Raw genomic sequence first — 115,343 nt, 5'->3', positions numbered from 1 at the left:
CCGCTGCACTCATTTATTTTTATGTTTTTTTAATAAAATCCATTACCCTATCGGTTTACTAGATTACTTCGCAAAAATACTACTTAATTCTAAATTACAAAATAAAATTTGACTTTTTTATTGGCAATCGCTATCAACTACTGCTTTTATACAGAAAAGACGCAAGACTGATTCTCTGATAGATATAAAATTTGTATGATTTTTCTAATATTTCCCCTGCTTCCCCTATATTCTTATTAAAATTATTCAAATAGGGCCCTAAACTCTGAGCTTTAGCCCCGACAGAAGGGAAAATCCTTATGAGCTGGGGTTCTGCTCATAAGATTGGGAATGATGGCGGGAACCATGACTCCTAAAATGCCTCAGGTTTCGCTCCAAATAGCATACAAAACCATTGCTATAAAGATTGGTATTTTTTTATTTTTTTTTAATACTCTATCATGTCTATAGGATAATTATAAAATAGTTGTATTTTTGTCAAAATTTTTGTTTTATGGATTTTCAAATTGGATTTATAGTTGCAGGTTTATTAGTGGGTTTTATAGTAGGATTGACGGGCGTAGGTGGTGGATCTTTAATGACTCCCATTTTATTATGGTTTGGTATCCCCCCGACATCGGCCGTGGGAACCGATCTATTGTATGCGGCTTTTACCAAAATGGGGGGCGTTTATGTACACCATAAAAAAAAGAATATTAATTGGGCTATCACAGGTTGGCTCTCTTTAGGCAGTGTGCCAGCTGCTTTACTCACTTTATGGATATTGCATAGCATAAAAACAGATATCACAGCTTTAAATCACATAATAAAACTGAGTTTAGGTTGGGCACTCCTTTTCACATCGATTGCTATAATATTCAAACAAAAACTTTTATTGTTTTCTCAAAAACATGCCGGAGATAAGTTTCATAGTGAGAGTAAAACTCAGAATGCATTAACCGTGGCCATTGGTGTCATGTTGGGAGCAACTGTGACTCTGACTTCCATTGGAGCAGGTGCTCTAGGCACGGTTACTTTATTTTTCCTGTATCCACTTTTAGCAACTCCAAGATTAGTTGGGACGGAGATTGCTCATGCTGTTCCTTTGACTCTTGTAGCAGGAATAGGACATGCCTCAATGGGGAATTTAGATTTAGGCCTATTAGGACAATTATTAATAGGATCACTTCCTGGAATTTATTTAGGAAGTATGTTGAGTGGCAAAGTCCCTGATTTGCTTCTTAGAAATGCCATTGCGGTAATGTTGTTTTTTGTGGGATATAATTTGGTTTTTTAAATCCTGTTCCCAACATTCTGTGAAGGAGAGGGAGCGAAACAAAAAAAACAGCTTAATATTCTTATAGCAAATAAATTAAAAAGCAATATCCGCCAGGGTATTGTTTTCCAATATCATCAAAGTATTATCCCGAACCTCCATCATTAATTTTCTAACCGCACATGTAGCTTCATCAGTACAGTCCTCACATCTTTCATAGAAATTATGACTCGCACAAGGTAACAAAGCTATTGGCCCTTCCAGAATACGATAGACATGGGCCATATTAATATCTTTGGGGTCTTTTATTAAGTAATACCCCCCACCTTTTCCTTTTTTAGCACCCAGAAATCCGGAATGCCGCAACAGCAGTAAAATACTTTCTAAAAACTTAACTGAAATTTGCTCTGCCTTTGCAATATCAGCAATAGCAACAGGAGTCTGATCTTCTTGGCGAGCCAAAAAAGTCAATGCTTTTATTCCGTATTTTGTTTTTTTAGAAAGCATATTTAAAAATATAAGATTGAAGATTAAGGATTTTTGATTTCAGATTTTAAAGTAATCCGAAATCTATATGTCTTTTATTGTAGCAACAAAAATATACTTTTTGATTTAAGAATAGTGAATGCAGATTAACGATTTTCGATTTGCCCTAAATCTGCTCCCGAACTTCGGAATAAAAATCTTTAAGAAAGAGCTTGCTCTAAATCTGCTATAACATCTTTCACTGTTTCCAATCCTACGGAAACGCGAACCAACCCATCAGTAATGCTTACAGCCAAACGTTCCTCTACAGATAATTTACTGTGCGTAGTAGATGCTGGATGTGTTACAATTGTTCTGGTGTCTCCCAAATTAGGTGATAAAGAGCATAGCTTTATTTTATCCAAAAAGTTTCTTCCGGCTTCAAGACCCCCTTTTATTTCAAAAGCAACGATGTTCCCACCCAACTTCATTTGCTTTTGAGCAATTTCGTATTGCGGATGAGATTTCAAGAAGGGGTATTTAACACGCTTCACATTTGGATGTTGCTCTAAAAACTCCGCTACTTTCAATGCATTTTCACAATGTCTGTCTAAACGAATTGCTAAAGTTTCTAAACTTTTTGATAAAACCCAAGCGTTAAAAGGTGATAAGGAAGGCCCAGTAAGTCGTGAAAATAAATAGATTTTTTGTATCAATTCTGCATCACCAACTGTTATTCCTCCCAACACTCTACCTTGACCGTCCATTAACTTCGTAGCGGAATGCACCACTAAGTGCGCGCCCCATTTTATAGGTTGTTGCAGATAAGGTGTTGCAAAACAGTTATCTATTACCAAAATCAAATTGTGTTTTTTTGCAATAGTTCCTAAAAGCTCCAAATCGATAATATCAACAGCAGGGTTGGTCGGCGATTCAGCAAAAAGAATCTTTGTATTTGGCGTAATAAAACTTTCAATCGTTTCCGGCTTATTTATATCAAAATAGGAGGTTTCAATGTTCCATTTTGGAAAATAATTAATGAATAAAGAATGTGTCGCTCCAAAAACACTACTGGATGAAACAATATGATCTCCGGATTTCAGTAAAGCTGCCAAGGTTGAATACACTGCTGCCATTCCTGAAGCAAAGGCAAAACCAGCCTCTGCCCCTTCCATTTTGCAAACTTTATCAACAAATTCGTTCGTATTTGGGTTGCTGTATCTGCTATAAATATTTCGATCCTTCTCCTCAGCAAAAGAAGCACGCATATCTTCGGCATCTTCAAAGACAAAACTTGAAGTTAAGTACAAAGGAACCGAGTGCTCTAAATACTGCGTTCTTTCTAATTGGGTGCGTATGGCTTGGGTTTCAAAACCAAATTCTTGTTCGTTCATTTTATTTTTTAGTTTAAAGTTTAAGGTTTGAATTTGTTGGAATCGTGGAACTCTCACAACTTGTATTTAAACTATAATGATTTATTATTCAAGACTACTTTGTAATGTATGGTTGCTGTTGGTTCTAATGTTTTAGAAACCGAGCAGTATTTTTCAAAAGAAAGTTGTGCTGCTCTGGCTGCTTTATCTTCATTAATAGCTCCTTCTAGATAAAACACCACGTGAATATCTTTGAATGGTTTTGCCTCGCCTACTTGCACACGCTCGCCTTCGACCTCAGCTTTGAAAGAAGTGATATCTTGTCTTTGTTTTTTCAGAATAGAAATCATATCAATCGCACTGCAACCCGCAACACCCATCAGTACTAACTCCATTGGGCTTGGCCCCATATCATTCCCACCAAAATCAGGACGGCTATCAACATTTACTGTGTGACCACGGTCATTTTTTAATTCGAAGTGAAAGTTTTCGTTTACTCTGTTTAATGTTATTTTCATATTATCCCCTCCCCAACCCTCCCCGAAGGGAAGGGAGCCAAGACTGGAGGCAGTCCCTTTTTTTTTTAATTATATTTGTTCCGACGCAGATGAAACGGATTTTCAAACGCAGATTTTACTTTTATATATCTTAAATCAAAAATCTAAATTCCAAAATCTTAAATCATTACCCTTTATCCGACAATCTCAAGATATCCCCAAAAACGCCTCTGGCAGTAACTGCTGATCCGGCTCCGGCTCCTTGAATTACAATTGGTCGATCTCCATATGATTCTGTGTAAATTTCGAAGAACGAATCAGAACCTTTCAATCCTCCCAGTGCCGTATCAGATGGAACCGAAACTAATTTTACTTCAAGATTTCCTTTGTCATTTTGCAAATCTCCTGATAATTCACCAATGTATCTCAAAACGTGATTTGGTTTTTGTTCCTTTTTTATTTTATCATAAATAGGATCAAATTCTTTTAGTTTAGTCAAAAATTCAGAAGCCCTTCCTTCACGCAAATGTTCTGGAATTAAATTCTCAATTTCGATTTCTTCAAATTCATTTTGCAAATCCAATTCTCTTGCTAAAATTAATAATTTTCTACCTACATCGTTACCACATAAATCCTCGCGAGGATCTGGCTCTGTATAACCATTATCAATTCCCTCTTGCAAGACCTGACTAAAAGGAACATCCTTAGCAGAGAAATTGTTAAACAAATAACTCAATGTTCCAGAAAAAACACCTTTTATTTTGGTGATATTTTCACCAGAAAGATGCAATAATTTAATCGTATCAATCAATGGCAAACCAGCTCCGACATTCGTTTCATAAAGATAACTCTTTTGATTGTCTGCCAATACTTTTCGCAAGTCTTTATAAAATTTATAACTCAAAGTGTTCGCTACTTTATTAGAGGAAATCAAATCAAAACTATTTTCAGCCAATTTCACATAATTTTCAACAAATGCAGCGCTTGCTGTGTTATCGATTGCAATTAAATTTTCTAAGTGATGCTCATTAGCAAAGGCAATAAAATCATCAATCGTATAAGAAAAACCATTATTTTGTATCTCGTTTTTCCAGTTTGGAGTGACTCCATTTTTATTCAACAGTACATTTTTTGAATTGGCGATAGCAAAAACATTCAATTTAATGTCCTTTCTTTTTTCGATAGCAGCAGCCGATTCCAGAATTTGATTAATCAAAGTTCCACCAACTAATCCATGACCAAAAATGGCAATATTAATTTTCTTTGAAACTCCAAAAATCTCCCCGTGAATAACGTTCAACGCTTTATTAAGTTGTGACTTTTTGACAACTAAACTTACGTTTTTCCCCGTTACCGTATTATTGAAAAGAATAGGCACAATCTTGTTCTTGATAAGAGCGGTATATGGCTTGTGAAAAGTGCTTAAATCCTGTCCAATGATAGAAATCACCGAAACATTATCAGTAACTGAAATTTTGTTGACGTCTTTAGAATAGAAATCATTTTCGAATTCTTTTTCTAGTTCAATCATTGCTTTTGTAGCCTGATCAGCAGCAACCACAAGACCAATTCCTCTTTCTGAAGAGCCTTGTGAAATGATACTAACACTAATGTCATTATCTCCCATTACTCTAAAAATACGAGCATCAACACCAGTTTTTCCCAGTAAACCTCTTCCTTCCAGGTTTACTAAAGACACATTTTCCAAAACGGAAAGCGTTTTAATTCCTTCCTTATTCGAATTTGAAGTGATTAAAGTTCCTTTATTTTCGTGATTGAATGTGTTTAAAATTCGAAGAGGAATATTTTTTTCCAATAAAGGAATTATCGTTTTCGCATGAAGAATGGTTGCTCCAAAATTAGCCAACTCATTCGCTTCATTGAAAGTCAAATGGTCAATTTTTTTAGCATCCAAAACTAAATCGGGGTTTGCTGTGTATATCCCATCAACATGAGTATAATTCTGAAGCTCCTCGGCATTTAGATAATTAGCAATCAAAGAAGCCGTATAATTACTGCCATTTCTGCCTAAAGTAGTGGTATCATTTTTACTGTTTGATCCAATAAAACCAGTAACAATATTCACTGTGTTCCCATTATTTTGCTTGAAATAATTGATTACATTTTTCTTCGAAATTTGTTCCAAAGGTTGCGCGTCTCCAAATTTAGAATCGGTTTTTATCAATTCTCTGGAATCGGTAAAACGAGCATTTATGCCATTTTTAACTAAAATAGCAGTAAGTAATTTAGCCGAAAGCAATTCTCCTTTAGACAGCACTAAATCTTTAATTTTATTGCTATAATCCCCAATTAAACTTACACCTTCAAAAAGTTTTTCCAACACTTCGAATTCTTCTGTTAAATCGACATCGCAATATTCGGCTTGTTGGTATTTTTTAAAATCTTCGAAAACCGGTTTATAATTTCCATTTTGCGATGCAATTTTCAAAATATCTTCCAACTCGTCAGTTGCGTTCCCACGAGCAGATACAACGATAGCAATTTTTTCTCCTTGATTAACTTTATCAGTAATAATAGCAACCACCTTGTTTAATCCCTCGCCATTCGATAAAGATTTACCTCCAAATTTTAATATTTTCATTGTGTTGTGTTTTTTGGCTTAGAATATATTCTGAAGCAAATTGTCTAATTGTTTGTATTCTATCAAAAAAGCATCGTGACCATGAATGGAAACTATTTCGTGATAGGAAACATTATTTTTATATTTTTTTATTTCTTGATAAGTCGCTTTATTTTCATCTGCAGTAAAAAATAAATCAGAATTGATTCCGATGATATGAATATCAGCATCAATTTTGGATGTAATTTCTTCGAATGATCCTCTATTTCTGGTGATATCTATTGTTTTGAGCAATTGGTTCATCATTTTATAAGAGGAAAGTTGGAATCGTTTTTGGAGTTTCTCACCGTGATGACACAACCAACTTTCTATATTAAAAATGGCCAATTCCTCATTAACAGTTCTCTGAAATTTTGACTTGAATGATTCTGGAGTGCGGTAGCACAACATGGCATGAATCCGGGCATCTTCAATAGGCTTTGAAGAATTGTTTAGAATTTGTTCCTGCAAAAAGCAATTGGCTATCAACCAATCCGTCGATTTCCAATCTGTAGCAATAGGAATTAAATGTTTTGTAATTTTTGGTTCTAAAGCTGCTATTTCCCAAGCAATTCCGCCACCGACTGAACCTCCAATAATAGCATACAGCTTTTTGATTTCAAGAAATTTAATTCCTTCAACAAACAGTTTTGCAATATCTCTGGCATTAAAATCCAAATAGTTTTCTATTATAGTTTCGTCATAGCCATTTCCGGGAACATTAAAAGCTAATACGGTATATTTTGTGGTGTCAATTGTTTTATTTTCACCGATTAAGTCATTCCACCAACCGTTTTTTCCAATAACTTGGGAATTTCCGGTTAAAGCGTGATTTACTAGAACGGTTGGTGCAGTATTTAATTCTGGCCCAAAAACTTGAAAACTCAAGTTTAGAACAGCATAAAACACGCCACTTTCGGTGGTGAAATTTTGTAAGGTAATATGGTTTGGTTTATTTTCCAATTTCAAATCTTTTATGATTTTTGATTTGTGTTTGGAAATATTAGAAAGAAAAAACTAGAGTAAACCAGTTAAATTCTTGTTGTTATCTTTCCACGTTTGGCGTGGTAGAATGCAGCACCTTCTTCGATAAATCGAAGGGTTGCTAAGGCTTCATTGGGTCTAATCCCTCGTCCTTTCTTTATAACATTTCAATACGTTTGTGAACTTAAAGGAGCAAATTAACTACAAATTTTTTAAAGAAACAAATTTTTTAAAGAATTGATTGTTATTATTTAGCAACCTCTCGTTTTATATAAGCACAAAAAAGCATCCATTTTATTGAATGGTGCTTTTCGGTTTTTCAAGGGAATTCTAAAATTTAAGAAAGTCGTTTTTTACCATGTAAAACACTGATTTTAAATATGTATAATTAATGAAATAGATTGCTTTGAATTAGATAAAAAGTACCTCGTTATCTTGAGAATACATTAAAGCCAATAAAGAACTAGAATCTTTTTCCCCAAACACACCTTTAGTTTTCATTTCAAACCTAGTATGCATTAATTCATTCTCCGCTTGAATCTCTTTTACTTTTCTTGCCTTGAATTTAAAATTTGGCAATGACGAAATTGTTTTTGATGTTCTCATGATAATTATTTTTAGTTGTTGTTTTAGTATTAATTAAATTCGCAAAATCCCAGTTAAAAAGAACTGCTATTGCACACAATCAATTTCATTGCCAATAATAAATTAAATCTAAAAAATAAATGCCAAATAAGGTATTCGTTGGTGATTTAGTGAAAAACTATATTTTCAAAATAGCTCACCATTAATTTGATGCTTTAGTTTTCACTACAAGTTCAGTGAAAAACAGTGTTTAATTATTTTTCATATTAATTTTAATTACTCGCTTGATTTGCTTTTTGGTTAAGCATTTCTTGGCATACGCTCTAGTGATTCGATTTCGTAAATCTTCCCATTTAACAAGCATATAAGGATATAGAGACAATGAGATTTCATCTCCATTTTGTGAATTCTTGTAATGCTTTTTATATTCCTTGATATAATTGTTATAATCATCCAGATATTTGTCCCATTTGTTAGTATGGATCTTGCCTCTTTTTTTCAATGTATTTTCCAATACAAAAACGTTTTCGCTTGCTTTCATGATTAAATTATTTTAGTTAAAAAATCATTCTTATAATAAATAGTTCGCTGGACCACTTCTCCAAGATGCGTTGGTAATTCAAAAATGTGGCGTATTTTGTGTAGGTCGTAATTCTTTACCGGTAAGCTATCAAAAAAATACCCTTAAAAATAATAACTCTTTTTGATTGTTCTTTCTAGGTTTAACAAATTTACTTAAATAATAACGTTACAATAAAACATATCCGACCAACTAACACTATATCAGACATAAAGCATTTTTTATAGATTAAATTTCAGAAAAAAGTCATAAAAAGAAAAATAACGGCTATTTCTAAACAAAACGCAAAGCAATTAGTCAACAAAATCCTAATAATCCAATTCAATTGTTAATGCCAAAAAGATTGAAATTTGATTTTCAGCGATAACAAATAGTTCCTAAATATTTTTATTCCTATTATAGGAAAACTGCCTTTGGCCTACCAATAAACCAAAGACAGTATTACTTCCAAAAGATAAATTTTTAGACCAATTGTGATTTTTTTATATTTTCAAAAACGGTTTTCAAATCTCCTTTCAAATCTTCTATATCTTCTAAACCAACAGAAAGTCGGATTAAATCTTTGGAAACACCTGTCGCAATTTGCTCCTCATCAGACAATTGCTGATGCGTAGTACTTGCCGGATGAATAATTAGTGATTTGGTGTCACCAATATTGGCTAAAAGCGAGAATAATTTAGTTTCATCTGCCACTTTTTTGGCAGCTTCAAATCCTCCTTTTAGACCAAAGGTAACTACTCCACTTTGTCCTTTTGGCAAATATTCCTGCCCTAATAGATAATATTTACTCGATTTCAATCCCGGATAATTTACCCATGCAACCTCTTCCTGACTTTCTAACCATTGGGCTAAAGCCAAAGCATTATCGCTGTGTCTTTGAATTCGAATAGGTAATGTTTCTAATCCTTGAATAATCTGGAACGCATTGAACGGACTCAAAGCAGCACCATAATCTCGCAAACCTTCGATACGAACTTTAGCGATGAATGCTGCATTTCCAAGTGCTTCGTGATACACTAATCCGTGATAACCCGCGGAAGGTTCAGTGAATTCGGGGAATTTCCCATTCGTCCAATCAAAATTTCCTGCATCAATAATAATACCTCCCAAGGAAGTTCCGTTACCCGTTATGTATTTCGTCAACGAGTGAATGACGATATCGGCTCCATATTGAATTGGGTTCAGTAAATAAGGAGATGCAACCGTATTATCCACAATAAAAGGTAATTTAGATGCTTTGGCTTCAGCCGAAATAGCTTTCAAATCCAGCACATCTAATTTTGGGTTCCCCAAAGATTCTACAAAAACTGCTCTGGTATTTTCTTGGACAGCATTTTTAAAATTAGCCGGATTGGATGGATCTACAAATGTGGTGGTGATCCCTAACCTTGGCAAAGTAACTTTTAATAAATTATACGTTCCTCCGTACAAACTGTTGGAAGCCACAATATGATCACCCGCTTTTAGCAATACCAATAACGTTGTGGCAATTGCTGCGGTTCCGGATGCCGTAACTACCGCTCCAATACCGCCTTCTAAAGTAGATAATCGCTGCTCCAGAATGTCATTTGTTGGATTATTCAATCTCGTATAGATAAATCCGGGTTCAGCAAGACCAAAAAGATTGGCGGCATGTTCCGAGTTATTGAAAACATAAGAACTGGTTTGATAAATAGGAACAGCTCTGGTTCCTGCATTTTTTGTTACGTCGTGTCCCGCGTGTAGTGCGTTTGTTGCAAATTTTTGTGTGCTCATGATGTTTAGATTTTAATATTATAAATTATTTATTTTGCATTTTAATTTATTTAGTATTTTTCATTTCTTCAGTAAAAAAAAGTCCTTTTGGATGACTTACCAAAAGGACTTATAGTTTGAACTATAACAAAGATTCTATCTTTCACTTTCGGCAATAGCAAATTGGGATGCACATACGCATCATAAAGCACCTCATCATTTTATTTGCTACTGTTTTAATCATAATATTGTGTTTAATAGGTTTTACAAAATTGAATTATATCTTTTTTTATTTCTTCAGATGTGGAAATGGATTCGACATAAAATAAAAAACCTCTGCTGTTAGCAGAGGTCTTGATTATATATTTTAAAATTTAAAACTATACAATAGTGCACTCTGCGAAATTTTCCGGCATCATGCAACACATATTAATAGTAACTAATTTCATTTTTTCTTATTTGATGAGACAAAATTGCAAATTATTTTTGAATCCACCAAAGAAAAATCAATTTATTTCACAATCTCTATAGGACAACTAGGATATGTTAAATTAACTTTATTTAAATTAAAAAAAACAAAAGATTAATTTGCAATTCAAAATGGTTTCATACATTTGCACTCGAATACAAGAGGAAAAATTTGAACTGATTGCAACCTCTTCATAATGAAACGAATTCATTATGGATACTGAAAAATTTTCAGTAGAAAAAATGCTAAAGCAGAAACTCTCCTTTAGTATTATTTCCAGCAATTATTTTCCTCCCTTTAATTTTAAATTTATATTTATTATGGCATATTTATTTACGTCAGAATCTGTGAGTGAAGGACATCCAGACAAAATTGCAGATCAAATTTCAGACGCATTAATTGATAATTTTTTAGCATTTGATTCAGAATCAAAAGTAGCTTGTGAAACTTTAGTTACAACCGGACAAGTTATTTTGGCTGGTGAAGTAAAATCTAACACCTATTTAGATGTACAACAAATCGCTCGTGATGTAATCAAGAAAATTGGTTACACGAAAAGCGAATATATGTTTGAAGCCAATTCTTGTGGTATTCTATCCGCTATTCACGAACAATCTGCTGATATCAATCAAGGTGTTGACAGAAAAAACCCTGAAGAACAGGGTGCCGGAGATCAAGGAATGATGTTTGGTTATGCAACTAACGAAACAGAAAATTACATGCCATTGGCACTTGATTTATCTCATAAATTATTGCAGGAATTAGCTATTTTAAGACGTGAAAATAACGAAATTACGTATTTACGTCCTGATGCTAAATCTCAAGTTACATTAGAATATAGCGATGACAACAAGCCAACTCGTATTGACGCTATTGTAATCTCAACTCAACATGATGATTTTGATGAAGAAGCAGTTATGCTTGCGAAAATCAAAAAAGACATCGTTGAAATTTTGATCCCAAGAATTATTGCAAAAAACCCAAAACAAGCGCATTTATTCAATGATGCAATTCAGTACCATATCAATCCAACAGGGAAATTCGTAATTGGTGGACCTCACGGTGATACTGGACTTACGGGAAGAAAAATCATTGTAGATACTTACGGAGGAAAAGGAGCTCACGGTGGTGGTGCATTTTCTGGAAAAGATCCAAGTAAAGTGGACAGAAGTGCTGCTTATGCTACACGTCATATCGCTAAAAATTTAGTTGCGGCAGGTGTTGCTGAAGAAATTTTAGTTCAAGTTTCTTATGCAATTGGTGTTGCAAAACCAATGGGTATTTTTATTGATACTTACGGAACATCAAAAGTAAACTTGACTAATGGTGAAATTGCTAAAAAAGTTGAAGCTATCTTTGATATGCGTCCTTACTTTATTGAGCAACGTTTGAAACTAAGAAATCCTATTTACAGCGAAACTGCAGCTTACGGTCACATGGGACGTACTCCAGAAACAGTTACTAAAACTTTCTCTGCTCCAGGTGGAAACGAAAAAACAGTCACTGTTGAATTGTTTACTTGGGAAAAATTAGATTTTGTTGACCAAGTGAAAACAGCTTTCGGATTGTAATAATTCAAAGCATTTATATATAGAAAACCGCAATTCAATTGGATTGCGGTTTTTTTTAGCCCTGATGGCAATGGAAATCCTTCGCGAAAAAGATTGAAATGTACAGCGGGATTAGCTCCTTATAAATTATACTTTAAAGAAAAAATTATATAGCGCGGTTGTACGGTATATTGAGACGTTCTGGTGGAGAATTGAGAGAAACTATCATCATTTAATGATGTTGTATTCAATAAATTGGTCCCACTGACTTTGTACTCCAGCTTACTGCCTTTCTTTTGATAAATCAAGCTTGCGCTCAAGAAATCATACTCATTATTGACTGTTTTAGCATTGTTGTAGTAATGGTAAAACTCATATTCAGTTACGAATGAAAAACTTTTTAGGAAGAAATAATCCAATCTGGCAAAGGGTTTCTCCGTGTAAAAAGTGGAGTTGTTGTAATCATTTTTGACCACATTATAACCAAGTTCCAGATTGGGCATATTTTTATAATTGGTAGACGCTTTCACCGTGTAGCTTTGTGTAAAACTTTCATTTGTAGACAAAACATTGTTTTGAATATTGTTGAATTTAGACCAATTCAAATTGGCTCCCAAAGACGCTTTGTAATTCTTCAAGAAAGAACGCCCATACGATCCGTTTCCAGATAAGGTTTCATCAGCAAAATCAGAATTATAGGGTGATGATGTTTGATTAACGCCATTAAAAAATGCACTGGTTTTTATCGCATCGACTTTTCTTGAATAAGTCGCAAAGGCGGTAATATTCTCGAAATTAAACATGTTGTACTTGAAATAACGCAGGGAATGTACTTGTGCTGTTGCATTTTCTAAAAACCTATTTCCTTTTGTCAAGCTGTTGAAATTGGAGAAAACATAACCTTCGGCCAATTGATTGATATCAGTAAAATTATTGGTATAGGAAAAATTATAAGTTAAACTTTCTGCTTTTTTTATTTGATAAATTGCTAAAAAATCCGGTAATGCTCTGTAGAAATTTTGACTTTTACTGGTTCCTAATTGCTCATTTGTCATATTGTAGGCATGCAAACTCACTCCTGGAGTGAAAGTGAATTTACCGGTCAATATCTTATAATGCAAGCCCAAGAACGTATCGTTAAAATTATAATTCACATCATTAGTATTCGCCACATCATCCAAATTATTGACCGTTTCATTATCTAAAATTTGAAAAATACTGGAGTTGAAGTTTTGATGGGAATACGTATTTCCTAAGGTAACATTGATATTACTTTTTGGGGTAAGCATATAATAATAATCCCACTTAGCATCGAGCTTATTAGTTTTCACAAAACGGTTTTGATTAATATCGTTTCTGTTTTGACCCGAAGTGTAACCCGATAAACTAAAAGGCTGCGATCTTAAATTAGCATTGTAAAAAGGATTCTCTTCTTGGTACAAATGTTGCATTTCGAAAGCAAAAATATTTTTATCGCTTTGGGTGTAATACAAACTCAGATTTTGATTCACAGAGGTTGGATCTTGTTTTTTCAAGGTATTGATGTTCTCCGTTTGAGAATTATTGCTCACAATAGATTCTCTAAGCAAAGAGTTATTTTCATCTTGCTTGGACAATTTCGTCAATATATCATAATCAAATTGAAACTTTGTGTTAGGTTTATAACTAGAACTTAATTTGAATAATCCCAAGTTACTTTTTTGATGTGCTACTTCTTGACGGTTTTCCGTTGATTGAATTTCGGAAGAATTAGGCTGTAAAATATTGGTTTGCGATTTTGTTTCTAAATCTGTTAGGGAAGAAGAAATAATCCCAAAACCACTTAAACTCCAAGCCTTATTCACATTATAAGAGAAATTTGTAGCTCCAAATTGGGTTTCAATATCTTTAGCGCGATTATTCCTCAAGAGTGAAATTCCTAAATCATTAGAAGAAACATTAAAACTCGATCCTCCTTTTTGCATCATGCCTCTAAAACCTCCCGTGAATTTAAAATAATCCTGAACTGTCAATGGAAGTTCCCCAATATTATTGAAGTTTGAGATTAGATTTATGCTGTATTTTGGGCTGTAATAAAACAATTTCGGATTGATTAAATAGCGGCTTTCTTCATGTGCTACTCCTATTCCTGCGGTCATGTCCCCAAACCAGAAATTTTTCTTTCCTGATTTTAGTTTGATGTTCATGGCCACATTGTCCTGATTGTTCTCGACTCCTTTTAGTATGGAATTCTCATTATAATTGCGCAAAACTTGAATTTTATCGATGGCATCCGCAGGAATGTTCTTCACTCCTAGTTTAGTATCTCCATCAAAGAAATCTTTTCCTTCCACCATTAGTTTGGTGACTTTTTTACCTTCGACTTCAACTTCACCATCAGCATTTACCTCAACACCAGGAAGTTTTTTCAACAAATCTTCCAGTTTGCGTTCAGTTCCAGTTTTGAAAGAATCTCCATTGTAAACTATGGTATCGCCTTTTATGGATACTGGCATTTCACGAACGATTTCCACACCGTCCAGCTCAATTCCGCCTTCTTCAAGGATGACGTTTTTAATGCTATTTTCAGCAGAAGTTGTGATTTCTAGCTCTTTATTCTGCATTCCCAAATAACTAATTTTTAAACTGTAAGCTGTATTTGGTTTTAAAGTAAGAATGAACTTTCCTTTGTCATTAGTAATGGCGTAGGAATCCATGGCTTTTGTTGTTTTATTAACTGCCATTACATTGGCCATTTCCAGACCAACAGTTTTTAAATCAGTTATGACTCCTTCCAGTTTTATAGATTGAGAAAATGAGATTGAGGTAATAAAAAATAAAGCCAGCAGTATTGATTTTTTCATTTAGGAAAAAGAGATGAAATCTTAATAATTAATTTTAAACTTAAATAATGAATTACAACTACCCGCCTATTCTCATGCGCATTCCGCCATTACCTCCTTGGCCTTGATTCATTTCTCTGAATTCTTCCATTTTTTTTATAACCGTTTCGTCAAAGTCTTTCTGAGAAATCACTTTCCCGTTTGAAGGCGCTTTTATTTCTGCTTTTACTTTAGAATTAAGCACCACTTTTGAGCATAGAATAACTGTTTTACCATCATTCACTTCTAATATCAAACCAGGTAAACCCCAATAATTTTCCGGACCTTGATTTACAGGAATTTCTGGAGTATACCAAGCGGTTATTACTATATCCTTGGGTATATTCATTTCATCCATAAAGCTCGTTTTCTTAGTGGCATCAGTAGGTTTTGCGGTTGCATTTTCTTCTTTTTTGCCTCTGAAATTTCTAAAATCTGTTTTACTTGCCGGACGAACTGCAGTCGCTTTGAAACAATTATACCCACCAATAACTCTGGTTTCGGCTTCCATTTTCCATTTTAAATTAGGCAAAGAATCTTTTACTAAAAATTCTTTTCCCATGAAATCCTTATCAACCGTATAGGATTTTTCTTTTACATTTTTGTAAAAAGTACCGCCTCCTCCCATCATCGAAGACATCATTCGCATGCCACCACCACCTTGACCTGGAGCATCTAATTTCTCTTCTTCTTTATATATGGAAGCTGATTTATTAAAGTTAAGAATGAATGTTTTTTCGAACATTTTCTTCATCCTTTCTTCAATCATTTTCTGCATATCTGGCGTCATGTCTTTGTTCCCTTGCATTCGCGTCTTAAAATCAGCTGTACTTGTCTTTGATTCATAAATCGCCATACCTTGAAATTCTTGTGCATGAAGCCCCAGACAAGAAGCTATTGCAAATACTAAAACGAAGATTATTTTATACATGATTATTTATTTTTAATGATAAGACTAGGTGTGCTCGTTAATGTTACAATACCCTATTAAATTAATAGTTAGACATCTGTAATGATACAAGGTTTAATTGTAATTTAGCGTTCTATGAAAAAAGCTATAATTCTGTTTTTTATTACATTCTTTACTGTTGCATTTGGACAAAACCAAAAACTGACTGCAACGAAAATTGGCTTCGTTCCTTTAGATTGCGACCAATTTTTAGAGCAAGATCCATTTGGCTATTATTACTATATTAAAGACAATGTTTTATTTAAATCTAAAGAAGGCGAGTCCTTTGAGTATAAGAATATTTCTTTAGGTAAAATCACAAAAGTTGATTTGATAAATCCGCTTACTATTGTTTTATTCTACGAGAATTTCAATACCGCTGTTTTACTAGACAATCAATTGAATGAAATCCAAAAGATCAACTTTTCTGAGAATAAAATACCAATACTCGTTGGTGCAATTGGGCTTTCCTCCCAAAATAAGCTATGGATATATAATAATTTAACCCCGCAAATAGGCCTTTTTGATTTTTTACAAAAAGAATATAAAACGGTCTCCATCCCATTTGTGAAGAACCTAATAAAATACCAAACTGATTTCAATACCTTTAATTGGATTGACGAAGAGAATAATTGGTACATGTGTGACTTATTTGGAAAAATAATCTTCAAAGGAAAAATACCTACTTTTGATTCTGTTGAAATAACAAACGAAAATAAATACCTCTTTAGTAGGAACAATATTCTTATTTATGTGGACATTGAGAAACAACTAAAATTTGAAATTAAAATTTCGGAAAAAACGTTTAAAAAATTCCATTACAAAGACCAAATTTTATCTATTTTTACATTCGAGGGAATTACAAATTATAAAATCACAATACCGTAATGCACATAGCAGTAGCAGGAAACATTGGCTCAGGAAAAACAACTTTGACACGTTTATTAGCGAAACACTTCAAGTGGGAACCCCATTATGAAGATGTAGTAGACAACCCTTACTTGGATGATTTTTATCATCAAATGGAACGTTGGTCATTTAATTTACAGATTTATTTCTTGAATAGTCGTTTTCGTCAAATAATGCAAATTCGTGAAAGCGGTAAAAAAATCATACAAGACAGGACGATTTATGAAGACGCCCATATTTTTGCTCCCAACCTATATTCTATGGGTTTGATGACAAATCGCGATTTTCAGAATTATTCTTCTTTATTCGAATTAATGGAATCAACGGTTAAAGCACCAGATTTATTAATTTATTTAAGAAGTTCTATCCCGAATTTAGTAGGACAAATTCATAAGCGTGGCCGTGAGTATGAATCCACAATTTCTATTGATTACTTAAGCCGATTGAATGAGCGTTATGAAGCTTGGATTCATACGTATGACAGAGGTAAATTGTTGATTATTGATGTAGACAATATAAATTTTGTCGATAATCCTGAAGATTTGGGAACTATTTTTAATAGAATTGACGCCGAGTTACATGGATTATTCTAAGATAAATTAACACCCTATATTTTAAAAATGCCTCACTTTCATGAGGCATTTTTTTTTATATATCAAAATATTACAATTTAAATTAATTAACTTTAACTACCCTTAATTTGTCAAATCTCAAATGCTAATGAATTGGTTTTTCTGATTATTAATTTAAATCTAAAAATCATGACACTGCCAAACTTAAAAAATAGAACTATTTGTTTTTTACTGATTATAGCGCTTATTCTGCAAAGCTGCGCTGTTTATAAAAAAACGCCTGTTACTTTAAATGAAGCGGCAAATGTAGATAGAAAAATTTTAGTGGTAAAAACAGACAATACAAAACTTAAATTTAAAAAAATTGAAAAAATTGATGGTGTATATTACGGTCTCATAAAAACGAAAGGCCAAATTGAAAAAATTCCATTAACCGAAAGCGATTTAAAAACTATACGTGTTCTAGACAAAACGGCAACAACAATAGGAAATGTTGCAATTGTTGTAGGTTCTTTAGGAGTTGTTTTCTTAGTTGTGGCAGCTATTGAACTATCAAATTTGGGTGACGATTGGGGAGATTGGTCTTATTGAATATTTAGGAAATACAGCACAAAGGATTTAAAAACAAAAATGCCCCGCAACTGCGAGGCATTTTTTGTTTTATAACTAAATCTATTATTTCAACGCATCAATTTTGGCTTGAACTTCTGCATCAGTTCCTTCAAAATTTTGGGTAGTAACTTTACCATTTATACTAGTTTTGATAGTAGCCTTTACTTTCCCGTCAACACTTGTTTTTTGAATTGAAACTTCCTTAGACATCATATGAGCAGGCATTGCCGCATTCATATATTTGCACGTTTTACTAGTGCATCCTTTAGCTACACATTCTTCTTGAGACATTGAAGTGCACATTTCAGAAACAGCACAGCAAGAGGCTTTATTAGCCAATGTATGACTGCCTTCGCCCAATATTGGTGCAATTACCAATCCAATCAAACAAGTTAATTTAATCAAAATGTTCATCGACGGTCCAGAAGTATCTTTGAATGGATCTCCAACAGTATCTCCAGTTACCGCAGCTTTATGCGCATCAGAACCTTTGTATGTCATTTCTCCATTAATTAGAACTCCTGCTTCAAAAGATTTCTTGGCATTATCCCAAGCACCACCTGCATTGTTTTGGAAAACTGCCCAAAGCACACCAGAAACAGTAACACCGGCCATATAACCACCTAACATTTCGGCAATTAATTGGTTGTTGTCTCCGTATACTAATTTACCAAGTAAAACAATCGCAATTGGAAAACCAATAGTCAAGATTCCCGGCAACATCATTTCACGCAAAGCTGCTTTGGTAGAAATATCAACACATTTTGCATATTCTGGTTTTCCGGTTCCTTCCATAATTCCTGGAATTTCTTTGAACTGACGACGCACTTCATAGACCATATCCATTGCTGCTTTCCCAACAGAATTCATCGCTAAAGCCGAGAAAACTACAGGTATCATTCCACCAACGAATAGCATTGCTAAAACGGGCGCTTTAAAAATATTGATTCCGTCAATTCCTGTAAAAGTTACATAAGCCGCAAATAAAGCTAATGAAGTTAATGCCGCCGAAGCGATAGCAAATCCTTTTCCTGTTGCTGCAGTTGTATTTCCTACTGAATCTAAAATATCTGTTCTTGTACGCACTTCTTTTGGTAATTCACTCATCTCCGCAATTCCACCTGCGTTATCAGATATTGGTCCGAAGGCATCAATGGCTAATTGCATTGCAGTAGTTGCCATCATCGCTGAAGCAGCTAATGCCACACCATAAAATCCTGCTAGGGCATAAGAAGTCCAAATTGCCGCAGCAAATAACAACACCGTTGGAAAGGTAGAAATCATTCCCGTTGCTAAACCAGCAATTACGTTAGTTCCTGCTCCAGTACTTGATTTTTGAACAATTGCCATAACCGGTTTTGTCCCTAATCCTGTATAATATTCTGTAACTGATGAAATAACTGCCCCAACGGTTAATCCAACAAGGGTTGCATAAAAAACTCTCATCGACGAAATATCTTGAATCCCTTCTCCGAAGAAATTCATTTTCATCGTTTCCGGTAACATATATTGTACTAAAAAGTAACACGCTACAGCAGTTAATAAGATAGAAACCCAGTTTCCAATATTCAATGCTTTTTGAACTTGCGCCTCTTTTGCATTTTCATCTGTAATTTTTACTAACATCGTTCCGATAATAGAAAACAAAATTCCAAAACCAGCAATTGCCATTGGTAATAAGATAGGTCCAATTCCGCCGAAAACATCTTTAATATTCCCTCCCATATCTTTAATCACATAATTTCCAAGAACCATGGCGGCCAAAACTGTCGCTACATAAGAACCAAATAAATCAGCACCCATTCCGGCAACATCGCCCACATTATCTCCTACATTATCCGCAATAGTAGCTGGATTACGAGGATCGTCTTCTGGAATTCCTGCTTCTACTTTACCCACTAAATCAGCACCTACATCGGCAGCTTTTGTATAAATACCACCTCCAACACGAGCAAATAATGCAATTGATTCCGCTCCAAGAGAAAAACCAGCTAATGTTTCCAGCACTTTGGTCATATCTTCTGATGAAGTCCAAACGCCACCCATAAAATAATTATAAAAGAAAATAAAGAAACTTGTCAAACCCAACACGGCTAAACCAGCAACTCCCAAACCCATTACTGTTCCGCCGCCAAAAGAAACTTTCAATGCTTGAGATAAACTCGTACGGGCTGCTTGTGTAGTCCTAACGTTAGTTTTTGTTGCGATTTTCATCCCCATATTCCCGGCGAAAGCAGAGAAAAATGCGCCAAAAATAAAAGCAACAACTATTAATATATTGGTGGTGTGAAATAAATAAGACATTCCTGCAAGAACAATACTTGCTCCAACTACGAAGAAAGCCAATAAACGATATTCAGCATTAAGGAAAGCCAGCGCCCCTTCATAGATATAATCTGAAATCTCTTTCATTTTACCGTCTCCGGCATCTTGTTTTAAAACCCATGTTCTTTTTACAAGCATAAATGCCAGTCCAATAAATGCCATGACTATTGGCAAGTAAATCATTATTGTATTCATAATTTTGGTTTGGTTTTTGGTTATTATTAATAATGTAACGAAACGAATTTAAACAAAAAAGCAATACTCTTAACGGAGTATTGCTTTTTTTGCAAAAATTATATGTGTGGGAATTATTTAATGCTAAATAATCCTTCTGGTTTGTTTTCAATATCGTCAAAACGTTTTGTACATTCTTTGATAATGGCATACGCTTCATTTACATCACCCCAACCACCAACATCTACTGTTTTGTTTTCTAAGTCTTTATAAACTTGGAAGAAATGTTCGATTTCCTTTAATAAATGCGGATTCATATCAGACAAATCGTTCAATGAATTCCAAATTGGATCAGAAACCGGTACACAGATAACTTTCTCGTCTGGTCCCTTATCATCTGCCATATGAAAAACACCAATTGGTTTTACTTCCATTACGCATCCAGGAAAAGTTGGTTCATTTACTAATACTAGAACATCTAATGGATCTCCGTCTAATGCTAATGTTTCAGGAATAAATCCGTAATCAGCAGGATACATCATGGATGAAAAAAGCATTCTGTCAAAACGCATTCTTTTTATTTCGAAATCATATTCGTATTTATTTCTACTTCCTCTTGGTATTTCGATAAGAACATCGAAAGTTGTTAATTTGTCTGCAGTCATTTTAGTTTTTTCTTTTCTATAATTATGGGTGCAAAAATAAGCAAACGATACGTTTTTACAATGAAAAATCCACGTTATCTCTACATTAAATTTTCATGAAATTAATATTGATATACTATTGTTCTGTTTCTTTTGTTCAAATAATAATGCCATAAAAGAAATGTGGCGTAAGAACGATACGGGCTCCATTGCACAGCATGAACTTCCATAGCTTCTTTTTCGTGAATATCGAGTAATTCTTTGATCGTATTTACAACCGCAATATCTCCTAGCGGCAATAAATCCGGGGCTTGCAGACAAAACATCAAATAAATATCTATGGTCCAGTTTCCTATTCCTTTTATTTTAATGAGTTCTTGTCGTACTTGATCCGCTGTTTTGGTTGGCAGGCTTTCTAAATCAATATCCTTGTTTAGTATAGCAACGGACAACGCTTTGATATAGGACGTCTTTTGACGGCTTACGCCAAGGGTCCTAAATTCCTCATCCTGTAAATCCACCAGAATAGATGGTTCAAAGATTTTTATCTTTTCTCTTAATTTTAAAAAAGTGGCTTTGGCTGAATCTATCGAAACTTGTTGCTCTAATATTAACAACAGTAAAGTCTCAAAACCTTGCGGTCTTTTTGGAATCGTTGGAAGTCCGTATTTTTCTATTATGAGTTTGAAAATCGTATCTTTTTCTGAAAGATATTCGATGGCTTGTTGCATAATCTGATTTTTTTAGCCCAGATGGAAACGGCATCCTTTTTATCTCGTTTTCAAAAACGAGATAAAAAGATATAGTGTACAGCTGGAAATAGCTTCAAATAAAAAATAACAGGAATAGATTCTGAAACAAATTCCTCTTAAAAATAGAAACCAAACGATCCTTTTACCGAAAAACGATTGGTATCAGGAGTGTTTAAATAACTTCCTCTCCAAGCGAAATCAATACGCAAAAATTTGAAAATATTCCCAATACCCGCATTGTATTCCCAGTAAACATTCTCCGGTGCATTATAAGCTAATCCGGAAGCATTTATCGCTCTGTTAGCATCTGATATGGTTCCATAAACTCCTTTTACTCCAATGATTTCTCTCCAATTGAGTTTTCTCATAAATGGGATTCTCGAAAAGAATCTCCCTTGAAAATTATGATTCCACTGCAATGTGGTATACTGATCCGATATAAACTCATAATAATTGAGGTTACTAAAGGTACTTTCGTTCGAAAAGAAGGTTTGATTCCCCGGTATAACGCTCATCAATCCCAAAGGAATTGTCCCAAAGGTTTTGCCCATTTCAAGAATAATATTGGATCGTCCTAAAGGCCCTATTATAATAGGTTGTTTGAAATACAATTGAATCTTTTCATATTTAAAATCACTATCCAACAATCCTTTAAAACCATGGCTGTAGTTCACAGAAACTTCACTATACGGACTGTCTGCAATATCTCTTTCTACGGCAAACCCTATGGCTTTCCTTTTAGGTGTATAACCTACCCGAAAATTAAATTCCGATTGTTTTACATCGCTTTTAGTAATGGTCTGTGCTGCATCAGTGTAATAATCTAAACTAAATGTAGGTGAGGCTGATTCTAACGTTCGATAGGAAAACCCAGTTTGAAAGGTTACGTTTTTTACTGGCTCTATTTCTAAAGCAACGGTACTTAAATTGATAGTCGTCAGCTTACCATTATTCCCCGAAGCAAAAATCGTTGACGACGCATTACTTCGACCCAAGACATCCGTTGAAGCGGTTAAACTCGAGCCTATTTGCTCCACATCACGCCTATTACCTCCAGACAAAATAAGTCGGTTTTTCTTATCTACCATCCATTTTCCTGAAAACCCGTATTTCAATTTATCATCTTTAAAACCATAGGCAGCATAACCTTGCAGTCTCCATGTATCGGCAGTACCAAAATAAGTTCTTGCGCCGGTACGTAGTCGAAGTCCTTCCACTTCATTGTATCCAAATGTGGAAAAAATAGGACCATAATCGATATGGCCAAACTGCACATAACCACTTGCAAGCACCATTACTGAACTTGATATTTGTTTGAATTTTTTAACGGTCTTTAACGTGTCTAGCATTTTATAAACCCCTAACTCGTCTTTGCTCAAATTCTCAAAACGGTTTTCATTCCAGAATTCATCTGATTTAGCGTAAACCGCTTTATCCATATAATTAACCTCTTCCTTATAAAAGGCAACTGGTTTCTCTTTATTGAATTCATGGTTCCTGTAGAAAGAAGTTCTCTTTCCATACAATCCTTTTGATTTCTCTTTTTTGTTTAAAGCAAAATCCGACATCAAATAATCACGGGTCAATAAAAAAACCGAATCATTGACCACATCAAATTCCTGCTCTAAATAAATATCTTTTACCCAGTTGATGTTAGCGCTTTTTGTAACCGCCATGTTGATTTTTTTGATCGCAAATGTGGAATCATTTACCCAAAAATCACCTTTGAAAGTCAGTTCGTTCTTGCGTCGGGGATAAAACACTATGTTGTAACACCATTTTTTATCCACAAACGAGCTGTCGCGCAATACATAATTATAAACATCAATACCAGTGCTAGACAATGGACTGGTAAAGCTTTTGTCAAAAAAAGTAAGGTGGTTGTCATAGATATTATAATCTGAATACAAATCTTTTACAAAAGATAAAATTTGCTGATTCCCTTCAAAACCCGAAGTTTTGTTGGCTTTCATTATCTCTTTTACCTTCTTCAATTTAGTATCTCCATATACATCATACAAAGCCTCATTGATAAAAATAGGCAAATACGTTTTTCCGGTAATTCTGGAAGTATCTACTTGATCAAAAATGAATTCCATGCCTTTGAAAAGCTTACTTTTCATAAAAGCACTGTCAATCGTATTCATATCAAACTCTACCTTCTCGTACTTTTCCATTTGGTACTGAGCAAATAAATTCAATCCGTTTTTGCGCTTGTGTTCCCAAATTTTTCTAAGAATATCAAGTGCAGGATTGTTTTTCTTTGAGGTTTTCCCCGAAAAAATTACCACTTCTTTTAGGCTCTCGGCTTCATTCAACTGAATTTTGAAATTATAATTTACCGGTTTTTCTAAAGCAATCTCTTTTTCTGAAAATCCTACAGATGACACTACAATTGTACTATATGTTTTTTGAGATTCAATATAAAAACGACCATCTTCATTAGTAACAATTCCTTCATTGGAATCTTTGAAAACGACATTTGCAAAAGGAATAGGCTGCCCTGATTTATCGACAACAATGCCACTCACTTTTGTTTGCGCAAAAGCGTTATTCGCAAACGCGAATAAAAAAAGCAGACTGATTATTAGGATTTTTTTCATAATTGTAAAAAAAAACTTCATCAAATATTTGTATGATGAAGTTTCTTTTGAATTGTTATTTGATTATTTGTACAGTACTTTTTTTACTGCTTTTACAACATCACCGGCATTAGGCAACCATTCTTTCAGTAAAACTGGAGAATAAGGCGCTGGCGTATCAGCTGTTGTGATTCGCTGAATAGGTGCATCTAGAAAATCGAAAGCGCGTTCTTGAACTAAATATGTAATCTCAGATGAAACACTTGCAAAAGGCCAAGCTTCTTCAAGAATTACTAATCGGTTTGTTTTTCTTACTGAAGTCAAAATTGTTTCGAAATCCAAAGGACGAACCGTTCTTAAATCGATAATTTCACAGGAGATTCCTTCTTTTGCTAATTGATCAGCAGCGATGTAAGCTTCTTTAATGATTTTTCCAAAAGAGACAATCGTAACATCGGTACCAACACGTTTTATATCAGCAACACCAATTGGGATTGTATATTCACCATCTGGCACTTCTCCTTTATCACCATACATTTGCTCTGATTCCATGAAAATTACAGGATCATTATCACGAATAGCTGATTTCAAAAGTCCTTTTGCATCATAAACGTTAGAAGGAACTACAACTTTAAGTCCTGGAGTATTTGCAAACCAGTTTTCTAAAGCTTGCGAGTGTGTTGCTCCTAATTGCCCTGCTGAAGCAGTTGGACCACGAAAAACGATTGGCACATTAAATTGCCCACCGGTCATCTGACGCATTTTAGCGGCATTATTTATAATTTGATCAATTCCTACTAAACAGAAATTGAATGTCATGTACTCCACGATTGGTCGACACCCATTCATTGCTGATCCTACTGCAATACCTGTAAAACCAAGTTCCGCGATTGGAGTATCAATAACTCTTTTTTCGCCAAATTCAGCAAGCATTCCTTTAGACGCTTTGTAAGCACCATTATATTCTGCAACTTCTTCACCCATTAAGTATATGGACTCATCGCGACGCATTTCTTCACTCATTGCTTCGCAAATGGCCTCTCTAAATTGTATCGTTCTCATAGTTATAGTGTATGTGTGTAATTTTTAGAAAAGCAAAAATAATTATTTAAAACCACTTTAATGCATAAATTACTTTAAAATAATTAGGAGCTATTTCCGGCTAACCGCTATATCTTCTTGCAGTCTAGTTCTAAAAAACTAGACTGCAAGAAGATATAGCGGTTAGCCGGGCTACGAAATCGATGTAATACAGAGCAATTCTCTTACCCTATAAAATTTACCACATTCCAATACTAAAAAGGAGTGATTGAATTTCTGTTTTATTTATTTGCATAACAAGTATTTATCACTATAAAATCACAAAAAAATAACGGAAGCATTTTTTATCAAAAGCGATCTTTACTATCCAAAGCGTTAAATCTTCCTGTTAAATCTCCGAAATCGTAATAGTTATGAAAAAAATATTATGCATGCATAGTATTTATTCGAATTAAAATTTTAAATTTGTAAAAGAAATTAAGAATAATTAAATATATACTTATGAAAATATTAGTTTGCATCAGTCACGTTCCTGATACTACTTCAAAAATTAACTTTATCAATGGTGACTCTGAATTTGATACTAATGGTGTACAATTTGTGATTAATCCAAATGACGAATTTGGTTTAACACGAGCTATTTGGTTCCAAGAACAACAAGGCGCAACCGTTACGGTTGTCAATGTTGGAGGACCAGAAACAGAACCAACTTTAAGAAAAGCATTAGCAATAGGTGCAAACGAAGCCATTCGTGTAAACGCAAATCCTACTGACGGATTTTTCGTTGCCAAACAACTTGCTGAAGTAATCAAAAACGGCGGTTACGATGTTATTATCGCTGGAAAAGAATCTTTGGATTATAATGGAGGAATGGTTCCTGGAATGATAGCCGGAATCTTAGGATACAACTTCCTAAATTCTTGTACTTCCATAACGGTTGACGGTTCAAATGTAAAAGCAGTTCGTGAAATTGATGGCGGAAAAGAAACCGTTGCTACTACTCTACCTTTAATTATTGGTGGGCAAAAAGGATTGGTTGAAGAGAAAGATTTGCGTATTCCAAACATGAGAGGAATTATGACTGCTCGAACTAAAGCATTGACAATTCTTGAGCCTGTTGCTGCACCAATAGAGACAAAAGCGGTGAAATTTGAAAAACCAGCTCCAAGATCTGCCGTAAAATTAATTTCTGCAGATAATTTAGACGAATTAATCAATTTATTACACAACGAAGCGAAAGTAATCTAGTAATCCGTTTTCAGTTACAAAACTTTAAACCTAACCCGAGAGCTTTACTCGAACAGGCGAAGCAAACTTTAAACTTTAAATAAAAAATTATGTCAATATTAATATATGCAGAATACGCAGAAGGAAAATTCAAGAAAGTAGCTTTCGAATTAGCTTCTTATGCAAAAAAAGTAGCGGAATCGTTAGGAACAACTGTAACGGCAGTGACTGTAAATGCAGGAGATGTTTCAGAATTATCAAAATACGGCGTAGACAAAGTATTAAAAGTAAACAACGATAAATTATCAGGTTTTACAGCAAAAGCGTATGCTGATGTAATCAAACAAGCTGCTCAAAAAGAAAATATTAAATTAATTTTACTTTCTTCAACGACGGACAGTATTTATCTTTCATCACTTGTTGCAGTAGCTTTAGAAGCTGGTTATGCTTCAAATGTTGTTGGTTTACCGGTTTCAACATCGCCTTTTCAAGTAAAAAGAAATGCTTTTTCAAACAAAGCATTCAACATCACTGAAATTGACACTGATGTAAAAGTGCTTGGACTTGCCAAAAACTCGTACGGAATTGTTGAAACTGCCTCTACATTAACTGAAGAAGATTTCAACCCAACTATTGGAGACAATGATTTTGGTGTCAAAGTTGAATCAGTAGAAAAAGTTTCCGGAAAAGTTTCTATCGCTGATGCTGACATAGTTGTTTCTGCTGGTCGCGGATTAAAAGGACCTGAAAACTGGGGAATGATTGAAGAATTAGCTTCAGTACTTGGTGCTGCAACTGCTTGTTCAAAACCAGTTTCAGATTTAGGTTGGAGACCTCATGGAGAACACGTAGGACAAACTGGAAAACCGGTTGCCACAAATTTATACATTGCAATTGGAATATCAGGAGCAATACAACACATTGCAGGAATCAACTCTTCTAAAGTAAAAGTAGTAATCAACAGTGACCCGGAAGCTCCCTTCTTTAAAGTGGCTGATTACGGAATTGTTGGAGATGCATTTGAAATTGTTCCAAAATTAATTGAGAAATTCAAAGCCTTCAAAGCACAAAACTAGTCTCTTTAATAAATCATCGAAATTGCTATCAAAAAAATAAGATATTTGTATCTTTGCTTTTAGATAGCAATTTTTTTTGCACCTTTTATTATTAAAAAAGTACACGGTACTTTCCCATTACAACAATTATGAGCTTAGTTAAATTATCCATAAAAGGAATTTCATATAGTCAAACTCAAAACGGAGCGTACGCTTTGATTTTGAATGAGGTTGATGGCGAAAGAAAGTTGCCTATTGTCATAGGTGCTTTTGAAGCGCAATCTATCGCTATTGCTCTAGAAAAAGAAATAAAACCACCACGTCCTTTGACGCATGATTTATTCAAAAATTTTGCAGAACGTTTTGATATCACTATAAAACAAGTCATAATCCACAAACTGGTAGATGGTGTTTTTTACTCCAGTATCATTTGCGAAAGAGACAAAATTGAGGAAATAATAGACGCACGCACTTCTGATGCCATAGCATTGGCGCTACGATTCAATGCTCCTATTTTTACTTACAAGAACATCCTGGACAAAGCCGGAATATATTTAAAAGCAAACCCTTCAGATGCAAATAAAGACTCTCAAGAATTAGATGATGTTCTTTCTAATCCAGACACTTTCGGGAGAGAAGAAGAAAGCAATCAATCCGGGAACACGTATTCAAAGCATAGTTTACAGGAATTGAATGAGTTACTCGACCAAGCCGTAACTCATGAAGATTATGAAAAAGCAGCAAAAATTAGAGATGAAATCTCAAAAAGAGAATCGTAAAAAAGCTTTAAGCTTTAGGTTATATGCTTAAAGCAAAAAACAAACTTTGATTTACAACTTATAGCCTAAAGCATAAAACACATGAAGCAATATTTAGATTTAGTGCAACACGTTATGGAAAACGGTTGTCAAAAAGGAGATCGAACAGGAACAGGAACAAAAAGTGTATTTGGTTACCAAATGCGTTTTGATTTAAATGAAGGTTTCCCAATGGTTACCACTAAGAAACTGCATCTAAAATCTATAATATACGAATTGCTTTGGTTCTTAAAAGGAGATACAAATATTAAGTACCTTCAAGAAAATGGAGTAAAAATATGGGACTCTTGGGCTGATGCCAATGGCGACTTAGGACCTGTTTACGGTCATCAATGGCGCAACTGGAACAGCGAGGAGATAGATCAAATCACGGAACTAATTACAGAACTTAAAACCAACCCAAACAGTCGTAGAATGCTAGTTTCGGCTTGGAATCCTTCTGTGCTTCCTGATACTACAAAATCATTTGACGAAAATGTAGCCAACAATAAAGCCGCATTACCTCCTTGTCATGCTTTCTTTCAGTTTTATGTTTCTGACGGAAAATTATCCTGTCAGTTATACCAAAGAAGTGCCGATATATTCTTGGGAGTTCCCTTTAATATCGCTTCATACGCATTGCTGACAATGATGATTGCGCAAGTTTGTGATCTTGAAGTTGGAGAATTTATCCACACTTTTGGTGATGCTCACATTTATAACAATCATTTTGAACAACTTGAATTACAATTGTCCCGAGAGCCGAAATCCTTACCAAAAATGATTTTGAATCCAGCCATAAAAAACATATTCGAATTTGATTTCGAAGATTTCACTTTAGAAGGATACGAGCCACATGCCCTTATAAAGGGGTCTGTTGCAGTTTAAATCAAACTGAATCCTTACCTAAAGAAACACCGATATAAAAAATAATCCGCTATAAAGCGGATTATTTTTTATTTAATTATATAGACAAAACGCTATTTTCTGCTCCAGCAAAATCATTCCATTTGAATGAATCTGCACCAGGCTCATTTACGAATTGACCATCTATTACATATTTAAACTCATAAGATGCATCTTTGTTCAAGTCAAAAGTAGCTTTGAAGGTTCCGTTTTTTAATTTACTTAATACTCCTTCAGCTAAATCCCAACCATTAAAATCACCAACTACTGATGCTGATGCTGCTTGCTTTGCTTCTACCGAAAATGTAACTTTACAAACTGGTTTTGTTTTTACAAATTGTTTCTTTATCGACATAACTATTTCATTTTTAGATTTATGAGACAAAGAAAATGAATTCAGTTGGACTTTCAAAAAACCACCCTAAGTTTTAATGAAATGAGTTAAACACTGTTAATTTTTTAAATGTTTTGCTTTTTTTAAAGTTTAAATTTAGATTTCCAAAATAAGAAAACGTTTTCTCCCTAAATAATACACAAGCAAATATTACCATTCCGAAATAAATTTTATCTTTATAAAATAAAAATAAACTATGGAAAAAGAACTACATGAGCAATATGAATACGCTCGAAGAAGAATAAAACAAAAAAAAGGGCTTTATTTTCATTCTGTTTTATTTCTGTTAGGGAGTTTATTTCTATTTATTGCCCATAAATTTCTCAATATTGGCATAGAAACAAATTGGTGTATTTGGGTAATTACTATATGGTTTTTCCTTTTTATTCTGCATTTCATAAAAGTATATATAACCGATCGTTTTATGAATAAAGATTGGGAAAGAGAACAAATAGACCGACTGGTTGCTTTACAGCAAAAGAAAATAATCCAACTAGAATCACAGTTAAATGAAGAATCCGCTACATAAAATTTAAAAAAATGATAGTAATGATTGCGGCTGTAGCCGAAAACAATGCACTTGGAAAAAACAACGAATTAGTTTGGCATCTTCCAAATGATTTCAAAAGGTTTAAAACACTTACCTCAGGGCATCACATAATAATGGGTAGAAAAACATTTGAAAGCTTTCCAAAACCTCTACCCAACAGAACACATATAGTTATATCCAGACAGGAAGATTACCAACCAGAAGGTTGTTTTGTAGTAGACAGCATGGAAAAAGCAATAGAAATATGTCCTAAAAATGAAACTACATACATTATTGGCGGGGGAGAAATCTATTATTTGGGATTGCCGTTTACGGATAAAATTGAAATTACACGAGTGCATGAATCTTTTGATGCAGATGCTTTTTTCCCAGAGATAAATCTTGAGGAATGGGACAAAACAACTTCAGAATTCAATAAGAAGGATGAAAAACATCTATTCGACTACAGTTACGATACCTATTTAAGAAAATAAAAAACATCCCATTCGGGATGTTTTTTTTTACAATGATAAGAGAAAATGACCTACTCTTGAAACAGTATTTGATAACATAAAAGAAAAATTACAAATATTAAAAATACTCCAGAGATGAAGATAATAACATTTGACGTTTTTTGAGAATACATCTCAAAGAAGCCTTTAATACCAAATACCACGAAGGTACTAAAGACGAAGAAAACTAAAATTTCCAAAAACAAATTTAATCCTAAGAACGTATTTTGCGCTTTCAACAAAGTACCATTTAACAAAATAGTACTTTCAACACCGCTTACAAGAACAAAAGAGATTGTTAACGCAAGAAAAAACCACTTTGTTTGGGTCATTAAATCCCTCTTAATCATTGATTCTAATATTTAAAACTAGAAAGTAAAATTCAACATTAAAAATTATCCTTGCAATACCCACTTTTAGTGATATTTCATTTTTTTTAAAATAAATAAAAGATTCATTTTTCTAACCATTCAAACAAAATCGAATTCAATTTTACAAACCCATTTTTAGTTCGTACGGTTTGTATTATATTTGTGGAAATAAAATTAAAATGTCAAAAGATATTACTCCATATAAAAATTCAACTTTAGGAAAAAAAGAACAAGTTGCGCAAATGTTTGATACAATATCCGGAAATTACGACAACCTTAATCGTGTCATTTCTTTTGGAATTGACATAAAGTGGCGTAAAAAAGTATTGCAAATCGTATCCGAATCTAATCCTAAAACAATTTTAGATATTGCGACAGGAACTGGAGATTTGGCAATTTTGATGGCGCAGACCAATGCGGAGAAAATTATTGGCTTAGATATTTCTGCTGGAATGCTTGAAGTAGGCAAAAAAAAGATTGATACTAAACATCTTTCTAATACTATTGAAATGATTTTGGGAGATTCAGAAAACATGACTTTTGAAGACAACTATTTTGATGCTATTACCGTTGCTTTTGGTGTCCGAAATTTTGAAAACTTAGAAAAAGGATTGGCTGAAATACTACGAGTTTTAAAACCAAATGGTGTATTTGTAATTTTAGAAACATCGGTACCTGAAAAAACACCATACAAACAAGGATATAATTTTTACAGTAAAAACATACTTCCACTTATAGGTAAATTATTTTCAAACGATAATGTAGCTTATGGCTATTTATCAGAATCTTCAGCTGCATTTCCTTATGGAGAAGCGTTAAACAATATTTTGAGAAAAACTGGGTTTATAGATGTTATAGCAATGCCACAAACATTTGGCGTGGCTACCATTTATTCCGCTTCTAAAAAATAATACTGAAGAACATTTAGAATAAACATGAAAAAAATAGTTTGCTTAATTCTCTTTGCTTTCACATTGAGTGGATCTGCACAGTTTACTAAAAATATGTTCAGTAAGGACCCTATTATTAACTTAGAAAATTTTCAAAATAAAAGACTTTATTTTGGATATTTTTTAGGCTTCAATTCCTATGATTTCAAAATAGATTATAAAACAGTAGGTCCCGATATTCAAGTAAAAAAATCAACTGGATTTAATGTGGGGATTGTGGGTGATTTAAAACTTCATGAATACATCAACTTGCGATTTGAACCAGGATTATATTACACAACAAGAGAGTTAATGTATCCCAATTTCACAACTGAATCTGATGCTTTAAGACAGGTAAACAGCACCTACATTCACTTGCCTTTATTATTGAAATTTTCTTCTCTAAGAACAGGAAATGTTCGTCCTTATATTGTAGGAGGACTATCGACAACTTTAAATTTATCCAGTAATTCAAAATCTGCAGATGACAATTCCGGACAACGATTTAGAGTAAAACCTTGGACTACCAACTATGAAATGGGTTTTGGAATTGATTTTTTCTCTCCTTATTTCATATTTTCGCCTTCTATTCGAGGTGTTTTTGGGCTTAGAGACGAATTGATTCGAGACAACGATCCTAACAGTCCATGGACCAGCAATATCGAATCCATAAAATCAAGAGCCGTTTTTATCAACTTTACTTTCCATTAAAAAATAGTTTACCGTTTTCAGTCACAGTATTCGGCTCTCACTGCAAACTGCTCCCGAAGCTTCGGGATGAATACTGAATACTAGCCTCGGCGAAACTCACTCAAAACAATAGCGGTAGCGGTGGCAACATTCAAACTTTCTGTTTTTTGGATGTCTCCAAAACGAGGAATAGTCAATCTATTTTGAATTAACCTCTCTAATTCTGCCGAAATTCCGTTAGCTTCATTTCCCATTACAATAATTCCTTCCTGCGACAAACTCGTTTTATAAATATTTTCACCATCCATAAATGTTCCAAAAACCGGCAGTGTAGTTTGCGCTATAAAAGCATTCAAATCAACATAATTCACATTTACTCTGGCTATGGAACCCATTGTGGCCTGCACGACTTTTGGATTATAAATATCAACGGTTTCCTTAGAGCACAGCAGCTGATTGATCCCAAACCAGTCACACAACCGCAATATAGTTCCTAAATTTCCAGGATCGCGAACGGAATCAAGAGCAAGAATCAGTCCCGATTCAATCCTCTCTTTCTCAACAGGAATTTTAAAGACTGCTAAACAAGAGTTTGGAGTTGACAAAGCGCTTATTTTCTTTAAATCATTGTCGTCAATAAGTGTCTTTTTTACTTTCGAAACTTCTTCAAAATCGTTTAAAGTCGAATACAAATGTTCCAGTTCAAAATTAGACTGCAATAATTCTTGAATTACTTTTACGCCTTCGGCAAAAAATAATTTATTGGTGTTTCGATATTTTTTTTGCTGTAAACTCGTTATAAGTTTTATTTGGTTTTTACTAACCATAAAATAATGTACTTTTGAATTAAATATTTATAACAATTGAAGAAGATTTCCACAAAAATAACAGCATTTATTCTAATAGCAATATTTATTTGCGCATGTAATGCTGTAAAACGAGTTCCCGAGGGAAAATTACTGCTTACAAAAAACGAAATTAAGGTAAATGATAAGACCACAAAAGAAGAAATTGTTTTTAATCAACTGTATCAAAAACCCAACAGCACCTTTCTAGGCTATCGATTGCGATTGAATTTATACAACTTAGCTAACCTGAATCCAGACTCTACCTATCAAGCTAAATTTACTAATAATCCCGGAAAATATGAAAGAAAATCAAAATGGCTATCAGCAAAGCAAGTTGACAGACTGGGTCAGTCTTTCTGGTATCACGGCATCCATGATTTTTTAAAAAAAACAGGAGAACCGCCAGTAATCATTGAGAAAACGAAAATAGATAAATCCATCGTACGCTTAAGATATTATTATTTTAATACCGGTTATTTCAATGTAAAAGCTAATTATACTATAGACACGTTGAGCATAAAAAAAGCCAAAACAAAATATACTATAATTACAGGCGCACCTTATTCTTTGGACACTATAAAAACAACTATTCTAACTCCTGTCTTAGACTCATTGTATGAATCTATAAAATCGAATAGTTTAATAAAATCAGGCAATCAATATAAAACACTAGATTTTGAGAATGAAAAAAACCGAATCACTACTCATTTTAGGAACAATGGAGTTTATTTCTTCCAGCCTAACTATGTAACTTTTGACATTGACACAATCAAAAAAGTGAATAAGGCAAATGTAAATCTTATCATCAATAATTATTCTTATCAAGAGCAAGATTCAAGCAGAACGGAACCTTTTAAAATGTATAAAATAAGTGATGTAAACATTTACACCGACTATTCGCCAACTAAAAAGCTAAACATAACTGACAGCACCACTTATAACAATTTTAATCTATACAGCCAGGACAAATTAAAATACAAACCGCGCGCAATCACTAATGCAATCTTTATTACTAAAGGAAGTTTATTTGCAGACAACAAAACGGTTTTAACAACACGTTACCTGAATAACCTTAAAATTTTTAATTATCCAAGTATTCAATATGAAGTTGACGCAAGAGATACGACCGCACACTCGTTAATTGCCAAAATCTATTTGTCCCCACGAAAAAAATACAGTTTTGGCACTAACTTAGACTTAACACATTCTAACATACAAGACGTAGGTATTGGATTAAGTGTTTCGGAAACAATCAGAAATGTTTTTAATGGAGCGGAAACTTTAGAAATTGGAGCGAGAGGAAATATTGGTTCCTCAAAAGATTTAGCAAACCCAAAGAATAATTTCTTCAATGTTTCAGAATACGGATTAGATTTAAAATTAAACATCCCAAGAATTTTCATGCCTTTTAGCACCGAAAAAATCATTCCCAAGAGTATGATTCCTTCCACACTTGCCAATGCGGGTTTTGCAAAACAACAAAACATTGGTTTGGATAAGGAAAATTTTACGGGTGCATTATCCTATAACTGGACTCCTAAAAAAAACAATACCGCACGCTTTGATTTATTCAACGTACAATTTGTAAGAAATCTAAATCCCCAAAATTACTTCAATGTTTATGGATCATCGTACAAAGCATTAAACGAAATCGGAAAAACGTATAGCAACAACACTTCTTATTTTGACACTGATGGAAATTTAATAATTGAAGACGGAACTAGCGGTTTCACCAATGATGTACTAACCGGAACCGGAAGTTTTCTTACACCAATAGCGCAAACAGATTTTCAAAGCGTAAAAAGCATCGAAGAGCGAAGAGTGCGACTTACAGAAAATGATTTTATTCTTGCCACCAGTTTCACCTTTTCAAAAACAACTAAAAAAGATTTGTTAGATAACGACTTTTACCTTTTCAGAACTAAAATTGAGTCTGCAGGAACCCTTTTGTCATTAGTAGCAAAAGGCGCAAGTATGCCTAAAAATGTAAATGGAAATCACGAAATATTTAATTTAGAATATTCAGAATATATAAAAACGGAGTTCGATTATATAAAACATTGGGATTTAACTAAAGAAAAAGTCTTTGCCGTTCGAACTTTTTTTGGAATTGCAATTCCTTTCGGGAATTCAGACAACGTTCCCTTTTCAAGAAGTTATTTCTCTGGTGGATCTAATGATAACAGAGCTTGGCAGCCATATGCCTTAGGACCGGGAAGTAGTGGCGCAACTGATGATTTTAATGAAGCAAATATGAAAATTGCCATAAGTGGCGAATTTAGATTCAAACTTCTAGGCAGTTTAAAAGGAGCACTTTTTGCTGATGCAGGAAATATATGGAATGTCTTGGATAATGTTGTTGATGAAAAATCAACTTTTACCGGTTTTGGAGATTTAAAAGACATTGCGTTAGGTTCTGGTTTTGGACTAAGATATGATTTTAGTTTTTTTGTAATTCGTTTTGATTTAGGATTTAAGACCTACAATCCAGCGAATGAAAGCGGCCAAAAATGGTTTAAAGAATACAATTTTGGACACTCTGTTTTAAATTTTGGAATAAATTACCCATTCTAATTCTATTAATTCTTATTTTTGCAAACTAAAAACTAAAAAAATAACTAAAAAAATTACAATGGCACACAACATAAAACCAGGCGTAGCTACGGGAGATCAAGTACAAGAAATCTTCAATTACGCAAAAGAAAAAGGATTTGCATTACCAGCTGTAAATGTTACGGGATCAAATACCATCAACGGTGTTCTTGAAACTGCTGCAAAATTAAATGCTCCAGTTATTATTCAATTTTCTAACGGAGGAGCTCAATTCAATGCTGGAAAAGGACTTTCTAATGTTAATGAAAAAGCTGCGATCGCTGGTGGAATAGCCGGTGCATTACACATTCATACTTTGGCGGAAGCTTACGGAGCAACCGTGATACTTCATACAGACCATTGTGCTAAAAAATTATTGCCTTGGATTGACGGTTTATTAGATGCTTCAGAAAAACATTTTGCTGAAACAGGAAAACCATTGTTCTCTTCTCACATGATTGATTTATCTGAGGAGCCAATCGAAGAAAATATCGAAATCTGCAAAGGTTATTTAGAAAGAATGAGCAAAATGGGAATGACATTGGAAATCGAACTTGGAATTACAGGTGGTGAAGAAGATGGTGTCGATAACTCTGATGTTGACAGCTCAAAATTATATACACAACCAGAGGAAGTTGCTTATGCATACGAGGAACTTTCAAAAGTAAGCCCAAGATTTACAATTGCCGCTGCTTTTGGTAACGTGCATGGTGTTTACAAACCAGGAAATGTAAAATTGACTCCAAAAATATTAAAAAATTCTCAAGATTTTGTACAAAATAAATTCAATACAGGATCTAATCCAGTAGACTTTGTTTTCCATGGTGGTTCAGGTTCTACGCTTGAAGAAATCAGAGAAGGAATTAGCTACGGAGTAATAAAAATGAATATTGATACTGATTTGCAATTTGCATTTACGGAAGGTATTCGTGATTATATGGTGAAAAATATTGACTATTTGAAAACTCAAATTGGAAACCCAGAAGGTGCTGATGCTCCAAACAAAAAATATTACGATCCAAGAAAATGGTTACGTGAGAGCGAAGTTACTTTCAACGCAAGACTTGAGCAAGCATTTGCTGACTTAAACAATGTGAATACATTATAAAAATAGTGGTCAGTTTTCAGTTTTTAGTGTTCAGTTCTCAAATGCTGATAATGGAACACTAAAGCTGATTACAAAACACTGAATACCTGATTACTGAACTCTGAATACTAAATAAATGGCTTGGTTTAAAAGAAAAGAAAAAGGAATCACAACTCCTACTGAAGACAAAATGGACATTCCAAAAGGTCTTTGGTACAAATCTCCGACAGGAAAAATTATTGATGCTGACGAATTGGCTCGCAACTTATTTGTAAGTCCAGAAGATGGTTTTCATGTCAGAATTGGAAGTTCAGCCTATTTTCAAATTTTATTTGACAACAATGAGTTTGTCGAATTAGATAAAAACATGACGTCTAAAGATCCTTTGCATTTTGTGGATACAAAAAAATATGCAGATCGATTGAAAGACGTAATGGAAAAAACCAAACTTAAAGATGCAGTACGTACTGCAGTTGGAAAATCTAAAGGGAAAGAATTGGTAATTTGCTGTATGGATTTCGCCTTCATTGGTGGTTCTATGGGTGCTGTAGTAGGAGAAAAAATCGCAAGAGGAATTGATCACGCTATAAAAAATCAATTGCCATTTGTGATGATTTCTAAATCAGGTGGAGCAAGAATGATGGAAGCTGCTTACTCATTGATGCAATTAGTAAAAACATCTGTAAAACTAGCTCAACTTGCCGAGGCAAAATTACCTTATATTTCTTTGTGTACGGATCCAACTACTGGTGGAACAACTGCTTCTTATGCCATGTTAGGAGATATAAATATTTCTGAACCGGGTGCTTTAATTGGATTTGCCGGACCTAGAGTTGTGCGTGACACAACTGGTAAAGATTTACCGGAAGGCTTCCAGACTGCTGAGTTCCTTTTGGAACATGGTTTCTTAGACTTTATAACTCCGAGAAAAGAATTGAAAGACAAAATTAATTTGTATATCGATTTAATTCAAAACAACGAAATACGATAAATTTAAATCCCGAGCTGATCGGGATTTTTTTTGTTTAAAAAACACAAAGAAAAACGGCTCTCAATTATTTTGAGAGCCGTTTTTATATGTTAATTTATTATGTCAATCTAAATAACTACGTCTACATCCCGGTTCTAATTGCCTCAACGGGATCCAATTTAGAAGCTGCAATAGCAGGAAGAATTCCAGAAATCAACCCAATTAACGCGGCAAGACCAGTTCCTAAAAGAACATTTCCTATTCCTAAAACAAACTCGAAATCAACTACTTTTGTTAAAACTACCGAGATAATCCAAACTAACAAAAGACCGATAATCCCACCAATTACCGAAAGTATAATCGCTTCAAATAAAAATTGAAAAAGGATAAATCTATTTTTCGCCCCTAAAGATTTCTGAATTCCTATTAAATTCGTGCGCTCTTTCACGGAAACAAACATAATATTAGCGATCCCAAATCCTCCAACAAGTAATGAAAATCCACTTATAATCCAGCCCACAACATTCATTTGACCTAAAATATTATCAATAAAGTCAGTGAAACCTGAAAATACATTAATGAAAAAATTATCAATTTCTCCCGATTTCAAACCTCTGTAACTTCGTAATTTTTGAGAAATTTCATCTTTGTAAGCTTCCATATCAATACCTTTTTCAGGCTTTAAAATAATTACATTAGTTGATGTTGTATTACTGTCCCCGTACAATTGACGTACAAAATTAACAGGAATAAAAACAGTTGTATCGTTACTGTCTCCAAATAACCCAGCACCTTCTTTTTTCAAAACTCCAATTACCGTAAATCTTTTCCCATACAAACGCACATTCTTGCCTATTGGGTCAAAATTCTCAAATAATTGTTTTGCAATCTCATCCCCTAGGACTATTACTGTAGCACCAGAGTTAGCTTCTGATTCGTTGTAAAATCTTCCTTTTTCAAATTCAAGTCCTTGAATATCTATAAATTCATGTGAAACAGGCACTACATTGACATCACTTACAGTTTTAGAGTCGTATTTTATAGATTCTCTTTTTGTGAATATTTGGTATCCCATTTGCGCCGTATTAGTCATAGCGCCTTTCATGTAGGTATATTCATCATACTCAACATTCGGAAACTGCTCCCTTTTCCATTGTGGAATATCAGACGGACCGAAAGAAAATTTCATTAAATAAATAGTGTTCTTATCTAAGCTGCTTAAATCTTTTGTAATCTTTCTATCCAAAGAATCTACAGCTGCCAGTACTGCTATAATAGAAAAAATACCAATGGTAACCCCCAACAAAGAAAGCAACGTTCTTAATTTGTTGTTTCGTAAGGCATTCATTGCAAAACTAAAACTCTCTTTTAATAATCGAAGATAGACTAACATAAAAACTTTTTTGCGTTAAAGTAAAATTCAATAAATTTTATTCAGAAACCTAATAAAACCCTACCAACAAGTTAGTATGATTATTTAAGATAATGTTACGAATCTTCGTTGAAATTTATAATCAAAAAAAAACTATTTTTGCACTTTATAATTATAACTACACAATGAACACTACTAAAAAAATTCAATCTGCATTAATTTCAGTATTTTCAAAAGAAGGTCTTGAGCCTATCGTAAGAAAACTGCATTCTCAAAATGTCATCTTATACTCTACCGGTGGAACGGAGGACTTTATAAAAAACTTAGATATTCCTGTAATTCCAGTTGAGGATGTAACTTCTTACCCATCTATTCTTGGTGGAAGAGTAAAAACATTACACCCAAAAGTTTTTGGAGGTATTCTAAATCGTCAAGACAACGAGAGTGATGTGCAGCAGATGGAAGAATTTAATATTCCGCAAATTGATTTAGTTATTGTTGATTTATATCCTTTTGAAAAAACAGTTGCATCAGGAGCCAGCGAATCTGATATAATTGAAAAAATAGATATTGGTGGTATTTCGTTGATTCGTGCTGCTGCAAAAAATTTCAAAGACACTGTCATTGTAGCTTCTGTTGATCAATATGGTTTACTTTTGGATTTGATTACGAATCAAGAAGGATCAACTACACTTGAGGACAGAAAATTATTGGCTACAAAAGCATTTCATGTTTCTTCTCATTATGACACAGCCATTTTCAATTATTTCAATACAGACGAGACTATATACAAACAAAGCATTGCTAATGGACAAGTATTGAGATACGGGGAAAATCCACATCAAAAAGGTTTTTTCTTTGGTGACTTTGATGCCATGTTCAAAAAAGTTCACGGAAAAGAATTGTCTTACAACAACTTATTAGATGTAGACGCCGCAGTTAATTTGATTAATGAATTCAAAAATGACGGGCCTACATTTGCCATTTTAAAACACAATAATGCTTGCGGACTTGCTACAAGAAGCACCATAAGCGAAGCGTATGAAGTAGCTTTGGCTTGTGATCCAACTTCAGCATTTGGAGGCGTTTTGATTTCTAACACAAAAATAGATGTTAAAACAGCAACCGAAATAAATAAATTATTTTGCGAAGTAGTTATTGCCCCTGAATATGATGCTGAGGCTATTGCAATTTTACAAGAAAAGAAAAACAGAATTATATTAGTTCAAAACGATGTGGTTTTACCACAAAAGCAGGTTCGTTCTTGCTTGAACGGGATTCTAGTTCAGGAAAGAAACAATATTACAGACAATAAAGAAGACTTACGAACCGTTACTACTATAGCTCCTTCAGAAAAAGAAGTTCTAGATTTAATTTTTGCTTCTAAAATTTGCAAAAACACAAAATCAAATACAATTGTTTTTGCAAAAAACGGTACACTTATAGCTTCTGGTACTGGACAAACATCAAGAGTTGATGCTTTATTACAAGCCATAGAAAAAGCAAATAATTTCCATTTTGATTTACACGGAGCAGTCATGGCAAGTGACGCTTTCTTTCCTTTCCCCGACTGTGTGGAAATTGCAAAAAAAGCTGGCATTACTGCAGTGATTCAGCCTGGCGGATCAATAAAAGACGAATTGAGCATCAATTATTGTAATGAAAATAAAGTTGCAATGGTATTTACTGGAACGCGTCATTTTAAACATTAATTTGTTTAACTTTGCCCGTCTCAAATTTATAACTTTTTAACCCCTAAAAAACTTATGGGATTTTTTGATTTCATGACCGAGGATATCGCGATAGATCTTGGTACCGCTAATACTTTAATCATACATAATGATAAAGTTGTAATTGACAGCCCTTCAATAGTTGCTCGTGATAGAGTATCGGGCAAAATCATTGCTGTAGGTAAAGAAGCAAGCATGATGCAGGGTAAAACACATGAAAACATTAAGACGATTAGACCTTTGAAAGATGGTGTAATCGCTGATTTTGATGCTTCTGAAAAAATGATAAGCTTATTTATAAAAAGCATACCAGCATTGAAGAAAAGAATGTTTACTCCCGCATTAAGAATGGTTGTTTGTATTCCTTCAGGCATTACTGAAGTGGAAATGAGAGCGGTTAAAGAATCCTGCGAAAGAGTTAACGGTAAAGAAGTTTATTTGATACACGAACCTATGGCCGCAGCAATAGGTATTGGAATCGATATCATGCAACCAAAAGGAAACATGATTGTCGATATAGGTGGAGGAACTACTGAAATTGCAGTCATAGCATTAGGCGGTATTGTTTGTGACAAATCAGTAAAAATTGCTGGTGACGTATTTACAAATGACATCGTTTACTATATGCGCACTCAACACAACCTTTTTGTTGGAGAGACTACTGCTGAAAAAATAAAAATCCAAATTGGTGCCGCTATCGAAGATTTAGAAACTCCTCCAGAAGACATGTCTGTTCAAGGAAGAGATTTACTGACTGGTAAACCAAAACAAGTGGAGGTTTCATATAGAGAAATAGCGAAGGCATTAGACAAATCAATTCAAAGGATTGAAGATGCCGTAATGGAAACTTTATCTCAAACACCTCCTGAATTAGCAGCAGATATCTACAATACAGGAATCTATCTTGCAGGTGGAGGATCAATGTTGAGAGGTCTTGACAAAAGAATTTCGCAAAAAACAGATTTACCTGTTTACATTGCGGAAGATCCATTGAGAGCTGTGGTTAGAGGAACTGGTATGGCGCTTAAAAACATTACAAAATTTAAAAGTATCCTTATAAAATAACAAATTCCAATTTCCAGATTCCAATTTATAAAGCTATATATTGGAATCAGGGATTGATTTTAAAAAATTTTTAACTTAAAAAAATGCAGCAAATATTTAATTTTATTTTTAAAAACAGTAATCGTATACTGTTTTTGCTGCTTTTGGGTATTTCGTTAACTCTTACTATTCAATCTCACTCTTTTCATAGAAGTAAAATAATCAGTTCTGCTAACTTTTTGAGTGGAGGTGTTTATGAAAAAGTCAATAACATCAATGAGTATTTAAATTTAAAAACTCAAAATGATGCCCTTGCGCTTGAAAATGCAAAGTTAAAAAGTCTATTATTTAATAAAAAAGACACCACTGTAATAAAGAAATTAGACAGTTTAAAAGGAGTAAAACCATCTGATATAGTAGTTTCTAAAGTGATTCATAATTCGTTCAATTCACATGAAAACTATTTAACTTTAAATTCAGGCGAACTTCAAGGCGTAAAACCGGACATGGGAGTAATCAATGATTTGGGTATCATAGGTATTATTGATAACACCTCTCCAAGATATTCTACTGTGGTGAGTATTTTGAATACAAAATCTCAAATAAACGCCAAAATCAAAAAATCTAATCATTTTGGTTCTTTGATTTGGAATGGAAAAAGCACTGGTTTTGTACAATTAATAGATGTGCCTAGACTTGCTTCAGTTAGAAAAGGAGATACCATCGTAACTGGTGGACAATCTGTAATATTTCCTGAGAATATCAATATAGGAACAATTGACAAAATAGAAATAGACGATCAAACTCACTATTATACAATAAAAGTGAAACTCTTTAATGACATGACAAATTTAGGTCATGTCTATATCATAAAAAGTAAAGATCGCGAGGAACTTATTAATTTAGAAAAAAAAGAAAAAAATGAATAGCACTTTGTTAGTCAATATTTTTCGATTCGTTCTGTTACTGGCAGTCCAAATTATTATTTTCAATAATATGAATTTTTTGGGCTATATCAGTCCATTTCCATATATACTCTTCATCATATTATATCCTGTAAATGGAAATAAATCCGGGTTATTAATCGCCAGCTTTTTTCTTGGTCTTATCATGGATATGTTTTCTAATTCGGGCGGAATACACACAACCGCTTGTTTAGTTCTCGCTTATTTTAGACCTTTTATTTTCAAATTTTCTTTTGGTTTGAGTTATGAATACCAAACCGTTAAATTAAATGACGTACTAACTCCAGAAAGATTCTCTTTTATATTACTTTCTGTTTTGATCCACCATCTCATTTTGTTTATTTTAGAAGCTTTTCAGTTTAGCTTTATTTTAGACATATTGCTGAGAACATTATTAAGCACCCTGTTTACATTATTGCTTTGTATTACAATAATCTACCTTATTAAGCCAAACAAAAGATGAGAAAAGTATTGCTGCCTTCTTTAATCATTGTTGCAGCGTTATTGCTGGTGATACGGATATTTTATTTGCAATTTATTGACGATTCCTTCAAACTAAAATCAGACAATAATGCAATCAAAATAAAGTATGACTATCCGGAAAGAGGTTATATTTACGATAGAAATGGCAAATTATTAGTTGCTAATCAAGCATCTTATGACATCATGGTTATACCTAGAGATGTAAAAAACATAGATACTTTAGAACTTTGTCAATTACTTGACATTACCAAAGAAGACTTCTTGAAACGAATGGCAAAAGCCAAAATATACAGTCCAAGATTACCATCAGTATTTTTGCCACAATTAAACAAAAGCGAATTTGCTGCATTCCAAGAAAAAATTAGAAAATTCGAAGGTTTCTACTTTCAAAAACGTTCTTTACGGGATTATGAAGTAGATTACGGAGCCAATGTTTTTGGATTCATAACGCAGGTAAATGAAAAATTAGTTGCAAAAAATCCTTATTACAACAGCGGTGATTTAATAGGAAGGCAAGGAGTTGAAGAAAGTTACGAAGATATTTTACGCGGAATAAAAGGAGTGAAATATTTTCAAAAAGACAAGTACAACAGAGAAATTGGTTCTTATAAAGAAGGAAGATATGACACTGTCGCTGTTCAGGGAGAAGACATCAATCTAACTATTGATTCCGAACTTCAAAAGTACGGCGAGCAATTAATGATTAATAAAAGAGGTGGAATTGTTGCTATTGAACCTAAAACGGGCGAAATACTGGCACTTGTTACCGCACCATCTTATGACCCTTCCATATTAGTAGGAAGACAACGATCAAAAAACTACACGGTTTTATATCACGACTCGATAGCAAAGCCGCTATATGACCGAGGATTATTAGCCGAATATCCTCCAGGTTCACCATTTAAAATCTTAACCGGATTGGTTGCGCTTCAAGAAGGTGTTGTAAATGAGCATACCACTTTTATGTGTCATCATGGTTTTAGTTATGCAAGAGGACGATTCATGAAATGCCACGGTTTTGGACCGCATCAATTACATAACGGAATCTACAATTCTTGTAACACATATTTCGCAAGTGCGTATATGTTGACAATAAATAAATATGCAAAACCAGCTTATGCAGTTGATGTATGGAGCAATCATATAAAGAGTTTTGGACTAGGACAATTTATGGGATATGATTTACCAACTGGAAAAAAAGGAAATATTCCAGATTCAAAAACATACAAAAAAATCTATCCTAATGGTGGATGGCGTAGTACCACAATCGTATCAAATGCCATTGGACAAGGCGAAGTTTTAATGACGCCTATACAACTCGCCAATATGATGGCAACGGTTGCTAACGAAGGCTATTACTATACTCCTCACATCATCAAGAGAATTGAAGGTCATAAAATTGATAAAAAATTCACAACAAAACACGTTACCACAATTGATAAAAGATATTACAAACCCATGATAAGCGGTTTGTTTGATGTGTACAATCTAGGAACAGCAAGCTCCCTCCGAGTAGATGGGATCGATATTTGTGGTAAAACAGGAACAGCCGAAAACTTTGCGAAAATAAATGGCAAAAGAGAACAACTAAAAGATCATTCCATTTTTGTGGCTTTTGCGCCAAAAGACAATCCAAAAATTGCTATCGCAATACTAGTTGAAAACGGAGGTTTTGGAGCAACAATAGCGGGACCTATTGCCAGTCTAATGATTGAAAAATTCTTAAGAAAAAAAATTACAAGAACTGATTTAGAAACTCGCATACTTAACACCAGCTTACAAGGACAATATGCTAAATTAGGCGGACTTTCAGAAACTATAAAATTACAGTTAAGAATTGAAGATTCAATAAAAAACAAAAAAACCGTAGTTCCCGTCCAAGTTATAAAAGTGGACACAACTCAACAGAATTAATACGACTATACACCTCAGATGAAAAACCAAAGTATAAAGAACAATCTTGATTGGACCTGTGTAATTATATACATTGCGCTTGTGATCATGGGGTGGTTAAACATTTATTCCTCCTCTTTGTCCTCTATGGAGGGCACTTCTGAGAAACAGCTCATATTTATTGTATTAACCATACCATTAATATTTATAATACTTTCTGTAGATGGAAAGTTTTATGAAAAGTATGCAAGTATAATTTTTGGAGTCTCTTTATTATCACTCGCCGGTTTATTCGTTTTTGGTAAGACGATAGCAGGACAACGTTGTTGGTACGGTTTCGGAAGTTTTACAATTCAACCTTCTGAATTTGCAAAAGCAGCTACGGCATTGGCATTAGCCAAATATCTAAGTGATTCTCAAATTAATTTAAAAGAAGTCAACAGGCAGATTCAGGCATTAGCCATTGTCTTTTTGCCAGTCATGCTTATATTGCCCCAACCTGACCCCGGAAGTGCCTTAATATATAGCATATTCATTATCGTATTATATCGTGAAGGTCTTCCTTCTTGGTATGTTTGGACTGGTTTTGTTACTATATTATTATTTGTTCTAACACTGGTACTGCAACCACAATATGTAATCTTGATTGCGTTACTGGTACTCGTAATAGTCCATTTCAAGTCGAGATTAGGCGATAGAAATATATTATTAAGCAGTATCCTTTTTGTCCTAATGTCAGGTTTTGTTCTATCTGTAAATTATGTTTTTGAACATGTCTTTAAACAGCATCATCGAGATCGTTTTAATATTTTATTAGGTAGAAGTGTCGATATGAAAGGGATTGGATACAATACCAATCAATCTGAAATCGCTATTGGATCTGGCGGATGGTTTGGCAAAGGTTTTCTAGAAGGCACACAAACTAAAGGTGGATTTGTCCCGGAACAACATACCGATTATATTTTCACAACAGTTGGTGAAGAATGGGGATTTATTGGTTCACTTGTGGTAATTGGGCTTTTCGTTGGCTTATTTCTAAGAATTATATACCTCGCCGAAAGACAAAAAACCAAATTCAGCAGAGTTTATGGCTATTGCGTAGCCGGTATTTTATTCATTCATTTCTTTGTAAATATAGCTATGGTCGTAGGTATATTCCCAACTATAGGTGTGCCACTTCCTTTCTTTTCTTACGGAGGATCTGGACTATGGGGATTCACTATATTATTGTTTATATTTATAAAAATGGATGCCAATAAAGTAAATGAATGGTAAACGGGATTCACTATCAGGAGCTAAATCCTGCTATTCATTTCAAGTTTTTTGTCTCGCTACAGTTTTTATTTATTTCTTAAAGAGCTTCCTTTGGTCGCTTTGAAAAAATAGAAAAACTAAAAAGCGTGCCTTCAAAAGCTTTCCATTTCTATCAGGGCTAATTAAAACTCCAGTTTTTATAGTCGCTATTTTTTTCTAATTGATTTTCTAGGTCATCTTTTAGCTTAGGAAAAAAGTCGATGCCAGTCATCTCTTCCACACGATCTACAGAAACTACAAAACTATATAATGGTTTATAGCTGCCCTCGTTAGGAACCAAAAAAGCAATCATTTTATAATTCCCTTCGTTGTTATCCAACAAAATCTTGTAAAAATATTTTGGAACTAAAACTTTTTCTTTTCCTATTGTCCTCGATGACTCCTTTAGCACTCCTCCAGTAATCACGTAAAGCCCATCATACTTCACCGCCCAATAGCGAACTTTCTGCTCTAATCTATTCCAGATACCATTATTAAAATCACGCAGCTGCGGCGAAATATTTGAAGTTAGAAAAGTATCATTATAGGCATCTATTGCAAACTCCATATCCCCTGCCGGACACAAATGACCTTTATCATAACCTGAATTTTTATAATTCCTCCAGCTAGCTGAACCGGTAGCTACTTTGGGATCTTCAATAAAAAATGGCCGTCTAAAATTATTATTTTTAATATACGATTTCTTCAGTTCATAAGCTACCCACTCTGCCTGCTCAAACTCCTCGTTATAAGACAATGTATAGAAAGCATGCTTTACGACCCCGTTTGTTGTAGAAGAGGGCAAAAAATCAAACGCCTCGTAACTGTATGCGTTATCGATGCTTAATTCACTGGAGCTTTTATATTTAATATTTGAAGTCGCATTGTTTATAGGACTACCTGGATCTATTGGATTTCCCCCTTTTTGATTTTTACTACAGGAAGAACAGTAAATGAATAGAAGAACCACTATTGCATGCGGATATAGATATTTCTTTTTCATTTATAACTTTCAAATTTAAATTAACGACTGTTAAAAATAATCCTTTTTATTCATTTATAAAATTCAAAAAAAAACACAACTGAATTACAACACCCTAAGAATAAAAAACATCCTGGACAAAAAAAAAACGCCTCAAAAAAATATTTTTGAAGCGTTTTTAATTACTTACTCATAAACCTATATAGACTTTATGATTTAGAAGCTAGTTTTTCTTTTTTTAGCTTAGCAGGTATGGCTTTTTTCACAACACTCTTTGACTGTAAATCATCCAAAACATTTAACGCTTCCTCAACGTAAATATCTTTTGCTAAAGCTTCGTGCCATCTCGCACGTTTTTCTTTCAAAACAACATCTTTGCTTACCTCGTCAATTTCATAAGGCAATGAAGTGAACTTCAATGCGTTTTTATAATCAGAAAGTGGCTTGTACTTTTTAGCAGTTGCTTCGATCGCATTTTGAGCAATTTTAAACTTCTCCATATTCAGACTATAGGTATTATCCTGACTTCTACTGTCTATCCATTTTGCGTTTTCTTCAATTAATTGAAATTGGGAACTTTGCGCAATTCTTTTTTTACTGTTTGCAATAGCCTGATTAAAATTAGCAGTTTTATTCCAAACAGAATAGGCAGCAGGATCAATTTTATCCCAAGGCATTGCATTGTCAACATCACGCTCACCCATTTTCAAATAAGCATATCTGTCCGGCATTACAATATCACTGCTAACGCCCTCAAGTTGGGTTGAACCACCATTTATTCTGTAGAATTTTTGAGTAGTTGTTTTTATAGCACCCAAATCTCCAGTTGCACTATTACGCACAAATTGATTCAAATCGATTACATTTTGCACCGTTCCTTTACCATAGGTTTGCTTACTTCCTACAATGATACCTCTTTTATAATCTTGAATTGCAGCTGCCAAAATCTCAGAAGCAGAAGCTGAAAAACTGTTTACCATGATTACCAATGGTCCGTCCCATTCAATTTTTTTGTCTCTGTCAAATAAAACTTCTTTCTTTTTTCCGGCTGATTTGATTTGTACGATTGGACCTTGCTCAATAAATAATCCAGCGATATCAACAACCGTTGATAATGATCCACCGCCGTCATCACGAACATCTAACACGATTCCGTTTACACCGGCTGCTTTTAAAAGTTCCACCTCTTTGGCAATATCTTTCCCGGCATCTCTACCGTCTTTGTTTTCGAAATCAATATAAAATTTTGGCAGATAAATAACGCCGTATTTTAATCCGTTTTTATTTACTACACTTGATTTAGCATAGGTTTCTTCAATTTCAACAATATCTCTTATTATAGAAATAATTTTGATTGTCCCATCTACTTTTTTCACAGTAAGTCGAACTTCAGTTCCTTTAGGCCCTTTAATTTTTTTAACAACATCATCAAGACGCATCCCAACAACATCAACCGCTTCCTCATTTCCTTGCGCCACTTTCATTACTAAATCACCTGCCTCAAGCTGTTTTCCTCTCCAAGCCGGTCCACCGGAGATAAGTTCTGAAATTTCAGTAAAATCATTCTTCTTTTGAAGACGAGCACCAATTCCTTCTAATTTACCACTGATACTAACATCAAAACGCTCTTTTTCTTCAGGAGCAAAATAATTAGTATGAGGATCAAAACGAGCCGTAATAGAATTGATATATACAGAAAACCAATCATTTCTATCTAAGTCCTTCATAAAACCAAAATATTCATCTAGCGATTTTAACGCACTTTCTCTAGTTTCTTTCTCTAACTGCTCAAATGTTTTCGGTTTACCTTTATCCAAAGACGCAGCCGTTTTATCTTTTTCCGCACTGATGATATCAACTTTCAATTGCTCCGCTTGTTCTAAATCATTTGAAGAATCTTTAGCTTCCACAATTCCATTCTTTTTGTTTTCCTGCATTTTCAAACGATCCGTTAGCGAGGACAGAGCCGACAGTTTAATTTGCTTACGCCATTTATCAGCCAGTTCCTTACTATCTTTCGAATAAGGTGCTTTTTCATAGTCGGTATTAAAACTCTCATCAACATTATAGTCAAAAGGTTGGCTCAAAATGTTCTTATAGATTTTTTTACTTTCCTCCATTCTTTGCATTAAACGATCGTAAGTCAGATTGAAAAAAGTCAAATCTTTATTTAATAATTGATCATCTAATTGCGTTTCATATTTTGAAAACTCATTAATATCCGATTGTAAAAAGAAACGTTTAGAAGGATCTAAAGCTTGAACATAGTCTTTATAAATTCCTTTAGAAAAAGTATCATCTATAGTTGCAGGATTATAATGTCCTTTTTGTATAACAAAAGTCAATAATTCTAAAAGTAATTTATCTTTCTCGGGGTCTGTATCTTTTGCTGCATTGATTTTGAACGCAAATAGCGAAATCGAAAGACACGCAACAACAAGAAGTATTTTATAATTTCTTTTCATATATTCAATAATAGTATTCATCAATTTTTAATCTAAATTACGGTAAAAACTATGCCATCGTTAACAAGCGCTGCATAATTTTTTGTTAAAGATATAAAATTGTTTTTTTTGTTTTGGCTATAATAAATCAAGTTCATAAATTTTATATTTTTTGTTTATAAAATACGGTTTTGTGTAACTACATTTGTTTTATAAATTGTGAATTAAAAATCTTTTCTTAAAAATAAAAAATGACAAAACAAGCTAAACCTTTAATATTAGTTACCAATGATGATGGCATTTCTGCACCAGGACTTCGAGCATTAATAGCGGTAATGGCAGAAATTGGCGAAGTCATTGTTGTTGCTCCTGACGCACCACAAAGCGCTACAGGTCATGGTATTACAATAAACGATACGCTTTATTTAAATAAACTTTCAAAGGAAGGGGATACCATAACTGAATACAGTTGCTCTGGCACTCCAGTAGATTGCGTAAAATTTGCAGTTAGTGAAATTCTGAAAAGGAAACCAGATTTGTGCGTATCGGGCGTAAATCACGGTTCTAATTCTTCAATAAATGTAATCTACTCCGGAACTATGAGCGCTGCTGTTGAGGCTGGTATTGAAGGAATTCAGGCTATTGGATTTTCCTTATTAGATTTTGAGTGGAATGCAAATTTTGAAGATATAAAGCCATTTATCAGAAAAATAACATTAGAAGTTCTTGCCAATAAACTTCCCGAAGGAGTCGTTTTGAACGTAAATTTTCCAAAATTGAAGGAGAAAGAGATTAAGGGTATTAAAATTTGCCGTCAGGCTAAAGCCATTTGGATGGAAAAATTCGACAAACGTAAAACCCCGCAAGGCAGAGACTACTATTGGCTTACAGGCGAATTTATAAATCAAGACCATGGTGAAGACACTGATGAATGGGCATTGAAAAATGCATATATTTCAGTTGTTCCAGTTCAGTTTGATTTGACAGCCCATCATGCAACGCAACAACTTAATACTTGGAATTGGAATGAATAAAACAGATCTGTTAATTGGATTCATAATAGGAATTTTAGCTTCTGTACTTGGGAGCTTCCTTTTTATCACTTTTTTTACAAATTACAGCTTTCTTGGCGGTCTGCAGATTATGCAATTTGAAGGGAAACTAGGCAAAATAATTACTCTCGGGTCCATACTTGATTTAGTAGCATTCGCCATTTTATTGAAATTAAATAAAGAATTAATGGCGCGTGGGGTCATTTTAGCCGTGATATCCTTAGCGCTTCTTTCGCTGTTTGTATAGAAAATTTAATAATTCATACCTTTGTTTACTTAAGTAATACTAAATAAAAATCTGATTTCAGAGTTAAGCCTCTAAACACCAAATAAACATGAAATACTACATCATAGCAGGAGAAGCGTCAGGAGATTTACATGGTTCTAATTTGATGAAAGCACTTTACGAAGAAGAACCTAATGCTGATATTCGGTTCTGGGGCGGCGATTTGATGCAAAATGTTGGTGGCACATTAGTAAAACATTACCGCCAATTGGCTTTTATGGGCTTTGTTGAAGTGATTTTCAATTTAAAAACTATTTTGAATAACATCAAAATATGTAAAAAAGACATCACAAACTTTCAACCCGATGTAATTATTTTTATAGATTATCCTGGTTTTAATTTACGAATTGCAAAATGGGCAAAAGGGTTAGGCATGAAAACTCACTACTATATTTCACCCCAAATTTGGGCCTGGAAAGAAAACCGAATTGCTGATATCAAACGTGACATCGATAAAATGTATGTGATTTTACCATTCGAAAAAAGTTTTTATGAAGACAAGCATCATTTTCCTGTGGAATTTGTTGGTCATCCATTGATTGATGCAATTCATAACCAAAAACCAATTGACGCTACTGTTTTCAGAAATGAAAATCAATTAAACGAAAAACCTATCATCGCCATTTTGCCAGGTAGCCGACAACAAGAAATTACAAAAATGCTATCGGTGATGCTGAGCGTGGTCAATGATTTTCCGGATTATCAATTTGTGATTGCAGGTGCCCCAAGTCAGGAATTTTCATTTTATGAAAAGTTCATTTCAAATGAAAATATAAAGTTTATATCAAACAAAACCTATGACTTGCTGCAAAATGCGACTGCCGCATTAGTCACGTCTGGTACGGCAACATTAGAAACAGCACTATTCAAGGTTCCGGAGGTTGTATGCTATAAAGGAAGCTGGGCTTCTTACCAAATTGCAAAACGAATAGTCACCCTTAAATTCATTTCATTGGTCAATTTGATTATGGATAAAGAAGTGGTAACTGAATTAATTCAGGAAGACTGTTCTAATAAACGCATTCGAGAGGAATTAAAAAAAATACTGGAATCTACTCATCGAAGTACTATTTTAAAAGAATATGAGTTATTAGAGGAGAAACTTGGCGGAATTGGTGCGAGTAAAAAAACAGCAAAATTAATTGTTGCTGATTTACAGTAACTTCGGTCGTTTCATAGACTTTTATTCTTTTACAAAAACAAAAACTTTTGAAACACTTACTGTCTCTTTCTTTATTAGTTCTCCTTTTTACTTCCTGTAAACCCACAGCTGCGGTTATAACTTCAAAAAAAGAGAATCCCACTAAATCAGAAAAAAGGAAGACAAGTCGTTTGATAGAAGAATTAATCGATACTGCAACTGAAAACATAGGCGTTAAATATCAATACGCTGGCACTACAAAAGCTGGCTATGACTGTTCAGGATTAATATGCACTATTTTTAACGCGCACAATGTTCAACTTCCACACTCTTCTTATCAACAATCAAAAACAGGAGTGGTTATTGATCGAGAAGAAGCCAAAAAAGGAGATTTAATCTTTTTTAAAACGAATGGAAAATCTCAAATTAATCATGTGGGAATGGTCATTGATGTCAATGAGGACGAAATAATATTCATACATTCCTCTACCTCAAAAGGAGTGATTATTTCCTCAACAAAAGAGTCTTACTACAAAAGAACATATGCTCAGTTAAATAGAATTTTATAATAGTTACTAATTTGGCCTAGTGAATTAAAGTTCTATCTCATTATTTTTAAATACAAAGTTATTTCTTACTAAAAAAAGTGTACTTTAGAAACATGAAAGTGCTCCAATTTCCTTTAGCGAGAATAACAGTTGGTTTCGTTCTAGGAATAATTGCTGCATTTTACTCAAAAGCAAATCCACAAATAGTATTTTTTTTACTATTTATTACATTTTTGGCCTTAGGAATTACTTGGTTTTTATCGCGAAAAAATAAAATTCCTCAGCTATATTTTGGTTTAACCGCTTGTTTACTTTCGTTTTTTATTGGTATGATTACGCATATCACACATAATGATTTTTTTCAAAAAAGCAATTACTCCCATTACAGCTCCATTTATGAAAATCCCCATTTGCTTACCATAACTCTGCGAGAAAAGCTAAAAAGTTCTACAGCTAATGAACGTTATATTGCAATTGTAAACCGTATAGACCAATTAGAAAGCACGGGTAGGTTAATCCTAAATATTCGAAAAGACAGTTTACGACATGTATTTCAGATAGGCGATATTTTACAAATCAAAACTACCTTACATAAAAATAGTCCTCCAAATAACCCTAATCAATTTGACTACAGTAAATACCTCGAAAACAAGCAAATCTTTGCGCAAGTTTACACTGAGTCTGCCGAAATAAAAATTGGAACTGAAATAGATAAAAGCATTTGGTATTATACTTCCAAATTAAGGTCTAAAATCATTGATAACTTAGAAAAAAGCAACTTTAATAAAACAGAATTAACTGTAGCCCTAGCATTAATTCTGGGTCAGCAACAAGATATTTCGCCTGAAATTATTCGGGATTATCAGTACGCTGGCGCTGTACATATATTGTCGGTCTCAGGATTGCATATTGGATTTATATTACTATTTGTAACATTTATTCTTAAACCTCTGCCCAACACAAAACGAGGCTCACTCTTAAAGTTACTAATCATTCTTGCCTCATTATCCATCTTCGGTCTAATAGCAGGTTTGGCACCATCTGTTGTGCGTTCTGTAACCATGTTTTCGTTTGTCGCAATAGGAAATCATTTAAGACGAAGCGTAAATATTTATCATACGTTACTGGTTTCCATCTTAATTATATTACTTTTCGAACCTTCCTTTCTATTTGATGTTGGTTTTCAATTAAGCTATATCGCTCTATTTTTTATTATTTGGTTGCAACCGCTTTTAACCTCCGTCTGGTTACCAAAAAATAAGATTACAAAATACATTTGGGATATTCTGACGGTTTCCTTTGCGGCACAAATCGGAACATTGCCTTTAAGCATTTACTACTTCCATCAATTTCCGGGATTATTCTTCGTAACTAATTTAGTCATTATACCGCTGCTAAGTATTATAATGATTTTAGGCGTTTTGGTTATGGTTTTGGCGGCTTTTGGCTACGTTCCTTTTGTGTTTGCCAAACCTTTGGAATGGAGTGTCTATTATTTGAATAAAATAATTAATTCAATCGCTTCTGTGGAACAATTTATAATCCATAATATCTCGTTCAATTATTCCCTTTTAATCAGCAGTTATTTGTTCCTTATTGCACTAATCATTTGGTTTAAAAAACCAACTTTCAATAAATTAATTCTAGCTTTAATTACTATTATTATTCTACAAACATCATTTTTGCAAACCCAATATAACATTCAAAACCAGCAAGAATGGGTGGTTTTCAATTTGAAAAAAAATACACTTATTACAGAGCGAAATGGCAATGATGTCAGTTTATACGCAAATGACAGTATTTTAAAAATCACCACAAAAAACAGTACTTTAAACACCTATTTGGTTGGAAATTTCAGTGAATTAAAAACAATAACAAGAATTCAAAACGTAGCCTTTTTCAAAGGGAAAAAAATTATCATTATAGATAGTTTGGGCATTTATCCAAAAAATATAAAACCGGATATTTTAGTACTTACCCAATCTCCAAAAATAAATCTGGAACGCTTGTTTCAAACTCTATCTCCGAAAATAGTTGTCGCTGATGCATCTAACTATAAAACGATGCAGAAAATTTGGAAAGCGACTTGTGCTAAACAAAAAATCCCTTTTCACGCTACTGGTGAAAAGGGATTCTATAAATTGAATTAAAAATTATTTCTTTTTCAAAATTCCGTTTGCAACTTCAAGCCAAGCGGCTGGACCACCAGCTACATATCCCGTAGTTCCTAAACCTTCAAAATTGATTTTTCCGTCTTTAGTAGTTCCATTTGCAAAGCAAATTGTTGGAAAACCTTGAATCGAAAAAGCTTGCTGCAATTCATTATTCTGTTGCTTGATTTCTGGTGTTTGAGGAGTTCTTCTTGGATAATCTAACTCTACCAGAATTACATTTGCACTTGCCCATTTTTCAAACTCAGGCGTTTTCAAAACTTCTTTTTGCAATCTAATGCACCACCCACACCAATCGCTGCCCGTAAAAAACATCAACAACGGTTTTTTCTCTTTATTACCAATAGCTATTGCTTCTTTAACATTGGTGTGCCATTTTAACTCTTGCGCTTGTGAAGAAACGATTCCTAAAAGGAATACTGTTATTAAATATATTTTTTTCATAATTGCTCTATTTTTATACAAATTTAAACAAAAATAATACCATAAATGTCGCCTATCTTACTTCCTGCATTAATTTTTTTACCAAGGGTGAAATAACAATTAAAAGTACCCCAGCGATTAAAGCATATATGGCCAATTGCTTATATCCATCGGCATAAACAATCAATTTTTCAAGATTAGTAGAATTTTCAGACGCCCCTGCAATATTCGCCCCCAATAATCCAGCAAAATATTGCCCATAAGCACTCGCCAGAAACCACATCCCCATCATTACAGCTTGCACTTTCTGAGGTGACAATTTTGTCATCGCAGACATTCCAATTGGTGATAAACACAACTCTCCAAAAGTGATAACAAACCAGCCAAAAGTGAACAAATCCAGTGAGGTGACACCATTTGCGTCAGCAAAAAACTTTGTATAATAAAAAACATAAAAACCACCTGCAAGAAACAAAAAGCCTAATCCAAATTTCACCACCGTATTTGGTTCAATCTTTCGTTTACTCATCCACAACCACACTAATCCAACAAGAGCCGCAAAAGCAATTACAAAGAATGAATTAGCCGAATTATTCACACCGTTTGGATCTAATGCCACACCTAAAACCGTTTTACTCAAATTACTTTCTGCAAAAAGACTTAGTGAGCCCCCACTCTGTTCGAAAAATGCCCAAAAAACAATAGAAAACAAAACAAACACTAATGCAGCAACTAATTTTTTATTCTCTGAAGCGGAAAAATTTCTCATTTCAAAAAGCAAATATAATAAAGAACAAGGCCCAATTATATACATAAACATATCAGTATAGCCCGAATTAGAAACTAACAAAATAATAACCGGAATAACAGCTAACGAACCAATGTAGGTAAGGTATTCGTAGACTTTTCTTTTAGAGGTTTCCACGGCCAACAAAGGTGAAATTCCAATATCCCCTAAGCTTTTTTGAGTTTGAATAAAAGTCAATAAACTTATGACCATTAAAATTGCTGCAAAACCAAAAGCAACATTCCATCTTAAATGTTCCGGCACAATACTTGACAGCATCGATCCATTTGCAACAGCTATACATAAATAACCTCCAATCAAGGCACCAAGATTTACTCCCATATAGAAAAAAGAAAAACCGGCATCCCTTCTATTATCATCGTCTTTGTACAAACGTCCCACCATCGTAGAAATATTTGGTTTAAAAAAGCCAGTCCCGATAATAGTAAAACTAATTCCGATAAAGAAAAATTGGTGAGGATCTAATGCCAAAATAATACTTCCGGCAATCATTAAAATCCCACCCCAAAACAAGGATTTTCTAAAACCCAGAATTTTATCGGCAAACATCCCTCCAATAAAAGTAAACGCATAAACAAAAGCCTGAGTAGCTCCATACTGCAAATTAGCATTTACCGCATTCATATTTAATTGGTTCACCATAAAGATAACCAGCATACCACGCATACCATAAAAACTGAAACGTTCCCACATTTCACTAAAAAATAAATACCACAACTGTTTTGGGTACTTGCCTTTGAAATTTTGTATTTCTTCTATTGTTAAATTTAGAGCCATTTTGCGTAGTATTTAAAAAAACAAACCTACAAGAATTCTTGTAGGTTTGAAAGATATTAAATTAATATTTTTTAGTATTATCGAACACCGTGCATCATTTTTTTCAAAACGGGTGTCAAAGCAAACAATATTACTGCTGCAAGCCCTGTAAGAACAACAAATACCATAAAAAATTCGAAAAGATTATGAATTTCAAATCCTGCAAAAATAGGATTTGATGCGTCTATTTGATTGGTTGTTAGAATTTGTAATTGCTCCGCTGTTGGAGTAACTGTCTTATCTAAAATAGGTTGTAATTCAATCCCTAATTCTTTCGCTTTAATAAATTTATCACCCGTTGCAGGAATAATTGAACCTAAAGTTCCTGCTAACGCGTATCCTGCTGCATTTGATAAAAAGAAAACCCCGAATAAAAGAGAAGCAAAACGTTTTGGAGATAACTTCCCTACCAATGACAATCCAATTGGCGACAAACATAATTCAGCAAAAGTCTGAATTAGGTACATTAAAATTAACCATTTGATACCTAAAAGTCCGCTGTTTCCTAAATCCTTCACATTGTAAGCCAAGATAAAATAACTCAAAGCGATTAACCCTAATCCGATAGCTTGTTTTACGGGCGAAATTGGCTCTTTTCCAGAAGCTCTCAATTTATCCCAAAGAATACTGAAAGGAAGTGCAAACGAGAATACGAAAAGACCGTTAAAAATTTGAACCATCGACGGTGGCATATTCCATCCAAAGAAATTTCTGTCGGTTTGGTTATCCGCGATAAAAGTCAATGAAGATCCCGCTTGTTCAAAAGCTGCCCAGAAGAAAATAATAAAAAAGGCAACGATATAAATTACGAAAATTCTGTCTCTTTCTATTTTAGTCAGCGAAGTATCTGATATAATTAATCCTGCCAAGGTCAAACCACTTGCATAGATAATTGGATAAATTACTGTTTTAATGAAATTTTCACCTCCCAATAAATATCTAAAAGCAAAAAACAAAACAACAAATGCAATTACTGCCATTACTAAAGATTTTGCAGAGAACACCGCTTTTTGCGCTTCTCCTTCTTCAAAATCTGATGCTTCATTTTTAGATGGCAATCCTCCTAAAGGTCTTCCTTCTGGTGTTACCACGTATTTATTTTTCAAGAAATAGAACACTAACGTCCCTATTAACATAGCAATAGAAGCGGCAAGAAATCCCCATTTAAAAGCATGAATATCTCTAATTCCGTTTGCGTCCTTAATATCCCCTATTAATGGGCAAATTAATTGTCCTAGAAAAGCCCCTAAATTTATACCCATGTAGAAAATGGTAAAAGCAGTGTCCAGTTTACTTTTTTCTTGTTTTGGATACAAACTTCCCACCATGCTTGAAATATTTGGTTTAAAAAAACCGTTCCCAAAAATGATAATCCCTAAAGCCGACCACATTAATGTAGTGGCAAGACTTAAGTTTGTACCAAAAATACTGGCACTGGTGAACAATAATAACTGTCCAATAGCCATCATTAAACCTCCAAGTAAAATACAATTTCTATTTCCAAAAAAACGATCGGCAACGAATCCTCCTAACATTGGTGTCAAATAACAAAGTCCTAAGAAACCTCCATAAATAATAGAAGCATCTGCCTCTTTCATCATTAATGAATTGATAAGGAACAGGGTTAAAATTGCCCGCATTCCATAGAAATTGAAGCGCTCCCACATTTCTGTTCCAAATAATACCCAAAGACCTTTTGGATGTGCTGTTTTCACCTGTGTTTCAATCATATTGTTTGTTTTGAAGTTATTGTTTTAGTTTGTAAATTTTCTTTGATGAAATTAGTCATTTTAGTGTACAGTTGGATTCTGGTTTTACCTCCATAAATTCCGTGGTTTTTATCTGGATAAATCTGTGAATCAAATTGCTTATTAGCTTGAATCAACGCTTCCATCATTTGCATGGAATTTTGAACATGTACATTATCATCTGCGGAACCGTGTATTAATAAAAACTTTCCTTTCAGTTTTTCTACATGATTGATTGGAGAATTTTCATCATAACCACTGGCATTTTCCTGTGGTGTCTGCATATATCTTTCTGTATAAATACTGTCATAAAATCTCCAATTCGTTACCGGAGCAACTGCAATGGCCATTTTAAAAACATCGTTCCCTTTCATTATGCAATTGGAAGCCATAAATCCGCCATAACTCCAACCCCAGATTCCAATATTTGATTTATCAACAAATGAGTAATTTCCGATCACTTTGGCAGCATCAATTTGATCTTCCACTTCATATTTACCCAACTGTTTTTGGGTAACTTTTTTAAAAGCAGCGCCTTTAAAACCCGTTCCGCGACCATCAACACAGGCAATGATATAACCTTGTTGGGCTAACATCATAAACCAGTACTCATTAGAACTACCCCACTGATTTACTACTTGTTGTGATCCAGGTCCTGAATATTGAATCATAAACACTGGATATTTTTTGGAAGCATCAAAATCCTTTGGTTTCATAATCCAAGCATTTAACTCATTCCCTTTTTCTGTTTTCAAAACAAAAAATTCTTTTGAAGGTAAATTATACGCTTTCAATTTTGCAGCTAATGCTTCATTGCTTTCAATAACTTGAACTTGTTTACCCATTTTAGCCTCATTTAACGTATAAGTTGTAGGCTGTGTTGCTGTTGAAAAAGTATTGATATAATATTGATAATTCGGACTAAAAACAGCTGCATTTGCACCAATGCTTTTCGATAATCGAACTTTGTTTTTTCCGTCAAGACCTATTCTGTAGACATCTCTGTTAATAGAACCATTTTCCACTGATTGATAAAAAACAGTATTGGTTTTCTCATCAAAACCATAATAATTAGTCACTTCCCATTTGCCGGACGTAACTTGTTTTTTCAGTTTCCCATTGTTATCATATAAGTAGATATGATTAAAACCGTCTTTCTCACTAGTCCAAATAAAACTATTGTCTTTTAGGAAAGTCAAATTATCGGTTACATCGACATATGCTTTATCTTTTTCATTCAAAACCACTTTTGCAGTTCCTGAATTACCATCAATAAATAATATATCTAAATTGTCTTGATGGCGATTCAATACCTGTGCCGACAAAACATTAGAATTATTTGTCCATTTCATCCTTGCAATGTAAAAATCATTGTAGTTTCCTAAATTAACTTTCTTGGTCGCATTAGCAGTTACATCATAAATATGTAATGAAACTTCTGAATTTTTTTCACCAGCTTTAGGATATTTGAATGTTTCAACTGTTGGATACAAATCTTTGTGAAAGATTGACATAGAAAATTCTGGTACTTGGCTTTCGTCAAAACGAATGTACGCTACTTTTTTGCTGTCAGCACTCCAGTCAAATGCTCTTACAAATGCAAATTCTTCTTCATAAACCCAATCCGTAATTCCGTTAATAGTAGCATTTTTCTTCCCGTCAACGGTAATTGGAGTTGATTGATTAGAAGCCAAATCGTATACATATAGGTTATTCTCTTTGGCATAAGCTATCTTTTTTCCATCAGGAGAAAAAGTTGGCTCCTGCACCTGAAAATCAAATAACTTCTTTAACTGCTTGGTTGCAATGTTATACAAATAGTAATCTGCCGTAAAAGAATGACGGAAAATTTGATTCGTATTGCAAGCCAACAGAATCATTTTTTCGGAGGAATCAAATGTATAGCTATCAATCATAGGCAATTCCTTATGATCCTTGGTATCGATTAAAACAGACACTTTTTTCAAAGTAGCAAAATCGTATAAATCAATTTGCATACTTTTAGAAGCCTGATCAGTATTCAAAACAGAATATTGATTGGTAAGTTTCATAGACTGCAATTCATCCATTCCTTTAGCACGAAAAGTGCCATTAAAAATTTCATCAATTGTGATTTTTTGCTGTCCAAAAACAGTAAAACACACGAATAAAAGTAAGATTGTAATTCTATTTGAACTCATACGATTGATTTAAAGATAAAAACCGTCAATTTTAGTGAAAAAATTACAATTAATGGCTATTTATTATGTTAAATGTAAAAAGCAATATTAAAAACCACAATTTAATGAAGATAATTTGAGGTAAATAAAAGCGCTAAAACCGTATCTTTGCAACTAAACATCACATAATCTATTGAGAATGAATAATGCAGTAACGGGATTTTCTAAATTATCCAAAGAAGAAAAAATAAACTGGATTGCCAACGAATACTTTTCTACTCCAACTGAAGCTATCGCATTGCTGAAAAACTACTGGAATTCTGACGAAAAAACACAACAGCTACACGATGAATTCATCGAAAACACAATAACCAACTTCTATATTCCGTTAGGAATCGCTCCAAATTTTCTAATTAACGGAAAATACAGCACTATTCCCATGGCGATTGAAGAGAGTTCTGTAGTTGCCGCTGCTTCAAAAACGGCTAAATTTTGGTCTACTCGTGGTGGGTTTAAAGCCACAGTTATCAATACCGAAAAAATTGGTCAAGTCCATTTTATCTATAACGGTGACGTCTCTAAACTCAACTTGTTTTTTGCACAAACTAAAGCCGTATTTTTTACCGAAACGGAAAGTATTACTAAAAACATGCAAAAACGGGGTGGCGGAATTCTCGATATTGTTCTAAACGACAAGACGGACTTACTACCTAATTATTTCCAACTTCATGCTACTTTTGAAACCAAAGACAGCATGGGAGCCAATTTCATCAATTCTTGTTTGGAGCAATTTGCTAAAACATTAAAAGAAGAAGCTTCCCTATATGAGTTATTTTCGGAAACAGAGAAGGACATTCATGTTGTGATGAGTATTCTTTCTAATTACGTTCCCAATTGTATTGTTCGCGCTGAAGTGTCGTGTCCAATTGAAGAATTAAAAGAAAAACACATTCACAATCCTCAAGAATTTGCAGAGAAATTCGTGCAGGCTGTTCAAATCGCCGAGGTTGAGCCTTATCGTTCCGTGACTCACAACAAGGGAATCATGAACGGAATCGATGCCGTGGTGCTTGCTACGGGAAATGATTTCCGCGCAGTCGAAGCAGGAATTCACGCTTATGCCGCTCGAAACGGAAAATATTCCAGTTTGTCACATGCAAAAATTGAGAATGGCATTTTTAAGTTTTGGTTGGAAATTCCTTTAGCTTTAGGCACCATCGGCGGACTAACCACTTTGCATCCTTTAGTGAAATTTTCTTTGGAAATGCTAAAAAAACCCTCTGCGCAGGAATTAATGCAGATTGTCGCCGTTGCTGGTTTAGCTCAAAATTTTGCTGCTTTACGTTCCTTGACAACAACAGGAATTCAGGAAGGACACATGAAAATGCATTTAAACAATATTATCAATCAGTTTGAAGCTAATGACAAGGAACGTGTTTTGATAAGAAAACATTTCAAACACAATGTGGTTTCCCATAGCGCTGTTGTTGACTTTATTGAAAATCTAAGAAAATAAAACTGATTTTAGACATCCCTGACAGGATTCAGAACCCTGTTAGGGATTTAAACAAAAATAATGCAACAAACATTCTACAGTAACGGAAAACTTTTAATCACAGGCGAATATCTTGTTTTGGATGGCGCCAAAGCTTTTGCTTTACCAACTAAATTAGGACAAAATTTAATCGTCGAAAAAGGAACCAATCTAGAAATACAATGGAAAAGCTACGATGCCGACAAAAGCATTTGGTTTGAAGATACCATTTCATTTGCTGCTATTTCAAACGAAAGAAATTCAGAAAACGAATCGGTAAAATCAACATTGATTGCTATTTTGCATGAAGCTTTTGTATTAAATCCCGATTTTATAAATCTTTCAGAAGGATACACAATTACCACTGAACTTGGGTTTCCTAAAAGTTGGGGTTTAGGTACCTCGTCTACTTTGATCAACAACATTGCCCAGTGGCTACAAATTGACGCTTTTACACTGCTTAAAAACAGTTTCGGAGGAAGCGGTTATGATATTGCGTGCGCTCAAAATGATACTCCTATTTTATATCATTTAGAACAAGGAAAGCCTATTGTTGAAAAAGTGATTTTTAGCCCAGAATTCGTGGAAAGCTTATACTTTGTTTATCTCAATAAAAAACAAAACAGTAAAGCGGCTATAAATTCTTATTACAATCAGAAAAATAATAATTTGGCAAAAACAATTGCCAAAAATAACAAAATTACGCAAGCCATTTTACAGGCAGACACTCTTAAATCATTTGCTTCAGCGATAGAAAAGCACGAGGCTGATATGAGTACCATTTTGGAAATGCAAACGGTAAAAGAATCCATATTTCCCGATTTTGACGGCGTGATAAAAAGTCTTGGCGCTTGGGGAGGCGATTTTATTTTAGCAATTGCAAAGGATAATCCAAAAGATTATTTTACTGCAAGAGGATATGATGTAGTCCTTTCTTATATGGATATGATACTACAAAATAAAGAAACCCATTCATCGTGACGAACGGGTTTCTCATTCTCTAAATTATAATTTCTATTTTTCTTTCTCAAGATGAATTTGAAAACCTACTGCAAGACTTAATGAATTAGAACTAAAGTCTATACTTTTATTCCTATACAAGTTATAATTAAGAGCTAATTCAAGTGCAACACTGCTGTTTAAGAAAATTGCAGTACCTACTTTTGTAGAAAAATTGGAATAATCCTTGTCTTGTTTATCTAAACCAAAATTATAAGAGGATTCCAAAAATAAATTAACTCTTTTTTCCTTCTCGAGAAAATAATACCTAAGAAATGGGCCTAATAGCAAAGTAGTTGATCTGGTATTACCTGCTATGTAATCAAATTTAGAGCCAGCGGCTAACTTATCATAAATAAAATAACCAATATTTGGTGAAAGATGAATAGCATAACTATTGTTACCATTTATAGTTTCACTATTATTAAAATTATAGAAAAACCCAGCTTCACCACCAACCAACCAATTATTTTTTGTTATTTGTGCTTTACCAGTAAAAGAAACACAAAAAAACAAAACAATAAAATAGCCTTTTTTCATAAAATTAAGATTTAGATTAATAAATATATGACTGCAAATCTTGAAAAAAAAAAAACAATATTCCTAATATATTTGTAACTATTTTCTTAATTATTATGATTAAACAAAAATCCCGATACACTAAAATGTATCGGGATTTTTATTTGAATTAATTACTTCAAACTAGTTTAGTAATTGAATTGTTTTCTGTTGTCTTCAATTTTAGCACTGCTTTTCAAAGCTGGAATAACTCTGTTCACATCAGAAGCGCTTTGTGCTTTTAATTTAGCTACATATGGAGCATGATCTTTCAAAGCTGGCGCTTTTACTGTACTCATGTTTTTCACCACATAAACTCCTGTATTTCCTTCAATAGGAGCAGATAGTTTGTTTGCCGCTAATGCAAACGCATTTCCAACTACTTTAGGCTCTTGACCTGCACCCACTAACATTGGATTTTCCATAGTTACGTCAGCTGCTTGTTGAACCTTAGCACCAGTAGCTTTTGAGATTGCTTCTAATGAAGAACCTGTCATTTTAGCTTTGATTAATTCTGCTTTTTTCTTGTTTTTAAGAATTGGCTCTACGTAAGGTCTAGCTACAGAAACCGCAACCAAACCAGATTTGTCTACATTTTTAAGTTTTGCAATTACATGCCCTAAATTAGCTACTTCAAATCTTTTCACCGCACCAACTTTAGTATCATCTTCAAATGCCCATCTAACTATAGATCTTTGGTTTCCTAAAGGTCCAAAAGTCTCGTCCATAGCTTTCAAAGTAACTGGAGCAGCAACTGTAAGCTTCATGTCTTTTGCAATTTTTTCAAAATCTTTATCAGTCGCATCCATTTCAAATTTAGTCGCTTGAGTAAACACTTTGTCAGAAGTCACTTCCGACGCTTCAATTTTTTGAGCAACAGTTGCTAAACGAATTCCGTCTTGTTTATCTGTAATTTTGATAATATGAAAACCGAAAGGAGTTTCTACTAAACCAACTTTTCCAATTCCGTTATTGAAAACGAAATCATTAAACGGCTTCACCATTTGGTTTGGACCAAAATAACCTAAGTCACCACCTTGTTGTGCTGAAGAATCATCTGAATTAGTAAAAGCCAACATCAAGAAACTATCCGGATTTGCATTCACTTGAGCCAAAATTGATTCCGCTTTAGCTTTAGCTTCTTCCTTAGTTCTTTTCTCTTTTTTGTTAGGAACTTGTGTTCCTTCGTAACTAATTAAAATATGGCTTGCTTTTGCATTTACACCTGACTTCATTCCCATTGATTTAGATATACAGTAGTATTTTCCAAACATATAAGGTCCGTATACTTCACCTGAAACAAGATTAAATAATCTATCTGCATCAACTGCCGGTAAATCTTTTTTAGCAATATAAGTTGAATCGTAAGGAACATCAGAATTTGAATTTACAAACTCAATTGTGTTAGTCGCATTTCTAAATCCTGGTAAAGTATCATTTTTACCAGTTGCCTGATTGTACACTACCCTTCCAGATAACAATCCGTTTATTTTAGACTTAACCTCACCTTCATCTTCTTTCGAAGCTTTATCTTCAATCAAAACATATTCTACTTCACGAGATTCGTCCGCTTTGAATTTCTTTTCGTTTTTCTTCATGAAATCTACAATTTCAGTATCAGTCACTTTAACATCGCTGTCTTTAATACTAGAATACAAACCAGCAACGTAAGCAAAATTTACTTTATTGGCTTCCATTTCGTATTTCATTTTTCCTTCGCTCTCTGTAGTATAAATACCCGCTTTAATCAACGTATTATACATTTGATATTTAGCATTCAACTCCGCATCTTTCTCTCTATCTTTTAAATATTGAGCTTGTGCAGGATTAGATTTAAAATACTCTTTGAATTTTGCAATATCAAACATCCCTGCTGCATTCAAGAACAATGGATTTTTACCAATATTTTCATCTGCTTTTAAAACTTCAAGGATGTGTTTTTCACCTACTCTTAATCCTAATTTATCAAATTCTGAAGACAATAAAGCTATAGAAACTTCCTGATCCCAAACTCTGTTTGCTGCTGCTGTCGAAGTAATCCCTTGACCACTTTTCTCAACATTGCTTACTTTGATTCTAAAATCCTCGAAGGCAATATCTTTCCCATTGATACTTCCTACATCCTTTGTGCTTTTACCAAAGCCTCCTTTACCGATAAGATCTTGTATGATAAATGCAAATAATGCAAGTGCAATAACTGCTATCAATAAAGCGGAACGTTGTCTAATTTTTGCTAAAACTGCCATTTCTATTGTTGTTAATTTTTATATTCAGTTTGCGAAAATACAATTATCTAATTAATAATTATACTAGTAGCGTTTTATTTTGAAAGAATTTTCAATTTTATAAAAAAAACTACTCTCGCACCGCCATTTTCACTAATTCTATTTTCTTATTTGTGGCCTCTTCGATGACAAAATGAAAGGTTCCAATGGTAATAACAGCCCCTTTTTGCGGAATTTCTTTGGTAAAATCAACAATAAAACCACCAAGTGTACCATAAGAATCTCTCTCTGGAATATGAAGTTTATACGTTTGATTTAGATATTCGACATCAAAACGAGCAGAAAAAAGATAGGTATCATCCCCGAGTTCTTTTTCAATTAATTCTTCTTCTGAATCGTGTTCGTCTTCTATTTCACCAAAAAGTTCTTCGACAATATCTTCTATAGTAATAATCCCGGAAGTTCCGCCGTATTCATCCAGCACAACAGCCACACTCTTTCGCTTTTTGGTAAGCAAATTCATGGCATCTTTGATATAAATCGTTTCTGGCACAAACTCAACTGTAATTACAATTTCCTTTATACTGCCCGGTTTTTTGAATAAATCAAATGAATGTACATAACCTACAATATCATCCAAAGAATTTTCATAAACCACAATTTTCGAATACCCAGTTTCAATGAACAATTTGTTCAATTCATCCATCGAATCATATAAATCAATCGCAACGATTTCAGTTCTGGGACTCATCACGTCTCTGGCTTTCACCCCCGAAAACTCTAAAGCATTTTGAAACATTTGTATTTCTGAATCTACTTCTTCATTATCCTCAACAGTACTCATTTGTTCTGTTATGTAATTCCCAAGCTCCACTTTACTAAAATAGATTTGCGCCTGATCACCTTCGGTTTTAAAGAATTTTTTCAAAACAAAATCGGAAACCCAGATAAAAAAAGTAGAAATAAAATAGAATAAAACATAAAAAACGTAAGCGGGAACAGCAAAAAATTTTATTAACGTATTGGCATAAATCTGAAAGAATACTTTAGGCAGAAACTCTGCAGTAATCAAAACTATTAGTGTGGAAAGAATAGTCTGAACTAATAGATCCAACAAACTGGAAAGATGATAGCCAAATGATGCCATCCAGCCCATTAATAATTCCCCCATAAAAAAACCATATATCACTAACGCAATATTGTTCCCAATTAGCATGGCTGCAATAAATTTAGAAGGTTTTTCGGTAAGTTTAGTAAGTATTCTAGAGAGAAAATTATCTTGCTTTTTTTCTATTTCAAGATAAATTTTATTGGAAGAAATGAAAGCTATCTCCATTCCTGAAAAAAAGGCACATAGTATTAAGCACAATATTATGATACTAATTTCCATGATTTAGGATTTTTTGCTTCTGTCTTCAAATTTTTTGCCAAATTTCATTCGAAAGAAAAACATAAATACCGCTACGGCCGCTATCCCAAAACTTAGCCAAGGTGTTGCAGCAGGATCATTAAACTTTGTAACGCCGTCATAGATAAAAAAGACTGTAAAAACCAAATAGAAATAGGGTACGTATTTTAAGTAAGTCATAAGTAGAATTTATAAAATTATTGGGCCGATTCAAATTCACCGGAGATTCTCTGCGAATTGATCACTTTAAAATCTTTACTAAAATCGATGCCTTGTCCGTTCGAAGAACCTTTAAGGTCTGTTAATTTGAATTTTTTCTCCGTAAAAAACCATTCGTTTTTTTGATCGTAATACAACTGTTCCGTCTCCAGCATTTGTCCGTTCTCTGATTTAATTTTTACTTTTCCCTGTAAATCAATAATATTTGTCAATTTGTAGGAAACCGCATAATTTGCCGTTATAAATGTTCTCTTTGCTTTATTATCATATAAAGTTACATCAATTCCTTTTGGAAATTCAGTAAAAGGAAACTCAACATTTGAAAAATCTAACATTTTAGGACTTACCAGAATTGATTTAATCAAACCTGAATCAGTGTATTTTAGATTTACATTATCGGCATCGCCGCCGGGAACAAAGTCGGAGAAATTAATTTTTTGTACTTCTTTAAAATTGCTCTCGCAACCAAAAAACAGAGTCACAGCAAAAACTGTGACTACTGGAAAGATTTTATATTTTTTTAGTAAAGTCATATGCTGTGCTCGACAAAGCAATGTAATTAAATTTACTTATCCGATTCTAGTTGAATTTTCTTTTCTCAAACCATTTATCGTTCAATGAAAAACCTACACTAAAATTAGCATAATTCTCCTGAATTAAATTCGCATTTGTTGTCCCTTTTTTACCCAATTCTAAACCCAAGTTTACATTTGAGAAATAACCCGTTATTGGCAATCCAAATCCAAGCGTTAATCCCATGTCATTTATAGACTCTGAATTAATCATCAAACCTGTTTTTTCATATTTAAGTCCAGCTCTGTAAACAATTCTTTTCGTGTAACTTGAAAACGAATTATAGTTTGGAATGTAATATCCTCCAAGACTTACACTTCCGTATCGGCCATAGCCTACATTATCAGCTTTGTTATAGGAATTCTCTTGACCTGAAGTTTTTTGATAGGCAATTTTCCCACCTAAAAGCCATTTTTTAGCTTCGCCAATTCCCAAACCAAATGATATTTTGCTTGGATATTCTACTTCTGATTGTGATTTTTGATCTCCATAAGAATCTACAACAGATAAATCAAAACTTGAATTATAAACTACCGTCGATATATTTCTTGTATTTTTCGAGGTAAGAGCACCTTCTATCGTATAATTTAAGCTACTGTATAAAGATAATTTTTTACTTAATTTAGCTTGATACATCGTTCCAATATTAAAATTCACTCCTGACAACTCTGCACTATTCAATTCACGAGTACCTAAAGGGACACCATTAATAATTTCTAAACTATTCGTTTCAATTTTACCAAAATTATAATTCGCATCAGCACCTATACTGAAATTCGGCGTTATTTTATATCCAATTCCTAAGAATACTTTGTTCAGACCGCCAGTCCCGCTTAATCGTTTGTTTATCCCTCCTACATCAGAGGTTAATTTTTCTATTTTATACCCCACAGAAGAGTATGGAATTAATCCAAAACCTAATCCAAATTTACCCAAAGGTAGGCCAACAGCTAAATAGTCCAAAGTCGTTCTTCGAGCACTTGCTGACTCCTTGCTAGACTTTAAGGTTTTTGTCCCATAAGTACCTCCCATACTAAAAGTAGTAAGTTTTAAGCTAGAAAAACTGGCTGGATTTTCTAAATTAATGTGAATACTATCCTGTTCAACAGCAACTCCCGCCATTGAACGATTTTCAAGCGTTCCTTTAAATCTTATGTCGCCAATTCCGTAAAAAGAGTAAGGTGAAGAAGTTCCTTCTTGAGCGAAGGATACAAGTGACAAAAGCAAACATGCGCTTATTATAATTTTTTTAATCATTTTTGATTTTATATTGAAATGTTTGGTTCAAACTTTCTAAAAGAAAATTTGAATTGGCAAATATGGTATTTTTTAATCGTTTAGCCAAAAAATCTGTATCTCCACCCGTTAAAATTATTATAAAATTTAAATACCGGGCTCTATATTCATCTATGAAACCATCAATCTCATAGACCAAACCATTTACTACTCCTGAATGAATTGATTCTGAAGTTGAATTTCCAATTAAATCTTTGGGACTTTCCAAGGCTAACAAAGGCAATTTTGCCGTGAATTTATGCAATGACTCATACCGCAATCGTAATCCAGGAGCAATTGCACCCCCATGATAGGTGTTTTTGTCATCAACAAAATCAAAAGTAACACAGGTTCCTGCATCAATAACCAATCTGTTTTGATCAGGAAACTGAAATGTCGCTCCGGCAGCGAGAACCATTCGGTCAATTCCTAAAGTCTGAGGGGTTTCATACTCATTAGAAAAAGGGAAAGGATCGTCGTGCGATATAAAATGAATATTCAACTCTTTTTCTAAGCCTAAAAAAGACTCTTTTTCGATATTCCCAACCGACGCCACCACCAAATGAGTTATTTTTTGGTGTGTTTTTAAAATATTTTCAATTTTTTTTCGAAAGTCTATTTTAGTAAAAAAAAAAGCATCAATTTGAGTATTACCCTCAAAAACAGCACCTTTAATTCTGGTATTCCCTATATCAATCGTTAGAATCATAATTTATATTTTGATGCTGCGAAGGTACGAATTGATTTTTTTAAAAAAATGTTTTGGATATCCTAAAAATGATTCTATATTTGCACCCGCAATAAGCACGGTACCTTAGCTCAGATGGTAGAGCAATGGACTGAAAATCCATGTGTCCCTGGTTCGATCCCTGGAGGTACCACAAAACCCGAATAGAAATATTCGGGTTTTCTGTTTTTAATTCTATTTTGAAAAATGCATCATCTTTATATTCTTTATTCAAAAGCAGCTGCTAAATTCTATATTGGAGAAACACATAAAACCCCTGTAAATATTGAAAAATTATAATCTTTTAACAGTGAGGTTAAGAGGTTAAGAGATGCCGGCTTTGTACTATTTTAACAATGAGAAACAAAGACATCAAGTTTCATTCGCGACATTCTGTAATTTCTTTTAAGATTATTTTTGACAACATTGACTCTTAATCTCTTAATCTTATTGTTGATGATAGTAAAAAATAATCGCGGTCCTTTTAGCGGACAGTCTTAAATTTCAATTTTTCGTCTACACCCCACTAATCCTATTAAAAAAAAGCAACACTATCTACTCATTTTTAACAGAAAAAATGGATTACTTTAACTGAATTACCTAGTTAAAAAACATAATTTTACTAAACAAAACAAATTTAATTAAATGTAAATCAGACCTATTGCGTACAACAATTTATTAAATACAAATAAATTACCGAAAATATAAAGGGGAAGTAAATTTAAAACCTTGTAATTTATTTTAGTATTAAAAAATTAGTGATTTAATATTAAATTAATAAAAAAAGTCATGAAATCATTTATCATAATTTTGTTTTTTTTCGGGTTCGCCAACAGCTCTTATTGCCAAGATAAGAAAAGTAGTGATTCAGATGAAGGAAGTCTTAAATTAGAACAATTACCCGAAGTGGTAATTAGGAGTGCCGGAAAAGATTTCTCTGTTTATTTAACCGACAAAAACCCTGACGCAAGCGTTAGAGGACTGCAAGAGCAATTTATTAGTTATAATTTGGGGAAAGATTACGAAGGATTTGACAGCTATTTAGTTACTATGCAAACCCAAAATGGTTCCTTGGCAGCAACTTATAATGCGAACGGAAAATTAACTCGAGTTGTAGAAAACTATCAAAACGTAAGACTGCCCAGCAAAGTAATTTATTCTGTTTACAAAGAGTTCCCAGGTTGGCAAATTATCAACGACAAATTTCTATTTACTCAGGAAGATGGAGATATAATAAAGAAACAATACCATCTAAAAATCAAAAAAAACAATGAAGTACGTAAATTAGTAGTTCATGCAAACGGGGAAATCCTAAAAGGAGTAAATTAAAACTTGAAAGTGTTTTAAAAAAATTCAATATTAGTGCCATATAAAGGGTCTAGTCTTTAAAAGCTAGATCCTTTTTTTATTCTCGGAATACTAAAAAAGACGCAATCACAAAGCATTAGTTTAAGACTTTATAAATGCAGCAAAGTACCTTATTGTAAGTTTTCGTTTTTACAAGCCGAAAAATCGATTTCAAAAAACACTTCAACTTTAGAGATATTACCCCATTTTACCAATATAAGTGCGGGTTTCGTAAATATTTTTATTTTTTATTATGAATTTCGAAAAATAATAATTGCTAAATTAGTATATTTATGCAAAATTTATATACATGGAACTTTTAACCTGTCCGAAATGTCAAAATAATCATATAGTAAAAAGCGGCGTAGTCAACAGCAAACAAAGGTACTTATGTAAAAATTGTAAGTATTTTTTCACTGTGAACAAAATTGGAAAAAAGATAGACGATTATTACGTTACCAAAGCATTACAACTCTACTTGGAAGGACTAAGTTATCGTGAAATAGAGCGCATTCTAGGCGTTTCACATGTCACGGTAAGTAACTGGGTGAAGACATTTAATATCAAAAAACCCTCCCATGCTAATTACCATCCTACCTATAAGATTTTTAACCATTTAGAACTGGTGGAATACCTAAAAAACAAAGATTTACTTTCAGGAGCAGGTATGATAATAACAGAGCTTGGGGACAAGTTTATGCTTATAAAATGGGAACGATTCAAAGACTAACTATACTACTTTACACAAATATATAACTAAATTTTTTTTATAAACAAAAAATTAGAATTTGGCTGTGTTGAAACTAACCATTTCCCCTAACCAAACCTATTTATTATGAAAAAATGTTGCCTTATTCTTTTGATTGGAATTACTTCCATTAAAGGGTATTCTCAGACTGTGCCAGCCGCGCCAGCTGAAAAAGACTGGAGTGTCAGCCTTTATGGATTTGTAAGAACAGATTACATCTTTGATTCTAGAAAATCTGCAACTGTTCGGGAGGACAATTTAAATTTATATCCTTTGGATGTTGCATTAGACGCCAACGGCAAGGACGCAAATGCAGTATCACAATCGAACTTTTTATCGATAACGTCTCGATTTGGAATTAAAGTCAAGGGGCCTGATGTTTGGGGCGCAAAAATGAATGGAAATATTGAAGGTGATTTTTTCGGAAATACAGATGGAACCATTGGAACTTTGAGATTACGACATGCCTATGTAAATATGGATTGGTCTAAAACATCCTTAACTTTGGGACAAACCTGGTACCCAACTTTCATCCCCGAAGTTTTTCCCGGTGTTGCAAACTTTAATACCGGAATTATGTTTAATCCCTTTGGATGGGCAACCCAAGTTAAATTAAAACAAGCCTTAACCAAAGAGGTTGCCGTAATTGCTACCGCATATAAAGAAAGAGAGTTTTTTGCTCTTGGTACCACAGGAACTCAAAATGCAGCCTCAATTAATTCCACTTTGCCTTCTTTAAATGCTCAAATTCAATATAAGGGAAAAAACTGGTTTTTAGGCGCAGGATTGGAGTATAAATCGATGCAACCTTTGACCGTTAGCGCAACCAATATTGTAACTACCGAAAAAGTAAATAGCTCTTCCGTATTTGGCTATGCTAAATATTCAAATGACAAAATTATTATTAAAGCTTATGGAATTTCAGGTGGCAACTTAAACAATTTAGTGATGCTTGGCGGTTTTACAGGAGCGACCAATGATGGAATTCAGTCATACGATCCAACAAAAACGACTTCGTTTTGGATTGACATCGCAAGCAACGGAAAAGTAATTGCTCCTGGATTTTTCTTTGGGACTACCAAAAATAACGGAGCAAGCGACCCCGCCGGAAGTACCGCTCAAGTATATGGCAGAGGTATTACGGGACCAAGAGTAGTAGACAATGTATGGAGAGCTTCGGGAAGAATTGATTTCAAAAGCAATAAATTCCGAGTTTCACCAGAATTAGAATACACCACAGCAACGTGGGGCGATGCTGATTTATATGCAAAAGCATCCACAAACAAAAAAGACGTTGGTAACCTAAGAGCTATGGTTTCCTGTACCTATAATTTCTAAAATAATTAACCAAACCACTAACATCAATTTTATGAAAGAAAAATCAACAAAAGGCATTTGGAAAGTAATTTCCGCATCCTCCATGGGAACAATGATTGAATGGTATGATTTCTACATTTTTGGAAGTTTAGCCGTTGTAATTTCAACTAAATTTTTCCCGGCAGACAATCCAACAGCAGCCTTTTTAGCGACACTAGCCACTTTTGCAGTTGGTTTTGTAGTTCGTCCCTTTGGAGCACTTTTCTTTGGAAGATTGGGAGACTTAATTGGAAGAAAATATACCTTCATGGTTACCTTACTATTAATGGGTGGAGCTACATTCCTGATTGGTTGTATTCCTAGCTATGAAACCATTGGATTTTTGGCACCAGTATTAGTATTAATATTAAGAATGCTTCAGGGTCTTGCTCTTGGCGGTGAATATGGCGGAGCTGCAACTTATGTGGCGGAACATGCACCAGTCGGACAAAGAGGCTATTGGACATCCTGGATTCAAACTACGGCAACAGTTGGTTTGTTTATTTCACTGATGGTGATTTTAGCCACAAGAAACATTCTTACTCCGGAACAATTTGATGAATGGGGATGGAGAGTTCCGTTCTGGGTTTCTATTATCATGGTTGGAGTTTCGTATTTAATTAGAAAAAATATGGATGAATCTCCCGTTTTTGCTAAAGCTAAATCAGAAGGAAATACGAGTACTAATCCTTTGAAAGAAAGTTTCGGAAATCGTTACAACTTGAAATTCGTTTTATTGGCTTTATTTGGAGCGACGATGGGTCAAGGGGTTGTTTGGTACACAGGCCAATTCTACGCCATGAGTTTCATGAAAACAGTAATGTCTATTGACTCCTCTCAAGTGGATACTTTATTAGGAATTGCATTAGTATTAGGAACACCCTTTTTCATTGTATTTGGTTGGCTAAGTGATAAAATAGGAAGAAAATACATTATGATGGGAGGAATGCTTCTCGCTATTTTATTATACAGACCTATTTACAAGCAAATGTACGAAACGACATCTGTAAAAAATAAAACAGAAATAGTTGCTAACACAAAAATAGTTTCTGAACTGAAAGAGAACAAAAAGCAAACTATGGATTCAATTTATACCACTAACAAAGAGTATACTGACGGAACCACATTTCTTGAAGTAAAAACGGTATCTTTAGAGGACGGTAAGGCGAAAATAGTTGACGGAAAACCAAAAATTGAAACAAAAACAACTATCAACATTAATTGGGATGACAAGTGGGCGTTGATATTATTAGTATTTATACAAGTACTATTTGTCACCATGGTTTATGGACCTATTGCGGCATTCTTAGTTGAAATGTTCCCCGCAAAAATTAGATACACATCCATGTCACTTCCTTATCACGTAGGAAATGGAATTTTTGGAGGATTACTTCCGGCTATTTCCACTTACTTAGTTATTAACGGAAAAGATGCTGGAGATGCTGAGTTTTATTTAGAAGGACTTTGGTATCCAATTATCATTGCCTCTGTATGTTTTGTAGTAGGAATGATTTACATTAAAAACAAAGACACAAAAAACACTCACATTTAAAAAAACAGCTATGAATCAGATAAAAAGAATTTTAGGATTAGTTTGGATCGCCTTAGCAATTGCAGCTGCTTATTTTTGCATCTTTACCTTTGGATTACCAAAATTTATGTCCGGCAAACAAGATGATTTAGTATTTGGAATTATAATCCTTTTCATACTTACACCATTAATCGTTTTGGGATTAGGAACCTTTGGCTATTATGCCTTGATGGGTGATTACGATGAAAAAAAATAATTATTGAATAAATTTATAATATGCAGTCTCTACATTAATCTGTAGAGATTGCTTATTTTCATTACAATGAAATCGGCAGTACGAATGGCGAGATCATTCTCCGCTGAAAAGTAATATTATCTTCGAATGAAAAAAAGACACGAACAAAAGTTAGTTATACTTTCAATGCTAATGCTATTAGCGTTGAACATACCGCTTTTGCTTTTATTTGACAGTTCCAAGCCGCTTTTTGGTTTTCCAATCGTGTATATTTATATTTTTTCTGCATGGTTATTTTCAATTGCCATCACCTACCTAATCATAAAAAGATATTATGAGTAGCATAGGACTTTTATTAATTTTAGCACTTTATGTGTCCATTCTTTTTTACATCGCCTATTGGGCAGAAAAAAGAAGCCATTCAAAATGGACAAATAATCCCTATATCTATTCTTTTTCCTTGGCGGTTTATTGTACTGCATGGACCTATTATGGAAGTATTGGTGTTGCCGCAGAATCTGGTTTAAGTTACTTACCTATTTACTTAGGTCCAATAATAATTATCCCTACTTGGATGGTTATCCTCAAGAGAATTATCCGAATTTCGAGAGTAAATAAAATCTCCAGCATTGCCGATTTTATTTCCTTACGATACGGAAACAGTAGATTTCTTGGCGCATTGGTTACTATGATTTGTGTGTTTGGTATTGTCCCGTACATTTCTTTACAGTTAAAATCGATTTCAGATACCTTTCATATTGTTACAAAAACACAATCAAGTGAGAACATTTTTACGGATACTACTACTTATGTTTGCCTCGCTTTGGCTTTATTTGCCTCCTATTATGGAACAAAATATGTAGATGCTTCCGAAAAAAGACGCGGAATCGTTACCGCAGTCGCAATGGAATCTATCTTGAAATTAGTTTTCTTTTTGATCATCGGGATTTATGTAACCTATTTTGTTTACGATGGTTTCGGAGACATTTACACCAAAGCTGCTGTTCTTGAAAATTTTGAGAAGAAAAATTCGATCGGTGACTTAACAAACGGAATAAATTGGTTTTTCCTTTGCCTGTTGTCCATGTTTGCCATTTTCCTTTTGCCAAGACAGTTTCACACTGCCATTGTTGAAAACAATAAAGAAACTCATATTCGTACAGCGATGTGGCTTTTTCCATTGTATTTATTGCTCTTCAATATTTTTGTATTCCCAATTGCGTGGGGAGGAAATATTCTTTTTGAAGATAAAGGATTGAACTCCGATACTTATTCGCTGCTGATTCCTCAATTTTTCAACAACAATTTCTTGACCGTTTTAGTGTTTCTTGGTGGATTCTCTGCAGCCATATCCATGATTATTGTTTCATCAATTGCATTGGCAACCATGTTAAGTAATAATCTGTTGATTCCTTATGGCTTTATTGGTTCGCTCGAAAATTCTTCTCAAGAAAAAAACAGTAAACGGATTCTGATTAGTCGAAAAATAGGTATTTTTTTACTCATTATTTTGGCGTATGCCATCTATAGAATTTTTATTTTAGATTACTCTTTGGTTTCAATCGGTTTGGTTTCATTTGTAGTTATTGCACAATTAGCACCTTCATTTTTTGGCGCGTTGTTCTGGAGAAGAGGTTCAAAAAAAGGAGCTATAACAGGAATTATCGTTGGTTTTTTGATTTGTTTTTACACTTTACTAATTCCCTACGCCATTGGAATTACAAAATCTTCCAGCTTATTTATTCAGGAAGGGCCTTGGGGAACTGCATTGTTAAAACCGTTTCAACTTTTTGGATTAGATTATCTGGAACCAATTCCGCATGCTGTTTTTTGGAGTTTATTTTTTAACGTTATCTGTTATGCCGCTATTTCTGTAAGTTTCAAAGGAAATTACAGGGAACGCAATTATGCCGAAATGTTTGTGGATATTGACAAGTACATCACCAATCATGAAGATGCATTTGTATGGAAAGGAACCGCTTATATTTCTGATATTCAAAAAGTTTTACAGCGATTTCTTGGAGAAGAAAGAACAAAAAGAGCCATGACCATTTTCAATTTAAAATACAATATTGATAAAAACATCACCACAGCTGATGCCCGGTTTATAAAGTTCGCCGAGAATTTATTGACAGGACATATTGGTACGGCTTCCGCCAAAATATTAATATCGAGTGTGGTAAAAGAAGATAAAATCAGCCTTACTGAAGTGTTGCGAATTCTCGAAGAATCCAAAGAAAACATAATCATCAACAAGAAGCTGACGGACACTTCCAACGAATTAAAAAAAATATCCATTCAGCTAAAAAATGCCAATCAGGAATTGGTCAACAAAGACATTCAAAAAGACGAATTTCTGGATACGGTTACGCATGAGTTGCGAACGCCAATAACCGCGATCCGTGCAGCAAGCGAAATCCTTCATGACGATGACGATATTCCAGAGGAATTGAGAAAACAGTTCTTGCAGAATATCATTTCCGAATCGGATCGTTTGAATCGTTTGATAGACAAAATTCTGGATTTAGAAAAATTCGAAACGGGAAAACAAAAAATCTATCTTTCGAAAAATAACATTTCTAAAACTGTAGAAAAAACATTGCTTTCATTGAAGCAATTGATTAAAAATAAAAAGATAGGCATTGAGTTCGATGAAGCTTCTAAAGAAATAAAAGCATTTTATGATGAAGAACGAATCATTCAGGTCATTTACAATTTGTTATCAAACGCTATTAAGTTCAGCTCCGAAACTGCTGGAAAAATCAGCATCAAAATAACAGAGAAAAAAGAAGTTGTTGAAGTCCGTATTCATAATAATGGCAAAGGAATTAAAGAAGAAGATTTTGAAGCCATTTTTGATAAATTTTATCAATCCAGAAATCAAAATGTAAAAAAACCAATCGGAAGCGGCTTAGGATTGGCCATTTGCAAACAGATTATAGAACACCATAAAGGAAAGATTTGGGCGGATAACACGGAGACAAATGGAGCGACATTTATTTTCACTTTACCCAATTATAATACTACTGAAAATTATTAAAAAATGAAAAAAATTTTAATTGTAGATGACGAACCAAATATTGTCATGTCACTTGAATACACATTCAAAAAGAACAATTTTGAAGTTTTCATTGCACGCGACGGACAGGAAGCTTTAGAGATTTTGAAGAATCAACTTCCGGATGTGATCATTCTGGACGTAATGATGCCAATGGTTGACGGTTACGCTACATTGGAACAAATTAAAAAAGACGAACGACTGAAACATTGCAAGGTTATTTTCCTAACGGCAAAAAACAAAGAAAAAGACATTGAAAAAGGACTTTCTCTAGGTGCAAATTTATATGTACTCAAGCCTTTTTCGGTCAAAAAACTGGTAGAACAGGTCCAAGGATTAATTTAAAATATTGGATTTTTTAAAACTATAAACAACCAACAACAAAATGAATTATAAAGATTTTTATACTAACAGCATTAATCAACCTGAAGCTTTCTGGAAAGAACAGGCGATGGCGATAGAATGGTATAATAAACCTGAAACTATTATATCAAATGATGAAAATGGATATCCGGTTTGGTACAAAGACGGAGAATTAAACATCTGTTATTTGGCATTAGACAAGCATATTCAAGATGGTTATGGAGACCAAATTGCACTTATTTACGATTCACCGGTAACACAAACTGTAAAAAAATATACTTTTTTTGAAGTAAAAGCTGAAGTGGCAAAACTCGCCGGAGGAATGCTCTCACTCGGTTTAAAAAAAGGCAACACTGCAATAATTTATATGCCAATGATTCCGCAAGCTGCGTTTGCAATGCTTGCTTGTGCCAGAATTGGCGTGACACATTCGGTAGTTTTTGGCGGTTTTGCACCGCATGAATTGGCTATTCGAATTGACGATTGCAAACCTAAAGCGATCATCACTGCCTCTTCAGGAATTGAAATTGACCGTTTAATCGCCTACAAACCATTAGTGGACGAAGCGATTGAATTAGCTTCTCACAGACCAAAAAAAGTAATCGTTTTCAACAGAAAATTAGGAGCAAGAGTTCCGTTTAAAAAATATGATGTTGATTATGATGCGCTAGTTTACGGATCGGAAGAAACGCCTTGTGTTCCAGTAAATGCAACGCATCCTTTATATGTACTTCACACCTCGGGAACAACCGGAAAACCAAAAGGAATTGTGAGAGATACTGGTGGTTATGCCGTGGCGCTTAAATTTTCGATGCAATATATCTATGGTGTAAAAGAAAATGAGGTTTTCTGGGCCGCTTCAGATGTGGGCTGGGTTGTTGGACATAGTTTTATTGTTTACGGTCCATTAATCAATAGAAATACCACCATCATTTTTGAAGGAAAACCAATTAAAACGCCTGATGCCAGTGCCTTCTGGAGAATTATCGAAGAACATAAAGTCAACACTATGTTTACTGCACCCACTGCTATTCGTGCTATTAAAAAAGAAGATCCTAACGGAGATTTCATTAAAAAATATGATTTGAGTTCTTTGAAAACACAATTTTTGGCAGGTGAACGTTGTGATGTCGCAACATTAGAATGGTATTTAGAACACATTCCTGTTCCGGCAATCGACCATTGGTGGCAAACAGAATCAGGTTGGCCAATGATTGCCAATATGATGGGTGTTGAATATTTGCCCATAAAACCCGGTTCAGTAGGAAAAGCGGTTTGTGGCTTTGATATTACAATATTTGACGAAAAAGGCACTGAATTAGGTCCAAATGAAGAAGGTTATGTGGTACTGAAATTACCGTTGCCTCCCGGAACTTTAATGGATTTATGGAATGACAATCCCCGATTTAAAGCAGGTTATTTAAATAAATTTCCGGGTTATTATTTCTCTGGTGATGGTGGATTTAAAGACGAAGACGATTATATTTTCATTACCGGCAGAGTGGATGATGTGATTAATGTTGCCGGACATCGCCTTTCGACAGCTGAAATGGAAGAAATTGTTGCATCCCATCATTCGGTTGCGGAGTGTGCCGTAATAGGTATAAATGATGCTTTAAAAGGACAAACTCCTTTGGCTTTGGTTGTAACCAAATTAGATGCTGAAATTGAACATTTTCAATTAGAGCAGGAAATCATAAAATTAGTTCGCCAACAAATAGGCGCGGTTGCCTCCCTGAGAAATGTTGTAATTGTAGAACGATTGCCAAAAACACGTTCCGGAAAAACCCTGAGAAAACTGATGCGAAGCATTTCTGATGGAGAAAATTATCAAATCCCATCTACGATTGATGATGAATCCATTGTTGATGAAATAATTACTGTTTTGAAAAAATATGAAATCGGAGTTTATAATACTAAATAAGAAAATATCATAATTATGAGTCGCTATAAAATTAACACCTTAGAAGAATACTTTAAAGAATACAAAAAATCAGTTCGCGAACCAAAAAAATTCTGGGACAAAATTGCTGCCGAAAATTTCACTTGGTATCAACAATGGGAAAAAGTTGTCGATTTTAATATGGCTGAAGCCGAAATAAAATGGTTTGTTGATGCTAAAGTAAACATCACTAAAAACTGTATCGACAGACATCTTGCTAAAAAAGGAGATAAAACGGCGATCATTTTTGAACCGAATGACCCCAATGAAGAAGCATTACACATTTCGTATAATGAATTGCACGAGCGGGTCTGTAAAATGGCAAATGTATTGCGAGAACAAGGCGTAAAAAAAGGAGATCGTGTGTGTATTTATTTACCAATGATTCCTGAATTAGCCATTACTACTTTGGCTTGCGCCAGAATTGGAGCTATCCACTCGGTTGTTTTTGCGGGATTCTCTGCCTCTGCTGTTGCCACAAGAATAAATGACTCCGATTGTAAAATGGTCATCACATCCGATGGTGGTTATCGTGGTAATAAAACAATTGATTTAAAAGGAATAATTGACGATGCCTTGACAAGTTGTCCTGGAGTTTCAAACGTATTAGTGGTTAAGAGAACGAATACTTCCGTAAAGATGAAACAAGGTCGTGATCAATGGTTGCAGCCTCTTTTAGACCAAGCATCAGATAATAATGTTGCAGAAATTATGGATGCCGAAGATCCTTTGTTTATCCTTTACACTTCGGGTTCAACAGGAAAACCAAAAGGAATGGTGCATACTACGGCTGGTTATATGGTTTATACTGCTTACACTTTCAAGAATGTTTTTAGCTATGAAGAAAATGATATTTTTTGGTGTACCGCTGATATAGGCTGGATTACCGGACATTCCTACATTGTTTACGGCCCGCTATTGAACGGAGCGACGACCGTAATTTTTGAAGGAGTTCCCTCCTATCCTGACTTCAGTCGTTTTTGGCAAACAATCGAAAAGCACAAAGTAACTCAGTTTTATACCGCTCCAACCGCCATTAGAGCTTTGGCAAAAGAAAGTATTGAATACGTTCAGCGCTACCAATTAACCTCTTTGAAAGTCCTTGGTTCTGTCGGAGAACCAATCAATGAAGAAGCTTGGCACTGGTACAATAACCACGTAGGAGACAAAAAATGTCCGGTAGTTGACACGTGGTGGCAAACCGAAACCGGAGGAATTATGATTTCACCAATTGCCTTTGTTACTCCAACAAAACCAACCTATGCTTCGCTTCCCTTACCAGGAGTTCAGCCCGTTTTAATGGATGAAAGACGCAACGAAATAGAAGGAAATCAGGTTACGGGCAGTTTGTGTATTAAATTTCCTTGGCCGGGAATTGCCAGAACTATTTGGGGCGATCATCAACGATATAAAGACACTTATTTCTCTGCCTTTCCAGGCAAATATTTCACTGGAGACGGCGCTTTGCGTGATGAAGTTGGATATTATAGAATTACAGGTCGTGTAGATGACGTAGTTATTGTTTCCGGACATAATCTGGGAACGGCACCAATCGAAGACGCCATAAATGAACATCCGGCAGTTGCAGAATCTGCCATTGTAGGTTTCCCACATGACATCAAAGGAAATGCCTTGTATGGTTTTGTAATTTTGAAAGAAACAGGAGAATATCGTGATCGAGAAAACCTTAGCAAAGAGATAAACCAGCACATATCCGATCACATAGGACCAATTGCAAAACTGGATAAAATACAGTTTGTTTCTGGTTTACCAAAAACCCGCTCTGGTAAAATAATGCGTAGAATTTTGCGTAAGATTGCCGAAGGAGATTATTCTAATTTTGGTGATATTTCCACTCTATTGAATCCTGAAATCGTAGAAGAAATAAAAAACGAAAAAGTATAAATTTTTTTTTAGTTGTGGTAATTTGTTGAAAACTGCTTCCCTTTGGAAGCAGTTTTTTTGTACAAAAAAAGGCTGTCTTTTTAGAGACAGCCTTTTTAATATTCGATGTAAATTTTACTCTTTTATGAATTTCATTACTTCTGTTTCATTGTTATCATTCAGAACTTTTACAATATACAGTCCTTTGCTTAAATCACTGATCACAAAAGGAGTATCTTTCGAATGATTACCATTAAAGCTTTTTACCATTTGTCCCGTGATTGAGAAAACCTGAACTTTAGTGGTATTAGTATTTAACGTAAAATAACTTGAAGCAGGATTTGGATATAAATTAACCGTATTGGTTTTTTCATAATTAGCAATTGCTAAGTTTGCTACTTTATTACCGTAAATTAGAAAACCGCCTGCGGGAATATTAATCGGAGCATTCACATTAGTGACATTAATTGAAGAATTATCCATCAAATTGTACCAAGTTCCGGTATAAGGAAAACCAGTCGGTACATCTTTAGCAGTCAAATCAAAATTAGCTAAGACCAATACATCTCTAAGTTGCGTTCCCGCCAAAGCGGCATTGGTAATCTTAATATTAGGCGTTAATGAAGTACCACTTGTCATCGTTGCTGTTCCAGAAAAAACGGGTTCCGCAATTTTCATACTGATCATTTTAGCCCAATCCGTATAAATCTTACCTCTTCCGGCATCTCCTAACCAATTATTTGTCCATTGCGGTTGCGGTTTTTTGTCCAATTTACAGTCTCCTGAAATTGCATCTGCAGAGGTATTTACAGAGCCATCATTGCAACTAAAAATAGAAATATCCCAACCTAATTCACCAAAATGCCAAATCATTTTTGGTCCCGGAACTAATAAAGAAACCGCTCCTAAAGCTGACATTCTTGACAAAGCAGTTGCAGGAGTTTTTACATTATAGCCATTTAGATTGGCACCATATTGTATGTTTTTATACATCAATCGTTCTTCATCATGACTTTCAGCATATCCCATTAATCTGTTTTTGGTAAAACCGTGGTTAGCACTGTTCATTCTTGCAATATCATTGCTAGAATTATACCCCATAGTCAATTGATTGTATGGATCGGTCATTTTACCCCACATCATGATTCCTTTGCTAGGAGTTTCGGCAATTCTATAATTTGCCCATTGCTGTTCCTCTGTATCGCTTCCCAAATGTTCAAAAATAGTGTAATGTGTTGGATCTAGACTCCAAGAATAATCGGCATAATCTTTCAAAATAGCAACTCTGTCTGCTTGATACGCATTTGTACAAGTTTCATCATTTGCCGTACAATTTTGCGTAAAGCCTTTGGTTAAATCCCAACGGAAACCGTCAATTTTATATTCTTGAATCCACTGTTTTATTACTCTTTTTACGTAATTTTTCGTCAAGTCCGAAGTATGATTGAAATCGTTCCCTACACTATAACTGTGTTTCGCCACAGTATTCAAATAAGGATTTTCTGTTGAAGGAGAACCCCAGCCGTCGCCATCAGGATCGTTCATCCACATTCTAACCATTGGATTTCTGTCAAAAGCATGATTCAATGCAACATCCAGAATTACTGCAATTCCGTTTTGATGGCATACGTCTATCAATTCTTTAAGTTTACTTGAAGTACCATAAAACTTATCCAATGCCATATGGAAAGAAGTGTTGTAACCCCAACTTTCATTTCCTTCAAATTCCATTACTGGTAATAATTCGATGGCATTTATTTTTAAATTTTTGAAATAATCAATTCTGTCAATTACACTTTGGTAACTTCTACCCGCATCAAAATCCCTTACCAAAAGTTCATAAACCACCAATTTTTCCTTTTCAGGTTTTACAAAATTAGTCGTTGAAGCACTCCAAGCATAAGGCATTTGACCCGTTTGCAAAACAGTCACTTCTCTTTGTTGACCTGTAGGATATACAGGCAAATTTGGATAAGATGCAGCCGGAATATAAGGATCGTCATCGGCCGATAATACTAAAGTAGAATAAGGATCCGCGGTTTTTACCAGAGAAGGCGTCCCTGCAATAGGCGTTGCGTCAACTACCCAATATTGATAGGTATAATTGGTACCCGATGTTAATCCGGTTAGTTCCAACCAAAATTTTCCTGAAACAGGGTCCTTTTTCATGGCATAGTTTGCGTCCGGCTGCCAGTTATTAAAACTACCGGCTACGTACACGAAATCCTTTAACGGAGCATCAAGAACCAGAGTTGCTTTAGTAAAATCCGCACTGTTATAATTGATTCCATCCAATAAACCTGCAGGCATTACTGCACTAACGGCTCCTGGATTTACGATTACTGTAAACTTTTTAATTACCGTAGTACTTCCTTGTGTTACCTCCAATACATAATTTCTATTACCGGTAATATTAGTATCATTAAAAGCATAACTAGCTGTACTTGCATTTGTATTTATGCTAGTGCCATTTGCTTTTAAGTTATAGCTGGCATTGCCGCCTGTATTTGTTGCGGAAATATTAAAACTGGCTCCAGATGCAATTATTGTTGAACTATTTTCAGTTGGAGCTGTTAGATTTACTTGAAAAGCTCCAACATTAAAAAAAGTATCCGCAGTCTGCATGTTTCCAGCGTCATTTCTCAATACAACACAAATTTCAGTGATAGAACTAGAAAGTGGAACTCCAAAATAAGTATATAAATCAGGTGTTAGATCTAATTTATAAGTAGTTCCTGAAATAAATGTTAATGCAGGCTGAGTTGAATTGTTCGCCCATGTTCCTTTGACATTTTGCCATCGTGTTCCATTAACGGTCAAACCAATATGCGCATATATTGTGCCTGTATAGGCAGCTAATGGCGTTCCCATTTTATTAAAATTTAGCGTAACAGAAGCACTAGCAATCGCCGGCGAAGGCGTTGTTGTGAATTGCGCAAAACTAATAGATGATATTAGTAAAAATAATAAAGTAATTTTTTTCATCTCATTTATTTATTAAATTAAATAAAAGGGGCTATCCATAAGACAGCCCCTTCAAATTTAAAAAAATTAATTTTTTGTAATCGTGTATTTGTAATTTCTTGGAGAACTTAAATCTAAAGTTATCGTGTAATTTCCAGCTGCTACAGCAATATTATCGCCACCATATTCTAGGTGAGAACCATCAGGAGCCGTTTTAAGTTTACCTAGGTTTATATCCCAACCATTATTCGCTCTAAATTTAAATTCAGCTCCAGTTAGCGTTGCAGTTACAGACCATAATTTTGTCGTTTTATTGTAAGTCATTGCTGTACTGTTATCCCAACCACCCGCAGTTGCACTACCAATGATTCCCCATGAAGTTGCAGTCGCTTTGTAAGTTAATTTTTCAGTATCAACTACAATCTGATAATAACCAGCAGCAGGAATTTTAAGATTAGCTCCTTTAGGATCTAATGTTCCTGCAGTTGCTCCAGCTCCAAACTCACCTTTCCACTCTGGGAAACTTGTGAATTTATATTCTGCATTAGCATCATTAAAATTAACATATCCTTCAAAATCTACTTTACCATATCCTGAAGCAGAAAGTTGTGGAGATGTAGCAGGATCCCAATCGTTAGGATATCCAGAGGCTTTAGCATAACCACCAGGAACCCATAATTTAGGATTTTCAGTAGTGTAAGGCGTAACTACAATTCCTACAACATTAGAATACATTGCAGCAAGGGCACCAGCGCTTGATTTTACTCTTACTTCAAATTCCCCAGGGGAAAAAGGCGTTGCTTTCAATAATAAAGCCGCTTTATTCATGGATTCAACACTTACAGAAACTTGATTTGCTGAAATTACAGATCCAATAGACTGAGGAGTTTTGAATGCATTTCCTTTTTTGTCCATTTCTACTGCATACGTAACTTGTACGTCACCTCCAAAATTAGCTGATTTCCATGTAAAACGTTCTGCTTGAGCAGCTGCATTTGCAGGAGAAAGAACATAAGCAGCACCAGAAGTTGGAGCTGTTAATACTGGGGAATCAACCCCTTCAATGACTGGTCTGTCTTGAACATCTTGTACCGTACAAGAGAAAGCAACTACTGCAAATAAAGCAATTATTGATTTAGTTATATTTTTCATTTTTATATATTTTTTAAATTATTAATATCCAGGGTTTTGTTGTAATTTACTATTTGAAGATAAAGCCGTTGCAGGAATAGGGAATAAATCTCTGTAAGACTGTGTTGGAGATCCTCCAGCAACATTCCCTTTCCATGGCCATAAATAACTACCTCCAGAGAATTTTCCGAAACGAATTAAATCTGTTCTTCTGTGTCCTTCCCAATGTAATTCTCTCGCTCTTTCGTCAAGAATAAAATCAAGTGTTAAATCGCCTTGACTTATTGTAGCGCCTTTTGCTCTTGTTCTTAAAGCATTAAGATAAGTAGCTGCTTGTGGCAAAGTCCCACCTGCACCTCGTACAGCACATTCCGCATACATTAAATAAGCATCAGCTAAACGGAAAATTGGAAAATCTGCATCAGAAAAGTTACCTGCTTTATCTGAACCTTGTTTACCATTTACATCTACATTTCTAAATTTTTGAATTGCATAACCATCTGTAAAAGAACCAATATTCTTAATTTCTTTGGTTTGACCATCTTTATAGAATTGTCCACGTGCATCTGTAGTATTAGCATCAAACTTATCAACAAATGCAGCAGTTGTTCTAATACCAGCCCATCCACCATTGATTCCAAATTCAGCTGCTTTCATACTACCGCCTACTGGGGCATGCGTTAAGAAAGTAGTTCCACCATAAGTTTGTGTATGAAGACCGTCAAAGCCTATTGCAAAAATAAATTCGTTTTGCGCACCATTTTTATCATTATCTGCAAAAAACAATTGATTGTAATTAGTGTGCAATTTATAACTTGAACCCGTGATTTTTGTAATTAATGGAACTGCCGCAGCATAATGATCTATACCAGTATATACTTTTGCATTCATGTACAATTTAGCTTGTAACATCCAGGCAGCAGCTTGATCCACACGATACGCCTCATTAGCTTTTGGTGCTTTCAATAATGGAGTAATCGCTGTCAATTCATCATCAACAAATTTGTATAATTCTGCTCTTGTGGCATATTCTGGGTAAAAGAAAGTACTCGGAGAATCCTCCGTTACTAATGAACCACCACCAAACATATCAATTAAATGCCAGTACGTCATTGCTCTCAAGAAACGTGCTTCAGCTCTGTAAGTAGCGATCTCCGCTTTCAAAGTAGCATCAATTCCTCTTGCAGTTAATTTTTCATCAGTAGTTTGACGTAAAAACTCATTGCAGTTTACAATTTGAAAAGAGTAACGGGCAAAAACAGCCGTTACAAAACGATCCAAAGAAGTCCATGTTTGTGAATGAAGATCTTTTATAGTTCCATCATTCCAGGCAATAACCGCTTCATCAGTAGTTAATTCCTGTAACAACCAATACCCTCTAATGTATTGACTCTCTCCTTCATCTATTCCTGAAATATCTGGAGAACCAGCCGCAGTTTGTCCTGAGGTAGCAAATCCTGCATATAATTTGGCTAGATTTTGCTTATAAGATTCCGGTGTACTGAAAAATTGGTCACCCGGAATAGCATTAGCACTTTCTGGAGCTTGGTTCAAATCATTGGTACATGATGGGAACAACATCACCAACAGTAACAAAGAAATACCCAATAATTTTATTTGTGTCTTTTTCATTTTTCTTGTTATTTGTATTAGAAATTAACGTTTAAACCTAACGTGAAAGTAATTGGTCTTGGATATAAATTATTATCTATACCTCCAGAAATTTCTGGGTCTAATCCACTATAGTCGGTAATTAACAAAACATTTTGAGCTGCTAATGTTAATTTAACTAATGAAGTAGAATTCGGTTTTTGATTAAAAGTATACCCTACGCTAACATTGTCCAATCTAACGAAAGCCGCATCTTGGATGTAATAATCCGACTCATATCTTTTAGTGTCCTGAGTAGTAAAACCAGTTTCCAAAATATTGGCAACACCATTAGACAAGTCCGTTTCTCTTAATAATATGTTTTGGTAAGAACCTTTGCTTGAATCAACATTGTTATAATTAAAATTACCCCAAGATCCTCTCCAGTTCATTCCAAAATCAAAATTTTTGTACGTTACACTTGTATTGAAACCATAAAACACATCAGCCGCCGGCTTGTGAAAACGGTATTTATCCTGTTCTGTAATTATTCCGTCTTTGTTTCTGTCAATATAAACACCATCAATTGGTTTACCATCAGCTCCGTATGCTTGCTCGTACACATAAAACGAACTTGGTGCATACCCAACCTGGTGATTTTGAATTGTGTTTCCTGTAGCTCCTTCGTATCCTCCTACATTAATACCCGGAGTATTTGGTTGTGTTGTAGTTAACTTAGTGATTTTAGAGTCTTGAAAAGTAACGTTTCCGCCAATTCTCCATTCTAAATCATCAGTACGAACTGGAATAACTTCACCTGAAAGTTCAATACCTTTATTTTCTATAGTTCCTACATTATAATTGTCATAATTAGAAAATCCAAAGAAAGATGGGTTTTGAGTGTACAACAATAAATCTTTCGTAGTTCTTTTATATAAATCTACAGTACCAGTAATTCTATTATTAAACAATCCATAATCAAGACCTGCATTGACCGTAGTAGTCTCTTCCCATTTCAAATTACTGTTGTATGGTTGCGGTCTGAATGTATTATAAAATGTATTACCAAATTGGTATTGTGCCTGACTGTTAGAAACTAAATACAAAGGAATAGATGGATAACTCACCCCAATATCTTGTTGTCCAGTTACACCCCAACCGCCTCTAAGTTTTAATGTAGAAATACTAGACACATCTTTTAAGAAACTTTCTTCATTCAATTTCCAAGCTAAAGCAACTGCAGGGAAATTTGCCCAACGGTTTGCCTCTGTAAAACGAGAAGTACCATCGCGTCTGTAAGACAAAGTCAATAAGTATTTATCGGCAATTGTGATGTTAGTTCTAGCAAAAAATGACTGTAAGTTCACACGTGACGGAACCGGAACTCCTGGAGTACTAATTTTATTTTCAAAATTATATGAAGATCCGTCATTAACATCTCTAAAATCTTGGTATGAATACCCTCCTGTCAAATCAATTTGTGTATTAATTGATTCTACTTTTTTATTGTAGTTCAAAAACAAATCCATCAATTTATTATTTCTTGAACCTGTATTCTCATAGGAATTATTATATCCAGAACCTGGAAGTCCATTTAGATAATTTGCGTCTGTATTTCCATATGATCTTCCGCTTAACTGATCGTAACCAAAATTAGCTACAGCCTTCAATTCCGGTAAAAAGTGCATTTTATATTCCGTTTGAATATTTCCGATGCTTCTGTAAGAAGTTCCAAAATTATTCTGCTGATTTATTATAGATAATGGATTCCTACCTGCTAGTTGATTAATTTGCGTTGGAGAAGTATACCATTGGAAATAAGTACCATCGGCATTACTTACAACCTGTGTAGGGTCAAAGCTAATTGCAGAACCAATAGCCCCTCTATTACTATAATTATTTTTAATCAAGGAAGTGTTATTATTCAATTCAATTTTCAAATGTTTGTCTAGGAAATTTCCAGTTACACCAACCCCAATAGTCGTTCTCTGCATGTTATCTCTTTTCAAGATACCATTCAAATTCGCATATCCTACAGAAGCTCTGTACACTACATTATCTACACCCCCACTTAATGCAATGTTATGATCCGTACCAATTGCCGTTCTGTAAATTTCATTTTGCCAGTCTGTATCAGCAGCACCCACCAAAGCTTTTTGCGCTGGTGTACCATGAGCAGTAATAAAATCTCTAAATTGAGTAGGCGTCAAAGCATCTACTTTTTTAGTAATTTCAGATACTTGCAAATTTCCATTATAACTTACTTGCATATCCCCTGCTTTACCTTTTTTGGTCGTAATAATTATCACACCATTAGATGCACGAGATCCATAAATAGCAGTCGCTGAGGCATCTTTTAATACCGAAATAGATTCGATATTATTTTGATTGATTGTTGACAATGGGTTTCTACCTCCATTGATTCCACCTGCCGCAACCGGAACACCATCAATTACATACAAAGGATCGTTATTAGCAGACAATGAAGAACCACTTCTGATTCTTATTGTCGCGCCTTCACCTGGAGAACCACCTCCATTAATGATTTGCAAACCAGCCACTTTACCTTGAATCATTTGATCCGCAGAAGTTACCGGTCCTTTATTAAAATCTTTGGTTGTCAATACTGTTACTGCACCCGTTGCATCTTTTTTCTTAACGGTACCATAACCTACTTGAACAACGACCTCTTTTAATTGATTTTCATCTTCTCCTAAAGAAACCATTAATGATTTTTGAGAATCATAATTAACGACAGAAGCTTTATATCCAATGAAAGAAAACACGACCTTATCGCCTTTCTTAACATTTGACAATTGAAACTTTCCATCAAAATCTGTAGAAACACCATTGGTGGCGCCTTGAACATTTACATTTACTCCCGGAATTGGCTGTCCTGACACTTTATCAAGAACAGTTCCAGTTACAGTATTCTGAGCCAGAATACTAAGAGGCAGTAGTAGTAATAAAAATAACAACTTTTTATAAATTGTTTTCATACTTTTTGTTTAAATTAATTTGAATTTTGGTTGTGGTTTTAACTTTTAATTTTACTTCGAATGTTAAATTTATGTAAATTTTGTCACGCCCGACAAACCCCCTTTTTATTTGGTTTACGAAAACGTGATAGTGTTGAAAACTTTCTTTATTATCTAATTATTTAAGGGATAAATTGCCATTACTAAAAACAAATCATATCTTTATTACGAAAATAATTATTATCAATTTTACAATTATGAAAAGGAAGGTAACGCTTAAACAAATTGCCAAAGAACTTGATGTTTCAATTTCCACAGTTTCAAAATCTTTAAGAAATAGTTTAGAAATTGGAGAAGATACCAGACTAAAAGTGCAAGCTTTTGCCAAATTTTACAACTACAAACCCAACAATATAGCCCTGAGTTTAAAGAATCGAAAAACAAAAACCATAGGAATTATCATACCAGAAATTGTTCATCATTTTTTCTCGACCGTCATCAATGGAATAGAACAGGTTGCAAACGAAAACGGATACAGTGTAATCATTTGTTTATCAGACGATTCTTTTGACAAGGAAGTCCTTAATATGGAAATGTTGGCTAACGGTAGTATCGATGGCTTCATTATGTCCCTTTCTAAAGAAACCCAGTTCAAAGGTGATTTCCATCATATTACTGAAGTAATTGACCAAGGAATGCCTGTAGTTATGTTTGATCGGGTTACCAATGAAATTCTTTGCGACAAGGTTATTATTGACGATAAACTTTCTGCCTATGAAGCAGTTCAAAGCCTGATTGATAAAGGGAGAAAGAAAATTGCCCTGGTTACCACCGTTGATTATGTTAGCGTAGGTAAGCTTCGCACCGACGGCTACATAAAAGCATTATTAGACAACAACATCCCTTTTGATGAAAATCTAATTATTAAAATCGAAGACGTCGATACTTGCGAAATAATAATCGGAAAGCTATTAGAAGACAAAGCGATTGATGCCGTTTTTGCCGTTAATGAGCTTTTTGCCGTAATCTGTATTAAAACAGCGAACAAAATCGGACTGAATGTTCCTAAAGATTTAGCAGTTATTGCATTTACGGATGGAATTATTTCAAAATATTCTACTCCTACTATTACAACGGTGAGTCAAAGCGGAATAAAAATGGGGAACAGAGCCGCAAAAATGCTGATCGACCGATTAGAATCAGAACATGAGGACGAAGAGGAAGAGAATTATAAAACAGAGGTAATTGAAACTCATTTAATAGAAAGAGAATCTACAAATTAGATTTTTGCAGCTTTATTCGATTATTTGATTTTTGAGAGAATGCAACATTCTACAAATAGTAGTCTATGTCTAATTTCGAAGTTTCAGGACTAAAAATCTAAGAAGTCTAAAAATCTAGCTAATCTAAGTAGTCCATTCTGTATAATATTCAGTACTACAACCTTGTAGTTAAAAATATTTTTTTTTATTTGTTTCTAAAAAATAAAAGTTTGAAATATATTTTTATATTTACCCCATCAAAGCTTTTACTTTTACTTCGAAAATAAGACAAGTTTTGATAAGCATAGCGCTTATCGTATTAATTTTTAAATTACGATAATGGAGAAGCGTAAATTAAGTTTCTGGCAAATTTGGAACATGAGTTTCGGATTTCTGGGAATTCAAATGGGTTTTGCCTTGCAAAACTCGAATGTCAGTAGAATATTTCAAACTTTAGGTGCTAATATTGACGACATCCCAATTTTATGGGTTGCTGCTCCTTTGACCGGATTAATTATTCAACCAATTATTGGCTATTTTTCAGATAGAACCTGGACAAAATTAGGACGAAGAAAACCCTATTTTTTAGCAGGTGCAATTTTAGCCTCGGCGGCATTATTTATAATGCCTAATTCACCAGTACTTTGGATTGCTGCAGGAATGCTTTGGATCATGGACGCGTCTATCAACGTTTCAATGGAACCATTCCGTGCTTTTGTTGGAGACAATCTTCCAGAAAAGCAACGTACAATGGGATTTGCCATGCAAAGTTTCTTCATTGGTATTGGTGCTTATTTCGCTTCAAAATTGCCTTTGATTTTCACCCATTTAGGAGTTCAAAACACAGCTCCACTTGGTATTATTCCAGATTCAGTGAAATATTCCTTTTATTTCGGTGGAATTGTATTTATCATAACTGTGCTTTGGACCGTTATCACTTCCAAAGAATATTCTCCGGAAGAATTAGCCGCTTTTGAAAAACACAAAGAAGATACTTTTGTAAAAGAGGAACATTCTGCTGATTGGTTTGCATCTAATGCAAAATCGCATTTAACAAAGGGAATTTCGTTTCTAATTGTCAGTGTCTTATTTTCGTTAGCCATCTTCTATTTTGATTTAAAGAAAGATTTATACGTTTTATCACTTGGACTTATTGGTTTGGGCGGATTGGCAATGTTAGTTTCCGGATTAATGCAAAAAACGAACAATACTGAAAATGGATTTGTAACGATTATGAATGATTTTCAGTTTATGCCAAAAATCATGAAACAATTGGCTTGGGTTCAATTCTTTTCTTGGTTTGCGCTTTTCTCCATGTGGATTTACACCACTCTAGCCGTTACGCAACACATTTATGGCACAACAGACACTACTTCTACCGCCTATAATACTGGCGCAAATCAAGTAGGTGAAATGTTTGCTAATTATAATTTAATCGCAGCAATTGCTTCTTTTTTACTACCATTATTAGCCAAATATACCAGTAGAAAATTCACCCATTTTGTGGCATTAGTTTGTGGTGGTCTTGGTCTTATCTCCATTTATTTTATATCAGAACCAACCGCATTCACTATGGAATGGCTTCCAATGATTGGTGTTGGAATTGCTTGGGCAAGTATTTTATCTATCCCTTATGCTATGTTATCTGGTTCATTACCATCTAACAAAATGGGGTATTATATGGGAGTTTTCAACTTCTTTATCGTAATACCACAATTAGTTGCTGCATCCATTTTAGGCTTTTTAGTTTCTAAATTTTTTAATAACGAACCTATTTATGCACTTTTGATTGGTGGAGCATCAATGATTCTAGCCGGAATTATTGCTCTTACCATTAATGACGAATCAAAAATTACAATCAATGAATAAAAAAGTATTCATCTTCGACCTTGACGGAGTTATTGTTGACACCGCCAAATACCATTTTTTGGCTTGGCAAAAAATTGCAAAAGAATTAAATATTGATTTCACACTTGAACATAACGAACTTTTGAAAGGAGTTAGTAGAGTGCGTTCATTAGACATAATTTTAGAATTAGGAAATGTTGAAGCTTCACAAGAAGACAAAGACAAATGGTTAATTCAAAAAAACGAAGATTATCTAACGTATCTGGTGGATATGGATGAAAGTGAAATTCTTCCGGGTGTTTTTACAATTTTAAAGTTTTTAAAAGAGAAAAACCAACCTATCGCTTTAGGTTCAGCAAGTAAAAATGCCAGACCAATTCTCAAGAAAACTGGAATATTATCGTATTTCAATGTTGTTGTAGACGGAAATGATGTTACTAATGCTAAACCAGATCCTGAAGTTTTTCTGATTGCGGCTAAACTATTAAATATAAGTCCAGAAAATGCTATCGTTTTTGAAGATTCAGTAGCTGGTGTACAAGCCGCCAATATAGGGAAAATGACAAGTGTTGGAATTGGCGAAGCATCTATTTTACATGAAGCAAAATACATCTTCAAAGACTTTACAGAAATAGACACCGATTTTATAGAAGAATTAATTAGAAAATAAAAAGATAGAAGAAAAAGAAACGAGAAGCAACAGGTTAGAAAAACAGAACTAAAATTCAACAACTGTAAACTTCTAAACGGTAAACTTTTTAAACTTTAAACAAAAGTAAAGAATGAATCAAGATTATATAAAACCTGACAATTGGTCGATCATTGAAGAAGGATTTGATGTAGAGAGCGTAAAATCATCTGAGAGTCTTTTCAGTATTGGTAACGGAGCGATGGGACAACGTGCGAATTTTGAAGAAAATTATAGCGGTGAAACATTTCAAGGAAGTTATATTGCCGGAATATATTATCCTGACAAAACCAAAGTGGGCTGGTGGAAAAATGGATATCCTGAATATTTTGCCAAAGTTCTGAATGCGCCAAATTGGATTGGAATTGAAATCGAAATCAACGGTGAAAAATTGGATTTGAACACGTGTTCAGATGTCAAAAACTTTCGTCGTGAATTAAACATGAAAGAAGGCTGGTATCACCGTTCTTTTGAGGCAACTCTAAAAAACGGAACTGAAATTTCAGTAAAGATCCGTCGTTTCCTTTCTATCATTTTAGATGAAGTTGGAGTCATAAATTACGAAATCACACCTTTAAATAAGGATGCGAAAATAATTTACAAGCCATATATTGATGCTGGCGTAACCAATGAAGATGCCAACTGGGAAGAAAAATTCTGGGAAATACTTGATGTCAAAAAATCAGGAAACGAAGCTTTTATAACTGCACAAACATTCAAGACGCATTTCAAAGTAACTACTTTTATGCAGAATAGCATTTTGATTAATGGAGAGAAAACGAATATTTCCCCTTCAAATATTGAAGCTGTTTCGGATAAAATTAAATCTAGTTATGATGTTGTTGTGGCTCAAGGCCAAAAATCATCTATCCAAAAAATTGGTGGTTATACCGTTTCTTTGAACCATACAAATACTCAAACTGCTGCCGAAAAAGTGATTCAAACTGCACTTGCAAAAGGATACAACCAAATGTTACAAGACCAAGTTGATGCCTGGGCAAAAATTTGGGAAATGTCAGATATCACAATTGACGGTGACGTGAAGGCACAACAAGGAATTCGTTTCAATATTTTTCAGTTGAATCAGACCTATTTAGGAAAAGATTCCCGTTTGAATATTGGACCAAAAGGATTCACGGGAGAAAAATATGGCGGATCTACGTATTGGGATACCGAAGCGTATTGTATACCATTTTATATGGCGACCAAAGACCAAGAAGTAGCAAGAAACTTATTGACGTACCGTTACAATCAATTGGACAAAGCCATTGAAAATGCTGCGAAATTAGGTTTTACTAACGGCGCTGCTTTGTATCCAATGGTAACGATGAATGGTGAAGAATGTCATAACGAATGGGAAATTACATTTGAAGAAATTCATAGAAATGGAGCCATTGCATTTGCCATTTATAACTTTTACAGATACACTGGCGATTACAGTTATATTCCCGAAAAAGGATTGGAAGTATTAATAGGAATTGCACGTTTCTGGCATCAAAGAGCGAATTTCTCAACTAATCTTGATAAATATGTTATCCTTGGAGTTACAGGACCAAACGAATATGAAAACAACGTAAACAATAATTTCTATACCAATTATATTGCAAAATGGTGTTTGGATTATACGTACGAACAGATTCAAAAAGTATCGTTGGAGTATCCTTCGGATCACAAAAGAATTTCAGAGAAAGTAAAAATTTCAGATTCGGAATTACAGTCATGGAAAAAAGTAGCTGATAATATGTACTTCCCTTTTTCGGAAGAGCATAACGTTTACTTGCAACAAGATGGATTCTTGGATAAAGATCTTGTGAGAGTAGCTGATTTAGACAAAAGCCAAAGACCAATCAATCAAAAATGGTCTTGGGATAGAATTTTACGTTCGCCTTATATTAAACAAGCCGATGTTTTACAGTGTTTCTATTTCTTTGAAGATCATTTTTCTAAGGAAGAACTGAAAAACAATTTTGAATTTTACGAATCTTTTACGGTTCATGAAAGTTCACTTTCGCCTTGTGTACATTCGATTCAAGCGGCGCTATTAGACAAAATGGATATGGCGTACACGTTCTATTTGAGGACTTCTCGATTGGATTTAGATGATTACAATAAAGAGGTAGAAGAAGGTTGTCACATAACTTCAATGGCAGGAACTTGGATGAGTATCGTAGAAGGTTTTGGCGGAATGAGAATTAAAGAGGACAAACTTCATTTTTCTCCAAAAATTCCAAAAGAATGGAACGGTTATTCCTTTAAAATAAATTTCAGAAATCAAATTTTGAAAGTAAATATTACTCATAATGAAACTTCCTTTTCAATCGATGGTCAAAAAGAGCTGTCAATAGTTGTAAATGGAAAGGAAATTGTTGTTTTGCCTAATCAATCGGTAACTGTATAAGTAAATTAATTGTTGGAACTTGTAGTTGATTCTATCATTTAATAAGAGGCCTCAAAGGCTCACAGACAATCCCAATTTTCATTGGGATTGTTTAATTACCAACAGTTTTTAAAATTTAGTTTTCTGCTGCCGCAAATTTAATATCACTAAAAAGTATATAATAATGAATAAAATTGGTACATTCCCTTTCATAAATAGGAGCTTTCTAAAAAAAATAACCTTATTCCTTTTCTTTATGTCTTTATCATTAAACGCTCAAATTCAAAGGATCGAACCTCCTTTTTGGTTTGCGGGCATGAAAAATCCGGAATTGCAAATTCTATTTTACGGTCAAAATATAGCAGAATATCAAGTTTCTGTTTCTAATTCCATAAAAATCACCAACGTGAAGCGAACTGAAAATCCTAACTATATTTTCATCACCGTTGACACGAAAAAAGTGCCGGCAACTGATTTGATTTTTACTTTTAAAAACAATAATAAGGAAAGCTTCACACAAAAATATTCATTAAAGAAAAGAAGAGAAAATTCCGCTCAACGCAAAAGTTACGATTCTTCGGATATGATGTATCTACTGATGCCGGATCGATTTGCCAATGGAAACAGAAATAATGACAGCGAAAACTCCACCATCGAAAAATACAATCGGGAATTACCTGGAGGAAGACATGGTGGCGACATCGAGGGAATTATAAAAAATCTAGATTATATCTCCTCTTTAGGAGCAACGACGATTTGGAGTACCCCACTTTGTGAAGACAACGATCCTTCTTTTTCGTATCACACTTACGGTCAATCTGATGTTTATAAAATAGATCCTCGATACGGAACCAATGAAGATTACGTAAGATTGTCTTCCGAAATGCATAAAAAAAACATGAAACTAGTCATGGATTATGTAACCAATCATTGGGGAATTAAACATTGGATGATGAATGATTTACCTACAAAAGGATGGATTAATCAATTTGATAATTACACACAAACCAATCATAAAAGAACGGTTATCAATGATACACATGCCTCTAAAGTTGATAAAGAAACTTGCTTAAACGGATGGTTCGCACCATCAATGCCTGATTTAAACTTATCGAATCCTTTAGCGTTAAAATACCTGATCCAAAATGCACTTTGGTGGATTGAATATGCAGATTTAGATGGTTTTAGAGTAGACACCTATAATTACTCTGATCCAAAAGGGATTGCTACATGGACAAAATCCATCACAGATGAATACCCAAATTTTAATATCGTAGGGGAAGTTTGGATGCAAAGCCAAGCGCAAATGGCATACTGGCAAAAAGACAGCAAAATAGGCCAAATTCAGAATTACAATTCCTATTTACCAAGTGTAATGGATTTTACATTATACGAAGCAACAACAAAAGTTTTCAACGAAGATGACGGCTCTTGGGACAAAGGAATGATAAAATTGTACGACAATTTCACCAATGATTTCCTGTATCCAAATATCAATAACATCTTGGTTTTTGTTGAAAATCACGATACTAATCGATTCAATCAAACGTACGGAAACGACATCAGAAAATACAAAATGGCAATGAGTTTACTAGCCACCATTCGCGGAATTCCGCAATTGTATTACGGAAGTGAAATTGGAATGATTGGTGATAAAAATAAAGGTGATGCCGATATTCGCCAAGATTTTCCAGGCGGTTGGGAAGGGGATGAAAATAATGCTTTTATCAAAGAAGGAAGAACTCCGGGGCAAAGTGAATATTTCGATTTTACTGCCAAGTTATTCAATTGGAGAAAAGGCAAATCGGTGGTACATTTTGGAAAAATGACACATTATATTCCGGAGAATAATGTCTACACTTATTTTAGATACAACGCCAATGAAACGGTTATGATTTTGATAAACAACAGTAATGAAACTCACAAAATAAACACACATCGGTTTAAAGAAAACATCAAGAACTTTAAAACAGGAAAAGATGTGATTTCTGAACTTACATTTGATGTTACGAACGAAATTATAATTGAACCAAAATCAGTTTTGGTTTTAGAGTTGAAATAATACAAAGCAAAAAAAATGAAAAAATATTCTATTCCTTTTTTACTGGTGACAATGGCAATTTTAAATAGTTGCTCCAGTACAAAAACCTTGACCGAAAATAACAAAAGCAAAACACCTTTCGTATGGGAAGGCGCCAATTTATATTTCCTGATGACCGACCGTTTCAGTAACGGAGACACTTCAAATGATGTCACATTAAACAGAACTAAAACACCAGGGAAACTTCGTGGATTTGAAGGCGGTGATATCAAAGGAATTTCTCAAAAAATTGACGAAGGTTATTTTGACAAACTAGGAATCAATGCCATTTGGTTTACACCAATAGTGGAACAAATACATGACGGCGTTGATGAAGGAACGGGCTTAAGTTATGGCTTCCATGGATATTGGGCAAGAGACTGGACGACCTTAGACCCTAACTTTGGAACCAAAGAAGACCTAAAAGCATTAGTAGAAAAAGCACACGCACACGGAATCAGGATTGTTCTTGATGGTGTTATCAATCATACCGGACCCGTAACTGCCGAAGATACGGTTTGGCCAAATGATTGGGTGAGAACGGGACCCAATTGCGATTACAAATCTTTTGAAAACACAACTGCTTGTACGCTGGTATCAAACCTTCCGGATATAAAAACAGAGAGCTATCAAGCTGTAGCTTTACCTCCTTTTTTAATCGAAAAATGGAAAAAAGAAGGACGTTACGACCAAGAAATGAAAGAACTAGATGCTTTTTTTGCGCGTACAGGATACCCAAGAGCACCCAAATATTACATTATCAAATGGCTGACGGATTACATAGCTGATTATGGAATTGACGGTTACAGAGGTGACACCGTAAAACATACGGAGGAAACTGTCTGGGCCGATTTCAAAACCCAATGTAATTACGCTTTTGAAAAGTGGAAGAAAAACAATTCTTCAAAGGTGTTAGATAACAATTCTTTTTACACCATTGCAGAAGTTTACAATTATGGAATCAGTGGTGGACAAATTTTTGATTTTGGAGATAAGAAAGTCAATTACTACAAAAATGGATTCAATAATATGATCAATTTCGAATTCAAGTGGGATGCGCAAAAAGACTATGAATTTATATTTTCGAAATATTCTGACAAGTTGAACAATGAGTTAAAAGGATACAGCGTTCTGAACTATTTGTCTTCACATGATGATGGCGGACCGTTTGATGCCAAAAGAACAAAAAGCAAAGAAGCAGGAACAAAATTATTATTAAGTCCAGGATTATCTCAAGTGTATTACGGTGATGAAAGCGCTCGTTCTTTAGTAGTTGAAGGCACTCAAGGAGATGCAACATTGCGTTCGCTGATGAATTGGGACGATATTAAATCAAACTCTGCAACACAAAAAACGTTGTTACATTGGCAGAAATTAGGTCAATTCAGAAAAAACCATCCTTCGGTGGGAGCAGGAATTCACAAGCAGATTTCGGCGCAACCATACACTTTTTCCAGAACTTTTTCTAAAGGAGATTATATGGATTCAGTAGTTGTTGGATTGGATTTAGCAATCGGATTAAAACAAATTTCTGTAGGATCTATTTTCAATAATGGAACAACATTAAGAGATGCTTACTCTGGTAAAGAAGCAACCGTTTTAAATGGAAAAGTAAGTATTGATTCTGAATTTGATATTGTTTTATTAGAATCGAAAAAATAATTTTTAAAATAATTTAATCCAAACGCCTTTAGAAATGAAGGCGTTTTTTTTATGTTTACCTTTACCAGAAAATATAAGACAATGCTCAAAATTGGACATCGTGGCGCAAAAGGATATGAACCAGAGAACACCTTTATTTCATTCCAAAAAGCAGTAGACATGCAAGTGGATGGCATTGAACTCGACGTGCATCTTAGTGCTGATGGGGAACTAATCGTAATTCACGACGAAACTATTGACAGAACGACCAATGGAAAAGGTTTTGTAAATGCATTATCTTTGCGCGAATTAAAAGCTTTTCGAATAAATGGAACACATGAAATTCCAACGCTGAAGGAGGTTTTTGATTTGATAAACCAACATTGTTTTATCAATATTGAAATCAAAAGTTATGAAGCAACAGATAAAGTAGTTTCACTAATTGAAAAGTATGTTACTAAGAAAGACTGGAAATACGACCGATTTTTAGTTTCTAGTTTTGATTGGAATGCACTGCAGCAAGTGGCGTTTTTAAATGATAAAATTCCAATTGGCGTTTTAACGGAAACCGATTTAGACTTGGCTTTGGCTTTCGCCAAATTCATTCAGGCAAAATCCATTCACCCGCATTTTCATTTATTGACAAAAGATAACACGGCGCAAATACAGGAAAAAGGATTGCATGTTTTCCCTTGGACCATCAATGAAGTAGAAGACATTCAAAAAATAAAAACATTCAACATAAACGGAATTATCACTGATTTCCCAAATAGAATATGAACCAGAATTTCGATATAATAATAGTAGGCGGTGGCGCAGCAGGTTTTTTTACAGCGATTAATATTGTGGAAAAAAATCCAAAACTGAAAGTCGCAATTTTAGAACGCGGAGCTGAAGTATTGCAAAAAGTTCGAATTTCCGGCGGCGGAAGATGTAATGTAACGCACGCTATTTTTGAACCAAATGAATTAGTGAAATTTTATCCGCGTGGCGAAAAAGAATTACGTGGTCCTTTTCATCAGTTTTGCTCTGGCGATACGATTGAATGGTTTGAGAAACATGATGTAGAACTAAAAATTGAATCCGACGGACGTATGTTTCCGGTTTCGAATTCTTCACAAACCATTATTGATTGTTTCCTGAAAGCCACACAAAAACTGGGAATTGCAGTACTAACGGGACAAAGCGTACAATCTATTTTCAAGAAAGACACCGCTTGGAAAATAGAAACCCAAACTGAAAATTATCTTGCCGAAAAACTGATTCTGGCTACAGGAAGTAATCCTAAAGTATGGGAAATGCTACAGACTTTTGGACATGTTGTTGTCAGTCCGGTTCCTTCCCTATTCACTTTCAACATCAAAGATTCCAGAATAAAAGAATTACCAGGAGTTGCGGCACAAGTAACGGTAAAGGTAAAAGACACCAAACTTACCTCGGCAGGACCATTATTAATTACCCATTGGGGAATGAGCGGACCTGCGATTTTAAAACTATCTGCTTGGGGTGCCCGAATCTTGCATGACAAAAATTATCAGTTCACTATTTTTATCAATTGGCTGAATGATGCTGATAAAGAAGATGTCGAGAAAAAATTAAAAGACTTAAAACAGGAACATGCGAAAAAATCGCTTTCTAAGAAGTCACCTTTCGAATTAACCAATAGATTATGGGAAAGTTTGGTACTTGCTTCAGGAATTGAAGCGGAGACGAAATGGGCCGATTTATCTAAAACACAATTGCAAAATCTAGCGAGTCAATTGACGAACGGAACTTTTCAGGTCAATGGAAAAAGTACTTTTAAAGAAGAATTTGTAACTGCCGGCGGAATTGATTTAAAAGAAATCAACTTCAAAACCATGGAAAGCAAACTGCACGAAAACCTATATTTTGCTGGAGAAATTGTTAATATTGATGCCATTACCGGCGGATTTAACTTTCAGAATGCGTGGACAAGCGGGTTTATTGTAGCAAATGCTATTTAACCTAAGCCATTATACTTCAAAACTCTAATTAAGAGAACTTTAGTGTTTGCTTAACATGAATTTAGTATTCCGTTTTGATTTTCAAAGAATGATTTGAATATGTTTGTAATCAAAATATTACGAATGATAAAAATCTACTCTTCTATTATATTATTATTTGTATTTCAATTTGGTTTTTCACAAACCGATAAATTAATTAACGGCAAAGTTTTGCACGAACAATTTCCTGTCGGAAAAGTTGAAGTGGCTAATTTTAATTCTAAAAAAACTACAATTACAAATGCAGTCGGGGAATTTTCTATTTTGGTAAAAGCCGGCGATGCACTTCTTTTTATCTCCAAAAATCATGATATCAAAAAAATTGTAGTGGATCAAAAAACTATTGACCAAAACAACCTTATTATTTCACTAATCCTTAAGCCAGAACAATTAGAGGAAGTAGTAATTACAAAAATGCCTTCTATTAAATTAAGTACAGACAAAGGTTATGAACAAGGGAAACTTGATAAATATGCGTTAGAGAAATCAGCAAGAAGTTTAAAAACAGGGGTTTACAATGGCACTCTTGAAAACGGAATGGATTTTATGCGAATTGGTGGAATGATTTTAAATTTATTTATAAAAGAAAAAGAGAAAGTCACACAAGGACCACCAAAAATTGAATTTATAGCCTTAGCAAAAAGCACTTGTGATCCGCAGTTTTATATCGAAACTTTAAAATTAGAACCAGACGAAATACCACTTTTTCTTCAATTTTGTGATGCAGATCCCAAATCAAAAACACTAATAGAAAATCACAACATTCTCAGCATGATGGATTTCTTATCGACAAAGAATATTGAATTTAAGAAGCTCTAAGAATTTGAAAAAACATTTTAGATTCTCATCGCAAGATAAACTGATCACTGCGAATGAAAACTGCCAACTATCTATTAAGCCACCAAATACTTCCATTCAAAACAGCGGCAAAACTTACCCAAGCCAAATACGGAATGAATAAATAGCCCGCGATTCTATTAATTTTAGAAAATTGAATATAGGTTTCATAAATCATTAACCACAATACGATAATTTCTAAACCTGCCAGCATCGGGTTCTGTAATCCAAAGAAAAGATAGGACCACAATGCATTTAACGCTAATTGTATTGCAAAGAAAATCAACGCTTTTTTTACGATTTCTTTTTCAAACTCTAAACGGTTCCACACTAATCCTGCTGCGACACCCATCATAATAAACAACATACTCCAAACTGGTGCAAAGACCCAATTAGGCGGATTAAAACTAGGTTTTACCAAAGTTGGGTACCAAGTAACAATTGCAGAACGGGTAACCATTCCGGATAAATAACCAACCGCAAGACAGGTTACAACCATCGTTAAAATTCGAGTAATCTTCGTCATAATTCAATTTTCTAATGTGGACCAAATTTAATCAAAACTTTAGTACAAATCGATAAATAAACGAAACAAAGAGTAAACCAAAAAAAGTATCTTTGCATAAATTTTATCATTCATGTTTACAGCAAACGATTTTATTCCAAAAAAGTATTCACAATCAATAGAACAAGGCAATTTCCAATGGAGTGCGCCCAGTAATATTGCTTTGGTAAAATATTGGGGAAAAAAAGACAATCAAATCCCTGCCAATCCTTCGGTGAGTTTTACGTTGGATAATTGTAAAACGATTACCAAATTGGCTTTCGCCAAAAAAGAAAATGATGGCAAATTTTCCTTTGATTTGCTTTTTGAGGGCCAGCCAAAAGAAGATTTCAAACCAAAAATTCAAAAATTTCTGGAGCGAATTGAAATCTATTTGCCTTTTTTGAAAGACTATCATTTCACGATTGACACGGAAAACACATTTCCGCACAGTTCCGGAATTGCTTCATCAGCGTCAGGAATGGCCGCTTTGGCGATGAACTTGATGAGTTTAGAAAAAGCGTTAAACCCGGAAATGACCGAGGAATATTTTTATCAAAAAGCCTCTTTACTGGCTCGTTTAGGTTCAGGAAGTGCTTGCCGCAGCGTAAAAGGACAAGTTGTTGTTTGGGGACAGCACAAGAACATCTCAGGAAGTTCGGATTTATTTGGAGTGGAATTTCCAAATGCTGTTCATGAAAATTTCAAGAATTACCAAGACACTATTTTATTGGTTGATAAAGGTGAAAAACAGGTTTCGAGTACTGTTGGTCATGATTTAATGCACGACCATCCTTTTGCCGAAAGGCGATTTTCGCAGGCTCACGAAAACTTAGATAAATTAATTACCATTTTTGAAAACGGAAATTTAGATGAATTTATCAAAATCGTAGAAAGCGAAGCCTTGACTTTACATGCCATGATGATGACTTCGATGCCTTATTTTATATTGATGAAACCAAATACTTTGGAGATCATTAATGCCATTTGGAAATATAGAAATGATACACAAATCCCTGTTTGTTTCACATTGGATGCAGGAGCAAATGTGCATGTTTTGTACCCAAATAAGGACAAACCAAAAGTATTACAATTTATTCAGGACGAATTAGTTGGCTATTGCCAAAATGGTCAGTACATTTGTGACGAAATTGGAAATGGAGCTTTGTTGAATTAGTTTGTTTTTTTCCTACCTTTATTTTTTAAAGCACTGAAATTATGGACATTCAATCAGAGAAATTAGAATTGATTAAATTGTTATTAGAAACTAATGACAAATCCATAATTGAATCTATAAAAAACATTTTCAAATCAGAAAAAAAAGATGTTTGGAAAGAATTATCTCCGGAAGAACAAGAAGAAATTGACCTTGGAATTCAAGAAGCAAATCGAGGAGATAAAGTCGATTTATAAAATTACCTACTAAATTACCTAATTATCAACCCCAAATTGCTAATTTACAATCTAATATGAAAGGACCTTTATTTTACTCAAAAATATTACTCTTCGGAGAATACGGAATCATTCGTGATTCAAAAGGATTGTCCATTCCCTATAATTTTTATAACGGCGCACTTAAAAAAGACGAAAATCCATCTGATGAAGCGATAAAATCAAATGGAAATTTGAAACGTTTTGTGACGTACTTGGAAACGTTACAAAGCGAGCAACCCAACTTAGTTACTTTTGATTTAGACACGTTGAAAAACGACGTTGAAACCGGAATGTATTTCGATTCCAGTATTCCGCAAGGATACGGAGTAGGAAGCAGCGGCGCATTGGTTGCGGCTATTTACGATAAATATGCTCAAAATAAAATCACGGTTCTTGAAAATTTAACTCGTGAAAAATTATTGCAGTTAAAAAATATATTTTCTCAAATGGAGAGTTTTTTCCACGGAAAAAGTTCTGGTTTGGATCCGCTAAACAGCTATTTGAGTATTCCAATTCTTATCAATTCTAAAGATAATATTGAAGCAACCGGAATTCCAACACAAAGTTTTGACGGAAAAGGTGCTGTATTCTTGTTAGATTCAGGCATTGTAGGCGAAACTGCTCCGATGGTTAATATTTTTATGGAAAATCTGAAAGACAAAGGATTCCGTGCCATGTTGAAAAATCAGTTTGTAAAACACACTGACGCTTGTGTAGAAAATTTCCTTGGCGGAGATATGAAGTCATTGTTCATGAATACCAAGAAATTATCAAAAGTAGTTTTGAATAATTTCAAACCAATGATTCCAGAGCAATTTCACGGAATTTGGCAAAAAGGAATCGACACTAACGATTACTATTTAAAACTGTGTGGTTCTGGCGGTGGCGGTTACATCTTAGGATTTACTGAGGATTTAGAACGCGCCAAGTTATCGCTGAAAGATTATAAACTTGAAGTGGTTTATCAGTTTTAAAACTTCAAACCTTAAACCTTAAACTCGCACATTTATAATGTTAAGCAGGCAGCACAAACTTTTATTGATGAAAATTATAAGTTTGTTCTCTGTCGTACGGGGCTATAACATTCCAATAATTATTTTGGCACAGTATCTTTCGGCTATATTTATTCTTGCGCCAGAGATAAGAGCTTTAGATATTCTGCTGGACTTCAATTTATTCCTGATTGTTTTCGCTTCATCCTTAACGATTGCTTCCGGCTACATCATTAATAATTTTTACGACAGCAAAAAAGATTTAATCAATCGCCCGAATAAATCCATGCTTGACCGTTTGGTAAGTCAAAAAACGAAGCTTACGGTTTATTTTTCGCTCAATTTCATTGTTGCCTTAATGTCAATGTTTGTTTCGTGGCGTGCTTTTTTATTCTTTTCTCTTTATATATTTTTCGTTTGGTTCTATTCTCATAAAATAAAAAAATATCCTATAATAGGAAATCTGACAGCGGCATTATTGGCTGTTTTACCTTTTTTTGCAATCTTATTGTATTATTATACTAAAATTTCATTTAATGATATTGAGATTTATAAAAGTCAGCTTGCTGTAATTTTTGCTCATGCCACTTTTTTGTTTCTATTACTTCTGGTTCGGGAAATGATTAAGGATTTAGAAAATCTAAAAGGCGATTTAGCGAATGGTTACCAAACAATCCCAATTATATATGGCGAAGCCATTTCGAAAAAAGTAATTACGATTTTGACCATTTTAACTATTTTACCAGTTTATGTTCTAATCGAAATTTACGATGTGGGTTACATGGATATTTACTTTTATGCTTGTTTAATCATCCTGATTTTTTTCCTGCTTTACTTATGGAAATCGAACACTAAAGCACAATTTTTATTGCTGCATAACGTCTTGAAATTCCTTATTGTAGCTGGAGTTTTTTGTATTGTGCTTATCAATCCAAGTGTATTGTGGCATGGAAAAAGATTATTGTTGATGGTTTAGGTTTTCTTCTACCATAAAAAAAGTTTAAAATAATCCCCCCAATACTTCCATCAGATTAGCCCCGATTACTTCACCTAATGTTTATTTTGATTGGAGTTCAGTGAACTTCGTTTGAAACGGCATCCTTTTTCTTTTTTCCTTTAAAAAGAAAAAGATAATGTGGAAAGCGGGAAATAGCTACAAAAAACCAAACCATCACTGCTTAATCAGCTTATTAATTAGATAGTTAGCGTTTTCTAATTGTCAAAAATCGTTTGTCAATTATATAAATACTATCTTTGCGCAAATTATTGGAATATTATGAATAACAAGGAGGGCAATAATAAGAAAAGTGGTGCTAGAGCAAATAGCTCAAGACCCAGTTCGAATAAGCCAAAACCTGCCATGCAGAAGCGCGCTCAAGGGCCAAAAAAAGTTAAAGTAAATACTAAAGTTGCCGAAGTTGCTACTGATAAAGTAGAGAAAAAACCAAATCAGGCACCAAAAAGACCAAAAGTAAAAGACGAAATTCGTTTGAATAAATATATTGCTAACTCTGGTGCGTGCTCGCGTCGTGATGCCGATATTTACATTCAATCCGGAACGGTAAAAGTAAACGGAATTCCTGTTACTGAAATGGGATATATGGTAAAACCGGGAGATGTTGTAAACTTTGACGGTTCGACTTTGACACCGGAGAAAAAAGTATACATCTTACTAAACAAACCAAAAAACTTTACGACAGCCATGGACGAAGGTCAGGAATATCGTAATGTATTAGAACTAGTAAAAGGTTCTACTACTGCAAAAATTGGGGCTGTAGGTAGAATGGACAAGAATACAACTGGTTTGTTATTGTTCACGAACGATACGGATATGATTCGTAAATTTACTTTACCAAGTCAAAAGTCATCTAAAATATACCAAGTTTCCTTAGATAAAAACTTGAAATATGAAGATTTAGAAAAGATAAACAAAGGTTTGACTCTTGATGGACACCGCGTTTTTGTTGAAGATGTAAGTTACATTGATGGTGAAGCGAAAAGTGAAATTGGCTTGCAATTAAGATCGTCTAACGTAAAAGTGGTTCGTAATATTTTTGAACATTTTAGTTATGATGTACTAAGAATTGACAGAGTTTCTTTTGCTGGTTTAACCAAAAAGAATTTACCAAGAGGAAACTGGAGATTGCTTACAGACCAAGAAATAATCAATTTAAAGAACGTTTAATATTTCTTTGAAATTATAAAATTAAAATCCCTTTCGCTCTAGCGAAATGGGATTTTTTAATTAGAAATAGAAACCAACTACCATGACACCAGAAAAATTACAGTCTATTGCTTTTAAATGGTTTGAAACCTTTAACAACAAAGAATTAGAAAAACTATTGTCATTGTATGATGATGATGCCGTGCATTTTAGTCCAAAACTAAAAATCCACAAACCTGAAACCAATGGCTTTGTCTCAGGAAAACAAGCATTGCGTGACTGGTGGAAAGATGCTTTTGAACGTTTGCCTAGTTTAAACTATAAAGTAAAATCGCTTACCGCAAACGGTGATCGCGTTTTTATGGAATATCTTAGAACTGTTGATGGAGAAGATGAAATGCTTATTGCAGAAGTGCTCGACATTAAAGAAGATAAAATAATTGCATCCCGAGTATATCACGGATAAAATCACCTTTTTATTTCAATTCTGTTTTTAATAGGATTTAGAAAAACAGAACATCAAAATCCCATTCGCTTTAAACCGAATGGGATTTTTTTTGGTAAACAAGAATTGGAAACAGAAAAAGCCCATATTTAGAGACAGGAATATATTTTGCCAATAATTCATTTTTTTTGGTAAATTAGCTACAATTATTTAACAATCAACCATCATGAGAAAAATAGCCATTGTTTTTATTACATCAATTATTTCATTAGTATTGGTAAACTGTAAATCCAAAGACAAAAACGAAGATTTTAGTGCCCTGACAAAAAATTATTTTGACGATAAAAATGCACTAGATCCTTTGACTGCAACACAAAATGGACAAAACGAATACAACGATCAGTTGCAATTTGAAATGACGGATAGTTATAGAAAATCGCAAGCTGCATTTTTTGACAAATATGAAAAAGCTTTGCAAGTTGTTGATGAAACTAAACTTTCTGAAGAAGAAAAAAATAGCTACGAAATCATTAAATGGGAAGTTGAAATAGGCAAAAATTTACTAAAACAACCTACTAATTTAATGCCAATCCATCAATTTTGGGGCACGCATTTGACCATGGGACAATTTGCCGGCGGAACAAATGCACAACCGTTTAAAACAGAGAAAGACTATACTAATTTCTTGAAAAGAATGGATAAGTATTCTGTTTGGATTGATTCAGCTATGGTTTATATGAAAAAAGGAATCAAACAAGGCATTGTTATACCAAAAGCGTTAACCGTCAAGTTAATTCCCCAATTTGCAGAAATGGCAACCCCAAAAATCGAGGATAATTTGTTTTATTCGGCTATAAAATTAATGCCCGACACTTTCTCTGATGCCGTAAAAAAAGAGTTAACGACAAAATATACCGCGATAATCACTGACAAATTAATTCCACAGCACAAGAAAATGGCTGAATTCTTAAAAAACGAATACCTTCCTTCATCCAGAAATACAAGCGGAATAGGAAGTTTCCCTTTTGGGAAAGAATTATATGCCAACTATGTAAAACAATGGACCACTACCGAAATGACTCCAGAGCAAATTCATGAATTGGGATTAAAAGAAGTAGCGCGAATAAATGCCGAAATGGAAAAAGTGAAAACTCAGGTTGGATTCAAAGGTACTTTATTGGAGTTTTTTGAGGAAGTTCGAAACAAAAAGGAATTAAAACCATTCAAAAAACCCGAGGAAGTTACTGCCAATTTCCAACGTATTTATGCCCGTATAAAACCAAATGTGGATAAATTATTCTCGTTGCAACCCAAAACAAAATTTGAAATCAGAAGAACGGAAGCTTTTAGAGAAAAAACAGCTAGCGCAGAATACATGCAAGGTACTGCTGATGGTTCGCGTCCAGGTATTTTTTATGTACCAATACCAGATGTAGCTAACTATAATGTTTACGGAGATGAAGATTTGTTTTTGCATGAAGCCATTCCTGGACATCACTTTCAGATATCCTTACAGCAAGAAAACAATAGTCTTCCAGATTTCAGGAAATTCAATTGGTTTGGAGCTTATGGCGAAGGCTGGGCTTTGTACACGGAAAGTTTAGGTAAAGAACTAGGCCTATACAAAGATCCTTATCAATATTTTGGTATGTTGGGTAACGAAATGCATAGAGCTGTACGATTAGTAGTTGACACGGGATTACACTCAAAAGGCTGGACTAGAGAACAAGCGATTAAATATTCTCTGGAAAATGAAGCTGAAAGTGAAGCCAGCATTATTCCGGAAATCGAGCGTTATATGGCAATTCCTGGACAAGCTTTATCATATAAAATTGGACAATTGAAAATCATGGAATTGCGTAAAAAAGCACAGGACAAAATGGGATCCAAATTCGATATTAAAAAATTCCACGAAAAAGTATTAGAATCCGGAGTAATGCCATTGGCCCTGCTAGAAAATAAAATTAATGACTGGATAACTAAATCTAAATAAAAATGAAAAAATTACTATTCAAAGGCTTATTACTACTTTCTATCGTTTCTAATGCTAATGCTCAGGCTATACTTGAAAAGATTGACCCTTATTCTAGTGGAGTCCTATTTAGAAATCCAAATTTCGACAATCGCGATTTAGTTAAAATTGAAGGTTCACAATACCTGAACCAAGACTATAAATTAGCTGAAGTTTCCGGGGTCACTAAAAAACTACTGGTGCGCTACAATGCTATGACAGATGCAATAGAGGTTCAAGATGAAGATATGAAAGGGTTTTTACTGACTAAACAAAATCCCTATAACACGATTACTATAATCTCGAATCCAAATAAAATTAAACTTATAAACTACAAGAATAAGGAGGGGGAAGTTTATGGCTACTTATCAGAATTACACAATAAAAACAATGTTATTTTATATAGAAGAGATAAAATTATACTCCAAAAAGCATTAGAAGCGAGAACGACATATCAGGAAGCTGTACCTCAAAAATTTGTCAAAATCGACGACGAATACTATTTGAGTTTAAAAAATGATATGGCTACAGCAGTGCCAAAAAACAAGAAAGAACTTCAAAATCTTTTTCCTATGAAAAAAGAAGAAATTGCAGTTTATCTCAAGGATAACAAATTCTCTTTAAAGGATGAAAAGAGTATAATTGAAATGGTAAAATTCATTTCTACGTTATAAAAAAAAAAAAGCTTCTCGAATGAGAAGCTTTTTTTGTGCGGATAATAGGACTCGAACCTACACGCCTAAACACACAATTTGGCAGTTTTCACAACCACCCAAAAACATTACACAAATAACAATAAAGTCCAACAAATTCAATACTTAATGGAGTTTTCAAAGACTGCCAAACAATCGAATGAAAACGAATGAAATTGAATGAAATGTTAAAACGGTTTGGCAACGGTTTGGCAAGTTTGTGAAATGTATTACAAAAATCATTATCTTTGAATTGTTCAAAAGTTCAAAAAATGGCAACAGTAAATTTTAGATTAAGAAGTAAGGCAAATAAAAACGTTTCAATCAAGGTTTATTTGTCATTAGAACGTGGAAACGTAATTGAGTTAAATACAGGGTTTACAATTAACCCGAAAGACTGGAGCAAAGACACCGACCGCCCCAAACAGAACAACACCGAAAACAAACTAATTTTTAACAATCTCAAAAAATTAGAATCATTCCTTTACAACAACCTCAACACCGATTTAGGCAACAGTATTTTAATTGATACCTTTTGGCTCGACTCTAAAATAGTAGATTGTTTTGATAGAGTTGTTACAACTGATACAGGTTTATTAATCAATCATACGCAATCCATTATTGACAATGCAAACACCCGCAAAATTAGAACGAACGGGGGTTTTAAAATTGGTTTGAGTAAGAGTACCATTAAAAACTATACTCTATTCAAAAACATTATAAAGGAATATCAAACCGTTACTAAAAAGCAAATTCGGTTTATAGAAATAAGTAAACCCTTTGCAGACAAATTCACTAACTGGTTAATCAACTCCAAAGAATACAGTAACAACTATGCGGGGAAACAATTAGAGATATTGAAAACGGTTTGTATTGATGCTGAAAAACACGAAATAAAAATAAATCCTTATTCAAAAGTAATCCAGCATTTTAGAGAGAGCGACAAAGACCGCTATATTCAAACTTTATCATTTGAGGAACTGGAGCAAATCAAAAACACCGATTATTCAGATCTTGAACAACTCAAAGAATTTAAAAAGACAAATCCTGAACTTACAAAGAACCTTTCTTTAACACCCGAAACATTAGACAACGCTCGCAACTGGATTTTAATCAGTTGTGAAATTGGACAACGAGGCGGAGATTTACTAAAGATCACAAACGAGAATATTCGATATAAGGGCGGAAATATGTACTTAGATATAATTCAACAGAAAACAAATAAAAGCGTAACCATCGGCATAATTGCACCCCACGTTATCGAAATAATAGAAAACAATTTACCTAAAGAAATACCACACCAAAAACTAAACGAATATTCAAAAGTAGTTTGTAAAATGGCGGGAATTATTGAGGTTGTCAAAGGAACGAAACTGAATACCGAAACCAACCGAAAAGAATTAGGAAACTATCCAAAATATGAATTGATTGCCTCACATTGTTTTAGGCGTTCTTTTGCATCAAATTATTATAAAAAGATCCCGACAGCCGTATTAATTGGAATAACTGGACACTCAAAAGAAAGTTTATTTTTGACGTATATCAATAAACGAGAGGATAAAGACGCAAACGCCGACTTATTTATGAAATTCTACGAAGACATAAACAAAGACAAAAAACCAGAAATGAAGTTAATAAAAAACGGAACGAATGATTAACAACTTTTAGTACCAAAAAAATATTTATAACCATACATAAACCACAAAAATGACTGAAAAATTAAAAAATCAATTACAAGAAATTCAAAAGGAAAAGGATCATGAGTACAGATTAAAGCAATTAAAAGCACTTAGAAACGAAATCATTTTACTCATATTGAATAAAGAAACAAAGCATGATGAAGAGGTACAAAATAGATTTA

94 protein-coding genes, 1 tRNA gene and 1 riboswitch (2 of these 96 only partly in view) are annotated in these 115,343 nt (G+C 34.1%); of the genes, 58 read left to right on the top strand and 37 right to left on the bottom strand.

Going from position 1 to position 115,343, the window contains the following annotated elements; genetic code table 11:
• Window positions 1–13: the 5' portion of a phosphoadenylyl-sulfate reductase gene (locus tag BUC23_RS03760; protein WP_073205638.1), read on the bottom strand. The gene continues 689 nt to the left of window position 1, outside the view; only the first 13 of its 702 coding nucleotides appear in the window; it begins with the start codon at window positions 11–13; its stop codon lies beyond the left edge, outside the window.
• A gap of 480 nt (window positions 14–493) precedes the next feature.
• Here BUC23_RS03760 and BUC23_RS03755 point away from each other — a divergent pair, with 480 nt between their 5' ends.
• Complete coding sequence (locus BUC23_RS03755; RefSeq protein ID WP_073205635.1) at window positions 494–1,276, top strand: sulfite exporter TauE/SafE family protein; 783 nt, start codon at window positions 494–496, stop codon at window positions 1,274–1,276.
• A gap of 75 nt (window positions 1,277–1,351) precedes the next feature.
• Here the strand turns inward: BUC23_RS03755 and BUC23_RS03750 are convergent, their stop codons facing one another.
• The 8 genes from BUC23_RS03750 to BUC23_RS03715 all read right to left on the bottom strand — a co-directional run bounded on the left by BUC23_RS03750 (window position 1,352) and on the right by BUC23_RS03715 (window position 10,114).
• On the bottom strand, window positions 1,352–1,762 hold the full coding sequence (locus BUC23_RS03750; RefSeq protein WP_073205633.1) for an RrF2 family transcriptional regulator: 411 nt from the start codon (window positions 1,760–1,762) through the stop codon (window positions 1,352–1,354).
• A gap of 179 nt (window positions 1,763–1,941) precedes the next feature.
• On the bottom strand, window positions 1,942–3,114 hold the full coding sequence (locus tag BUC23_RS03745) for a trans-sulfuration enzyme family protein (protein WP_073205629.1): 1,173 nt from the start codon (window positions 3,112–3,114) through the stop codon (window positions 1,942–1,944).
• A gap of 71 nt (window positions 3,115–3,185) precedes the next feature.
• Window positions 3,186–3,611 (bottom strand): OsmC family protein, encoded by a 426-nt coding sequence (locus tag BUC23_RS03740; protein WP_073205626.1) that lies wholly within the window; start codon window positions 3,609–3,611, stop codon window positions 3,186–3,188.
• Between the two features lie 166 nt (window positions 3,612–3,777).
• Complete coding sequence (gene thrA / locus BUC23_RS03735; protein WP_073205623.1) at window positions 3,778–6,192, bottom strand: bifunctional aspartate kinase/homoserine dehydrogenase I; 2,415 nt, start codon at window positions 6,190–6,192, stop codon at window positions 3,778–3,780.
• 18 nt (window positions 6,193–6,210) lie between these two features.
• Complete coding sequence (locus BUC23_RS03730) at window positions 6,211–7,173, bottom strand: alpha/beta fold hydrolase (protein WP_341868407.1); 963 nt, start codon at window positions 7,171–7,173, stop codon at window positions 6,211–6,213.
• Between the two features lie 79 nt (window positions 7,174–7,252).
• Window positions 7,253–7,360: riboswitch (SAM riboswitch) on the bottom strand.
• A gap of 245 nt (window positions 7,361–7,605) precedes the next feature.
• Window positions 7,606–7,800 carry a hypothetical protein gene (locus BUC23_RS03725; RefSeq protein WP_073205617.1) on the bottom strand — a complete coding sequence of 65 codons (195 nt, stop codon included), beginning with the start codon at window positions 7,798–7,800 and terminating at the stop codon, window positions 7,606–7,608.
• Window positions 7,801–8,029: 229 nt separating this feature from the next.
• Entirely contained in the window at window positions 8,030–8,320 is a 291-nt protein-coding gene (locus BUC23_RS03720; RefSeq protein ID WP_073205614.1) for a hypothetical protein, read from the bottom strand.
• A 501-nt stretch (window positions 8,321–8,821) separates the two neighbouring features.
• Window positions 8,822–10,114: an O-acetylhomoserine aminocarboxypropyltransferase/cysteine synthase family protein gene (locus BUC23_RS03715; protein ID WP_073205611.1), complete on the bottom strand. Its 1,293-nt coding sequence runs from the start codon at window positions 10,112–10,114 to the stop codon at window positions 8,822–8,824.
• A 768-nt stretch (window positions 10,115–10,882) separates the two neighbouring features.
• Here BUC23_RS03715 and metK point away from each other — a divergent pair.
• Entirely contained in the window at window positions 10,883–12,133 is a 1,251-nt protein-coding gene (gene metK / locus BUC23_RS03710) for a methionine adenosyltransferase (protein WP_073205832.1), read from the top strand.
• 119 nt (window positions 12,134–12,252) lie between these two features.
• Here the strand turns inward: metK and BUC23_RS03705 are convergent, their stop codons facing one another.
• On the bottom strand, window positions 12,253–14,955 hold the full coding sequence (locus BUC23_RS03705) for a carboxypeptidase-like regulatory domain-containing protein (protein WP_073205607.1): 2,703 nt from the start codon (window positions 14,953–14,955) through the stop codon (window positions 12,253–12,255).
• Window positions 14,956–15,013: 58 nt separating this feature from the next.
• Window positions 15,014–15,904, bottom strand: coding sequence for a GLPGLI family protein (locus BUC23_RS03700; protein ID WP_073205604.1), 891 nt, complete (start codon window positions 15,902–15,904; stop codon window positions 15,014–15,016).
• 114 nt (window positions 15,905–16,018) lie between these two features.
• On the opposite strand from BUC23_RS03700, the gene BUC23_RS03695 reads away from it, so the two are divergent.
• The 3 genes from BUC23_RS03695 to BUC23_RS03685 all read left to right on the top strand — a co-directional run bounded on the left by BUC23_RS03695 (window position 16,019) and on the right by BUC23_RS03685 (window position 17,994).
• Window positions 16,019–16,810 (top strand): hypothetical protein, encoded by a 792-nt coding sequence (locus tag BUC23_RS03695; protein ID WP_073205601.1) that lies wholly within the window; start codon window positions 16,019–16,021, stop codon window positions 16,808–16,810.
• Window positions 16,810–17,424 (top strand): deoxynucleoside kinase, encoded by a 615-nt coding sequence (locus tag BUC23_RS03690; protein ID WP_073205598.1) that lies wholly within the window; start codon window positions 16,810–16,812, stop codon window positions 17,422–17,424. The genes BUC23_RS03695 and BUC23_RS03690 overlap by 1 nt, the downstream gene beginning before the upstream one ends.
• Before the next feature lie 168 nt (window positions 17,425–17,592).
• Window positions 17,593–17,994: a hypothetical protein gene (locus BUC23_RS03685; protein WP_073205596.1), complete on the top strand. Its 402-nt coding sequence runs from the start codon at window positions 17,593–17,595 to the stop codon at window positions 17,992–17,994.
• An 84-nt stretch (window positions 17,995–18,078) separates the two neighbouring features.
• Here the strand turns inward: BUC23_RS03685 and BUC23_RS03680 are convergent, their stop codons facing one another.
• The 5 genes from BUC23_RS03680 to BUC23_RS03660 all read right to left on the bottom strand — a co-directional run bounded on the left by BUC23_RS03680 (window position 18,079) and on the right by BUC23_RS03660 (window position 25,554).
• Window positions 18,079–20,535 (bottom strand): sodium-translocating pyrophosphatase, encoded by a 2,457-nt coding sequence (locus tag BUC23_RS03680; RefSeq protein ID WP_073205592.1) that lies wholly within the window; start codon window positions 20,533–20,535, stop codon window positions 18,079–18,081.
• 113 nt (window positions 20,536–20,648) lie between these two features.
• Window positions 20,649–21,179 carry an inorganic diphosphatase gene (locus BUC23_RS03675; RefSeq protein WP_073205589.1) on the bottom strand — a complete coding sequence of 177 codons (531 nt, stop codon included), beginning with the start codon at window positions 21,177–21,179 and terminating at the stop codon, window positions 20,649–20,651.
• A gap of 101 nt (window positions 21,180–21,280) precedes the next feature.
• A complete protein-coding gene (locus BUC23_RS03670; protein ID WP_073205586.1) occupies window positions 21,281–21,889 on the bottom strand; it encodes a DNA-3-methyladenine glycosylase family protein in 609 nt (202 codons plus the stop codon).
• Window positions 21,890–22,026: 137 nt separating this feature from the next.
• Window positions 22,027–24,513 carry a DUF5686 and carboxypeptidase-like regulatory domain-containing protein gene (locus BUC23_RS03665; RefSeq protein ID WP_073205583.1) on the bottom strand — a complete coding sequence of 829 codons (2,487 nt, stop codon included), beginning with the start codon at window positions 24,511–24,513 and terminating at the stop codon, window positions 22,027–22,029.
• A 63-nt stretch (window positions 24,514–24,576) separates the two neighbouring features.
• Entirely contained in the window at window positions 24,577–25,554 is a 978-nt protein-coding gene (locus BUC23_RS03660; RefSeq protein ID WP_073205578.1) for a pyruvate dehydrogenase complex E1 component subunit beta, read from the bottom strand.
• Window positions 25,555–26,034: 480 nt separating this feature from the next.
• Here BUC23_RS03660 and BUC23_RS03655 point away from each other — a divergent pair, with 480 nt between their 5' ends.
• The 4 genes from BUC23_RS03655 (at window position 26,035) to BUC23_RS03640 (ending at window position 29,500) form a co-directional block, all read left to right on the top strand.
• Window positions 26,035–26,781 (top strand): electron transfer flavoprotein subunit beta/FixA family protein, encoded by a 747-nt coding sequence (locus BUC23_RS03655; protein ID WP_073205575.1) that lies wholly within the window; start codon window positions 26,035–26,037, stop codon window positions 26,779–26,781.
• 89 nt (window positions 26,782–26,870) lie between these two features.
• Window positions 26,871–27,836, top strand: coding sequence for an electron transfer flavoprotein subunit alpha/FixB family protein (locus tag BUC23_RS03650; protein WP_073205572.1), 966 nt, complete (start codon window positions 26,871–26,873; stop codon window positions 27,834–27,836).
• Window positions 27,837–27,964: 128 nt separating this feature from the next.
• On the top strand, window positions 27,965–28,594 hold the full coding sequence (locus BUC23_RS03645; protein WP_073205569.1) for a bifunctional nuclease family protein: 630 nt from the start codon (window positions 27,965–27,967) through the stop codon (window positions 28,592–28,594).
• An 81-nt stretch (window positions 28,595–28,675) separates the two neighbouring features.
• Entirely contained in the window at window positions 28,676–29,500 is an 825-nt protein-coding gene (locus BUC23_RS03640) for a thymidylate synthase (RefSeq protein ID WP_073205566.1), read from the top strand.
• A gap of 76 nt (window positions 29,501–29,576) precedes the next feature.
• Here the strand turns inward: BUC23_RS03640 and BUC23_RS03635 are convergent, their stop codons facing one another.
• Entirely contained in the window at window positions 29,577–29,873 is a 297-nt protein-coding gene (locus BUC23_RS03635) for an isoamylase early set domain-containing protein (protein ID WP_073205562.1), read from the bottom strand.
• A 235-nt stretch (window positions 29,874–30,108) separates the two neighbouring features.
• On the opposite strand from BUC23_RS03635, the gene BUC23_RS03630 reads away from it, so the two are divergent.
• The 4 genes from BUC23_RS03630 to porT all read left to right on the top strand — a co-directional run bounded on the left by BUC23_RS03630 (window position 30,109) and on the right by porT (window position 32,964).
• A complete protein-coding gene (locus BUC23_RS03630) occupies window positions 30,109–30,441 on the top strand; it encodes a 2TM domain-containing protein (protein WP_073205559.1) in 333 nt (110 codons plus the stop codon).
• A gap of 11 nt (window positions 30,442–30,452) precedes the next feature.
• On the top strand, window positions 30,453–30,935 hold the full coding sequence (locus BUC23_RS03625) for a dihydrofolate reductase (protein WP_073205556.1): 483 nt from the start codon (window positions 30,453–30,455) through the stop codon (window positions 30,933–30,935).
• A 568-nt stretch (window positions 30,936–31,503) separates the two neighbouring features.
• The gene (gene ubiE, locus BUC23_RS03615) at window positions 31,504–32,235 is read left to right on the top strand and encodes a bifunctional demethylmenaquinone methyltransferase/2-methoxy-6-polyprenyl-1,4-benzoquinol methylase UbiE (protein ID WP_073205549.1); all 732 of its coding nucleotides are present in this window, start codon (window positions 31,504–31,506) and stop codon (window positions 32,233–32,235) included.
• A 24-nt stretch (window positions 32,236–32,259) separates the two neighbouring features.
• Window positions 32,260–32,964: a type IX secretion/gliding motility protein PorT/SprT gene (porT, locus tag BUC23_RS03610; protein ID WP_073205545.1), complete on the top strand. Its 705-nt coding sequence runs from the start codon at window positions 32,260–32,262 to the stop codon at window positions 32,962–32,964.
• Window positions 32,965–33,044: 80 nt separating this feature from the next.
• Here the strand turns inward: porT and BUC23_RS03605 are convergent, their stop codons facing one another.
• Window positions 33,045–33,770, bottom strand: coding sequence for a TrmH family RNA methyltransferase (locus BUC23_RS03605; protein ID WP_073205542.1), 726 nt, complete (start codon window positions 33,768–33,770; stop codon window positions 33,045–33,047).
• Between the two features lie 36 nt (window positions 33,771–33,806).
• Between BUC23_RS03605 and tamL the strand changes: the two genes are divergently transcribed.
• The 3 genes from tamL to accD all read left to right on the top strand — a co-directional run bounded on the left by tamL (window position 33,807) and on the right by accD (window position 38,461).
• Window positions 33,807–36,365 carry a translocation and assembly module lipoprotein TamL gene (gene tamL, locus BUC23_RS03600; protein WP_073205539.1) on the top strand — a complete coding sequence of 853 codons (2,559 nt, stop codon included), beginning with the start codon at window positions 33,807–33,809 and terminating at the stop codon, window positions 36,363–36,365.
• A 58-nt stretch (window positions 36,366–36,423) separates the two neighbouring features.
• Complete coding sequence (gene fbaA / locus BUC23_RS03595) at window positions 36,424–37,491, top strand: class II fructose-bisphosphate aldolase (protein ID WP_073205535.1); 1,068 nt, start codon at window positions 36,424–36,426, stop codon at window positions 37,489–37,491.
• Window positions 37,492–37,606: 115 nt separating this feature from the next.
• On the top strand, window positions 37,607–38,461 hold the full coding sequence (gene accD, locus BUC23_RS03590; RefSeq protein WP_073205532.1) for an acetyl-CoA carboxylase, carboxyltransferase subunit beta: 855 nt from the start codon (window positions 37,607–37,609) through the stop codon (window positions 38,459–38,461).
• A gap of 121 nt (window positions 38,462–38,582) precedes the next feature.
• On the opposite strand, the gene BUC23_RS03585 is transcribed toward accD, so the two are convergent.
• Window positions 38,583–39,833, bottom strand: coding sequence for an ABC transporter permease (locus BUC23_RS03585; protein WP_073205529.1), 1,251 nt, complete (start codon window positions 39,831–39,833; stop codon window positions 38,583–38,585).
• Between the two features lie 164 nt (window positions 39,834–39,997).
• Here BUC23_RS03585 and purH point away from each other — a divergent pair, with 164 nt between their 5' ends.
• The 6 genes from purH to rodA all read left to right on the top strand — a co-directional run bounded on the left by purH (window position 39,998) and on the right by rodA (window position 47,202).
• Window positions 39,998–41,524: a bifunctional phosphoribosylaminoimidazolecarboxamide formyltransferase/IMP cyclohydrolase gene (gene purH, locus BUC23_RS03580; RefSeq protein ID WP_073205526.1), complete on the top strand. Its 1,527-nt coding sequence runs from the start codon at window positions 39,998–40,000 to the stop codon at window positions 41,522–41,524.
• Between the two features lie 54 nt (window positions 41,525–41,578).
• Entirely contained in the window at window positions 41,579–42,607 is a 1,029-nt protein-coding gene (locus tag BUC23_RS03575; RefSeq protein ID WP_073205523.1) for a rod shape-determining protein, read from the top strand.
• 83 nt (window positions 42,608–42,690) lie between these two features.
• A complete protein-coding gene (gene mreC / locus BUC23_RS03570; protein WP_073205520.1) occupies window positions 42,691–43,515 on the top strand; it encodes a rod shape-determining protein MreC in 825 nt (274 codons plus the stop codon).
• Window positions 43,508–44,014: a rod shape-determining protein MreD gene (locus BUC23_RS17660; protein WP_073205516.1), complete on the top strand. Its 507-nt coding sequence runs from the start codon at window positions 43,508–43,510 to the stop codon at window positions 44,012–44,014. The genes mreC and BUC23_RS17660 overlap by 8 nt, the downstream gene beginning before the upstream one ends.
• Window positions 44,011–45,948: a penicillin-binding protein 2 gene (gene mrdA, locus BUC23_RS03560; RefSeq protein ID WP_073205513.1), complete on the top strand. Its 1,938-nt coding sequence runs from the start codon at window positions 44,011–44,013 to the stop codon at window positions 45,946–45,948. The genes BUC23_RS17660 and mrdA overlap by 4 nt, the downstream gene beginning before the upstream one ends.
• A gap of 18 nt (window positions 45,949–45,966) precedes the next feature.
• The gene (gene rodA, locus BUC23_RS03555; protein WP_073205510.1) at window positions 45,967–47,202 is read left to right on the top strand and encodes a rod shape-determining protein RodA; all 1,236 of its coding nucleotides are present in this window, start codon (window positions 45,967–45,969) and stop codon (window positions 47,200–47,202) included.
• A 157-nt stretch (window positions 47,203–47,359) separates the two neighbouring features.
• On the opposite strand, the gene BUC23_RS03550 is transcribed toward rodA, so the two are convergent.
• Both BUC23_RS03550 and BUC23_RS03545 read right to left on the bottom strand, forming a co-directional pair.
• Complete coding sequence (locus tag BUC23_RS03550) at window positions 47,360–48,223, bottom strand: DNA/RNA non-specific endonuclease (protein WP_073205507.1); 864 nt, start codon at window positions 48,221–48,223, stop codon at window positions 47,360–47,362.
• 188 nt (window positions 48,224–48,411) lie between these two features.
• Complete coding sequence (locus BUC23_RS03545; RefSeq protein ID WP_073205504.1) at window positions 48,412–50,688, bottom strand: carboxy terminal-processing peptidase; 2,277 nt, start codon at window positions 50,686–50,688, stop codon at window positions 48,412–48,414.
• A gap of 209 nt (window positions 50,689–50,897) precedes the next feature.
• On the opposite strand from BUC23_RS03545, the gene surE reads away from it, so the two are divergent.
• The 5 genes from surE to BUC23_RS03520 all read left to right on the top strand — a co-directional run bounded on the left by surE (window position 50,898) and on the right by BUC23_RS03520 (window position 55,823).
• Window positions 50,898–51,680: a 5'/3'-nucleotidase SurE gene (gene surE, locus BUC23_RS03540; protein ID WP_073205499.1), complete on the top strand. Its 783-nt coding sequence runs from the start codon at window positions 50,898–50,900 to the stop codon at window positions 51,678–51,680.
• On the top strand, window positions 51,673–51,945 hold the full coding sequence (locus tag BUC23_RS03535; RefSeq protein WP_073205495.1) for a hypothetical protein: 273 nt from the start codon (window positions 51,673–51,675) through the stop codon (window positions 51,943–51,945). The genes surE and BUC23_RS03535 overlap by 8 nt, the downstream gene beginning before the upstream one ends.
• Window positions 51,946–52,033: 88 nt before the next feature.
• The gene (gene lpxB / locus BUC23_RS03530; protein ID WP_073205493.1) at window positions 52,034–53,146 is read left to right on the top strand and encodes a lipid-A-disaccharide synthase; all 1,113 of its coding nucleotides are present in this window, start codon (window positions 52,034–52,036) and stop codon (window positions 53,144–53,146) included.
• A gap of 47 nt (window positions 53,147–53,193) precedes the next feature.
• A complete protein-coding gene (locus BUC23_RS03525) occupies window positions 53,194–53,694 on the top strand; it encodes a C40 family peptidase (protein WP_073205490.1) in 501 nt (166 codons plus the stop codon).
• A 92-nt stretch (window positions 53,695–53,786) separates the two neighbouring features.
• Entirely contained in the window at window positions 53,787–55,823 is a 2,037-nt protein-coding gene (locus BUC23_RS03520; protein ID WP_073205487.1) for a ComEC/Rec2 family competence protein, read from the top strand.
• A gap of 3 nt (window positions 55,824–55,826) precedes the next feature.
• Here BUC23_RS03520 and BUC23_RS03515 read toward each other — a convergent pair whose 3' ends face one another.
• The 4 genes from BUC23_RS03515 to BUC23_RS03500 all read right to left on the bottom strand — a co-directional run bounded on the left by BUC23_RS03515 (window position 55,827) and on the right by BUC23_RS03500 (window position 61,819).
• Entirely contained in the window at window positions 55,827–56,288 is a 462-nt protein-coding gene (locus tag BUC23_RS03515; RefSeq protein ID WP_073205483.1) for a thioredoxin family protein, read from the bottom strand.
• A 52-nt stretch (window positions 56,289–56,340) separates the two neighbouring features.
• Complete coding sequence (locus BUC23_RS03510) at window positions 56,341–57,852, bottom strand: peptide MFS transporter (protein WP_073205481.1); 1,512 nt, start codon at window positions 57,850–57,852, stop codon at window positions 56,341–56,343.
• Between the two features lie 77 nt (window positions 57,853–57,929).
• Complete coding sequence (locus BUC23_RS03505) at window positions 57,930–59,621, bottom strand: peptide MFS transporter (protein WP_073205479.1); 1,692 nt, start codon at window positions 59,619–59,621, stop codon at window positions 57,930–57,932.
• Window positions 59,618–61,819, bottom strand: coding sequence for a S9 family peptidase (locus tag BUC23_RS03500; protein ID WP_073205477.1), 2,202 nt, complete (start codon window positions 61,817–61,819; stop codon window positions 59,618–59,620). The genes BUC23_RS03505 and BUC23_RS03500 overlap by 4 nt, the downstream gene beginning before the upstream one ends.
• Before the next feature lie 178 nt (window positions 61,820–61,997).
• Between BUC23_RS03500 and BUC23_RS03495 the strand changes: the two genes are divergently transcribed.
• On the top strand, window positions 61,998–63,314 hold the full coding sequence (locus BUC23_RS03495; protein WP_073205474.1) for a hydroxymethylglutaryl-CoA reductase, degradative: 1,317 nt from the start codon (window positions 61,998–62,000) through the stop codon (window positions 63,312–63,314).
• A gap of 60 nt (window positions 63,315–63,374) precedes the next feature.
• Window positions 63,375–64,313 (top strand): GYDIA family GHMP kinase, encoded by a 939-nt coding sequence (locus BUC23_RS03490; protein WP_073205471.1) that lies wholly within the window; start codon window positions 63,375–63,377, stop codon window positions 64,311–64,313.
• A gap of 33 nt (window positions 64,314–64,346) precedes the next feature.
• Here the strand turns inward: BUC23_RS03490 and BUC23_RS03485 are convergent, their stop codons facing one another.
• From BUC23_RS03485 to BUC23_RS03455, 7 genes are all read right to left on the bottom strand, one after another.
• On the bottom strand, window positions 64,347–64,871 hold the full coding sequence (locus BUC23_RS03485; protein ID WP_073205469.1) for a hypothetical protein: 525 nt from the start codon (window positions 64,869–64,871) through the stop codon (window positions 64,347–64,349).
• A 167-nt stretch (window positions 64,872–65,038) separates the two neighbouring features.
• Complete coding sequence (locus BUC23_RS03480) at window positions 65,039–67,135, bottom strand: peptidylprolyl isomerase (protein WP_073205465.1); 2,097 nt, start codon at window positions 67,133–67,135, stop codon at window positions 65,039–65,041.
• 109 nt (window positions 67,136–67,244) lie between these two features.
• Window positions 67,245–68,504, bottom strand: coding sequence for a hemolysin family protein (locus tag BUC23_RS03475; RefSeq protein ID WP_073205463.1), 1,260 nt, complete (start codon window positions 68,502–68,504; stop codon window positions 67,245–67,247).
• A 3-nt stretch (window positions 68,505–68,507) separates the two neighbouring features.
• Window positions 68,508–68,702, bottom strand: coding sequence for a hypothetical protein (locus tag BUC23_RS03470; protein ID WP_073205460.1), 195 nt, complete (start codon window positions 68,700–68,702; stop codon window positions 68,508–68,510).
• 17 nt (window positions 68,703–68,719) lie between these two features.
• Window positions 68,720–69,274: an LPS export ABC transporter periplasmic protein LptC gene (lptC, locus tag BUC23_RS03465; protein ID WP_073205457.1), complete on the bottom strand. Its 555-nt coding sequence runs from the start codon at window positions 69,272–69,274 to the stop codon at window positions 68,720–68,722.
• A 46-nt stretch (window positions 69,275–69,320) separates the two neighbouring features.
• Entirely contained in the window at window positions 69,321–70,571 is a 1,251-nt protein-coding gene (locus tag BUC23_RS03460; protein WP_073205453.1) for a BamG family beta-barrel-assembly machinery protein, read from the bottom strand.
• Complete coding sequence (locus BUC23_RS03455; protein WP_073205450.1) at window positions 70,564–71,298, bottom strand: type III pantothenate kinase; 735 nt, start codon at window positions 71,296–71,298, stop codon at window positions 70,564–70,566. Before BUC23_RS03455 ends, BUC23_RS03460 begins: the two co-directional genes overlap by 8 nt.
• Before the next feature lie 99 nt (window positions 71,299–71,397).
• On the opposite strand from BUC23_RS03455, the gene BUC23_RS03450 reads away from it, so the two are divergent.
• From BUC23_RS03450 to acs, 10 genes are all read left to right on the top strand, one after another.
• Window positions 71,398–71,470 (top strand) — tRNA-Phe (locus BUC23_RS03450).
• Window positions 71,471–72,105: 635 nt separating this feature from the next.
• On the top strand, window positions 72,106–72,645 hold the full coding sequence (locus BUC23_RS03445; RefSeq protein ID WP_073205446.1) for a hypothetical protein: 540 nt from the start codon (window positions 72,106–72,108) through the stop codon (window positions 72,643–72,645).
• Window positions 72,646–72,973: 328 nt separating this feature from the next.
• Window positions 72,974–73,393 (top strand): IS1/IS1595 family N-terminal zinc-binding domain-containing protein, encoded by a 420-nt coding sequence (locus BUC23_RS03440; RefSeq protein WP_073205443.1) that lies wholly within the window; start codon window positions 72,974–72,976, stop codon window positions 73,391–73,393.
• 105 nt (window positions 73,394–73,498) lie between these two features.
• Entirely contained in the window at window positions 73,499–74,749 is a 1,251-nt protein-coding gene (locus tag BUC23_RS03435) for a DcaP family trimeric outer membrane transporter (RefSeq protein WP_073205440.1), read from the top strand.
• Window positions 74,750–74,780: 31 nt separating this feature from the next.
• Window positions 74,781–76,319 carry an MFS transporter gene (locus BUC23_RS03430; protein WP_073205437.1) on the top strand — a complete coding sequence of 513 codons (1,539 nt, stop codon included), beginning with the start codon at window positions 74,781–74,783 and terminating at the stop codon, window positions 76,317–76,319.
• A 10-nt stretch (window positions 76,320–76,329) separates the two neighbouring features.
• Window positions 76,330–76,554, top strand: coding sequence for a DUF6814 family protein (locus tag BUC23_RS03425; RefSeq protein WP_073205434.1), 225 nt, complete (start codon window positions 76,330–76,332; stop codon window positions 76,552–76,554).
• A gap of 313 nt (window positions 76,555–76,867) precedes the next feature.
• Entirely contained in the window at window positions 76,868–79,573 is a 2,706-nt protein-coding gene (locus BUC23_RS03415; protein WP_073205428.1) for a sensor histidine kinase, read from the top strand.
• Window positions 79,574–79,576: 3 nt separating this feature from the next.
• Window positions 79,577–79,936 (top strand): response regulator transcription factor, encoded by a 360-nt coding sequence (locus tag BUC23_RS03410; RefSeq protein ID WP_073205424.1) that lies wholly within the window; start codon window positions 79,577–79,579, stop codon window positions 79,934–79,936.
• A gap of 40 nt (window positions 79,937–79,976) precedes the next feature.
• Window positions 79,977–81,878: an AMP-binding protein gene (locus BUC23_RS03405; RefSeq protein ID WP_073205421.1), complete on the top strand. Its 1,902-nt coding sequence runs from the start codon at window positions 79,977–79,979 to the stop codon at window positions 81,876–81,878.
• Between the two features lie 15 nt (window positions 81,879–81,893).
• Window positions 81,894–83,801 (top strand): acetate--CoA ligase, encoded by a 1,908-nt coding sequence (acs, locus tag BUC23_RS03400; protein WP_073205418.1) that lies wholly within the window; start codon window positions 81,894–81,896, stop codon window positions 83,799–83,801.
• 114 nt (window positions 83,802–83,915) lie between these two features.
• Here acs and BUC23_RS03395 read toward each other — a convergent pair whose 3' ends face one another.
• The 4 genes from BUC23_RS03395 to BUC23_RS03380 form a co-directional block, all read right to left on the bottom strand.
• Entirely contained in the window at window positions 83,916–86,765 is a 2,850-nt protein-coding gene (locus BUC23_RS03395) for an alpha-amylase family glycosyl hydrolase (protein ID WP_073205415.1), read from the bottom strand.
• A gap of 66 nt (window positions 86,766–86,831) precedes the next feature.
• On the bottom strand, window positions 86,832–87,896 hold the full coding sequence (locus BUC23_RS03390; protein WP_073205412.1) for a SusE domain-containing protein: 1,065 nt from the start codon (window positions 87,894–87,896) through the stop codon (window positions 86,832–86,834).
• A gap of 21 nt (window positions 87,897–87,917) precedes the next feature.
• A complete protein-coding gene (locus tag BUC23_RS03385; protein ID WP_073205409.1) occupies window positions 87,918–89,507 on the bottom strand; it encodes a RagB/SusD family nutrient uptake outer membrane protein in 1,590 nt (529 codons plus the stop codon).
• Between the two features lie 17 nt (window positions 89,508–89,524).
• Window positions 89,525–92,464, bottom strand: a complete 2,940-nt coding sequence (locus BUC23_RS03380; protein WP_073205405.1) for a SusC/RagA family TonB-linked outer membrane protein — start codon at window positions 92,462–92,464, stop codon at window positions 89,525–89,527.
• 236 nt (window positions 92,465–92,700) lie between these two features.
• Here BUC23_RS03380 and BUC23_RS03375 point away from each other — a divergent pair, with 236 nt between their 5' ends.
• The 9 genes from BUC23_RS03375 (at window position 92,701) to BUC23_RS03335 (ending at window position 105,182) form a co-directional block, all read left to right on the top strand.
• On the top strand, window positions 92,701–93,726 hold the full coding sequence (locus BUC23_RS03375; protein ID WP_073205402.1) for a LacI family DNA-binding transcriptional regulator: 1,026 nt from the start codon (window positions 92,701–92,703) through the stop codon (window positions 93,724–93,726).
• Between the two features lie 318 nt (window positions 93,727–94,044).
• On the top strand, window positions 94,045–95,574 hold the full coding sequence (locus BUC23_RS03370) for an MFS transporter (RefSeq protein WP_073205399.1): 1,530 nt from the start codon (window positions 94,045–94,047) through the stop codon (window positions 95,572–95,574).
• Window positions 95,567–96,223, top strand: a complete 657-nt coding sequence (gene pgmB / locus BUC23_RS03365; RefSeq protein WP_073205829.1) for a beta-phosphoglucomutase — start codon at window positions 95,567–95,569, stop codon at window positions 96,221–96,223. The genes BUC23_RS03370 and pgmB overlap by 8 nt, the downstream gene beginning before the upstream one ends.
• A 112-nt stretch (window positions 96,224–96,335) precedes the next feature.
• A complete protein-coding gene (locus BUC23_RS03360) occupies window positions 96,336–98,639 on the top strand; it encodes a glycoside hydrolase family 65 protein (protein WP_073205396.1) in 2,304 nt (767 codons plus the stop codon).
• Between the two features lie 163 nt (window positions 98,640–98,802).
• Window positions 98,803–100,680: a glycoside hydrolase family 13 protein gene (locus BUC23_RS03355; protein ID WP_073205392.1), complete on the top strand. Its 1,878-nt coding sequence runs from the start codon at window positions 98,803–98,805 to the stop codon at window positions 100,678–100,680.
• A 15-nt stretch (window positions 100,681–100,695) separates the two neighbouring features.
• Complete coding sequence (locus tag BUC23_RS03350) at window positions 100,696–102,360, top strand: alpha-amylase family glycosyl hydrolase (RefSeq protein WP_073205389.1); 1,665 nt, start codon at window positions 100,696–100,698, stop codon at window positions 102,358–102,360.
• 81 nt (window positions 102,361–102,441) lie between these two features.
• Window positions 102,442–103,119, top strand: coding sequence for a glycerophosphodiester phosphodiesterase (locus BUC23_RS03345; protein WP_073205386.1), 678 nt, complete (start codon window positions 102,442–102,444; stop codon window positions 103,117–103,119).
• Window positions 103,116–104,324 (top strand): BaiN/RdsA family NAD(P)/FAD-dependent oxidoreductase, encoded by a 1,209-nt coding sequence (locus BUC23_RS03340; protein ID WP_073205383.1) that lies wholly within the window; start codon window positions 103,116–103,118, stop codon window positions 104,322–104,324. The genes BUC23_RS03345 and BUC23_RS03340 overlap by 4 nt, the downstream gene beginning before the upstream one ends.
• A 123-nt stretch (window positions 104,325–104,447) precedes the next feature.
• Window positions 104,448–105,182 carry a hypothetical protein gene (locus BUC23_RS03335; protein WP_073205379.1) on the top strand — a complete coding sequence of 245 codons (735 nt, stop codon included), beginning with the start codon at window positions 104,448–104,450 and terminating at the stop codon, window positions 105,180–105,182.
• Between the two features lie 67 nt (window positions 105,183–105,249).
• Here BUC23_RS03335 and BUC23_RS03330 read toward each other — a convergent pair whose 3' ends face one another.
• Complete coding sequence (locus tag BUC23_RS03330) at window positions 105,250–105,726, bottom strand: TspO/MBR family protein (protein ID WP_073205375.1); 477 nt, start codon at window positions 105,724–105,726, stop codon at window positions 105,250–105,252.
• Window positions 105,727–105,838: 112 nt separating this feature from the next.
• On the opposite strand from BUC23_RS03330, the gene BUC23_RS03325 reads away from it, so the two are divergent.
• From BUC23_RS03325 to BUC23_RS03280, 10 genes are all read left to right on the top strand, one after another.
• On the top strand, window positions 105,839–106,921 hold the full coding sequence (locus tag BUC23_RS03325) for a diphosphomevalonate decarboxylase (protein ID WP_073205372.1): 1,083 nt from the start codon (window positions 105,839–105,841) through the stop codon (window positions 106,919–106,921).
• 41 nt (window positions 106,922–106,962) lie between these two features.
• Window positions 106,963–107,157, top strand: a complete 195-nt coding sequence (locus tag BUC23_RS03320) for a hypothetical protein (protein ID WP_073205369.1) — start codon at window positions 106,963–106,965, stop codon at window positions 107,155–107,157.
• A gap of 56 nt (window positions 107,158–107,213) precedes the next feature.
• On the top strand, window positions 107,214–108,152 hold the full coding sequence (locus BUC23_RS03315; protein ID WP_073205366.1) for a mevalonate kinase family protein: 939 nt from the start codon (window positions 107,214–107,216) through the stop codon (window positions 108,150–108,152).
• Window positions 108,153–108,189: 37 nt separating this feature from the next.
• The gene (locus tag BUC23_RS03310) at window positions 108,190–109,146 is read left to right on the top strand and encodes a geranylgeranylglycerol-phosphate geranylgeranyltransferase (RefSeq protein WP_073205363.1); all 957 of its coding nucleotides are present in this window, start codon (window positions 108,190–108,192) and stop codon (window positions 109,144–109,146) included.
• A 300-nt stretch (window positions 109,147–109,446) separates the two neighbouring features.
• On the top strand, window positions 109,447–110,355 hold the full coding sequence (locus tag BUC23_RS03305) for a pseudouridine synthase (protein ID WP_073205361.1): 909 nt from the start codon (window positions 109,447–109,449) through the stop codon (window positions 110,353–110,355).
• Window positions 110,356–110,437: 82 nt separating this feature from the next.
• The gene (locus tag BUC23_RS03300; RefSeq protein ID WP_073205358.1) at window positions 110,438–110,800 is read left to right on the top strand and encodes a nuclear transport factor 2 family protein; all 363 of its coding nucleotides are present in this window, start codon (window positions 110,438–110,440) and stop codon (window positions 110,798–110,800) included.
• A 205-nt stretch (window positions 110,801–111,005) separates the two neighbouring features.
• A complete protein-coding gene (locus tag BUC23_RS03295) occupies window positions 111,006–112,772 on the top strand; it encodes a DUF885 domain-containing protein (RefSeq protein ID WP_073205354.1) in 1,767 nt (588 codons plus the stop codon).
• Between the two features lie 2 nt (window positions 112,773–112,774).
• Window positions 112,775–113,464, top strand: coding sequence for a hypothetical protein (locus tag BUC23_RS03290; RefSeq protein WP_073205351.1), 690 nt, complete (start codon window positions 112,775–112,777; stop codon window positions 113,462–113,464).
• Window positions 113,465–113,754: 290 nt separating this feature from the next.
• The gene (locus BUC23_RS03285; protein WP_073205348.1) at window positions 113,755–115,140 is read left to right on the top strand and encodes a phage integrase SAM-like domain-containing protein; all 1,386 of its coding nucleotides are present in this window, start codon (window positions 113,755–113,757) and stop codon (window positions 115,138–115,140) included.
• Window positions 115,141–115,189: 49 nt separating this feature from the next.
• Window positions 115,190–115,343, top strand: the 5' portion of a protein-coding gene (locus BUC23_RS03280; RefSeq protein WP_073205346.1) for a hypothetical protein. It continues 38 nt past the right edge of the window; 154 of the gene's 192 nt are visible here — the first part of the coding sequence; it begins with the start codon at window positions 115,190–115,192; its stop codon lies beyond the right edge, outside the window.

The sequence above is a fragment of the Flavobacterium xinjiangense genome, assembly GCF_900142885.1.
In the GTDB taxonomy this organism is placed as follows: domain Bacteria; phylum Bacteroidota; class Bacteroidia; order Flavobacteriales; family Flavobacteriaceae; genus Flavobacterium; species Flavobacterium xinjiangense.
The sequence above is the reverse complement of the archived record's forward strand: the minus strand, read 5'-3'. Positions and strand labels throughout refer to the sequence as shown.

Excerpts from the sequence above, each read along its gene's own strand:
- BUC23_RS03755 (WP_073205635.1), top strand. The coding sequence starts at position 494 with ATGGATTTTCAAATTGGATTTATAGTTGCAGGTTTATTAGTGGGTTTT.
- BUC23_RS03750 (WP_073205633.1), bottom strand. The coding sequence starts at position 1,762 with ATGCTTTCTAAAAAAACAAAATACGGAATAAAAGCATTGACTTTTTTG.
- BUC23_RS03745 (WP_073205629.1), bottom strand. The coding sequence starts at position 3,114 with ATGAACGAACAAGAATTTGGTTTTGAAACCCAAGCCATACGCACCCAA.
- BUC23_RS03740 (WP_073205626.1), bottom strand. The coding sequence starts at position 3,611 with ATGAAAATAACATTAAACAGAGTAAACGAAAACTTTCACTTCGAATTA.
- thrA (WP_073205623.1), bottom strand. The coding sequence starts at position 6,192 with ATGAAAATATTAAAATTTGGAGGTAAATCTTTATCGAATGGCGAGGGA.
- BUC23_RS03725 (WP_073205617.1), bottom strand. The coding sequence starts at position 7,800 with ATGAGAACATCAAAAACAATTTCGTCATTGCCAAATTTTAAATTCAAG.
- BUC23_RS03720 (WP_073205614.1), bottom strand. The coding sequence starts at position 8,320 with ATGAAAGCAAGCGAAAACGTTTTTGTATTGGAAAATACATTGAAAAAA.
- BUC23_RS03715 (WP_073205611.1), bottom strand. The coding sequence starts at position 10,114 with ATGAGCACACAAAAATTTGCAACAAACGCACTACACGCGGGACACGAC.
- metK (WP_073205832.1), top strand. The coding sequence starts at position 10,883 with ATGGCATATTTATTTACGTCAGAATCTGTGAGTGAAGGACATCCAGAC.
- BUC23_RS03705 (WP_073205607.1), bottom strand. The coding sequence starts at position 14,955 with ATGAAAAAATCAATACTGCTGGCTTTATTTTTTATTACCTCAATCTCA.
- BUC23_RS03700 (WP_073205604.1), bottom strand. The coding sequence starts at position 15,904 with ATGTATAAAATAATCTTCGTTTTAGTATTTGCAATAGCTTCTTGTCTG.
- BUC23_RS03695 (WP_073205601.1), top strand. The coding sequence starts at position 16,019 with ATGAAAAAAGCTATAATTCTGTTTTTTATTACATTCTTTACTGTTGCA.
- BUC23_RS03690 (WP_073205598.1), top strand. The coding sequence starts at position 16,810 with ATGCACATAGCAGTAGCAGGAAACATTGGCTCAGGAAAAACAACTTTG.
- BUC23_RS03685 (WP_073205596.1), top strand. The coding sequence starts at position 17,593 with ATGACACTGCCAAACTTAAAAAATAGAACTATTTGTTTTTTACTGATT.
- BUC23_RS03680 (WP_073205592.1), bottom strand. The coding sequence starts at position 20,535 with ATGAATACAATAATGATTTACTTGCCAATAGTCATGGCATTTATTGGA.
- BUC23_RS03675 (WP_073205589.1), bottom strand. The coding sequence starts at position 21,179 with ATGACTGCAGACAAATTAACAACTTTCGATGTTCTTATCGAAATACCA.
- BUC23_RS03670 (WP_073205586.1), bottom strand. The coding sequence starts at position 21,889 with ATGCAACAAGCCATCGAATATCTTTCAGAAAAAGATACGATTTTCAAA.
- BUC23_RS03665 (WP_073205583.1), bottom strand. The coding sequence starts at position 24,513 with ATGAAAAAAATCCTAATAATCAGTCTGCTTTTTTTATTCGCGTTTGCG.
- BUC23_RS03660 (WP_073205578.1), bottom strand. The coding sequence starts at position 25,554 with ATGAGAACGATACAATTTAGAGAGGCCATTTGCGAAGCAATGAGTGAA.
- BUC23_RS03655 (WP_073205575.1), top strand. The coding sequence starts at position 26,035 with ATGAAAATATTAGTTTGCATCAGTCACGTTCCTGATACTACTTCAAAA.
- BUC23_RS03650 (WP_073205572.1), top strand. The coding sequence starts at position 26,871 with ATGTCAATATTAATATATGCAGAATACGCAGAAGGAAAATTCAAGAAA.
- BUC23_RS03645 (WP_073205569.1), top strand. The coding sequence starts at position 27,965 with ATGAGCTTAGTTAAATTATCCATAAAAGGAATTTCATATAGTCAAACT.
- BUC23_RS03640 (WP_073205566.1), top strand. The coding sequence starts at position 28,676 with ATGAAGCAATATTTAGATTTAGTGCAACACGTTATGGAAAACGGTTGT.
- BUC23_RS03635 (WP_073205562.1), bottom strand. The coding sequence starts at position 29,873 with ATGTCGATAAAGAAACAATTTGTAAAAACAAAACCAGTTTGTAAAGTT.
- BUC23_RS03630 (WP_073205559.1), top strand. The coding sequence starts at position 30,109 with ATGGAAAAAGAACTACATGAGCAATATGAATACGCTCGAAGAAGAATA.
- BUC23_RS03625 (WP_073205556.1), top strand. The coding sequence starts at position 30,453 with ATGATAGTAATGATTGCGGCTGTAGCCGAAAACAATGCACTTGGAAAA.
- ubiE (WP_073205549.1), top strand. The coding sequence starts at position 31,504 with ATGTCAAAAGATATTACTCCATATAAAAATTCAACTTTAGGAAAAAAA.
- porT (WP_073205545.1), top strand. The coding sequence starts at position 32,260 with ATGAAAAAAATAGTTTGCTTAATTCTCTTTGCTTTCACATTGAGTGGA.
- BUC23_RS03605 (WP_073205542.1), bottom strand. The coding sequence starts at position 33,770 with ATGGTTAGTAAAAACCAAATAAAACTTATAACGAGTTTACAGCAAAAA.
- fbaA (WP_073205535.1), top strand. The coding sequence starts at position 36,424 with ATGGCACACAACATAAAACCAGGCGTAGCTACGGGAGATCAAGTACAA.
- accD (WP_073205532.1), top strand. The coding sequence starts at position 37,607 with ATGGCTTGGTTTAAAAGAAAAGAAAAAGGAATCACAACTCCTACTGAA.
- BUC23_RS03585 (WP_073205529.1), bottom strand. The coding sequence starts at position 39,833 with ATGTTAGTCTATCTTCGATTATTAAAAGAGAGTTTTAGTTTTGCAATG.
- purH (WP_073205526.1), top strand. The coding sequence starts at position 39,998 with ATGAACACTACTAAAAAAATTCAATCTGCATTAATTTCAGTATTTTCA.
- BUC23_RS03575 (WP_073205523.1), top strand. The coding sequence starts at position 41,579 with ATGGGATTTTTTGATTTCATGACCGAGGATATCGCGATAGATCTTGGT.
- mreC (WP_073205520.1), top strand. The coding sequence starts at position 42,691 with ATGCAGCAAATATTTAATTTTATTTTTAAAAACAGTAATCGTATACTG.
- BUC23_RS17660 (WP_073205516.1), top strand. The coding sequence starts at position 43,508 with ATGAATAGCACTTTGTTAGTCAATATTTTTCGATTCGTTCTGTTACTG.
- mrdA (WP_073205513.1), top strand. The coding sequence starts at position 44,011 with ATGAGAAAAGTATTGCTGCCTTCTTTAATCATTGTTGCAGCGTTATTG.
- rodA (WP_073205510.1), top strand. The coding sequence starts at position 45,967 with ATGAAAAACCAAAGTATAAAGAACAATCTTGATTGGACCTGTGTAATT.
- BUC23_RS03550 (WP_073205507.1), bottom strand. The coding sequence starts at position 48,223 with ATGAAAAAGAAATATCTATATCCGCATGCAATAGTGGTTCTTCTATTC.
- BUC23_RS03545 (WP_073205504.1), bottom strand. The coding sequence starts at position 50,688 with ATGAATACTATTATTGAATATATGAAAAGAAATTATAAAATACTTCTT.
- surE (WP_073205499.1), top strand. The coding sequence starts at position 50,898 with ATGACAAAACAAGCTAAACCTTTAATATTAGTTACCAATGATGATGGC.
- BUC23_RS03535 (WP_073205495.1), top strand. The coding sequence starts at position 51,673 with ATGAATAAAACAGATCTGTTAATTGGATTCATAATAGGAATTTTAGCT.
- lpxB (WP_073205493.1), top strand. The coding sequence starts at position 52,034 with ATGAAATACTACATCATAGCAGGAGAAGCGTCAGGAGATTTACATGGT.
- BUC23_RS03520 (WP_073205487.1), top strand. The coding sequence starts at position 53,787 with ATGAAAGTGCTCCAATTTCCTTTAGCGAGAATAACAGTTGGTTTCGTT.
- BUC23_RS03515 (WP_073205483.1), bottom strand. The coding sequence starts at position 56,288 with ATGAAAAAAATATATTTAATAACAGTATTCCTTTTAGGAATCGTTTCT.
- BUC23_RS03510 (WP_073205481.1), bottom strand. The coding sequence starts at position 57,852 with ATGGCTCTAAATTTAACAATAGAAGAAATACAAAATTTCAAAGGCAAG.
- BUC23_RS03505 (WP_073205479.1), bottom strand. The coding sequence starts at position 59,621 with ATGATTGAAACACAGGTGAAAACAGCACATCCAAAAGGTCTTTGGGTA.
- BUC23_RS03500 (WP_073205477.1), bottom strand. The coding sequence starts at position 61,819 with ATGAGTTCAAATAGAATTACAATCTTACTTTTATTCGTGTGTTTTACT.
- BUC23_RS03495 (WP_073205474.1), top strand. The coding sequence starts at position 61,998 with ATGAATAATGCAGTAACGGGATTTTCTAAATTATCCAAAGAAGAAAAA.
- BUC23_RS03490 (WP_073205471.1), top strand. The coding sequence starts at position 63,375 with ATGCAACAAACATTCTACAGTAACGGAAAACTTTTAATCACAGGCGAA.
- BUC23_RS03485 (WP_073205469.1), bottom strand. The coding sequence starts at position 64,871 with ATGAAAAAAGGCTATTTTATTGTTTTGTTTTTTTGTGTTTCTTTTACT.
- BUC23_RS03480 (WP_073205465.1), bottom strand. The coding sequence starts at position 67,135 with ATGGCAGTTTTAGCAAAAATTAGACAACGTTCCGCTTTATTGATAGCA.
- BUC23_RS03475 (WP_073205463.1), bottom strand. The coding sequence starts at position 68,504 with ATGGAAATTAGTATCATAATATTGTGCTTAATACTATGTGCCTTTTTT.
- BUC23_RS03470 (WP_073205460.1), bottom strand. The coding sequence starts at position 68,702 with ATGACTTACTTAAAATACGTACCCTATTTCTATTTGGTTTTTACAGTC.
- lptC (WP_073205457.1), bottom strand. The coding sequence starts at position 69,274 with ATGACTTTACTAAAAAAATATAAAATCTTTCCAGTAGTCACAGTTTTT.
- BUC23_RS03460 (WP_073205453.1), bottom strand. The coding sequence starts at position 70,571 with ATGATTAAAAAAATTATAATAAGCGCATGTTTGCTTTTGTCACTTGTA.
- BUC23_RS03455 (WP_073205450.1), bottom strand. The coding sequence starts at position 71,298 with ATGATTCTAACGATTGATATAGGGAATACCAGAATTAAAGGTGCTGTT.
- BUC23_RS03445 (WP_073205446.1), top strand. The coding sequence starts at position 72,106 with ATGAAATCATTTATCATAATTTTGTTTTTTTTCGGGTTCGCCAACAGC.
- BUC23_RS03440 (WP_073205443.1), top strand. The coding sequence starts at position 72,974 with ATGGAACTTTTAACCTGTCCGAAATGTCAAAATAATCATATAGTAAAA.
- BUC23_RS03435 (WP_073205440.1), top strand. The coding sequence starts at position 73,499 with ATGAAAAAATGTTGCCTTATTCTTTTGATTGGAATTACTTCCATTAAA.
- BUC23_RS03430 (WP_073205437.1), top strand. The coding sequence starts at position 74,781 with ATGAAAGAAAAATCAACAAAAGGCATTTGGAAAGTAATTTCCGCATCC.
- BUC23_RS03425 (WP_073205434.1), top strand. The coding sequence starts at position 76,330 with ATGAATCAGATAAAAAGAATTTTAGGATTAGTTTGGATCGCCTTAGCA.
- BUC23_RS03415 (WP_073205428.1), top strand. The coding sequence starts at position 76,868 with ATGAGTAGCATAGGACTTTTATTAATTTTAGCACTTTATGTGTCCATT.
- BUC23_RS03410 (WP_073205424.1), top strand. The coding sequence starts at position 79,577 with ATGAAAAAAATTTTAATTGTAGATGACGAACCAAATATTGTCATGTCA.
- BUC23_RS03405 (WP_073205421.1), top strand. The coding sequence starts at position 79,977 with ATGAATTATAAAGATTTTTATACTAACAGCATTAATCAACCTGAAGCT.
- acs (WP_073205418.1), top strand. The coding sequence starts at position 81,894 with ATGAGTCGCTATAAAATTAACACCTTAGAAGAATACTTTAAAGAATAC.
- BUC23_RS03395 (WP_073205415.1), bottom strand. The coding sequence starts at position 86,765 with ATGAAAAAAATTACTTTATTATTTTTACTAATATCATCTATTAGTTTT.
- BUC23_RS03390 (WP_073205412.1), bottom strand. The coding sequence starts at position 87,896 with ATGAAAAATATAACTAAATCAATAATTGCTTTATTTGCAGTAGTTGCT.
- BUC23_RS03385 (WP_073205409.1), bottom strand. The coding sequence starts at position 89,507 with ATGAAAAAGACACAAATAAAATTATTGGGTATTTCTTTGTTACTGTTG.
- BUC23_RS03380 (WP_073205405.1), bottom strand. The coding sequence starts at position 92,464 with ATGAAAACAATTTATAAAAAGTTGTTATTTTTATTACTACTACTGCCT.
- BUC23_RS03375 (WP_073205402.1), top strand. The coding sequence starts at position 92,701 with ATGAAAAGGAAGGTAACGCTTAAACAAATTGCCAAAGAACTTGATGTT.
- BUC23_RS03370 (WP_073205399.1), top strand. The coding sequence starts at position 94,045 with ATGGAGAAGCGTAAATTAAGTTTCTGGCAAATTTGGAACATGAGTTTC.
- pgmB (WP_073205829.1), top strand. The coding sequence starts at position 95,567 with ATGAATAAAAAAGTATTCATCTTCGACCTTGACGGAGTTATTGTTGAC.
- BUC23_RS03360 (WP_073205396.1), top strand. The coding sequence starts at position 96,336 with ATGAATCAAGATTATATAAAACCTGACAATTGGTCGATCATTGAAGAA.
- BUC23_RS03355 (WP_073205392.1), top strand. The coding sequence starts at position 98,803 with ATGAATAAAATTGGTACATTCCCTTTCATAAATAGGAGCTTTCTAAAA.
- BUC23_RS03350 (WP_073205389.1), top strand. The coding sequence starts at position 100,696 with ATGAAAAAATATTCTATTCCTTTTTTACTGGTGACAATGGCAATTTTA.
- BUC23_RS03345 (WP_073205386.1), top strand. The coding sequence starts at position 102,442 with ATGCTCAAAATTGGACATCGTGGCGCAAAAGGATATGAACCAGAGAAC.
- BUC23_RS03340 (WP_073205383.1), top strand. The coding sequence starts at position 103,116 with ATGAACCAGAATTTCGATATAATAATAGTAGGCGGTGGCGCAGCAGGT.
- BUC23_RS03335 (WP_073205379.1), top strand. The coding sequence starts at position 104,448 with ATGATAAAAATCTACTCTTCTATTATATTATTATTTGTATTTCAATTT.
- BUC23_RS03330 (WP_073205375.1), bottom strand. The coding sequence starts at position 105,726 with ATGACGAAGATTACTCGAATTTTAACGATGGTTGTAACCTGTCTTGCG.
- BUC23_RS03325 (WP_073205372.1), top strand. The coding sequence starts at position 105,839 with ATGTTTACAGCAAACGATTTTATTCCAAAAAAGTATTCACAATCAATA.
- BUC23_RS03320 (WP_073205369.1), top strand. The coding sequence starts at position 106,963 with ATGGACATTCAATCAGAGAAATTAGAATTGATTAAATTGTTATTAGAA.
- BUC23_RS03315 (WP_073205366.1), top strand. The coding sequence starts at position 107,214 with ATGAAAGGACCTTTATTTTACTCAAAAATATTACTCTTCGGAGAATAC.
- BUC23_RS03310 (WP_073205363.1), top strand. The coding sequence starts at position 108,190 with ATGTTAAGCAGGCAGCACAAACTTTTATTGATGAAAATTATAAGTTTG.
- BUC23_RS03305 (WP_073205361.1), top strand. The coding sequence starts at position 109,447 with ATGAATAACAAGGAGGGCAATAATAAGAAAAGTGGTGCTAGAGCAAAT.
- BUC23_RS03300 (WP_073205358.1), top strand. The coding sequence starts at position 110,438 with ATGACACCAGAAAAATTACAGTCTATTGCTTTTAAATGGTTTGAAACC.
- BUC23_RS03295 (WP_073205354.1), top strand. The coding sequence starts at position 111,006 with ATGAGAAAAATAGCCATTGTTTTTATTACATCAATTATTTCATTAGTA.
- BUC23_RS03290 (WP_073205351.1), top strand. The coding sequence starts at position 112,775 with ATGAAAAAATTACTATTCAAAGGCTTATTACTACTTTCTATCGTTTCT.
- BUC23_RS03285 (WP_073205348.1), top strand. The coding sequence starts at position 113,755 with ATGGCAACAGTAAATTTTAGATTAAGAAGTAAGGCAAATAAAAACGTT.